This is a genomic window from Neptuniibacter pectenicola, assembly GCF_001597735.1.
Classification (GTDB): domain Bacteria; phylum Pseudomonadota; class Gammaproteobacteria; order Pseudomonadales; family Balneatricaceae; genus Neptuniibacter; species Neptuniibacter pectenicola.
In genome coordinates this window covers 1-110,578 of the sequence record NZ_LUTS01000008.1, presented here as the reverse complement: position 1 = coordinate 110,578, position 110,578 = coordinate 1, and the positions used below count along the sequence as shown (strand labels likewise).

General features: G+C 45.8%; 140 protein-coding genes and 3 tRNA genes (1 of these 143 cut by a window edge). 46 read left to right on the top strand and 97 right to left on the bottom strand.

What is annotated here, in order from left to right:
- A protein-coding gene (gap, locus tag A3773_RS11835; protein WP_067986256.1) for a type I glyceraldehyde-3-phosphate dehydrogenase crosses the window boundary here: on the top strand, positions 1-547 show its 3' portion. 467 nt of this gene lie to the left of the window's left edge; the window shows 547 of its 1,014 coding nt (coding positions 468-1,014); its start codon lies off the left edge, out of view; the stop codon is at positions 545-547.
- A 60-nt stretch (positions 548-607) separates the two neighbouring features.
- Here gap and A3773_RS11830 read toward each other — a convergent pair whose 3' ends face one another.
- The 42 genes from A3773_RS11830 to A3773_RS11640 all read right to left on the bottom strand — a co-directional run bounded on the left by A3773_RS11830 (position 608) and on the right by A3773_RS11640 (position 27,230).
- Positions 608-1,093, bottom strand: a complete 486-nt coding sequence (locus A3773_RS11830; protein WP_156473517.1) for a hypothetical protein — start codon at positions 1,091-1,093, stop codon at positions 608-610.
- 222 nt (positions 1,094-1,315) lie between these two features.
- Positions 1,316-1,894 (bottom strand): ATPase, encoded by a 579-nt coding sequence (locus tag A3773_RS11825; RefSeq protein WP_231902201.1) that lies wholly within the window; start codon positions 1,892-1,894, stop codon positions 1,316-1,318.
- A gap of 176 nt (positions 1,895-2,070) precedes the next feature.
- Positions 2,071-2,307, bottom strand: a complete 237-nt coding sequence (locus A3773_RS17970; RefSeq protein ID WP_197462774.1) for a TA system antitoxin ParD family protein — start codon at positions 2,305-2,307, stop codon at positions 2,071-2,073.
- Positions 2,308-2,560: 253 nt separating this feature from the next.
- Positions 2,561-2,647: transfer RNA gene (locus A3773_RS11815), tRNA-Leu, on the bottom strand.
- 222 nt (positions 2,648-2,869) lie between these two features.
- Positions 2,870-3,736, bottom strand: a complete 867-nt coding sequence (locus A3773_RS11810) for a hypothetical protein (protein ID WP_156473516.1) — start codon at positions 3,734-3,736, stop codon at positions 2,870-2,872.
- A gap of 103 nt (positions 3,737-3,839) precedes the next feature.
- Entirely contained in the window at positions 3,840-5,936 is a 2,097-nt protein-coding gene (locus A3773_RS11805) for a hypothetical protein (protein ID WP_067986242.1), read from the bottom strand.
- 18 nt (positions 5,937-5,954) lie between these two features.
- Positions 5,955-6,521 (bottom strand): LamG-like jellyroll fold domain-containing protein, encoded by a 567-nt coding sequence (locus tag A3773_RS11800; RefSeq protein WP_197462773.1) that lies wholly within the window; start codon positions 6,519-6,521, stop codon positions 5,955-5,957.
- Between the two features lie 113 nt (positions 6,522-6,634).
- Positions 6,635-7,231 carry a hypothetical protein gene (locus A3773_RS11795; RefSeq protein ID WP_067986239.1) on the bottom strand — a complete coding sequence of 199 codons (597 nt, stop codon included), beginning with the start codon at positions 7,229-7,231 and terminating at the stop codon, positions 6,635-6,637.
- On the bottom strand, positions 7,228-7,833 hold the full coding sequence (locus A3773_RS11790) for a hypothetical protein (RefSeq protein WP_067986238.1): 606 nt from the start codon (positions 7,831-7,833) through the stop codon (positions 7,228-7,230). Before A3773_RS11790 ends, A3773_RS11795 begins: the two co-directional genes overlap by 4 nt.
- Before the next feature lie 3 nt (positions 7,834-7,836).
- Complete coding sequence (locus A3773_RS11785) at positions 7,837-9,492, bottom strand: hypothetical protein (protein ID WP_067986236.1); 1,656 nt, start codon at positions 9,490-9,492, stop codon at positions 7,837-7,839.
- Positions 9,493-9,501: 9 nt separating this feature from the next.
- A complete protein-coding gene (locus tag A3773_RS11780) occupies positions 9,502-9,684 on the bottom strand; it encodes a hypothetical protein (protein ID WP_067986235.1) in 183 nt (60 codons plus the stop codon).
- A 47-nt stretch (positions 9,685-9,731) separates the two neighbouring features.
- Complete coding sequence (locus A3773_RS11775; RefSeq protein ID WP_067986233.1) at positions 9,732-10,109, bottom strand: hypothetical protein; 378 nt, start codon at positions 10,107-10,109, stop codon at positions 9,732-9,734.
- Between the two features lie 174 nt (positions 10,110-10,283).
- The gene (locus tag A3773_RS11770) at positions 10,284-10,712 is read right to left on the bottom strand and encodes a hypothetical protein (RefSeq protein ID WP_067986231.1); all 429 of its coding nucleotides are present in this window, start codon (positions 10,710-10,712) and stop codon (positions 10,284-10,286) included.
- A gap of 14 nt (positions 10,713-10,726) precedes the next feature.
- On the bottom strand, positions 10,727-11,071 hold the full coding sequence (gene gp17, locus A3773_RS11765; RefSeq protein ID WP_067986230.1) for a tail completion protein gp17: 345 nt from the start codon (positions 11,069-11,071) through the stop codon (positions 10,727-10,729).
- On the bottom strand, positions 11,068-11,544 hold the full coding sequence (locus tag A3773_RS11760) for an HK97-gp10 family putative phage morphogenesis protein (RefSeq protein ID WP_067986228.1): 477 nt from the start codon (positions 11,542-11,544) through the stop codon (positions 11,068-11,070). Before A3773_RS11760 ends, gp17 begins: the two co-directional genes overlap by 4 nt.
- Entirely contained in the window at positions 11,541-11,885 is a 345-nt protein-coding gene (locus A3773_RS11755) for a hypothetical protein (protein WP_067986226.1), read from the bottom strand. The genes A3773_RS11760 and A3773_RS11755 overlap by 4 nt, the downstream gene beginning before the upstream one ends.
- Positions 11,886-11,888: 3 nt before the next feature.
- A complete protein-coding gene (locus A3773_RS11750; RefSeq protein ID WP_067986225.1) occupies positions 11,889-12,206 on the bottom strand; it encodes a phage head closure protein in 318 nt (105 codons plus the stop codon).
- A 2-nt stretch (positions 12,207-12,208) separates the two neighbouring features.
- Entirely contained in the window at positions 12,209-12,775 is a 567-nt protein-coding gene (locus A3773_RS11745; RefSeq protein ID WP_067986224.1) for a head-tail connector protein, read from the bottom strand.
- Positions 12,776-12,841: 66 nt separating this feature from the next.
- A complete protein-coding gene (locus A3773_RS11740) occupies positions 12,842-14,047 on the bottom strand; it encodes a phage major capsid protein (protein WP_082800616.1) in 1,206 nt (401 codons plus the stop codon).
- Between the two features lie 15 nt (positions 14,048-14,062).
- The gene (locus A3773_RS11735) at positions 14,063-14,674 is read right to left on the bottom strand and encodes an HK97 family phage prohead protease (protein ID WP_067986221.1); all 612 of its coding nucleotides are present in this window, start codon (positions 14,672-14,674) and stop codon (positions 14,063-14,065) included.
- Positions 14,667-15,881, bottom strand: a complete 1,215-nt coding sequence (locus A3773_RS11730; RefSeq protein ID WP_067986219.1) for a phage portal protein — start codon at positions 15,879-15,881, stop codon at positions 14,667-14,669. Before A3773_RS11730 ends, A3773_RS11735 begins: the two co-directional genes overlap by 8 nt.
- A complete protein-coding gene (locus A3773_RS18365; RefSeq protein WP_231902200.1) occupies positions 15,881-16,039 on the bottom strand; it encodes a hypothetical protein in 159 nt (52 codons plus the stop codon). Before A3773_RS18365 ends, A3773_RS11730 begins: the two co-directional genes overlap by 1 nt.
- Positions 16,040-17,764 (bottom strand): terminase large subunit, encoded by a 1,725-nt coding sequence (locus tag A3773_RS11725; RefSeq protein WP_067986217.1) that lies wholly within the window; start codon positions 17,762-17,764, stop codon positions 16,040-16,042.
- Positions 17,765-17,768: 4 nt separating this feature from the next.
- Positions 17,769-18,236 (bottom strand): phage terminase small subunit P27 family, encoded by a 468-nt coding sequence (locus A3773_RS11720; protein ID WP_067986215.1) that lies wholly within the window; start codon positions 18,234-18,236, stop codon positions 17,769-17,771.
- The gene (locus tag A3773_RS11715; protein ID WP_067986214.1) at positions 18,226-18,969 is read right to left on the bottom strand and encodes a terminase large subunit domain-containing protein; all 744 of its coding nucleotides are present in this window, start codon (positions 18,967-18,969) and stop codon (positions 18,226-18,228) included. The genes A3773_RS11720 and A3773_RS11715 overlap by 11 nt, the downstream gene beginning before the upstream one ends.
- A gap of 64 nt (positions 18,970-19,033) precedes the next feature.
- Positions 19,034-19,399: an HNH endonuclease gene (locus A3773_RS19150; protein ID WP_075109550.1), complete on the bottom strand. Its 366-nt coding sequence runs from the start codon at positions 19,397-19,399 to the stop codon at positions 19,034-19,036.
- Positions 19,380-19,595 (bottom strand): Rz1-like lysis system protein LysC, encoded by a 216-nt coding sequence (lysC, locus tag A3773_RS19425; RefSeq protein WP_438942552.1) that lies wholly within the window; start codon positions 19,593-19,595, stop codon positions 19,380-19,382. The genes A3773_RS19150 and lysC overlap by 20 nt, the downstream gene beginning before the upstream one ends.
- The gene (locus tag A3773_RS11710) at positions 19,549-19,872 is read right to left on the bottom strand and encodes a hypothetical protein (protein WP_067986213.1); all 324 of its coding nucleotides are present in this window, start codon (positions 19,870-19,872) and stop codon (positions 19,549-19,551) included. The genes lysC and A3773_RS11710 overlap by 47 nt, the downstream gene beginning before the upstream one ends.
- Positions 19,873-20,089: 217 nt before the next feature.
- Positions 20,090-20,539, bottom strand: a complete 450-nt coding sequence (locus tag A3773_RS11700) for a lysozyme (RefSeq protein ID WP_067986209.1) — start codon at positions 20,537-20,539, stop codon at positions 20,090-20,092.
- Positions 20,540-20,741: 202 nt separating this feature from the next.
- Positions 20,742-20,990, bottom strand: coding sequence for a hypothetical protein (locus tag A3773_RS11695; protein WP_067986207.1), 249 nt, complete (start codon positions 20,988-20,990; stop codon positions 20,742-20,744).
- Positions 20,987-21,160, bottom strand: a complete 174-nt coding sequence (locus tag A3773_RS17840) for a hypothetical protein (RefSeq protein ID WP_156473515.1) — start codon at positions 21,158-21,160, stop codon at positions 20,987-20,989. Before A3773_RS17840 ends, A3773_RS11695 begins: the two co-directional genes overlap by 4 nt.
- A 226-nt stretch (positions 21,161-21,386) precedes the next feature.
- On the bottom strand, positions 21,387-21,857 hold the full coding sequence (locus A3773_RS11690) for a hypothetical protein (RefSeq protein ID WP_067986205.1): 471 nt from the start codon (positions 21,855-21,857) through the stop codon (positions 21,387-21,389).
- A gap of 2 nt (positions 21,858-21,859) precedes the next feature.
- The gene (locus A3773_RS11685; RefSeq protein ID WP_156473514.1) at positions 21,860-22,174 is read right to left on the bottom strand and encodes a hypothetical protein; all 315 of its coding nucleotides are present in this window, start codon (positions 22,172-22,174) and stop codon (positions 21,860-21,862) included.
- Positions 22,167-22,622 (bottom strand): hypothetical protein, encoded by a 456-nt coding sequence (locus A3773_RS11680; RefSeq protein WP_156473513.1) that lies wholly within the window; start codon positions 22,620-22,622, stop codon positions 22,167-22,169. Before A3773_RS11680 ends, A3773_RS11685 begins: the two co-directional genes overlap by 8 nt.
- 99 nt (positions 22,623-22,721) lie before the next feature.
- Complete coding sequence (locus tag A3773_RS11675; protein WP_067986201.1) at positions 22,722-23,198, bottom strand: ASCH domain-containing protein; 477 nt, start codon at positions 23,196-23,198, stop codon at positions 22,722-22,724.
- Positions 23,195-24,142, bottom strand: coding sequence for a phosphoadenosine phosphosulfate reductase domain-containing protein (locus A3773_RS11670; RefSeq protein ID WP_067986200.1), 948 nt, complete (start codon positions 24,140-24,142; stop codon positions 23,195-23,197). The genes A3773_RS11675 and A3773_RS11670 overlap by 4 nt, the downstream gene beginning before the upstream one ends.
- Before the next feature lie 15 nt (positions 24,143-24,157).
- Positions 24,158-24,712 (bottom strand): single-stranded DNA-binding protein, encoded by a 555-nt coding sequence (gene ssb, locus A3773_RS11665; RefSeq protein WP_067986199.1) that lies wholly within the window; start codon positions 24,710-24,712, stop codon positions 24,158-24,160.
- Positions 24,712-24,921: a hypothetical protein gene (locus tag A3773_RS11660; RefSeq protein ID WP_067986198.1), complete on the bottom strand. Its 210-nt coding sequence runs from the start codon at positions 24,919-24,921 to the stop codon at positions 24,712-24,714. The genes ssb and A3773_RS11660 overlap by 1 nt, the downstream gene beginning before the upstream one ends.
- The gene (locus A3773_RS11655) at positions 24,921-25,259 is read right to left on the bottom strand and encodes a hypothetical protein (protein ID WP_067986197.1); all 339 of its coding nucleotides are present in this window, start codon (positions 25,257-25,259) and stop codon (positions 24,921-24,923) included. Before A3773_RS11655 ends, A3773_RS11660 begins: the two co-directional genes overlap by 1 nt.
- 11 nt (positions 25,260-25,270) lie before the next feature.
- Positions 25,271-26,215, bottom strand: coding sequence for a DnaT-like ssDNA-binding domain-containing protein (locus A3773_RS11650; protein WP_067986196.1), 945 nt, complete (start codon positions 26,213-26,215; stop codon positions 25,271-25,273).
- Positions 26,216-26,404: 189 nt separating this feature from the next.
- A complete protein-coding gene (locus A3773_RS11645; protein ID WP_067986195.1) occupies positions 26,405-26,746 on the bottom strand; it encodes a hypothetical protein in 342 nt (113 codons plus the stop codon).
- Between the two features lie 220 nt (positions 26,747-26,966).
- Positions 26,967-27,230, bottom strand: a complete 264-nt coding sequence (locus tag A3773_RS11640; RefSeq protein WP_067986193.1) for a YdaS family helix-turn-helix protein — start codon at positions 27,228-27,230, stop codon at positions 26,967-26,969.
- 111 nt (positions 27,231-27,341) lie between these two features.
- On the opposite strand from A3773_RS11640, the gene A3773_RS11635 reads away from it, so the two are divergent.
- Positions 27,342-27,827 carry a helix-turn-helix domain-containing protein gene (locus A3773_RS11635; protein ID WP_067986191.1) on the top strand — a complete coding sequence of 162 codons (486 nt, stop codon included), beginning with the start codon at positions 27,342-27,344 and terminating at the stop codon, positions 27,825-27,827.
- On the opposite strand, the gene A3773_RS11630 is transcribed toward A3773_RS11635, so the two are convergent.
- A complete protein-coding gene (locus A3773_RS11630; protein ID WP_067986190.1) occupies positions 27,814-27,996 on the bottom strand; it encodes a hypothetical protein in 183 nt (60 codons plus the stop codon). The two genes, A3773_RS11635 and A3773_RS11630, sit on opposite strands and share 14 nt — an antisense overlap.
- Before the next feature lie 179 nt (positions 27,997-28,175).
- On the opposite strand from A3773_RS11630, the gene A3773_RS11625 reads away from it, so the two are divergent.
- Positions 28,176-28,739 carry a hypothetical protein gene (locus A3773_RS11625; protein WP_067986188.1) on the top strand — a complete coding sequence of 188 codons (564 nt, stop codon included), beginning with the start codon at positions 28,176-28,178 and terminating at the stop codon, positions 28,737-28,739.
- Between the two features lie 6 nt (positions 28,740-28,745).
- Here A3773_RS11625 and A3773_RS11620 read toward each other — a convergent pair whose 3' ends face one another.
- Positions 28,746-29,036: a hypothetical protein gene (locus A3773_RS11620; protein ID WP_067986187.1), complete on the bottom strand. Its 291-nt coding sequence runs from the start codon at positions 29,034-29,036 to the stop codon at positions 28,746-28,748.
- A gap of 139 nt (positions 29,037-29,175) precedes the next feature.
- Here A3773_RS11620 and A3773_RS11615 point away from each other — a divergent pair, with 139 nt between their 5' ends.
- From A3773_RS11615 to A3773_RS11535, 20 genes are all read left to right on the top strand, one after another.
- Positions 29,176-29,571 (top strand): helix-turn-helix domain-containing protein, encoded by a 396-nt coding sequence (locus A3773_RS11615; RefSeq protein WP_067986185.1) that lies wholly within the window; start codon positions 29,176-29,178, stop codon positions 29,569-29,571.
- A complete protein-coding gene (locus A3773_RS11610) occupies positions 29,561-29,845 on the top strand; it encodes a hypothetical protein (protein ID WP_067986183.1) in 285 nt (94 codons plus the stop codon). Before A3773_RS11615 ends, A3773_RS11610 begins: the two co-directional genes overlap by 11 nt.
- On the top strand, positions 29,830-29,985 hold the full coding sequence (locus A3773_RS17835; protein WP_156473511.1) for a hypothetical protein: 156 nt from the start codon (positions 29,830-29,832) through the stop codon (positions 29,983-29,985). Before A3773_RS11610 ends, A3773_RS17835 begins: the two co-directional genes overlap by 16 nt.
- Positions 29,986-29,996: 11 nt before the next feature.
- Complete coding sequence (locus A3773_RS11605) at positions 29,997-30,215, top strand: hypothetical protein (RefSeq protein WP_067986181.1); 219 nt, start codon at positions 29,997-29,999, stop codon at positions 30,213-30,215.
- A gap of 10 nt (positions 30,216-30,225) precedes the next feature.
- On the top strand, positions 30,226-30,768 hold the full coding sequence (locus A3773_RS18360; protein ID WP_231902199.1) for a hypothetical protein: 543 nt from the start codon (positions 30,226-30,228) through the stop codon (positions 30,766-30,768).
- Entirely contained in the window at positions 30,761-31,300 is a 540-nt protein-coding gene (locus tag A3773_RS11595; RefSeq protein ID WP_067986179.1) for a hypothetical protein, read from the top strand. The genes A3773_RS18360 and A3773_RS11595 overlap by 8 nt, the downstream gene beginning before the upstream one ends.
- A complete protein-coding gene (locus A3773_RS17830; protein WP_156473510.1) occupies positions 31,297-31,455 on the top strand; it encodes a hypothetical protein in 159 nt (52 codons plus the stop codon). The genes A3773_RS11595 and A3773_RS17830 overlap by 4 nt, the downstream gene beginning before the upstream one ends.
- Positions 31,456-31,704: 249 nt before the next feature.
- Positions 31,705-32,583: a DNA cytosine methyltransferase gene (locus A3773_RS11585; RefSeq protein ID WP_067986176.1), complete on the top strand. Its 879-nt coding sequence runs from the start codon at positions 31,705-31,707 to the stop codon at positions 32,581-32,583.
- Positions 32,584-32,664: 81 nt separating this feature from the next.
- Positions 32,665-32,895 (top strand): hypothetical protein, encoded by a 231-nt coding sequence (locus tag A3773_RS11580; protein ID WP_067986175.1) that lies wholly within the window; start codon positions 32,665-32,667, stop codon positions 32,893-32,895.
- 301 nt (positions 32,896-33,196) lie between these two features.
- Entirely contained in the window at positions 33,197-33,322 is a 126-nt protein-coding gene (locus A3773_RS18575) for a hypothetical protein (RefSeq protein ID WP_269454500.1), read from the top strand.
- Between the two features lie 53 nt (positions 33,323-33,375).
- Complete coding sequence (locus tag A3773_RS11570) at positions 33,376-33,558, top strand: hypothetical protein (RefSeq protein WP_067986172.1); 183 nt, start codon at positions 33,376-33,378, stop codon at positions 33,556-33,558.
- A gap of 337 nt (positions 33,559-33,895) precedes the next feature.
- Positions 33,896-34,279, top strand: a complete 384-nt coding sequence (locus A3773_RS11565) for a nucleoside triphosphate pyrophosphohydrolase family protein (protein ID WP_067986166.1) — start codon at positions 33,896-33,898, stop codon at positions 34,277-34,279.
- A 77-nt stretch (positions 34,280-34,356) separates the two neighbouring features.
- Entirely contained in the window at positions 34,357-34,542 is a 186-nt protein-coding gene (locus tag A3773_RS11560; protein ID WP_067986164.1) for a DUF7167 family protein, read from the top strand.
- Positions 34,543-34,620: 78 nt separating this feature from the next.
- Positions 34,621-34,785, top strand: coding sequence for a hypothetical protein (locus tag A3773_RS17825; protein WP_156473509.1), 165 nt, complete (start codon positions 34,621-34,623; stop codon positions 34,783-34,785).
- Between the two features lie 95 nt (positions 34,786-34,880).
- A complete protein-coding gene (locus tag A3773_RS11555) occupies positions 34,881-35,114 on the top strand; it encodes a DUF4224 domain-containing protein (protein WP_067986163.1) in 234 nt (77 codons plus the stop codon).
- A 1-nt stretch (position 35,115) separates the two neighbouring features.
- Positions 35,116-36,114 carry a phage integrase central domain-containing protein gene (locus A3773_RS11550; RefSeq protein WP_067986160.1) on the top strand — a complete coding sequence of 333 codons (999 nt, stop codon included), beginning with the start codon at positions 35,116-35,118 and terminating at the stop codon, positions 36,112-36,114.
- A gap of 67 nt (positions 36,115-36,181) precedes the next feature.
- Complete coding sequence (locus tag A3773_RS17820) at positions 36,182-36,334, top strand: hypothetical protein (protein ID WP_156473508.1); 153 nt, start codon at positions 36,182-36,184, stop codon at positions 36,332-36,334.
- Between the two features lie 100 nt (positions 36,335-36,434).
- Positions 36,435-36,794, top strand: a complete 360-nt coding sequence (locus tag A3773_RS11545; protein WP_067986158.1) for a hypothetical protein — start codon at positions 36,435-36,437, stop codon at positions 36,792-36,794.
- Between the two features lie 78 nt (positions 36,795-36,872).
- Positions 36,873-37,112 carry a hypothetical protein gene (locus tag A3773_RS11540; RefSeq protein ID WP_067986157.1) on the top strand — a complete coding sequence of 80 codons (240 nt, stop codon included), beginning with the start codon at positions 36,873-36,875 and terminating at the stop codon, positions 37,110-37,112.
- Positions 37,113-37,199: 87 nt separating this feature from the next.
- Positions 37,200-37,538: a hypothetical protein gene (locus tag A3773_RS11535; RefSeq protein ID WP_067986156.1), complete on the top strand. Its 339-nt coding sequence runs from the start codon at positions 37,200-37,202 to the stop codon at positions 37,536-37,538.
- A 167-nt stretch (positions 37,539-37,705) separates the two neighbouring features.
- Here the strand turns inward: A3773_RS11535 and A3773_RS11530 are convergent.
- The 5 genes from A3773_RS11530 to A3773_RS11510 form a co-directional block, all read right to left on the bottom strand.
- Positions 37,706-37,779, bottom strand: a tRNA-Cys gene (locus A3773_RS11530).
- A gap of 21 nt (positions 37,780-37,800) precedes the next feature.
- Positions 37,801-37,875, bottom strand: a tRNA-Gly gene (locus A3773_RS11525).
- Positions 37,876-37,965: 90 nt separating this feature from the next.
- Complete coding sequence (gene pgsA / locus A3773_RS11520) at positions 37,966-38,514, bottom strand: CDP-diacylglycerol--glycerol-3-phosphate 3-phosphatidyltransferase (protein ID WP_067986154.1); 549 nt, start codon at positions 38,512-38,514, stop codon at positions 37,966-37,968.
- 6 nt (positions 38,515-38,520) lie between these two features.
- The gene (gene uvrC, locus A3773_RS11515) at positions 38,521-40,362 is read right to left on the bottom strand and encodes an excinuclease ABC subunit UvrC (RefSeq protein ID WP_231902198.1); all 1,842 of its coding nucleotides are present in this window, start codon (positions 40,360-40,362) and stop codon (positions 38,521-38,523) included.
- Between the two features lie 2 nt (positions 40,363-40,364).
- The gene (locus tag A3773_RS11510; RefSeq protein ID WP_067986153.1) at positions 40,365-40,670 is read right to left on the bottom strand and encodes an excinuclease ABC subunit C; all 306 of its coding nucleotides are present in this window, start codon (positions 40,668-40,670) and stop codon (positions 40,365-40,367) included.
- Between the two features lie 77 nt (positions 40,671-40,747).
- On the opposite strand from A3773_RS11510, the gene A3773_RS11505 reads away from it, so the two are divergent.
- Complete coding sequence (locus tag A3773_RS11505; protein WP_067986152.1) at positions 40,748-41,551, top strand: DUF1853 family protein; 804 nt, start codon at positions 40,748-40,750, stop codon at positions 41,549-41,551.
- Positions 41,552-41,637: 86 nt separating this feature from the next.
- On the opposite strand, the gene A3773_RS18570 is transcribed toward A3773_RS11505, so the two are convergent.
- Together A3773_RS18570 and A3773_RS11500 are read right to left on the bottom strand one after the other, a co-directional pair.
- Entirely contained in the window at positions 41,638-41,769 is a 132-nt protein-coding gene (locus A3773_RS18570; protein ID WP_269454499.1) for a hypothetical protein, read from the bottom strand.
- Positions 41,770-41,888: 119 nt separating this feature from the next.
- Complete coding sequence (locus tag A3773_RS11500; protein WP_067986151.1) at positions 41,889-42,758, bottom strand: NAD(P)-dependent oxidoreductase; 870 nt, start codon at positions 42,756-42,758, stop codon at positions 41,889-41,891.
- Between the two features lie 195 nt (positions 42,759-42,953).
- Here A3773_RS11500 and A3773_RS11495 point away from each other — a divergent pair, with 195 nt between their 5' ends.
- The gene (locus A3773_RS11495; protein ID WP_067986150.1) at positions 42,954-43,475 is read left to right on the top strand and encodes a TlpA disulfide reductase family protein; all 522 of its coding nucleotides are present in this window, start codon (positions 42,954-42,956) and stop codon (positions 43,473-43,475) included.
- Positions 43,476-43,545: 70 nt separating this feature from the next.
- Here A3773_RS11495 and A3773_RS11490 read toward each other — a convergent pair whose 3' ends face one another.
- From A3773_RS11490 to A3773_RS11475, 4 genes are all read right to left on the bottom strand, one after another.
- Positions 43,546-44,724 (bottom strand): pyridoxal-phosphate-dependent aminotransferase family protein, encoded by a 1,179-nt coding sequence (locus tag A3773_RS11490; RefSeq protein WP_067986148.1) that lies wholly within the window; start codon positions 44,722-44,724, stop codon positions 43,546-43,548.
- A gap of 57 nt (positions 44,725-44,781) precedes the next feature.
- Positions 44,782-45,534: a 5'-methylthioadenosine/S-adenosylhomocysteine nucleosidase gene (mtnN, locus tag A3773_RS11485; protein WP_067986146.1), complete on the bottom strand. Its 753-nt coding sequence runs from the start codon at positions 45,532-45,534 to the stop codon at positions 44,782-44,784.
- A 104-nt stretch (positions 45,535-45,638) separates the two neighbouring features.
- Positions 45,639-46,655 carry a thioredoxin family protein gene (locus tag A3773_RS11480; RefSeq protein ID WP_067986144.1) on the bottom strand — a complete coding sequence of 339 codons (1,017 nt, stop codon included), beginning with the start codon at positions 46,653-46,655 and terminating at the stop codon, positions 45,639-45,641.
- Positions 46,656-46,672: 17 nt separating this feature from the next.
- Positions 46,673-47,443, bottom strand: a complete 771-nt coding sequence (locus A3773_RS11475) for a pseudouridine synthase (protein WP_067986142.1) — start codon at positions 47,441-47,443, stop codon at positions 46,673-46,675.
- A 130-nt stretch (positions 47,444-47,573) separates the two neighbouring features.
- On the opposite strand from A3773_RS11475, the gene A3773_RS11470 reads away from it, so the two are divergent.
- The 6 genes from A3773_RS11470 to A3773_RS11445 all read left to right on the top strand — a co-directional run bounded on the left by A3773_RS11470 (position 47,574) and on the right by A3773_RS11445 (position 50,507).
- Positions 47,574-48,254 (top strand): Bax inhibitor-1/YccA family protein, encoded by a 681-nt coding sequence (locus tag A3773_RS11470; RefSeq protein WP_067986140.1) that lies wholly within the window; start codon positions 47,574-47,576, stop codon positions 48,252-48,254.
- Between the two features lie 110 nt (positions 48,255-48,364).
- Positions 48,365-48,757, top strand: a complete 393-nt coding sequence (gene tusD / locus A3773_RS11465) for a sulfurtransferase complex subunit TusD (protein WP_067986137.1) — start codon at positions 48,365-48,367, stop codon at positions 48,755-48,757.
- 3 nt (positions 48,758-48,760) lie between these two features.
- A complete protein-coding gene (tusC, locus tag A3773_RS11460; RefSeq protein WP_067986135.1) occupies positions 48,761-49,126 on the top strand; it encodes a sulfurtransferase complex subunit TusC in 366 nt (121 codons plus the stop codon).
- Positions 49,127-49,128: 2 nt separating this feature from the next.
- Positions 49,129-49,425: a sulfurtransferase complex subunit TusB gene (gene tusB, locus A3773_RS11455; protein WP_067986133.1), complete on the top strand. Its 297-nt coding sequence runs from the start codon at positions 49,129-49,131 to the stop codon at positions 49,423-49,425.
- 3 nt (positions 49,426-49,428) lie between these two features.
- Positions 49,429-49,740: a TusE/DsrC/DsvC family sulfur relay protein gene (locus tag A3773_RS11450; protein WP_067986131.1), complete on the top strand. Its 312-nt coding sequence runs from the start codon at positions 49,429-49,431 to the stop codon at positions 49,738-49,740.
- 203 nt (positions 49,741-49,943) lie between these two features.
- The gene (locus A3773_RS11445) at positions 49,944-50,507 is read left to right on the top strand and encodes a chemotaxis protein CheW (protein WP_082800613.1); all 564 of its coding nucleotides are present in this window, start codon (positions 49,944-49,946) and stop codon (positions 50,505-50,507) included.
- 53 nt (positions 50,508-50,560) lie between these two features.
- On the opposite strand, the gene A3773_RS11440 is transcribed toward A3773_RS11445, so the two are convergent.
- The 16 genes from A3773_RS11440 to A3773_RS11365 form a co-directional block, all read right to left on the bottom strand.
- Positions 50,561-50,968 (bottom strand): secondary thiamine-phosphate synthase enzyme YjbQ, encoded by a 408-nt coding sequence (locus tag A3773_RS11440; protein ID WP_067986129.1) that lies wholly within the window; start codon positions 50,966-50,968, stop codon positions 50,561-50,563.
- 88 nt (positions 50,969-51,056) lie between these two features.
- Entirely contained in the window at positions 51,057-52,157 is a 1,101-nt protein-coding gene (locus tag A3773_RS11435) for a malate dehydrogenase (protein WP_067986127.1), read from the bottom strand.
- A gap of 152 nt (positions 52,158-52,309) precedes the next feature.
- On the bottom strand, positions 52,310-53,209 hold the full coding sequence (locus A3773_RS11430; RefSeq protein WP_067986125.1) for a radical SAM protein: 900 nt from the start codon (positions 53,207-53,209) through the stop codon (positions 52,310-52,312).
- 1 nt (position 53,210) lies between these two features.
- The gene (locus A3773_RS11425; protein ID WP_067986124.1) at positions 53,211-53,990 is read right to left on the bottom strand and encodes a TatD family hydrolase; all 780 of its coding nucleotides are present in this window, start codon (positions 53,988-53,990) and stop codon (positions 53,211-53,213) included.
- Between the two features lie 12 nt (positions 53,991-54,002).
- The gene (locus A3773_RS11420; protein ID WP_067986121.1) at positions 54,003-54,353 is read right to left on the bottom strand and encodes a PilZ domain-containing protein; all 351 of its coding nucleotides are present in this window, start codon (positions 54,351-54,353) and stop codon (positions 54,003-54,005) included.
- A 15-nt stretch (positions 54,354-54,368) separates the two neighbouring features.
- Positions 54,369-55,364 (bottom strand): DNA polymerase III subunit delta', encoded by a 996-nt coding sequence (locus tag A3773_RS11415; RefSeq protein WP_067986119.1) that lies wholly within the window; start codon positions 55,362-55,364, stop codon positions 54,369-54,371.
- Between the two features lie 4 nt (positions 55,365-55,368).
- Complete coding sequence (gene tmk, locus A3773_RS11410; protein WP_067986118.1) at positions 55,369-56,004, bottom strand: dTMP kinase; 636 nt, start codon at positions 56,002-56,004, stop codon at positions 55,369-55,371.
- Positions 56,005-56,021: 17 nt separating this feature from the next.
- Positions 56,022-57,047 (bottom strand): endolytic transglycosylase MltG, encoded by a 1,026-nt coding sequence (gene mltG / locus A3773_RS11405; protein ID WP_067986116.1) that lies wholly within the window; start codon positions 57,045-57,047, stop codon positions 56,022-56,024.
- A 35-nt stretch (positions 57,048-57,082) separates the two neighbouring features.
- The gene (gene pabC / locus A3773_RS11400) at positions 57,083-57,907 is read right to left on the bottom strand and encodes an aminodeoxychorismate lyase (RefSeq protein ID WP_067986114.1); all 825 of its coding nucleotides are present in this window, start codon (positions 57,905-57,907) and stop codon (positions 57,083-57,085) included.
- Between the two features lie 18 nt (positions 57,908-57,925).
- Positions 57,926-59,164 (bottom strand): beta-ketoacyl-ACP synthase II, encoded by a 1,239-nt coding sequence (gene fabF / locus A3773_RS11395; protein ID WP_067986113.1) that lies wholly within the window; start codon positions 59,162-59,164, stop codon positions 57,926-57,928.
- 112 nt (positions 59,165-59,276) lie between these two features.
- Complete coding sequence (gene acpP, locus A3773_RS11390) at positions 59,277-59,510, bottom strand: acyl carrier protein (protein ID WP_067864849.1); 234 nt, start codon at positions 59,508-59,510, stop codon at positions 59,277-59,279.
- 182 nt (positions 59,511-59,692) lie between these two features.
- Complete coding sequence (gene fabG, locus A3773_RS11385; protein WP_067986111.1) at positions 59,693-60,436, bottom strand: 3-oxoacyl-ACP reductase FabG; 744 nt, start codon at positions 60,434-60,436, stop codon at positions 59,693-59,695.
- A gap of 24 nt (positions 60,437-60,460) precedes the next feature.
- Entirely contained in the window at positions 60,461-61,393 is a 933-nt protein-coding gene (fabD, locus tag A3773_RS11380; RefSeq protein WP_067986109.1) for an ACP S-malonyltransferase, read from the bottom strand.
- Positions 61,394-61,511: 118 nt separating this feature from the next.
- Positions 61,512-62,528 (bottom strand): phosphate acyltransferase PlsX, encoded by a 1,017-nt coding sequence (plsX, locus tag A3773_RS11375; protein ID WP_075109549.1) that lies wholly within the window; start codon positions 62,526-62,528, stop codon positions 61,512-61,514.
- Between the two features lie 2 nt (positions 62,529-62,530).
- The gene (gene rpmF, locus A3773_RS11370) at positions 62,531-62,710 is read right to left on the bottom strand and encodes a 50S ribosomal protein L32 (protein WP_067986107.1); all 180 of its coding nucleotides are present in this window, start codon (positions 62,708-62,710) and stop codon (positions 62,531-62,533) included.
- Between the two features lie 23 nt (positions 62,711-62,733).
- Complete coding sequence (locus A3773_RS11365) at positions 62,734-63,252, bottom strand: YceD family protein (RefSeq protein ID WP_067986106.1); 519 nt, start codon at positions 63,250-63,252, stop codon at positions 62,734-62,736.
- Between the two features lie 111 nt (positions 63,253-63,363).
- Here A3773_RS11365 and A3773_RS11360 point away from each other — a divergent pair, with 111 nt between their 5' ends.
- Positions 63,364-63,942, top strand: coding sequence for a Maf family protein (locus tag A3773_RS11360; protein WP_067986104.1), 579 nt, complete (start codon positions 63,364-63,366; stop codon positions 63,940-63,942).
- A 73-nt stretch (positions 63,943-64,015) separates the two neighbouring features.
- On the opposite strand, the gene sppA is transcribed toward A3773_RS11360, so the two are convergent.
- Together sppA and A3773_RS11350 are read right to left on the bottom strand one after the other, a co-directional pair.
- Positions 64,016-65,077: a signal peptide peptidase SppA gene (sppA, locus tag A3773_RS11355; protein WP_067986102.1), complete on the bottom strand. Its 1,062-nt coding sequence runs from the start codon at positions 65,075-65,077 to the stop codon at positions 64,016-64,018.
- Positions 65,078-65,090: 13 nt separating this feature from the next.
- Positions 65,091-65,750: an HAD-IA family hydrolase gene (locus A3773_RS11350; protein ID WP_067986100.1), complete on the bottom strand. Its 660-nt coding sequence runs from the start codon at positions 65,748-65,750 to the stop codon at positions 65,091-65,093.
- A 163-nt stretch (positions 65,751-65,913) separates the two neighbouring features.
- On the opposite strand from A3773_RS11350, the gene A3773_RS11345 reads away from it, so the two are divergent.
- Positions 65,914-66,345: an RrF2 family transcriptional regulator gene (locus A3773_RS11345; RefSeq protein WP_067986098.1), complete on the top strand. Its 432-nt coding sequence runs from the start codon at positions 65,914-65,916 to the stop codon at positions 66,343-66,345.
- Positions 66,346-66,454: 109 nt separating this feature from the next.
- On the opposite strand, the gene rraA is transcribed toward A3773_RS11345, so the two are convergent.
- Entirely contained in the window at positions 66,455-66,946 is a 492-nt protein-coding gene (gene rraA, locus A3773_RS11340; protein ID WP_067986096.1) for a ribonuclease E activity regulator RraA, read from the bottom strand.
- 131 nt (positions 66,947-67,077) lie between these two features.
- Between rraA and A3773_RS11335 the strand changes: the two genes are divergently transcribed.
- Positions 67,078-67,683, top strand: coding sequence for an SPOR domain-containing protein (locus tag A3773_RS11335; RefSeq protein WP_082800612.1), 606 nt, complete (start codon positions 67,078-67,080; stop codon positions 67,681-67,683).
- Between the two features lie 75 nt (positions 67,684-67,758).
- Here A3773_RS11335 and ydiJ read toward each other — a convergent pair whose 3' ends face one another.
- Complete coding sequence (gene ydiJ / locus A3773_RS11330) at positions 67,759-70,830, bottom strand: D-2-hydroxyglutarate dehydrogenase YdiJ (protein WP_067986092.1); 3,072 nt, start codon at positions 70,828-70,830, stop codon at positions 67,759-67,761.
- A gap of 150 nt (positions 70,831-70,980) precedes the next feature.
- On the opposite strand from ydiJ, the gene A3773_RS11325 reads away from it, so the two are divergent.
- Positions 70,981-71,922 carry a LysR family transcriptional regulator gene (locus tag A3773_RS11325; protein ID WP_067986090.1) on the top strand — a complete coding sequence of 314 codons (942 nt, stop codon included), beginning with the start codon at positions 70,981-70,983 and terminating at the stop codon, positions 71,920-71,922.
- A 10-nt stretch (positions 71,923-71,932) separates the two neighbouring features.
- Here A3773_RS11325 and A3773_RS11320 read toward each other — a convergent pair whose 3' ends face one another.
- A complete protein-coding gene (locus A3773_RS11320; RefSeq protein WP_067986088.1) occupies positions 71,933-72,787 on the bottom strand; it encodes a PA4780 family RIO1-like protein kinase in 855 nt (284 codons plus the stop codon).
- 171 nt (positions 72,788-72,958) lie between these two features.
- On the opposite strand from A3773_RS11320, the gene A3773_RS11315 reads away from it, so the two are divergent.
- From A3773_RS11315 to rrtA, 4 genes are all read left to right on the top strand, one after another.
- The gene (locus tag A3773_RS11315; protein WP_067986086.1) at positions 72,959-73,690 is read left to right on the top strand and encodes a helix-turn-helix domain-containing protein; all 732 of its coding nucleotides are present in this window, start codon (positions 72,959-72,961) and stop codon (positions 73,688-73,690) included.
- 186 nt (positions 73,691-73,876) lie between these two features.
- Positions 73,877-75,829, top strand: a complete 1,953-nt coding sequence (locus tag A3773_RS11310; RefSeq protein ID WP_067986084.1) for a putative bifunctional diguanylate cyclase/phosphodiesterase — start codon at positions 73,877-73,879, stop codon at positions 75,827-75,829.
- A gap of 128 nt (positions 75,830-75,957) precedes the next feature.
- Entirely contained in the window at positions 75,958-78,165 is a 2,208-nt protein-coding gene (locus A3773_RS11305) for a VIT and vWA domain-containing protein (protein ID WP_067986082.1), read from the top strand.
- A gap of 18 nt (positions 78,166-78,183) precedes the next feature.
- A complete protein-coding gene (rrtA, locus tag A3773_RS11300) occupies positions 78,184-78,807 on the top strand; it encodes a rhombosortase (protein WP_197462771.1) in 624 nt (207 codons plus the stop codon).
- A 127-nt stretch (positions 78,808-78,934) separates the two neighbouring features.
- Here the strand turns inward: rrtA and ppsA are convergent, their stop codons facing one another.
- Complete coding sequence (gene ppsA / locus A3773_RS11295; RefSeq protein ID WP_067986079.1) at positions 78,935-81,307, bottom strand: phosphoenolpyruvate synthase; 2,373 nt, start codon at positions 81,305-81,307, stop codon at positions 78,935-78,937.
- Positions 81,308-81,644: 337 nt separating this feature from the next.
- On the opposite strand from ppsA, the gene ppsR reads away from it, so the two are divergent.
- The gene (gene ppsR / locus A3773_RS11290; protein WP_231902196.1) at positions 81,645-82,481 is read left to right on the top strand and encodes a posphoenolpyruvate synthetase regulatory kinase/phosphorylase PpsR; all 837 of its coding nucleotides are present in this window, start codon (positions 81,645-81,647) and stop codon (positions 82,479-82,481) included.
- A gap of 2 nt (positions 82,482-82,483) precedes the next feature.
- Here the strand turns inward: ppsR and A3773_RS11285 are convergent, their stop codons facing one another.
- The 9 genes from A3773_RS11285 to A3773_RS11245 all read right to left on the bottom strand — a co-directional run bounded on the left by A3773_RS11285 (position 82,484) and on the right by A3773_RS11245 (position 90,861).
- Positions 82,484-83,833 (bottom strand): tetratricopeptide repeat protein, encoded by a 1,350-nt coding sequence (locus A3773_RS11285; RefSeq protein ID WP_067986077.1) that lies wholly within the window; start codon positions 83,831-83,833, stop codon positions 82,484-82,486.
- Positions 83,834-83,932: 99 nt separating this feature from the next.
- Positions 83,933-85,369 carry a rhomboid family intramembrane serine protease gene (locus A3773_RS11280; protein ID WP_067986075.1) on the bottom strand — a complete coding sequence of 479 codons (1,437 nt, stop codon included), beginning with the start codon at positions 85,367-85,369 and terminating at the stop codon, positions 83,933-83,935.
- Positions 85,370-85,652: 283 nt separating this feature from the next.
- Entirely contained in the window at positions 85,653-86,066 is a 414-nt protein-coding gene (locus tag A3773_RS11275; protein ID WP_067986073.1) for a hypothetical protein, read from the bottom strand.
- Between the two features lie 158 nt (positions 86,067-86,224).
- Positions 86,225-86,566 carry a MaoP family protein gene (locus A3773_RS11270; protein ID WP_075109555.1) on the bottom strand — a complete coding sequence of 114 codons (342 nt, stop codon included), beginning with the start codon at positions 86,564-86,566 and terminating at the stop codon, positions 86,225-86,227.
- A gap of 196 nt (positions 86,567-86,762) precedes the next feature.
- Positions 86,763-86,981: a TIGR02450 family Trp-rich protein gene (locus A3773_RS11265; protein ID WP_067986069.1), complete on the bottom strand. Its 219-nt coding sequence runs from the start codon at positions 86,979-86,981 to the stop codon at positions 86,763-86,765.
- A 76-nt stretch (positions 86,982-87,057) separates the two neighbouring features.
- Entirely contained in the window at positions 87,058-88,497 is a 1,440-nt protein-coding gene (locus tag A3773_RS11260; protein ID WP_082800611.1) for a cryptochrome/photolyase family protein, read from the bottom strand.
- A gap of 57 nt (positions 88,498-88,554) precedes the next feature.
- Positions 88,555-89,520 carry a YbgA family protein gene (locus A3773_RS11255; RefSeq protein WP_067986065.1) on the bottom strand — a complete coding sequence of 322 codons (966 nt, stop codon included), beginning with the start codon at positions 89,518-89,520 and terminating at the stop codon, positions 88,555-88,557.
- 46 nt (positions 89,521-89,566) lie between these two features.
- Positions 89,567-90,253, bottom strand: coding sequence for a ChrR family anti-sigma-E factor (locus A3773_RS11250; protein WP_067986063.1), 687 nt, complete (start codon positions 90,251-90,253; stop codon positions 89,567-89,569).
- Complete coding sequence (locus A3773_RS11245; RefSeq protein WP_067986061.1) at positions 90,250-90,861, bottom strand: sigma-70 family RNA polymerase sigma factor; 612 nt, start codon at positions 90,859-90,861, stop codon at positions 90,250-90,252. Before A3773_RS11245 ends, A3773_RS11250 begins: the two co-directional genes overlap by 4 nt.
- A 135-nt stretch (positions 90,862-90,996) precedes the next feature.
- Between A3773_RS11245 and A3773_RS11240 the strand changes: the two genes are divergently transcribed.
- Genes A3773_RS11240 through A3773_RS11230 form a run of 3 tightly spaced genes read left to right on the top strand, consistent with a single transcriptional unit; the run spans position 90,997 to position 94,415 of the window.
- Positions 90,997-92,370: an NAD(P)/FAD-dependent oxidoreductase gene (locus A3773_RS11240; RefSeq protein WP_067986059.1), complete on the top strand. Its 1,374-nt coding sequence runs from the start codon at positions 90,997-90,999 to the stop codon at positions 92,368-92,370.
- Positions 92,363-93,169, top strand: a complete 807-nt coding sequence (locus tag A3773_RS11235) for a DUF1365 domain-containing protein (RefSeq protein WP_067986057.1) — start codon at positions 92,363-92,365, stop codon at positions 93,167-93,169. Before A3773_RS11240 ends, A3773_RS11235 begins: the two co-directional genes overlap by 8 nt.
- Positions 93,156-94,415, top strand: a complete 1,260-nt coding sequence (locus tag A3773_RS11230; RefSeq protein WP_067986056.1) for an SAM-dependent methyltransferase — start codon at positions 93,156-93,158, stop codon at positions 94,413-94,415. The genes A3773_RS11235 and A3773_RS11230 overlap by 14 nt, the downstream gene beginning before the upstream one ends.
- A gap of 215 nt (positions 94,416-94,630) precedes the next feature.
- On the opposite strand, the gene A3773_RS11225 is transcribed toward A3773_RS11230, so the two are convergent.
- Entirely contained in the window at positions 94,631-95,548 is a 918-nt protein-coding gene (locus tag A3773_RS11225; protein WP_067986054.1) for a permease, read from the bottom strand.
- Positions 95,549-95,656: 108 nt separating this feature from the next.
- On the opposite strand from A3773_RS11225, the gene A3773_RS11220 reads away from it, so the two are divergent.
- Positions 95,657-95,983 (top strand): ArsR/SmtB family transcription factor, encoded by a 327-nt coding sequence (locus A3773_RS11220; protein WP_067986052.1) that lies wholly within the window; start codon positions 95,657-95,659, stop codon positions 95,981-95,983.
- 84 nt (positions 95,984-96,067) lie between these two features.
- On the opposite strand, the gene A3773_RS11215 is transcribed toward A3773_RS11220, so the two are convergent.
- On the bottom strand, positions 96,068-96,979 hold the full coding sequence (locus A3773_RS11215; protein ID WP_067986050.1) for a sensor domain-containing diguanylate cyclase: 912 nt from the start codon (positions 96,977-96,979) through the stop codon (positions 96,068-96,070).
- A gap of 369 nt (positions 96,980-97,348) precedes the next feature.
- Here A3773_RS11215 and A3773_RS11210 point away from each other — a divergent pair, with 369 nt between their 5' ends.
- Positions 97,349-98,314 (top strand): transposase, encoded by a 966-nt coding sequence (locus A3773_RS11210; RefSeq protein ID WP_067986048.1) that lies wholly within the window; start codon positions 97,349-97,351, stop codon positions 98,312-98,314.
- 328 nt (positions 98,315-98,642) lie between these two features.
- Here the strand turns inward: A3773_RS11210 and A3773_RS11205 are convergent, their stop codons facing one another.
- Genes A3773_RS11205 through A3773_RS11190 form a run of 4 tightly spaced genes read right to left on the bottom strand, consistent with a single transcriptional unit; the run spans position 98,643 to position 105,443 of the window.
- Positions 98,643-99,650 (bottom strand): zinc-binding dehydrogenase, encoded by a 1,008-nt coding sequence (locus A3773_RS11205; protein WP_067986046.1) that lies wholly within the window; start codon positions 99,648-99,650, stop codon positions 98,643-98,645.
- A gap of 37 nt (positions 99,651-99,687) precedes the next feature.
- Positions 99,688-101,091 carry a TolC family protein gene (locus A3773_RS11200; RefSeq protein WP_067986044.1) on the bottom strand — a complete coding sequence of 468 codons (1,404 nt, stop codon included), beginning with the start codon at positions 101,089-101,091 and terminating at the stop codon, positions 99,688-99,690.
- Positions 101,084-104,248: an efflux RND transporter permease subunit gene (locus A3773_RS11195; RefSeq protein ID WP_067986042.1), complete on the bottom strand. Its 3,165-nt coding sequence runs from the start codon at positions 104,246-104,248 to the stop codon at positions 101,084-101,086. Before A3773_RS11195 ends, A3773_RS11200 begins: the two co-directional genes overlap by 8 nt.
- A gap of 13 nt (positions 104,249-104,261) precedes the next feature.
- Positions 104,262-105,443, bottom strand: coding sequence for an efflux RND transporter periplasmic adaptor subunit (locus A3773_RS11190; RefSeq protein WP_067986040.1), 1,182 nt, complete (start codon positions 105,441-105,443; stop codon positions 104,262-104,264).
- Between the two features lie 122 nt (positions 105,444-105,565).
- Here A3773_RS11190 and A3773_RS11185 point away from each other — a divergent pair, with 122 nt between their 5' ends.
- The gene (locus A3773_RS11185) at positions 105,566-106,507 is read left to right on the top strand and encodes a LysR family transcriptional regulator (RefSeq protein ID WP_067986038.1); all 942 of its coding nucleotides are present in this window, start codon (positions 105,566-105,568) and stop codon (positions 106,505-106,507) included.
- Between the two features lie 130 nt (positions 106,508-106,637).
- On the opposite strand, the gene A3773_RS11180 is transcribed toward A3773_RS11185, so the two are convergent.
- The 5 genes from A3773_RS11180 to A3773_RS18355 all read right to left on the bottom strand — a co-directional run bounded on the left by A3773_RS11180 (position 106,638) and on the right by A3773_RS18355 (position 110,343).
- The gene (locus tag A3773_RS11180) at positions 106,638-107,651 is read right to left on the bottom strand and encodes a methyltransferase (RefSeq protein WP_067986036.1); all 1,014 of its coding nucleotides are present in this window, start codon (positions 107,649-107,651) and stop codon (positions 106,638-106,640) included.
- Between the two features lie 354 nt (positions 107,652-108,005).
- The gene (locus A3773_RS11175; protein WP_067986035.1) at positions 108,006-108,437 is read right to left on the bottom strand and encodes an acetyltransferase; all 432 of its coding nucleotides are present in this window, start codon (positions 108,435-108,437) and stop codon (positions 108,006-108,008) included.
- An 84-nt stretch (positions 108,438-108,521) separates the two neighbouring features.
- Positions 108,522-108,923, bottom strand: coding sequence for a GFA family protein (locus A3773_RS11170; RefSeq protein WP_067986033.1), 402 nt, complete (start codon positions 108,921-108,923; stop codon positions 108,522-108,524).
- 94 nt (positions 108,924-109,017) lie between these two features.
- A complete protein-coding gene (bla, locus tag A3773_RS11165) occupies positions 109,018-109,893 on the bottom strand; it encodes a class A beta-lactamase (RefSeq protein WP_067986381.1) in 876 nt (291 codons plus the stop codon).
- Positions 109,894-110,007: 114 nt separating this feature from the next.
- Positions 110,008-110,343 (bottom strand): glyoxalase superfamily protein, encoded by a 336-nt coding sequence (locus A3773_RS18355; RefSeq protein WP_269454501.1) that lies wholly within the window; start codon positions 110,341-110,343, stop codon positions 110,008-110,010.
- Positions 110,344-110,578: the final 235 nt, after the last annotated feature.

Below are 110,578 nucleotides of genomic sequence, written 5' to 3'. Positions count from 1 at the left end.
TAACTGCCTTGCCCCGATGGCTCAAGTGCTTAATAACACGCTGGGTATTGAATCCGGGTTTATGACCACAATTCACGCCTATACCAATGACCAGCACTTAACGGATGCTTTTAGTGGCGACCTGTACCGCGCACGAGCCGCCGCAACATCAATGATTCCCACCAAAACAGGTGCAGCAAATGCCGTGGGACTGGTATTACCCGAGCTCGAAGGAAAGCTTGCAGGCATGGCTGTACGCGTACCAACAGCCAATGTCTCCTTAGTTGACCTAACGTTTATTCCGGGTAGAACAACCAGTGTGGATGAGATCAACAGCATCATGTATAACGCTTCAGTCAGCTCCCACATAGGCGTACTCACTTATAACGATAAGCCTCTCGTCTCTGTTGATTTTAATCACCAACCGGCATCCTGCATATTTGATGCAACCCAAACGCTGAGTGCTAATGGCCAAGCAAAGGTGTTTGCTTGGTACGACAATGAGTGGGGGTTTTCAAACAGAATGCTGGATACAGCAAAATACATGGCCTCAATCGCCCGTAAATAAAAGCTAGCTGAAAACCACTGAGGCTACCGCGCGAAAGTGGTCAGCCTCGATAAGGCGGCGCTACTGTGTATGTTTAATATTTGAAAGGTAAAGATCCATGCTGTTGCATCGGGCAGGATTAGCGATAGTCTGCTGCAATCGCTCTTTTATACTGTCCGGGATCTCGTCAATCTCAGTGGCAGAAACCACCTGATACTGCTTTTGAATCAAGTAAGAAGGATTGTACCTAGATACCTGAATATAAGTGATACCTTCAGCATTAACTGAGGCATAGCTGATCTCTGAAAACGGATTATCATCTAGATCGCCGATTATATATCCCGCATCACATTCATGCGTGGGGCGCTTACCTGCAGCAGTCGCTGCCAGAACATCCGAGGGGTCCGCACCCGCCATAATTGACTTAATAGCCTTCTCATCGGCAGACTTAGGACTAGACGCAACAGTGGGGCTGGATAGATCACCTGAATCCAGTGCTTTAAACGCCTGACTGCCAACCACACCCGCAATCAACAGCATTAATATGCCTTTAGATAGATCACCCACACCTCCCTCCATAGAGCGCTAATTGCTCAAAGCTACTGCTGATCTTTAAATCAGTATAGCAGCACAATAATCATTCAGCTTACCGGTCCACAGCAAACATATATAACGCATCCATTATAACGAAATGAATCAGATAGGATTATTGTACCGTGGTACAGCCTCTAAAATACTAAGGCAGTATAAAATATAAGACCTTAGAGCCGCACAGCATGATGCCACCGCTCAGCTGTATAACAAATCTGATGCCCAGACAGGTGATGGCTTCTTATGCTCTGTGATCGTTTGATTTCGGATCGTCGCCACTTGTTCGAAGGGGTTATCGCAACGGGAGTTATCCAGAATTCTCACATGATCACATAGAGGAAGTACGCTTCGGACATTTGCTAACGTTCTAGGAATGCGCGCCTCTACTTTGTCATCAGGTACAAAGTGCCCACCTTCCCCTACTCGCTGGGATATACGGGCTTTATTCAATAAGGGGCTATCAACGCGGATAAATACTAAAACAACCTGATAACCAAACGCTTTGGCCTTAGCCACAAAGTCGATTTTTGAGGGGTGAGAGAAGACGGTTTCAAAGCAAAAATTCGCCCCATCGATCAGCAGTTGCTCACGCATCTGCGTCGCTAGCTGGGCTGCCTCATAGCTATTACCTTCCGGGTCATCAGGGAAGACTTGCTTTGCGAGCAGATCAGCATTAATAAACGACATGCTCAGTGGTTCAAGGTATTTACGGTAGAAAGTACTTATGCCTGCGCCGTTGCCGCCAACAAGCATCCACAGCTGCTTGGGATTACTCACCAATCATGCCCGTGGACGGAATGAATTGACCATTTTCAAACTGACCTACAGCCACTACACCATCTGGAGCAATTTGTTCTAACATTCCTGGGTATTGGGCTGAAGCCTGATACCTTAATGCGCTGGAAGTTATATCATCCTGAAGACAACCAGTGACTCGGTCATTTTCCAAGGCATCAAAGATGCTTATCCGGATCGACAGCTGGACCATTTACCGGCTCGACTTTTACCTGCACCAACCCTGCATAAAGCTGCAGTAAAGTCTCAGGCGTAATCACTTTAGATACGCTGCGGCCAATGTCTGCCCAGTACTCGATCTGCTCAGCAGTCGAACGATGGAGATGCTTGCCTGATAGCTTGGCTTGCTCTACTAGACTGGCGTCTAAACGCAGTGGGGAATGTGCCTTTGCCATATGATGCTCTCTATCGTTTTATTGACTTCTTATCAACTGTAGCAGATCGCTACAATTAAGCGCTATAACCTTAAAGCGCATCAAATCGAGACGATTGGCCATCGACCGCTAAGGCAGCACTCATGCGACATTCGAGTGGGCGACAAATCACAAGACAGAAAGAATCAGTTAATTCGTTGTACTGCACGTAAAAAAAAGACAACAAAAAACCCCGAAAGCGTTAACTTGCGGGGTTTAAAGTGCACCACAAAAGTGGTGCCCGGGACCGGACTCGAACCGGTACAATCTTACGATCGGGAGATTTTAAGTCTCCTGTGTCTACCAATTTCACCACCCGGGCGAATTTTAATGGAGGCGCGGGTCGGAATCGAACCGGCGTACACGGAGTTGCAGTCAGAGCAAAAACCGTTATGCCTCAATCAGTTGGGGCGTATTATCCGAATATTTCGGGCAATTGCAACCTATTTTTATCAATAAGTTACATATTTTTAAACCCTGTATATTCGGAAACCAAAACCTCTTGTGTTTTTTCAGGAATGTTTTGTTTGATACATATCAAAAACTATCTAGGTTGACCGTTTGTTACAGCTGCGCCGTCGCCGTAGCCGGTGACTTTTCCGTTAGCATCAATGAACGTGGCGACGCCTGTTGTTTGATTCATTAGGGCTTGGCCGCCGTTCGCCTGCGGGAATGATTTTATTGTCTCGCCGTTGCTGTTGCAGAGCGAAAACGAGCTAACCGGCTGGGCGTATGCGGTTGTTACGTTACTATCATAGGGGTTTGTTTCGTATTTTCCCGTTTCAGCGTTATAGCTGAGCTGCATGGGTTTGTCGGATGGCCATGATGTTAAATATGGAACTATTGTGCAGTAGTCCTCTGTTGATGACCCGCACTCACGAGAATGTGCGGTGTAAGAGTTCTCCCACCACCCTGGAGTGGTGTAATAAAACGTATCATCAACACGCCGTGTTAGCGTTGCGTTATTGCTTTCTGCGAATAGTTCGAACGACCCTGTTGGAGTAGACGCTTTGTAAGCGCCGGTAGCGGCGCTATAATAATAATACCCTGCTCTATATTCTGGATCGACTGGAAGACTATTAGGATCATCCCACCCCTCTGGCGCGGTAAACTGGCCGTCAAATCGAACGTCTACAGGATCACCTGTGGCGCAATCTTTAAGACCGGTCAACCCCTTAACTAAGTCGCCAAGTGTTAGGTTGTCAACATTGTAAATCCCGCTACCGTTTGCTGCTGGATCATCTATTGGGTATGGGTCGGTTATTCCAGTGTCGCCTGTTGTATTGCCACCATTAGATGATCCGCTGCCATCGTCGGGCTGCGTTGTGCCGGCGGTTTTGTTGCCGTCTTCATCTTCGCTGGGCGGGTTGCCGGTTGTTGATGACGACGAGCCGTCGGCATTAAAATACACAATGCCACGCCGACCTGGTATTTTGTCTTTTTGTTTGTGGCTTGGAATGTCGCCGCTGCGGCTGCCCTCAATACCAACGATTAATTTATAGTTTTCTTGCGCTCTATTTGCCATCGAACGTTACCTGTAGCAAATCGTTTCGTATTGCGATGTTGTAGGTTTTTGATACTGAAAGCTCTTTTGTGTCACGGCTCTCGTCATCAATTGCGGGAGTGTCAACAATCATCGCGACCGGCGTTTTTAGTCCGAGTGTAAACGTGCCGCCGGGCTTACTTTTCTCTTGGAATATGTAGCCTGCCCAATCAGGATCTTGAGTACCGCCTAACGGGATTGTATGAGGTCCAAGTTTGATTGTGCTCGGGGTGTTTGCAGAGTCCACCAGCGAAGGCCTAGACGGGATAACAATGTCGTCATTTGATGCGCTGCCGATTGATTGGCTTAATGACAGCTCTATCTCGGTAGATGCAAACAGGTCGACAGTGTCAAACGTGTGGGTGATCTCGGTTACTTTACCCTTTGCCGTCACTTTGTCTGCGGTTGTTTTTATGGTGTGGTAGAGCTCAACATCAGGCCATGCGGGGGTTTCAAAATTAACGCGATTGTCTCGGTGGCCCTTGATGATTTTGGTTTTCTCTCGGTTTAACCCGGTTAGCACCATGTTATTAAACGCATTTATATCTGTCGTTTTTTTAATAACGTAGTCGCCGTTGGCGGTTTGTGTCGCGGACGATGGCGGGTTCGCGTGGGCTATGTAGTTCTCCCAATCGGACGCGTCATACTCGTCTGCTGTACCATAGCTAACCTCGCTCGATACCTCGCCGTATTGTGCGATTGATTGCGGCGCTTGTAACGTGCATTCAATCGTCTCTGTGATGTTTTGAGACCAGCGTTTGCTTGCCTTCCAAGCAGCCTTTTGCGCGTATAGATTGGTATTGTCTATTGATGTTTGGTTGTCTCGGTTGTAGTCGTAAACAGGCTCGCCGTTTTGGTCAACAACAGGGTTGCCATTCGCATCTTTTTTCTGTGTTGCAACTACGTCACCGGTGCGAGTAATCGGGCTCCAGTAGTACGAAACGCCGTTTATTGTGTAGCGCCCCGCAGGGTCCAGTCCTTCAAAGTTGTAGTTATCGTATGGCCAGCCTGCCGAATCAATCGCTTGTTTTAAATCGATATTGGACGGAGGCAATCCCCAAATATCGTAATACGCCATCCATAAGCCGCTATCAAAGCTGTAGTTGCGTTCTCGGTGGCGGAGTAGTTGATAGTTGTATGTAAATGTACAGGTGATTTTGTTGGTTACGCGGCCACGGGATAGCACAGTAACAGACGGATTACGCCGGAATATAGATTCATCAGTGAGGATGTAATCAGGTGTTGATTTAGGTTCCCACGCGGTAAGCCGTCCTGTTCCATCTGTTGCGTAGTCCCATGCATACGGGATTGTTTCTAAGCGCTGTTCTAGCTCTGCGTTTAGATCGTCCGCACTGCTAAATACAGCATCTGAGTAATAGCCAACACCGCGCACAAAGCTCTCGGAGAGTGCGTTGTTTTTTTCGGTTCGGCTGTCGGTGCATTGCAGGGTGATCGTCTCGTTGATAATGTCGATTTCTGGCACATCAACAACGCCAGTGTAGATAATTTTGGATCGATTAACGGCCGACGCGGTAATGATAACGGATTTGCCGTGATACTGATTTATGTTTTGAACGCCCATCGGCGGGATTAACATTATTGTTGCCAGGGTAGAATCACCCTCTCGGCGTGTAATTGTCACGTCACCGGTTAACATATCATCAACAGTGTTACCGCCAACTGATACTGTTAAATCAAACCCATCCCAGCCCAACAGCGCGCCATCGGGCTGTTTAAACTGATAATCATCAGCTGCACGTCTTACGCGTTGCGCCAGCCTAGCAATAATACCAGTGGCGGTAGCGGATACGGATTGATCTACGGCTAAAAGTTTACCTGCAGCCGTTTGATGTAGCTCAACCGTTTGGTTTAGTGTTATCAGTGTGCCGCCAGTAGGCACACCCACCACCTGAGACAGAACAATAATCTCGCCACCAGCAGGCAGGCTTTGAACGCGTTGATTGAGCGTTAACAATACGCCGGAGCCTGTTATGTGCAGTGGGTCAGCTGGAATGCCTGTACCGTTTAGCTGCGAGCTATTAACGGGAGTTGAGTTTATTGAAAGCATTTATGCACCCAGCGTTAGCTAAATTGTAAAATTACCCGTACGGATTGGCCCGTCATGCTTAAACGTGATTCCGTCAGCATAGGCACCTGCAACATTAGATGTTGTATAGTTCCAGCCGCCGATAAAAAGATCACCCGCTCCCTGAAATATATCAGGCTCAGGGAATGTGCCAACGGCCACGCCGTCAACGTAAACAGTAACGTCATCACCGTCGCTATTTATAGATAAGTGATGAAAGTTTGTTGTATCAGCTGTAGGCGCATAGGCCTGATAAAAAGCAGTAGTATTATTTTTGCCTGCGAATGCAATATTTACAGATGACCCGCTAGACAAAAGACCAAAATACCATGCATCGTTTAAATTGCCCGCCAACCCCTTTGAGAACAAAAAAAAATGCTTATTTGTGTACCGCAACCGAATAAATGCTTCCATCCCCCAACCTGTCGTTTTTAGACGTAGATTCGGATTATCCGCAACGCGCAGCCTATTCCCGCCGCTTAGCGCACCAAAATCTAGAAAATAATCACCTATAGGTGCGGGCGATGTATCCAATATACCTACAGAACCATCCTCAATAATTGTCATATTATTGCCAGACGCATCTGTTATTGTTAGTCCGTCACTGTAATCTAGCAACAGTGATACACTGGGCGATTCTTCATTATTCCCCGCCGCGGCTCTCAACATTGGCCCTAGCATTACGCAATACTCCCTACATACGCGCCAAAGAGATCTGAGCCTACTTTCCAGAACGTGATTGCATCAACAGCGGTTAATGTTGGAGCAGATCCTCCCACCCACGTCATTGCTGGCCATGTTGCAGTGTATGTATCACCTGCTGATAAATGCAGCGTTAACGATTCACCGGCATTGATCGCGATGGTGAATGTTGTGTTTGCTGTCATTGTGTAGGTTTGTATCCCACCGTCGGCGCGATCAATAGCGCTACTCGCTGTTGCCACGGTCTCTTTGTAGCGTTTTATCTCTGTCCCATCGAGCTGATCAAAGCTGTTTTTGGTGGCGCGACACTCTATAAAATCACCAGACACCCAGCCTTGGGCGGTTGTGCCCTCTTGGGCGCGCTCGATTGTCAGGGTTTCGCTGGATATCGCTGTAACTTTAATAATTTCGGTTTTAGTTGGTGCGCTTAGCGAGTCAGTGATTGTTAGCTCAATGTACTCACCTGCTGCAAGTGACGGCAGGCCGGTTGCAGAATCTACGTCTAGCGTTAAATCACTATCTAGCACGGTTGTTGTATCTATCGTGCTGCTATAATTGTTTACATGGATTCTCATTGAGCGGTCTCCAGCACATTGTTAAAACTGAGCGCTATGTCGTTTGCGTTGCTAATGTCCTCAACCGTATTTGTCACACGAACATGAATTTCTTTAGCATTCGCAACACCAGAAAGAACTGTTGTTCCCAGCGATAAACCAGCGCCAGCGGTTGCAGTATCAAGATCGAGCGCGGTGGCAGCTAGTTTTACCTCGGTTGTTTCGTGGGTGCTGGATACGCACGTCCAGATAATTGTGCCGTCGGTAACGCTTGAGCCTATCGATGTTGGCCACGTTGGTTCTGTAGCGTCTGACGTGCCTGCGGTTGTCACTTGGTATCGACGACCATTCCCGACCGTCGGTTCTGCGCTATACCCAACAACTTGTGCGGTTGATGCTTCCCATTCGGGCAGATTATCGACAGGTGTGACGACGATATTATCTACGCCCGGGTTTACGTTTGATTGCAGTTGCACGGATGTGCTTGCAGACCCAAAGTAGAGAATAAAGTCCTGCGCTCCGTCTGATAAATCACTGTTATGCGTAATCGTTAGCGTTCCGCCGTATGGCGTTGTTAGCGCTGAATCTTGATAGAGTTTAAATGATAGGTCGTCCAGTGCCATGGTTTACCTCGCAACCGCGCGCGCGGTCTCTTTGGTTGTGTTATCAACGAGTTGTTTAATCTGTTTTAAAAAGTCTGGATCGCCCATCAGTTTGCCTGATAGGGTTTTACCGTCTGCAGATACGTTTAGATCAATACTGCCGATGGTTTCAGGCTGCTCTTGGGCTTTATCAACGAGTCGATCAAGCACTGCTTGCATACCGTCGATGTCGTGGGTTCGCTCACTGCCAAAACTAATGCCGTTTTGACCACGCCCCGCTAATGCATCCACTGTTTTTTGGGTACGTTCTACCCAGTATTGTATATCGTTGGCATCACTGCGGTTGATAGCTGCGTTTAGAGCTCTCGCATTGCTTTTGAAGGTGTCAGAGACAATCAGATTTTTCTTATCGTCTGCTTTTCCGCTGCCAAAAATATCTGCCCAAACGCTACTGTTGCTGTTGCCGAGCGGTGATTTTTTAATCTGTTCGGCTAGGTTTTTGGTTGCTGTAGTGTTGGCGGCGGTAGTGTCTGTGTTTTTATCGGTTACGGTAGTTGATGTTGCTTGCCCTGCCGCATTAACTTTGTCTTGAATGCTTTTGATGCGCGCATCGATCTCTAATGATGGGCGTCCTTTTTTGAGTAGCGCGTCCAGCTCAGCATCTATTTTGTTTGTTTGGAACTCAAACGCATCGGCCATGCCATCAAAAAAGTTTGAGCGTTTAAAGTCCTCGTCCATGAACTCACGCAATGATGCGTATTTGTCATAAACAGCACCAAGCGCGCTAAGTGCTGAGGATGCTAATTTACCAAACAGAATCTGAACGTTTTTAATAACTAGCTGCCAACCATAAAACACATCGGCAACAAATCCGGCAGCGGTTGCGATACCGTTTACAACGCTAGTAGCAACATTCCCCATACCACCAAAATCAATAACTGCCTGACTAATATAATCAGTTAGTAGTTGAAATGCGGGGGACAGCTGCACCGTAATCTGGTTTTTAAAGCCGTCCCAAATACTGCCCAGTTTTATTTTTGAGTCGTTAAACGCCTCTACCATTGCCGCTTGTTGGCTGGTGATCGCAATACCAAGGCTATCGAACTCGGCAGCTGTCGCGTTTAGATCTGACGCCATCGTATTGACAAGTGAAACCCCTTCTGAGTCGAATAGTTTCATTGCCAGCCTGACTTTATCTCCCTGATTTTCAACGCTTTTCATCGCCTCAGCTATAGCGTAAAACTGTTGGTCCGGTGACATTCGCGATAGCGCAACGGCTTCTAGCTTTAACTCTTTTAGCGCGTCTTTAGCCTCTCCCGTGCCATTTGCGGCCTCAGCCACGCGGCGGGTCATGCGCTGCAGTGCCATATCAACAGTATTTATTGATACACCTGTCAACTCTCCCTGATAGCGGATTTTTTGGAGCGCTTCAGTGTCCATGCCAAATTTAGCGGCTGTTTTTGCCAGCCTGTCTATTTCGGCGGCGTGTCCGTTAACAATAGAAACGATGCTCGCGCCTGTTGCGGCCGCAGTCCCGACAAGTGCTGTAGCCGCTACGTTTGCCTGCTTTCTTACATTTCGCGCCCATACAGCAATGTTTTTTTTGGACTTCCCTAGCTCTGACACTAGTTTTGCACTATTCGCTGAGAGCGTTACGACTAGACTAGATATAGACGCCATGATAAATACCTATTCGCTGAGTTGAGCCAGAATCCACGCCTCTTGCTCTTCTGGCGTGCGCTCTTTTTGAGCTTGTTGGTTTATGGCGAGAATTAGACCTTGCCTTTGTTCTTTGTTCTTTATCATGTCGAACGCCATGGCTTCATAGATATCATCCATCGTTGCCTGCTCTAGTAGCTGGCTGCGCAACATGCCCAACCTATCCGCTAACGTTGAGACGTAAATGCGGAAAGGCTGGGTTAGGAGTTTTTTGCTTTTTCCTCAACAATCGCTTCGGTTTCTTCTTCGCTGATTGGGTTTAACCGCATAGATACCTGGAAGATGCGATCCATCGTTTTACAGTTCTTTTTAGCGAGCGTGGCAATGTCGCTCGGTTCAAAAATAGGCTGCTTTGTTTTGGCGTCAACAACAGATAGCGCAACAATTAATGCGCGGGGCTCTAACTTTCCGCCGCTCTGCATATCGGCTAGACGGCGATCGAACTCGTCACGCTCACTGGCGGACCATGTTTTAACGAGCACCTCCGTTCCTTCGCCCCATTCAGGAGTAGGAACCCACTCTTCTACTGAGTCTTTAGCTTTTAAAATTTGGTTACGGGTGAGTGTTTTGCGTGTCATGCCATTTCCCCAGTGGGCATTTAGCCCGTTGAATGCGTGATTTAGCCGCTAAAAAACAACCGCATTTACTGCATCGGCTTACAGTTGTGTTTTTAGTGGGCAGTTTGGTGAATGTGATGTGAGGGCATTGCGCGCAGATATTTAGCCTGCGCGCTGCCTCGGGTTGTGCGGCTATCATGTGGCTGGTGTAAATCCGGTGCCTTTGGTTACTTCGCCGGATACGCGCAAGCCGATATCGCCCTTGTAATCAGAATCCACGCCGCCATCGGTGAATGGAAATGATTTAACCAAGGCGCTAAATTGACGGTAAGTGCCTGTTGGAAGCTCCCAGGTTATTAATCGTGGAGCAGCGTCATCATAGGCATCGGATACCTCGTCTAACCCGGCATCGTCTTCTGCCTGAAATACGCCGAGAGTTACTGTGCCGTAGCGCTTAATGCCTAGCGCGATAACTTCCGCAGAGTCTTTTAGTGTTGTGCGGTCTTTTTCTGCACGTTCACCATCAAGCCCTGAAATGCTGTAGTGGCTATCGATCTCGATATCAACGCCGCCGGTGTCGCGGATGTAAACTTTTGTGCCTTCTGTTGGGATTGGTGTAGACATGGTTGGATCTCCGGTTATAGCCCGCGCACCGAATACTCGAGTGTAAAGCGGAAGGTTTTTGTTTCTGGTTCGTGTAATGTTCTAAGCGCTTGGCGCACAGCAACGAGGTTTGATGCCGCCATGGCGGATTTGATTTGATCGCGTAGGGCTTCTGCCTCTTCGAGGGTTGCGGCCCAGCAATCGATACCGATAATCTCGTTCTTCATCGCCATTTCGCCGTTTAGCGTGTTCATTGGGCGGTCTGAGATATAGCGGACGACAGCGCAGGGGAATGTTTGGCCTTCTGGCAACCAGCCGCGCACGAGCGGATCTACACCCGCGCTATTTAGAGCAGTGTAAACAGTGGTGTCGAGGCTCATTTTTTACCTTTATTGGCCTTTAGAATGGCTTTGTCGATGGCTTTTTTTAGCTCGTTTTTAAAAACAGATAAGACGGTCATATGGTTTTTTGTGAGGGCGGGTGATATAAACGGGTCTGCCGTTTGTTGCCGTTTTTTGCTTGTACCAAATTCCTGTGCAAGCGCTTTCATGAAATATCTCGGTAGGTGTCGCGTGGACCGTTTGCCGTCCGTAACCTCTTGAACACTTTTTTTCACAACACCTGCATGGATATCGACAGCTCTATTACTATATTTTCCTCTATTTGTTTTTATCCCGAGCGATCTTTTTAGATCGCCGGTATCCTCGTGAGCGCCCTCAACAATATCTAAAAGAACAGGCTTCATCGCTTGACGTCCCGCAGACCTTAGTGTTTTAAATCCGGTTTCTGCCTCAAGCGTTAAGAGTTTTTTTTCTAACTCGTCGAGGCCTTCTACATCAATGATTAAGCTCATTCGTTGCCCCAGCTAATAATGGTTTTACCAGGTATGCCTAGTTTGAATTTGTCAGGGAACGCAACGGCGAATTTTCCAAACGAGTCTAAATAAGTAACGCGGTTTAGTACGTGGTTAACGCTAACAATGGAGCTGGTCGGGAAGTCGGTTTCTATCTCGTAGCCGTTGGCCATCTTCTGAAAATCATCAACGCCTAGCTCGATGCTTTTACTATCAGCTAGATCATGCAGAGCGGTTACTAAATCTGGCGGCAGTTCGTTTTGGTAGCGGCTTAATAGCTCTATCAATGTTTTGATTTTATCGAGGTTTTGAACTTCGATTTTCATCGTTAGGCCTGCCATTATTTAACCCCTGTCTTGATACCGTTTACAGATACAGCGCAGCTCTGTATTGCGCTCATCGGGGATGATCGCGGTTATCTGGTAAATGCTATCGCCGTGCTTAATTTGCATCGCTTCAGTAATGCCTGTGCGGTAGCGACAAATCACGGTAACGTCGTTGCTCTGTTCGCTCGCCTCTGGCACCCACTTCTCGCGGCCAGTAATGACCGACACACGAGCATAAATTCCATCCAGCACAACAACGGGCGTATCATCAGGAACGCCTGTGGATGTTTTGCCCGTGTTTTTGGTTTGTATGGTGATGCGGTGTGGGTAGCGCATGGTTAAATCCTAAATACGCGATGCGGGTTTAGCAGTGAATCTACTGAAAAATCGAGGGTTGTTGCACTAGCCGCGATAACGATAGGTTCTCGATTGCGGTAAAAGTGCCCCACCAGTAAACGCATACATTGTTTGATGCTTTCTGGCACCGCTGCCGCATCGGCGTATCCGCACGTAAAATTAACAGTTACCGGTTGCGGGTGGTTGTCCTGCGGTTTTGGCCACGGTTCTAGCGGAATAACTCGACCGACAACGGAGGCGGTGTCGATGTAGTAGCTAGAAGGGGCTAGTGTTTGCAGGTTGCCATCACTATCTATGTATGTGATTGACTCAACCGACAGTAAATTTGGTGTTAATTCAATGTCTCTACAGAATGCGCCAACATACTGTTTTTCTTGCGTTATTAGCGGCCTTCCTGTGTAGCTTTCGCAAAAATTTGTAGCTGCAGCGATGTAGCTTTCGATTAGATCGTCTTCGTCTGTTATATCTGAATCGATCTGACACTGAATGCGCGCTTCTTCTAGCGTGATCGGCTGTTCTGCAGGTGGTGTTACATCAATTATTGGCATAGTGATTACCTAGTAAGCTCAACGAAAAACACCGCCGAAGCGGTGTTTTTGAGTGAAATTACTCGATTACTTGCCGAGCAAGTGTTTAATTGCGGCTGTGTCTTCTAGCACACAGTCGAAACGGTGGAAGGCAAGGAAGCCTGTTTGATCATATTCAGCGTAACGCTCAACAAGACGTTTAAGCACCATGTAATTCACACGGCGGATGATGAAGGCCGACCAGTCACCGAAGAACATGAACTTCTTGCCAACACCGATATCATCAATACCCTGATCAACAACATAGCGGCGATTCAGAATAGTGGAAGGCGCAACCCCGGCAATCTCCGGCAACCAGAGCGGGCGACCATTAAGGTCGGACATGTCTTCCATAATTTGAAGCGTGGCATCGTTGAATGCCAGCGCTGCTTTTGGCGAACCACGGTAAGCAGGATCAACAGAGTGAACCAGCGCGTTGATATCTTCAGTCACTAATTTCAGAGTGGTTTTACCTGTAGCGCCGGCAGTGGTTGAAGCCTCAATGCCTTTAGGTTGCAGAGGCGATCCTGCGCCTGTGCCTTTGATCAACAAGCGTGCTTCGGTGCGTCCAATACGCTGAGCGATACGACGCGCCAGTAGGCTTTGCATATCAATACCAGAATCAAGTAGCAGCTCGTTAGAGATGCGGATGATTTTAGAACTGATTTTTTTAGCGCCGACGTTCTCTGTACCAAACGTTTCGTCTTGCTCGGTTGCCGTCGCATTCTCGCCGAGTAATTCACCCTCGATGGCTGTACCGTCAATGGTTGGCCATTCAATCAACGCACCGGTTGAGGTGTTCATAATCTCAGCAATAGAGGCAATGCCGCCGTAAGCCTTCATTGATTCGTGAACTTTATTCAGCATTTCAGTAGGTACGGTGTAACCACCTTTGCTGTCAGTGTCGCCACCTTGTGCGCGTAGTTCTTTAAGTGCGGCGCGCTGCTCGGCGTTCATTTCTTGCACGCCTTTACGCATAAACATATCGAAAAGGTTTTCTGTGCGTAACTCGCCATCAGTTTCTTCGCCGCGGTCTTCTCGCTCGTCCGTATCTTCTACGAATTTTTGATCGATAGAGCGAAGTTCTTCTTCGCGAGCAATCTGCGAGCGAACGTGGTCATGTTTTGATTTTAGGTCATCCCACTTGGAGCGTTGCTCTTCTGTCCAAGCTTGATCACCGATTGTTTCATGCAGGCTTCGCATCTGGGTTGACACATCAGCCAGAGCGCCCTGTAATTCTTTTAGATCTTTCATGCGCAAATCCTCGTCTTACGCGTTAATAATTTGCAGGAAACGCTCCCGCATCCGACTTTCACTTACTGCTCTTTTCAAAACGTCTTGCCCTTGCTCTCTCTTCCATGCCTCTAGTGACCGAACAGCAGCGCCGGCTTCTGGATAGGCGGGGAAAGTGACGGGCGAAACGTCATACAACCGCGAAAACTTGGTAATCGTGCGAACAATTACCCCGTCTTCATCTTCATCCCATTCTTCACCGCCTCGGGCGACGCTGAATGCAAATGAACTTTGGTCAATATCGTTCCGGCGTAGAGGCTCAATTAATAAGTCTCTAACGGTTTGCGTGTCTGGCGGGGTGATTTCATAGCGCAAGCCTTTTTCATCAACCACCAGCGACAACGTGCCGGATTTTGTGCGACCTAGCACAAAGTTATGATCGTGATTAAATAGCGCTCGAACATCGTCATCGAGGACGGAATCAAACGCACCTGGTGCAATCACCTCTCGGAAGCCGCCGAGGTTTTCGCTACGACTATCAAATACAGATCCATAGCCGATAATTTTTAACGGGGAAGAATCACCCTCGCCATCACCTTCGGCCATGCGTACTTCACAATTGAGTAAGCGGCGCTCTTTGTTATTCATCGTTGGTGTTCTCCTGATTAAGCGCTGATAGCGGTTGAGCGTTGACGCTAATTAACATATCGTCTAGCCCGTCGCGGCTGTTCATGTCTTCAAATGCGCGCACTTCATTGCGATCCATCCAGCCATCGTTAATCGCGTAGTGATAAAACTCGGCGCGCTCTTTTGGTGTGCCTCGCAGCAAGCCTGCGAGATTGAACTTCACGTAATAACCTGCGGCACGCTCAGCTTTTGTGAAGATGCGGCGATTTAATTCCTGCTCCCAGTTAACAATCCACGGCATCATCGAGTGGCGAACAAAGTAGATCGCTTGTTCTGATATGTTGCTGAAGGTCGCTTTTTCTAAATCGTTGATCATGTGGGCGGGTACGTTGAATATGCCTGCAATCTCAGACCGGCTATATTTGCGCGTGTCTAGGAACTGGGCGTCTTCAGGCGGGATCGTCAGCGACTTATAGTCGAGATCCGCCGGCAGCATGAGTGTTTTGTTGTCAGAGTCTTTGAGTGCGCGTTTAGCTTTATTCCAATAATTTTGGAAGCTTTCCCATAAATCCTTATTTGAAACGCCGCCATTTTTTAGCGTTAACACACCCGTTGCACGCCCACCACCAGCAAAGAATTGATTGCCGTAGCGTTGCGCGGCCATTCCGAGCTCCATTGAGTCACGGTTTTGCTGAATAGGGCTACGGCCCTTTTTGCCGTGACTGCCAATTGCACGGATGTGGACCATGTCGTATGGGCTTATTGCTTTTACTTCTCCGGTATCATCATCGGTTACCGCATACACATAGCGGCCATCACGTTTTAGGAGGTCTGTATTCCACGGCTTAGCCATGGTTAGCGCTTCAATCTCGCCTCGCTTTGAACGCTCGATAATTGAATAGCCGTTGCCCCAGCCGAGGATGTGATTCTGTTTGGTTTCGCGCCACTTGTAGGACGTTTGCCAAAAATTTGGGCTGTCGTGCAGCAGGTAGTACGCAGGATGATCTGTTGCAGGCAGTGTTACGCCATTATTCTTTCTCATCACCGCTAGCGGCAACTGCGAAATATTACTCGCGAGCACATAGATACATGAGTAAACAGCGCTCAATTTCATGGCGCGTTCGGGCGATACAGACAGCGAGTTGCCGCCAATATCGTCGCAATCGTCACCTGTAATAGGTGTGGCTGGGTTCTCTAATGAGCGACCCTCAAATAATGTCGCAAACATTAACGGCCCCTCCGTATTGCAGCCAGTGCCGAAAACACCACCAGCATTAAACCTGAAATGATCGCCGTTTCAGCAAGCCCATATTTCAAATACAGCCCGGCCGTTAACGCTGCAAATCCTATCGTTCCGCATGAGTCGATAAAAAGTCGCTGGATCATTTATAAAACCATAATGTCATCATCAGCCATGGCTGATAGAGGATTGAAATCGGTGGATTGGTCGCTCAACATAATCCGGCCAATCGCCATAATGAGCGCCACTGCGCCATCGATTTTGTTGTCGTTGCCTTCTTTAATCGGTCGAACAATGTCGTCATTGCCGGGAACGTTTTTTCCTACGACGTTGGAGATACACCACGTCATTATCGGGTTGCCGTCGTGATGGAATCGGCCAGCGCTGATTGCTGCCTCTAACTCTTTCATCGGGTCCGACATGTTTGTGAAGTTTTGAACGATGGTGACCGGGTTTAAATTCTCATCCGCTAGGTGATGTGACAGGTTTGTCGCGCCGTGCGGGTCAATCGCTGAGCAGATAACAGGTGCGATCTCTTGAGTTGCCAGTGCTTCGGCTAATATCTCTCGGTAGTCGATCTCTGCGCCATCTGTTGGTAATAGGTGGCCCGTTGTTACCCAGTTTTGATAGCGTTTAGATTGGCGTTTGTTGTCTTCATCAAATACGGTATCTTCTGGAACCCAGAAACACGGTGATACGCTGTAATAATGGCGCTTACCGTCAATCATGCGATTGAATACGCGCGGCATACTGTTTAAATCGATCTTGCGGGCTAAATCCATCCCGAGGGTGCACTCTTCGCCTTGGAACTGTTCCAGCGTGAGGGTTTTGTCCTCACATTTGTTCCAGTCTTCCATATTGAAAAATGCGGTTTTGCTCTGCACCCACATGTTTAGATGTTTTGTTTTGAACGTGTTTACATAGCGTGCGTTTTTGATTGCCCGCTGTTGCTGGCTTAGCAGGTAATCCTCAAAGACAGAAACCCCCATGTTCGGGTTTGCTTTTCGTAACGCCTCAACACTGGTCCAGTCGTCACCCTCATCTATTGTGTAGATGATGCCGAACAGTTCATCGTCTGGCGTGGTGCCGTCGAGCATTTCAATCACTCGGCGTCGTTGGTCGTAACACGGCCCCGCTATATTGCTGCCTGCAGTGGTAATTACCCAGATCAAACCCTGCTCTCGGGCACCCATGCCGGTAATCATCGTGTCATACAATGAATCATCAGCGTGCTCGTGATACTCATCTACAACTGAAGCAGATGGTGATGCACCGTCGCCAGGGTCGCCGATGATCGGCTCAAACTTTGAATCATCAGCTGGGCGGTTTAGGTTTTTGGCGTTAATCTCAATGCCGAAATGCTGAGCCAGCGCTGGGGTTCGTAAACACATTTGACGCGCGGGGCGGAAAACTTCCCACGCTTGTTTTTCAGTCGTTGCCCCGGAGTAAACCTCGGCGCCTGATTCACCATCAGCACATAGCATATAAACGCCAAGGGCCGCGGCTGGTGCAGATTTGCCATTTTTACGAGGGACTTCATTGTACGCCTCACGAAATCGCCGCAATGCGTCCTTTTTGCGCTTCCAGCCAAACACAGCAACAAGCGGGAAAAGCTGCCAAGGTTCAAGCGTTAGCTTTAGCCCTTGACGTGCCCACTTCCCTTTTGTGTGCGGCATCTTCTGTATAAATTTGCAAACCCGCTCAGCGGCGTTTTTATCAAATCTATACTTGAAGCTCTTTTTTTTTGATTCCGCCAAATCGTCTAAATGACGCTGACACGCTAAAATTACATATTTACACGCATCTATCCGGCCAGCTACAACGTCCCGCGCATATTTGTTAGCAGCGTTAACATTGGGATAACTAGCCATTTATTTAAAACTCCGAAAACTCATTCCCTCCGCCACCGCTATTAGGGCCCATTAGGCGACCGCGGGCAGCCGGATCTAGCCCGAGCATTGAACCGAACGTGGCTATCTGGCGCAGTGCTTCATTTTTTGCTGTAAGCGCCGGGTTCTTTACCAGCCCTCCCGTTGCGCCTTCAACTGTGATGCCAAGCTCTTTAACTGACTGTTCGGCTAATCGGAATGTTGAATAGGCAGAACAAAACGCTTCAAGGTTGTGAAGATCAGTAACAGCTAAAACGCGCTCTTTGCAAAGATGGGGACAAACCGTGTTCCACATTTGAACGCCAAGCTCATCGAGCCATTCAGGCGCATCAACGTTATTGATTAGGTCAAATTCAACAGCGTCATTGTTGGCGTGCTTACTACCAGATAAAAGCTTCTGCTTATTTGGTTTGGGCTTCCGGCCACGCCCCGGGGCCACTGATTTACCAGCCATCAATATTCTGCATATTTAAATGGCGGGATTTATAGCAGTCCTCGAACGCTCCGCCTTTAAATGCAGCTGCGCGCTGAGAAAAAAGGTATTCCGAATTTACGGAGACACCAAAGTTTGGGTTAGATTTGCGTAGGGCTTCAATACTGGTCCAGTCGTCACCCTCATCTATTGTGTAGATGATGCCGAACAGCTCATCGTCCGGCGTGGTGCCGTCGAGCATGCCTATTACGCGCTGGCGCCCTGCTTGATCAAGATTTCCAGCATTTATATCGAACTGTTTGTAATTTAAATCGGCATGGTTGCATTGCAGATAATTTAATACAGCTGTTGCTAGTTCTGTTAATCCGTTTTTCCTGCCAGCGTCAACACTCCAAATTTTAAATCTAAATGCATTGTCTGATCGGCGTTTCCATCCGAACATAGAAACCAGCTGAAACAACTGCCAAGGTTCAAGCTTTAGCTTTAGCCCTTGACGTGCCCACTTCCCTTTTGTGTGAGGATATTGTTGTATTGAATTGCACGCTTGCTCAGCAGAAAATGAATCAAACCAATAATCAAATTCAGAATCTTCCAGACTATCGATATCTGACAAATAACGCTGGCATGCTAGAACTACATATTTGCACGCGATGATTTGACCAGCCGCGACATCCTTAGCGTACCGATTTGCAATTTCAACATTACAGATAGCCGCCATCGTCGCCTCCGGATTATTTTTTAATTTTGTCCGCATAAAAATTTGAGGTTCCAGGCGGTGTCCAGTTTGAAAAGCTGTAGGGATTTGACCCGCCCCCCCTTTATGAAGATGCTCTGGCTCGCGCCCTCATGCTTTCTTGATGGGTTTTCAAGTCAGAGCAAGGCTTGCATAGCCATTGAAGGTTGCTGAGGCTGTCGTCTCCGCCTTCAGCCCCTGGGACAATGTGATCACATATACTTCCAGCAACCACTAATCCACGTTTAGAACATGATTCACACAAGCCGCAGGCCTTTGTTTTAACTATTTCGCGCTTTTTTCTCCACGCCCTGCCGCCTCTGCCTCGTCCAGCCCGTCCGCGCGCCCAACCCTTTGCTTTGTCTGCGTGCTTTTCGCAGTAACCATGGCGCTCAGTAGTTGTCGCTGAGCACCCTTGTTGCCGGCATGCTTTAGGGGTTCTTGGTGGCATCGCTGGACCATTGCTGAATAGATTCTTTGTCTACATTGCACTGCTTAACTATTGCCTCGCATTCTGCAATGTATCCCCAGTACTGCTGATCTAGTGATGGCGGAGCGATTAACTGTGTGTAGATTGCAGGAACCTGCTCACGAATGTATTCAGTTCGAACTACGGTATTGCCGCACCCACTCAACAGTATCAGCATCAATGTAATCACTAGAGCACCCACTAACTTGCTGTAACTGTTTACGCAACTCATAGTTTTCTCTAATGATTAATTTATGTTTATTGTTTGTCTCTGCTAACAATTCATCGTCAGCGGCGCGCTGGGCTATCTGATTGTTCTCGTATTCAACCATTGATTCTATAGTTGATACATAACCTTCTAGCTGGCTTTTTAGCTTGCCTGCTGTCTGCGCTTGCCAAATAACAACACCGCCCAAGGCGAGCATTATTAGTACGATAGCAATTCGAGCTTTCATTTAAGATTACGCTCTAGTATCTTGATTTCTTTACGTTTGTAATGCCATGTAATCAACAGTGTGGCGATAGCAACGCATGAGCCAACAGCGCCATAGTTCTCATTTAAAAAATTCATCATATCGCCAGCTATCAACCCGCCAGAAAACAAATACGACAGGTACGCAAAAAACTTGGATAATAACGATGTGTTATGTTCCACGGTTAAAATCCTTGGTTTTATTGGATGCCAGACAAACACAGTTCGCGCTCTGCTTCTCTACGTTTAACAAGGCCAGGCAACTTAACACCGCTCGCATATACCCAGCGCGGCAGCTCGTTGCAGGCACCTACTCGATCATCTGAGTTTAATTTGCGCAACAATGTACTGCGCTGGAATGCAGCTGCGCCAACATTGTATGTAAATGATGTATATGCGGCCTGTTCTTCATGTGATAAATCAACAGTTACCGCATTACTAACCGCCAAGCCATGAGATATCACCTCATCAGTTAGCAGTTGTTTACACTCATCAACTGTTGCAGTGTCGCCGATCTCTACTCCGGCTGTGTAGCCAAAACATATAGTTGGGATACCAACAGGGTCCTTGTATGCCTCGGTCCGCAATCCTTCAAACCCAGCAACAGCCGTCAGCGCAATCGCTAACCATGTTTTTTTGTGCTGAATCATTGCAAACCCCGGAAACGACAAAGCCCCGCGAATGCGAGGCTCTTAAATAGACAGCTGTTTAGTTAGCTATCCCAATTTAGTGTTTAGAGTAGTATATATGTGCAGAAAAAACAACACATTGCTGTATAAATTAACAGCATGGTTATTTATCCAGTTTAATAGCACCCATATGCACTACTTTACATGAAAATATTTTAACTTTTTACCAATTTTTAAACGTTTCGCTTCCCGTCTGCATTGCTCCGCTACTAGCGGACTCTCGGCGGCGGTGGTAATACATTGCCCAGGTGATCTCATCCATTAGTTTCATCGCGCGGCGGTTGTATAAATACATCGGATTAGCGCCCTCTTTTGATTCTGGGTCTGCTTTTATATCGCTTAACATAGATTCGAGCTGATCTATTGTTCTTGTGCGATAGAGCTTTAGGCGTAGCGGTTCTCTTTTTGTCATTCGGTGTTACAAGCGGCCTGCTTAATGAATACCGACGCGACAATTAGCGGCCAAAAAATAACGGCAATCACCCGATGGGTTGTGGTTATCGGAGCGCCATTAGGCAGCGTCAGCATGAACACACGACAGCCTAAAAGATGAAGAGCGATGATATAAATATATTCAATCATAGGTTTTATCCTTGGCTTGTTATAACTTGTTTTGACACAACCGAATCACTTGATAACCGGCTCAGATCAACCCAGTCGCAATGACCAGAACATAAAACCTCTGTCGAGTTATTATCAATGTATCCAACAACTCTAAACATGCCGTCTTTAACATCAATTATTGCGGGGCCATTCATTTTTGGTGTAGTAGCTGTATATCGTCCGTTTGTTATTTTACCCGTCATTATCACGCAACCTCGCTTTCCCATTCATCAACCGCTATTCGCTGCAGTTCCACCAGCTCATTAATGTATTTAGCTGCGGCCTGTAGATTGTCGTGGAAGGCCCGACGCTTCATGCCAATAATCTGTGCAATGCGTTCCTTTGTATGATGGTCTGAGCCCTCCCTTTTCGGATCCGGTCTGTTTCGCAATAAAACATAAGCCACCAGCGCTACGTGATTGCTTTCGCTTTTATTACCTAGCAACTTCATTGCAGCGCAAGCCCATTTTGTGCGCGGGTCGTCGGGCTCTTTAAACATCATGCTCAGCTGATAAATCATAGATCCATTGCTATTGCAGCCACCACCGCCCATGCTCTCAGCATATTGGCCCAGCCCACGCCAGCCAGCATCACTATTAAACCGCTTAACAATTTCGACAGAGATATAACGATCGACAACATTAATAACAGCAGGGTTAATTCTCTCGTTACTCATAATCAATCCATCCGGTACGTTCCGCCGTTGCGTTTTGACATAGGCTCTCTATCTCTATCGCAACTGCATTTACTCAGCTGTTCACGTAACAGCGCGTTTCTAATCCGTAAATCCCGTATAGCGTCTTTCATTGCTGGGATCAGCGTGTCAGCATCAAGTGGCAACCCTGTATCAGCATCAACAACACCTGAGCCCGAACACACATCACACGGCATTTCATAAAACATTGGCTTTATCTTGCCTGCACCTTTGCATGACTTGCATGGAGCAAGCTCTGGCAGGTCTAGCGTTAATGGTGGCCCGCTAGACTTAGCCAAGGCGCATCGCTCTCGATTTCTCGCCGTACAGCGCTAACACACCCGCATCGCGTTTATCTTCGTTGCTTTTGCCATCCCAGCCCGTTAACCGGTTAAAGAACTCAGCGTCTTTCTTTGCTTTCTTTAGCTGGCCCTGAAGCGGCTTAACCAGCACGTAATCAGCGCCGGCCCCTTCCAGGTATTCCTTTAATAATCGACCTATCGCTTTCACCATCCCTACTTTTTGGCTAATACTTCTCATTACCGCCTGATTCGAGCCCTTGCGATGATAGACAACCCGGTCGTGCTCAACATCTTCGAGAACAAACACCGCTTGGTGCTTGTGCTCATCAATAAACTTAATCAGTTCAAAAAACGACAACCCATCCAGCGTTAACAGAGAGCCATCAACAGCAACAGCAACGCCGCTTTTAACCAGGTCTGGATCAATCCCTATTCTCATAGTCATAGCCCGAACATGCTCCGCACAAAGTTCTCTAACACATGATGGCGCTCTATATAAACGCCAGCCCACAACCCAATAACGCCTATCACCCAGTAGCGCATATCACACCTCGAATCGAACGATGGTCACAATCTCACGGTCGGATATAAACTTGCCGTAACAGCTTTGCAGCTCTTCACGTAGGGCGTTTAAACTGTTGTATCCGTCATCTAGCGCGTCCTGAAGGGTTAAGCGACTAAACCGCAGCTTTCTAATCTCAGTAATTACCGGGCAATATTCGCTATTTGCTTTGCCTACCGTGAAATCAACACCACCAAGCACGTAGTTTTTATCACCCAGACGAATAGTTGTGCGTTTACCTTTTGCGATCAGCGCATAATTGGATGGCGTAAAGTCGATTTTAGCCCTAGGCGATGCCGTTTCATTCAATGCGTTATCAACGGCGCTGGTGGTTGCTCGTGTCATTGTTCGGTCCTCTGTTTTTGTTTTAGTTGCATCTTTCATCGGTAGACCGCGCGCACACATCAACTTTTCTGGCATATCAAACGGGCAATTGCAGTCGGGGTATGTGCAAATCATTCGCATAACCCATATGCAGATGAGCAGGATTTATAATCAGCTGTCGATGCAATTAAATCTAATTGACGTCCTCCGCGGACTGTCATTGCCCATTCAGCAGCCATCCCAATACCATGCGTTGTATGACTTATAGCGTCATCCTTACTTACTCCCGGGTAATCAACAGCACACTTGAACGTTGCAGACCCTCTTTTACTTGCTGCCGCAACCAAAGCTTCCCATTTAGCAATTCTTTTAATTTCTTCAGGAAACCGTGTAACAATCTGTCTTAACTCATCTTTCCTGACGTTAATGCAGGGCATGCAACCAACACGAGACATCCCTTGCTTATACAATGGGTTGGGCTTGATGCCGTGCCTATCATGGAACGCAAAAACTTCATCCGCTGACCAATCAAGAATTGGGCGGTAATTTATCACCCCATTGTCTGCCTCATCTTCAACAGGAAGATTGGCGCGGCTCAACGATTCGTCAGCTCTGACACCCTGCCAGCTGTAGATATCTTGGGTATCCATCTCAGCCAAAAGAGGCTCAAAAATTTGTTGCTGGATCGGAAAGACCTTCAGTTCAGTTGTACAAAAACGAACTTTTGATGACGGGAAACGCCCCTTCCAAAGACAGAGATCTAAGAACGGATTTCCCGTTGGCTTAAGAACAGAAAGCGCAGCCTGAATAATTTCGTCATCAACACCATCTTTCACCCACTTGGTTTTAACAACTTCGCGTTTGTGCTCAATCTGTTTTGAGAAGTCTGGAACAATACGCTCTATTTCTACGCAGGTAGCTTCCTCAAGGTAATCAAGATAATCATATGTTGCTTGGTGCTCGTTCCCTGTATCAGCGAAAACAGCACGAACATTTTCAGTTTCACGCTCAAGCGCCAGCAACAGGGTGGCTGTTGAATCCTTGCCGCCAGATACGCTGACGATATTGTGTGTTTTCATGCGGCCATCCTTTTTTTAAAACGGAATATCATCATCAAAGTCATCAAACCCCGCAGGCGGATTAGGTGCCGCTTGCGGCGCTTGCTGCTGTGCAGGCGCGGCATATGGCGAGGGTTTAGTTCCGTTTGCATTCTGCCGAGTTCGCGGTGGTGGTTGCTGGCCGCTATCTTGCTTCGGTCGAGACTGTTGTGGGGCCTGAGCTTCAGGATATTGGTAACCACCAGCATCACCACCACGGCTATCTAGCAGCTGCATTTCGCTGGCGACGATCTCAGTCGTGTAACGATCAGCGCCGCTTTGGTCCTGCCACTTCCGAGTACGCAAAGCGCCTTCTACATAAACTTTGCTACCCTTGCGCATGTATTCGCCTGCAATTTCAGCTAAGCGGTTAAAAAACACAACACGGTGCCACTCTGTACGCTCTTGCTTCTGCCCCGACTCTTTATCTTTCCAAGATTCAGACGTTGCAATCGTTATATTCGTTACAGCATTACCATTAGGCATGTAGCGAAGATCTGGATCACCGCCCAGGTTACCGATCAAAATTACTTTATTAACGCCTCTAGCCATCACCCAAGCTCCCGGTCAATTACGTCACGCCCAGTAATACCCATTTCTTGGGCACATTCAGAAATAATCTTTCTAGCCTTGCTCGCATGGCCGATCAAAAAATAAGCGTTTGCTCTAGCTATCGCGTCACGCATCTCTGATATGCTCCGCTGTTGGCTGCTGATAGTTTTTGCAGCCGTTGCTAATTCAGAATCCTTGATCGTACTCATTACGCTGCTCTCCAACTGCGCATTAGCGTTTGCAGTGAGGTTTCGCCCTGCATAGACTCATGCGCCCATGTTGTATGATCAGTTTTATTTTTTTTGGTTGATCGCAGGTGAATTGCTGCAATTGCTGTTTCTGCTGGGCAGTTATGCTCAACCATGTATCTAGCGCGCAGCACCGAATCATCCGCAGTAGTAAACTTTTTGGCGATAGCGTGATCGGCGAGAAGGTCACTCTTGGGTGTTGATCTCAAGTACTCAGCAATCGCATTAAGTCGATCTATGTATTTTTTTGTGCGGGCCTTAGACATTCCGCCGTTGTTGTTACCCGTTACTTTTGACATAAACAAACACCTCACCAACTTGTATCAGCTACGTTCATCACCCCAGCAGTAACCGAGGCGCGCTTATCTTGTTTTGTGGGAGCGGGGCTTGATGAAGCCTTCTCAATCAACTTCCGCTTAACCTGACTACAAAGCTTATGCTCCCAGCTACCTTGATTCTCTTCGGTGCCTTTGCCCTCCCAGTAGCTACGAAACTCGCCCAAGATCTGCTCTTGTTCATCACTAGAAAACAAATCGAATCGAATACCCTGCACCTTGCAGCGCTCAAAAAAGCTCCCACTGGGCTCCCACTCAAAGTGCATCGGAAAAGCGTTTCGGGTAGACAAGGCTGAGGCTGGTTTTAAATCAAGCGCAAAAAGCGATGATTCTGGCGCGGTTGGCGCAGGTTCCCCCTCCTCTCTGTAGTACTCTTTTTTATTCTCTGTAAACATCTGGTCATTTTGACTAGATCTGAACTGGTCATTTTGACTAGATCTGAACTGGTCATTTTGACTAGATGGGTTGTTCGTTTTGACTACTTCCATCTGGTCATTTTGACCATATGCGCAATCACTGGCCTCAAGGCTAACATCCTCTTCCATCTGGTCATTTTGACTAGATGCGCGATTGCTAGGCTTTAAAGACAGCGCATCAACAGCGGAATAGATCACCGTGTAATACTTTTTCTGATCAAAGCTGTTGCCGCCAAAATGACGCGCCAACCGCTCAACGCGAATAAGGCCTGATTTCTTTAGGCTGGCAACGGCTCGCCTTAGCGTGCTTTCAGACCAAAACGAAAACTCAGCAAGCCACTGCTTATCCGTTCTATACATCCACTTATGGCCGTCATACTCATTAACTGACTGGCCAATCCAAAAATGAATCTGCTGAAGCACCAGCGCTTCATTTAAACCGATAGCCCGAGCGAGGGACGGCAGGACAACAAGAGGAGGCTCCGCTATTAGCAAATTCGACATAACACCCCTCCTCTTTTATTGATGATTAAATTCATAGTTATAAACCGTGACCTGTCACAGATAGGCAGCATTGTTTCCGGCCTGTCACGCAACACCGTATTTAAATTAAAAGAATACGATTTACGTTATGGACTCCTTACGGGAGTCAGTCGGCTTTACTGTGTGCTCAGACTGTATAAATAAGCGCTATCAGCTGCGCCAGCCAACCTTTAGCGGTAATGCATAGTTGGTTATTACTTCCCCTAACAAGGGAGAGGCAACGCCACCAGCACGATTAAGCCGAACAGAAAGGCCCGCCAGCATTACTTGATCACCAACAGCGTCAACCGCGACCGGTGACCCTATCGTTCGATCGTTATAAGCTGTTGCCGCCTCACCGGCAGACAGCGCGTCAGAGGTAGTGACTTTCACCTCTGTGTTAACAGTCATCCCCGGCACAAACGCCGAATCTGCTGCAAAGGTAGGCATCGAAAAAAACAAGCCAATAGCAGCTGCAATTATCGATGCTGAGATAAAGCGTTTTTTCCGCATTTATCAAACTCCTTTAGGTTGATTGAATAAAAGCAAATGCTTTCACCAACAAAGCCCCAGCTAAGGGGCTACATGCAGACGGACTTGTCACTACTCGCTTTTTTAACCACTTTCACTAAAAGCACTTAAAAAAGGACCGACGTATCGGCCAAGAGCGAAGGCAGGAGCCTCCTTTCGCTGAGGGTGTCCGTTCGGGCAATACCAAATAGAGAGCACACTGCTAAACTTCATGTGGTACAGGATAAAGATCGGGCCGCAATAGAGAGGCAGGCACGCCGCCATTAACCGCTAACGAAACAAAGCCAGCCCATTTAGCTGCGCACTGTTTCTCTCTATGAATCCAGTTAAATACATGCTGCTGCTTTATCTTTTTGTGCGGTGGTAGCGCGTTGGCACTGTGAGCGAGTGCAGTCACTTTTTCAGCAAGCGCTTCTTGTCCACCAGCTAAATCGACTGCCTTTTTAAGGGCTTCAATCTTGTTCATTCAAATAACCACTTTAAGTTTTTACTGATAATAAAACTTAAAGTTGTTTTATTCAAGGAATATTACTTAATGTTTTTTGTTTGTAAAACCTAATGTTGTGATAATAGAGCTATGCTAAAGACACGATTCAAAAAAGCCCGTGAACACGCCGGGTACACGCAAGAGACCGCTGCTCAAGCAGCAGGGGTTTCGCAGACCGCTATTTTTAAAATAGAAAAAGGCGAAACCCTGCGCCCGCGTAAGATAAACATCTACGCAAACCTGTTCGGCTGCTCGCCAGAATGGCTAATGTACGGAACAAACACGCCTGAATGGATAGAATCGCCACACCTGATTAGCGAAAGCGCACCGGCATACATAACAAGGAAACAGTTATCACTCGATGATAAGAAACTGTTGTATTGCGCGATCATTGCCGCAAAAGAAACACTCGAAAACGGCAAAGCAATATCTGGGGATAATTATGGGTTCAAAGAATTAGCAACTACCACCGTGCTGAAGTTTGACGAATATATTGAGAAAGGACTGTCTGCAAACGAATTAATTGCAGAGCTTAATGATTCGATAGATGATGTTGACAGCGCTATGAGCGTATAAAGCGCCGTTTATAGCGATCCGCCTTCATAGCCCACTTAGCCAGCGCAACATGGCGTTTGGCGGAATCTGGTATAGATAGCGCGTCAAAATACGCACTCATTAATCGCTCAGCAATATCCGTTTTAGCGCTCGACACATCTAATGCAACAACCTTTCCCGATGCTCTCATTCTTAGTCCCTGTCTGTACTGTATATATAAACAGTATATTTAAAACCATCGTCACTCGTCTAGTGCGATTAAAACAAACTAAGAAAATAGTTTAAAACTAGAAACAATAACAGAGCCTTAATTTAGCTAGACACATCAAACAAAATAACCATAGGATTCAAACAAACAAGGAGCACGTCATGAGATCAGTAATACTAACAACCGCCCTACTACTGGCCACACACGCCCATGCTGATAAATGGGACCTCATGGTGTGCGACGCATTCACAGACCCTGCAGAAAAGCAGCAATGCGCATCTAAAGCTAAAGCAAAAATACACAAAGAGAGGATGCAGGCGCAGCTATTAAAAGAGTCTGAGGAACGATTAGCAGCAGAAGAAAGCCGAGCCAGCAAAGACAGCACCAAACAGGGCGCCAATAAAATAATATACAGCGAGAAATGCCAAAGTGATTTTGATTGTTGGGCCAGCTCAATGCCAGGTATTAATCGCGCATCATGGACGTGCGATAAACTGATCGAGGACAGCGCAAAATATCAAGCAAAGTGGTTAGACGGGAGTCATTACCCAAAAGCCTACAACCCTAAAGCGCTGGGCAAAAACTATCATGGCCTTGTTATTGGTTATGGTGGTAGCGATGTTTTATATCAAAACGGGTTTGGTGCATGGCGTCGAATGAACTACATCTGCTGGTTCGACACCATACAAAACAAACCGATCGATCTATACATCATAGAAAGATGATTAAAATTACCTAGACCACTTCATATCACTAACGCGCCCGTCGATTATATTAACCGTCCAGTAATAGCCATCAATAAAGTACTGGCGCGTCTCTACCCTCGCCCACGCCTTACAATAACTCCCACGGGTTTTAACGCATACGTTCTGATAATTAGTAGCAGGCGCAGCCCCTAAATGAATATTAACCTTAGCGACAGGGTCGCCCTTACTGATCTGCGTACCGTCCTCCGCATACAAAAACGTAGCACTAGCCGACGCACTCAATAACACACAAACAAGCCCAGCAACAATCCTCATAAACAACTCCTGTAATAAATAATCCAACGATCTAAATATTATATCCCTCCATTATTTTTAATAAAACAACTTTTTGTTGTTGACGTTTACCACTTTAAGTAATAACCTAAAAACAACTTAAAGATGTGAGGCAACAGAAATGGCCACTACATTAAACAACATCACAGCATCAACAATCAGTGCAAACCTGTTTAGCGCAAACCTCCTTGGCCTAACGCCTCGACAAACTGAGGCATCAACATGGGCGGCAGAAGGTAAAACAGACGACGAGATCGGCGCAATCATGAGCTGCACAGGCCGAACAGCTAAAAAGCACGTACTTGATGCAATGAAAAGCACAAACACACATACCCGCGCACAGCTTGTCGCAAAGCTCTTTATGGCCCGCGTATTTAGTGCCGCTGTAAACCTATCACTAATCATCTGTCTGTCCAGCGGGTTAGTTGCCGGCACCACAGACAACGCAATGAGAACCCGCACACGCACAACCACCAGCGTGCGCACAGTTAGAACAGGACGCGAATATGCTGCATAACACAACATACACGCTGCGCCAGCTAGGCGAAGACATACAGATCAATATTGCGTACCAGCACCTAGAAAGCGCAGACATCAACGGCAGCGAGTACATCCAAGTGATAGCAACCTCGCCGCTTGTTAATTTCTCGCCAGAGGTCATGGAAGAGATCGAGCTCCAATGCTGGACCGACATCATGGCCAAAAAAACAAACGAGCTACTCGCAGAAGCCGCGAAAGGCTCACCCCTAACAAACCCAGATCAGGAGATCACACAATGCAGGACGCACTAATCCTATCAGGGTTTTTATTTGCACTTTTATTGCTGTTTTTTAGCGGTTGGGCAATCTGCACCCTCGCTGTAGCGGCAAAAGCGATCATTAAAAAGCAGGACGTAGCCAAGGCTATAGGTCCGTGGCTAGAGGAGCTATAAGGAGTGAGGCAGTGAGTAAATACATAACAGTTGAGGTCGAGGTCGATCTTTCTGACTACATGGACGAGATGTGTGAAGCGCTATCAGAAGAGGCGCACGATGAAGGGAAGCTTGTAAGCGTAGAAGATCTTTATAGAGAGTTTAACTTGTTCGGCAAACAGGCTCTTCTAAATATGGTTGAAGACCTTCTGTATCAATCAAGCGGCGTTCGAGTAACCCTTTCTGACTAAAGGTGACGTTATGGATAACTGGACAGCTGGGCCCGCACCGGAAGAGACAGCGGTGTTAGCAAATATGGACCCTAATACTGAGTATACCGCTAGCGATCTAGCTAGGCTTATCGGTACTACGCATCAAAAGATCAGCTCAACACTTAGATCAATACGAAGGTCTGAGCTTATCAGCACATACAGAAAGCCTGGCATTAACTGTCTTTTATATAAAACAAATCAGCTGGTCATAGACCTTGGTGGGGTTGAAATGAATCCGAGCGAAACAAAGCAAGAGCGCACTAAACGCCAAGCCCGCGAACGAAAGCGCCAAGAGCGCGCACGTAAAAAAGCGCATCTTCAGGCAGTAGGCGCACAAGATTTAAAGTTTACGGCTTACCGGTCCACCAGCGAAGCGCTAGAAAAGCTGGTGGCGTTTAACGAATGCGAAGAGTGGCAAGAGGTAACAACCCTCCTCATTCATAATGCGGCGGATCTTATAGAGCGCGACCCGTCACAACTAGAAGAATTATTAAGCGTGAAGCGTCACGCGCAGGGAATAAATAATGACTAAACAAAACACACACCATCTATCACATGACGAGCTAACCGAGCACGCTCGCCAGTTAGAGCACGAAAACCAAAAGCTTCGCCGCGCTGCCGACATGCTAACGGAAATATCCAAACTGGTTAGAAACGCTGGTGGTAGCACAACACTAGAGGCCGTGGCAAAACTTCGAGGCCGCGCACTTATGCAGCAGGCTTACTCATTCCTGGCATTAAACGCGCTAGAGCTTGATGCCGGAGAATGGGAGGCAGGCAAAAAGATTCGCCACCTACGAGAGCAAATACAGCTAGCCATAAAGCATCTTTTAAAAGCAGACACGAACGGTGCTGAATTAGATGAATTTATAGTGCTTGTTAGTGATAAAGACGGGCTTAAACACACAAAGCTGCACTACTTGTTCAGCGAAGCATTAGCCGACTATATGGTGCATCGCTCATCCGGCGAGACCTTGGTAGCTAAAATACAAAACAGCCACCAGCCACTCCAAAAAATCCGCTACAAAGGCGTTGACCTAGTGGTTTCAGGGGGTGATCAATGAATCGCTACACATTCCGCATCTACAGCAACAGAAAGCTAAAAGGCACGATAGACCTAATAACGGATGCAAACAAGCAAGGGGCGGCACAGGCAGCACAACGCCACGCGCTAACACTCTATCCTTTAGCAACAGTTCAGAGCGTTAAGGCCGCGTAGCAAGTCTTTATCAGGAGGCAATGATGGGCGCAACGATTTATCACCCGAAAGGCAGCATGTGCATTAAATGCAAGCATCAGCTAGACAGAAAATGCAGCAAGTTAGAATTTAGCGAAATGAAGACAATAAAACAGTATTCACATGCAGATGATCCAACAGTATTTAAAGTTGTTATTTGTGCTAGATACGATGCGGGCACATCCGCATAACCCAGCGTAGGCTGCGATTTGCACGAACTTGGGGAAAAGAATGATCACAGTAAATAGTTATTTCTGCGGAGCCGGTTTAATGGATGTCGGCTTATTGAATGCAGGGATTGAAATCAACCAGTCGTTTGAGCTGGATAAAGATGCCTGCAATACCTATCGGTTTAACCTGGGCGATCATATTAAGCAGGTTGATATTTCCGAGCAGCTGGTAATGGAACAAGACTCATGTGATGGAATGGTTTTTACCTACCCGTGCACGAAGTATTCAACCATCGCAGACATTCACAAAACCAGGACCGGCGATGAATTGTTTTTACATGCTCTTCGTCATTTAGCAATCGCCCGACCTGAATTCTATGTCGTTGAAAACGTGCCAGGCATGAGGGCGTTTCCAATCGTTATGGAGGCAATGACTAAAATGCCTGATTACTACGTGCAGGTATTCTGCCCGATTCAATCTGAGCAATGGTTACCACAACGCAGAAACAGACTGATCATTGTAGGCACCCGTCGTCAGTTCAGCATCAGAGCGCCAGAGAATACCAAGCCTTTGAAGCTGACAGATATTATTGAAGCTGATCCAAAGGTTACTTTGCCAAAAGCAATCAAGGCCAGAATGAACGGTGAGTACAGAGACCTGCCTATTATTTCTGATCCTGGCAACGGTGATATTTCTCCTACCTGCGTAGCTCACTATGCAAAGGACAAAAGCACCAGACTGGTGAAAGACAAACGCTTTCCCTTGGGAGTTCGCCCCTACTCTGTCAGAGAGTATGCCCGGCTTCAGGGATTACCGGATTCTTTCCAGTTTCCGGTCTCTGACACGTCAGCCTATCGACAGATCGGGAACGGTGTTTCTGTTCCGGTCGGTGAATGGGTCGGTAGAGAAATGAAACGATACATGGCGCAGGTGGCCTAACCCCACGGCTTAGCCGATGGAGTGCAACGACAGTCGAGCCTAAAGCCGATTGTTATACGGCTACTAACTACGGAGAGATATATGTATTTAACGGTGCAAGAGATTATTGATTTAGCTGAATTTTCAGGCCTGAAAGTTATTAGCGAGCTTAATGATGAAGAGCTAGAGACCGAGATAACTATAGGTGCTGACTGTAATGGTATTGAGATAGCAGACGATGAGGGGGTAATTGAAAAGTACAGAGCGGTAGCTAGATGTGATGGTTGTGATTATGACGAGCTTCAACCACTTGGAAAGCCTCTATACGTATAACCCCGTAAACACGCGGGAACGAAACAAGCGAAGCGGCGTGCAGTGAATCGCCGTGATTTACATTGTTATGAGGTGATTTATGGACTTACTGGCGTGGACTATTGTGGTGATTTTTTATTTGACTTGCGTGATGCCGTTAATAGGTGACGCGATGGTTGGACACATGACAACTTACGTGGAAGCAGTGAAGATTGGAATAATGATGCATATCGCATTGATTGGGTTTGCATCTGTACTGTTTAGCGTAGTTTGGGCGTGGTTGCGACTAACCAAATAACCCCAAGCTAACTGGGCTGCGATAGTGGACATGTTGAATGATGAGTTCGATTTTTGGTTCCAAATTGACGGTGTCCACATTCAGAACAAAAAGCAGAAGGTTAACAAGTATGCCGCCTACTCTGTTGAGCTTGGGCAGGTAGCGCCATAACCTTTAAATTTGCGGTTGAGAGCCGCAGGCGAACAATCCGACAAGGAGCCAGTATGAACACGAAAGAAATTGTAAGAGAGAATGGAAAGATTAAGGCCAAGTTAACAAAGGATGATTACGACACGCAATTACTGACTATGCGTAACGGTTTTCAGTGGACGGGACAGCCTATGACGCCAGAGCTGGCAAAGCTGACAATTGAGGTTTTGCAGCAATATTTGGACGAAGGTTTATAACCCGCAGGACAGCGGTGAGGAATGAAGCGCAGCGTAATGACGATCCGCTGCTACTGGTTGTTGGGCGACAGGAGTTAGAAATGAAGTGCGATAGCTGCAAGAAAGGTTTTAACGGGATGAATGGAATGGGATACCAACCCTGTAGTTGTCCACCGCCAACAACTGAAAACATCCCATCTGAGCCGCAAAATCCATTTGCTATAGACATTATAAGAGGTATAGCGATAGCAGTTTTTTTATTGACGCTAGCAATTATTTATTGCAGCGCCTAACCCGGTTTTTAACGGGTGCCGAAGGCATCCTCTTTTAAATATTTATTATTCGTCGGAGGTGATGAATGGGACACTTTAACAAGCTAACGCCAGCCGAAGCAGAGCGCCTCAGCATACTCGCAGAAGAGTGCGCCGAAGTAATACAAGTGATTGGAAAAATTCAGCGTCACGGGTTTGATAGTTGCCACCCTAACGGTGGTCCCAACAATAGATCGCTGCTTGAAAAAGAGTTGGGTGATGTTTCAGCAGCCAAGTACTTAATGCTAGAAAGCGGTGACGTTGATGATGATGCTATTGGTCAGGGATTTACTGACAAGATATTTAGCATTCCTCGGTATCTGCACCATAACAAGCACTTATTCCCAGACTATAGGCAGACAGATAATCAAGATCGTGAGCGCTGCTGCGGCGATTGCGACATGCCAATCACTGAATGTGACTGCAACTGACGAATAACCCAGCGATAAAACGCGCGAGAGCAGCGAGCAGTCGGATTGATTGCACTGTTATATTTACGGAGGGCGCTATGCCACAAATTAAAGTAAGTTTAAATATCGGTTTAGTTAATGCGACTCAGGAAGACATCATCGACATTGATGAGACTGAATGGAGTGAGTGCGAAACAGATGAACAGCGAGAAGATTTAATCAGCGACTACTGGCGGGACTGGTCAAACAATCATATTGACGGTAGTGCAGAGTTGGTTGAGTGAATATAACCCAGCGGTAATTTGGACGAGTGAAACGAGGCTCGAATTTAATGCATTGTTATGGCGCGGAGGTGAATGGAAATGCAGACATTGACAAAAATAGGCATTAACGAAGACGGCGAATTGTATATGGTTTTTGACAACAGCAATTTTGTCAGCACTACGATCAGCGAAGGCGACACAAGCGATGATGTCATGTCCGCGCTTGAGGATATAGCCGCCCAAGTTCAGAACGTAGACGACTAGCGCCATAACAAGCAGTTCAACGTCTGCGAGGTTACGAGCTGTACCGATGAACGTAGTGTTATACAAAACGACTAAACAAAATATGGTGTTTCGATATGAGCATTGAATTTTTAACAGATAAGCAGCTGGAAGACCTGACAGGCTATAGCCAGCCTGCTAAGCAGCGGCAGGTGCTCGATAAGCACGGCATATTTTACATAGTCAGACCTACCGATGGACGACTGCGGGTTACACCTCATCACATATACAACCCGTACCACCAGCAGGTTGATCAATCAAAACACAGTACAGCGCCGGATTTCAGGGCGCTCAGCATGGTAAGTAATTAACATGGGTCGCAGAAGAAAAGCCGGATCGGAATGGATGCCTCCGCGTGTATATCAGGGCAAATCAGCGTATGAGTTCAGGACTAAAACAGGCCAGTGCATAAAACTATGCCCAATCGGAGCAACCCGCAAACGCGTCTGGGATCGCTATACAGAAGAGCAGCGCAATCTTGAAATGCGTGACGGATCAATGGAACACCTCGTTACAGAGTTCCTATCCTCCCCCGCTTTCTTCGACCTCGCCCCGCGAACACAAAAAGACTACACCCGCAATGCAAACGTCATAATGCCGGTGTTCGGTAAAATGTCAGCAGAAGCTATACGGCCCGCCATGATACAGCAATACATGGATATACGAGGCACAAAAAGCAAGGTCCAAGCAAACCGCGAACATAGCTTTATGAGTAAAGTCTTCAGCTGGGCCTACGCACGCGGCAAAATCACAGTAAACCCCTGCAAAGGCGTTCCAAAATTCACAGAAAAAAGCCGCGATAGATACATTACAGATCAAGAATACACCGCAGTACTACAACAAGCACCGCCGCTTCTGTACGCAGCAATGGAAATAAGCTATTGCTGTGCAGCACGTCAAGGCGATGTATTAGCGCTAACTCCAGCGCAGCTGCTAAACGAAGGCATACTAATAAAGCAAGGAAAAACAGGCAAAGTTCAAATAAAAGCTTGGACTCCACGCCTCCGCTCAGCCATCGAAATAGCAAGAAGACAAAGCGCAATACACAGCATTAACTGGGTACTAGCAGACGCAAAAGCACAAAAAATATCAGGCAACCGCCTACGGCACTGGTACGCCGCCGCAAAAGAAAAAGCAGTAAAAGCAAACCCAGAACTAAGCTTCGACTTCACATTTCACGATATAAAAGCAAAATCAATATCTGACATTGACGGCAACCCTTACGATAAGCAACAAATCTCAGGCCACAAAACAACCGCCCAGGTCCAGGTGTACGATAGGAAAATACCTATCGTAAAAACACATGACTAACATGAGCCTAATACATATATCTTTCGCTAAGCAAGCCAGTATTTAACGCCTTATTATTTGGATAGCTATGAAAACTGAACAAGAAGAATTTAATTTGCTTGCCGACAAGAAGGCAAGACTTGTGCTTAATCGGGCCAGATCAGTGAAGCTTCGGAAACGTGGCGAGATGATTTGGTGGAGTGATTACTTTAATGGATGGCTATGGCTGCCAGACAAATAACCCAAAGATAACCCGCAGGACAGCGGTGAGGAATGAAGCGCAGCGTAATGACGACCCGCTGCTACTGATTGTTATAACGGGATTTTAAGAGGTTTTGAAAATGGCCGAGTATTGGCGAGATTTAAATTTAGGCGAGGAGATAAAAGTTGGCGACCGCTGCTTTGGCGCTGATGAAACGTGGTTCACGATTCAGGATTTGAACCTAGAGTACCAGCGCCACGTGACAGAGTATTCCCGACCGATACAGCGTAAGGCTGACTGTGTGCCGCCAGCAGAGAATGGCAAAAACCGCTACGGGGTTGATGTGAGCTATTTCAGGAATGCGATAAACAGAGAGCTGAATCGCGGCCTGATAGATTACCGGCCTGATGAACTGGCTAGAGTACTGGCGCGACTATCTGTGACCGCTGATAGCTCAGTGATATTTGAGGGCGAGTTTCAAGCGCGGAAAGAGTTATAACCCAACGGCTTAGCCGATGGAGTGCAACGACAGTCGAGCCTATAGCCGATTGTTATGTGTTCTTAACTTGGAGAGATTATGGGCTGCTCAAGATGTCAGCGTGACGTATACATTCCCTGCAAAGATCAAAGTAATTGTGAAGAGCTAGAAGACGTTCAAAAGCAATGCGATCACGACTGGGAGTTTTTTGAAAATGAAGGGTATAAGCAATGCACATACCCTGAGTGCCAAAAAGAACAAGAAATGACTGATGATGATTACGAATCTATTGAGTTAACAGTTCAGCAGTTATCAGAATATGAACAAAGATACACATAACCTGGCAAGCAGAGGATTTTTAAGAGCGAAAGCGAGTAAAAATTCCTGCTGGCTTGGGTTGTTATAAACACATTGAGGATACGAAACATGAGATTAAAGGTCACTATTGCAACAACAGATCCATTCGAGAACTGGGGTAAACAGATGGCTTTTTCTGTCTCCGATCTAGAAAGAATGGCGAGCACTGCCGAGGGTGTACCCGTAACAGTAGATTTTAACCGCGATAGAGTAATAGGCAGAGTTTTCAGCGCTGAAGTTTCCGAAGGGAAATTGGTTGCAGAGGTCGAAATAAAAGAAAAGCCATTCGGCGACGAACCATCTTTTGTTGTGCCTGCCACGGTATATAGCCATGAAGAACGCGAGCATAAAAAATTGACTGAGTGTGCTATCACGCTGAAACCAGTGCAGAAGCTACCGTGTTTATAACAGGTAGTTCAACGTCTGCGAGGTTACGAGCTGTACCGATGAACGTAGTGTTATTTATGTATCAAACAATACACATGCCACAAGCAAAACTAAGCACTGTATATTCGGTATTTTATTCGGAAGTATTCGGATATAAAAAAAGCACTTAGATAAGTGCTTGATTTTAATGGAGGCGCGGGTCGGAATCGAACCGGCGTACACGGAGTTGCAGTCCGCTGCATGACCACTCTGCCACCGCGCCTCTAAAACCTGATCTAGCATTTGGAGCGGGAAACGAGGTTCGAACTCGCGACCCCAACCTTGGCAAGGTTGTGCTCTACCACTGAGCTATTCCCGCTCTGCTGTAACAAGTGGTGCGTATTATAGAGTTCCTCTATTATAAGTCAACACTGTTACGAGAAAAAAATTCTGCTTAATTATTAACCACTTACATCTCTTCAGATAATGCAGGCCAAGCTGCCCTAAGGTACTGATACATAGACCATAAAGTTAAAATCGCCGCAATGTATAATGCGGCAATCCCAGCCCAAGATACCATTGTGTAAGGCTCAGTAACGATCATCAGCATTATCGCTAGCATTTGCAAGGCTGTTTTGACCTTACCAATGTAGGAAACAGCAACATTTGAGCGTTTACCCACCTCCGCCATCCACTCGCGTAAAGCTGATATAACGATCTCTCGGCCAATAATAATAACGGCGGGGATGGTAATCCACCAATTCGCATAGCCTTCTACTAACAAGGCGAGCGATATGGCGACCATTAATTTATCCGCTACCGGATCTAAGAATGCGCCAAAGGGCGAGGTTTGGTCTAGCTTTCGGGCTAAATAGCCATCGAGCCAGTCCGTAAAGCCTGCCACGGCGAAAACACACCCCGTTGCCATCGGTGCCCATTCATACGGTAAATAATAAACGAGCACAAATACAGGGATCAGTAGAATGCGTAAGCTTGTCAGTATATTAGGTATTTTCATCAATTCTTATACATCAGGATGAAGTGCCGAGTAAATCTCTTCGGCTATGGTCTGGCTTATGGTAGAGACTTTTGCAATTTCTTCAATACTCGCACGCTCAACTTCTTGTATTCCACCGAAATGACGTAGTATTTCACGCCGTCTTTTGGGGCCAACCCCTGGAATATCTTCTAAAACTGATTTTTTGCGCGCTTTGCCTCGTCTTGCCCGATGACCTGTAATGGCAAAACGGTGAGCCTCATCTCTAATATGTTGCATTAAATGCAAAGCGGCGGAATCACTTTCCAGCACGGTTTCTTCGCCGGTCTCACCGGAGATAAGCACTTCAAAGCCGGCTTTACGTGTAGGGCCTTTGGCGATACCGATCACCAGTACTTCGTTAATCGATAGTTCGTCTAGCACTTCCATCGCTTGTGTCACCTGCCCTTTACCGCCATCAATTATCAGTAGGTCCGGCAGCTTGCCCTCACCTTTTTTCAATCGAGTGTAACGTCTAAGCAAGGCTTGATGCATAGCGGCGTAGTCATCACCCGGGGTAATACCCTCGATATTAAAATGACGATAATCACTTTTTAACGGCCCGTTACGATCAAATACGACACAGGAGGCGACTGTCGCCTCCCCTGAGCTATGGCTTATATCAAAGCACTCTAACCGCTGAGGAACCTCTTCAAGCCCTAATAGCTCTTGCAGCTCTAAATAGCGGTTGTAGATATTCTTTTTATTTGCCAAAAAGCTATTCAGCTGCTGCTCTGCATTGGTGTAAGCCAGTTTCTGCCATCCTGCCCGCTCACCCCTTACCGTATGCGCAAGGACAACCTTTTTATCCCTTGCCGAGGCCAACGCTTCTTCGATACAGGTTTTATCGGTGAGTTCATGGGAGGTTATGACATAAGCAGGAATGTCACGTACGCCCATCAGGTACCATTGGGCAATAAATGCAGAGAGTACTTCTGATTCATTCTCCTCAACTGCAACCTTAGGGTGATAGGCTTTGCTGCCAATAATACGCCCCCCTCGAACAAACAGCATATGAACACAGACACCGCCGGGCTTGATTGCACATGCGATAACGTCAGCATCACCCTGTTTGCCTGATACATACTGCTGCTCTTGAACCTTCTGCAAACTAATCAGCTGATCGCGATAGATAGCGGCTTGTTCAAAATCTAAATCATGTGATGACGCCTCCATTCGGCTGGCCACCTCATCCATAACGGCACTATTTTTACCTTCTAAAAACATGGCAGCATGGCGAATATCTTCTTGGTACGCCGCTTCAGAAATCGCCTCAACACAGGGGGCTGTGCAGCGTTTTATCTGGTATTGAAGACAGGGGCGTGAACGGTTTTTAAAGAAACTCTCTTCACATTGCCGTATTTTAAAGATTTTTTGCAGTAGATTTAAACTATCCCTAACCGCCCCGCCACTAGGAAATGGGCCAAAGTAGCGCCCGCTTTTGCGCTTGGCGCCACGACTGAATTGCACCGCGGGATAGGCCTGCTTATCCGATATAAAAATATAGGGGTAGGACTTATCATCCCTTAATAGAATATTGTACGGAGGCCTGTACTGCTTAATAAGGTTTTGCTCTAGCAGTAAGGCTTCAGTTTCGCTGTTTGTCACCGTCACGCGCACATCGGCGATCTTTGACACTAAGGCCGCGGTTTTAATGCTTAAACCGGTGCTCCGAAAATAACTACTGACACGGTTCTTTAAATTTTTGGCTTTACCGATATAAAGCAACTGATCCGCCTGATCATACATCTGGTAAACACCTGGACGGGTTGTAAGCTGCTTAAGAAAGCCTTTAGCGTCAAAGTCTTCTATTATATTGTCTGACTGCACGTTTAATTATCCGCAATCGCCTCAAGTTTACGGGTATCCATGTATTCGTGGGTGGCGATACGATGGATCTCTTCAAGCGATTTAAGTGTTTCCTCTGTGATACCCGCGCCTCGCGATAGCGAAACTTCAAGGTACACGCCAATTTCTGCGTAATAACAAAGCTGAGCATCAGTGCTACGCGCACGGCGTAGTTTCATAAGTGAAATTTGAGCACCATTAACTATGATATTGTTAATATCAGAATCAGACAGCATAACCTCTCGATTCTGTTCATTTAACGGTTTTTGGTTGCGTTTTGTGCGGCTCATTATTTCTCTCTTAATCAAAATTCGGTGTAAGGCATACTTTAAGCGATTCAGCCCCTTTGTGTAACTAGATAATTAATATGATAGATGACCTTCTATGGATACTTAAAACCCCTTCTCTTGTCGGGGTAGATAACGATAAAGTAATCTCCGGTGTGGATTGGCTTAACGCCGCAGAACGGATCTCTTCGGTGGAACCCGTCATAGGGAATCCAACCTCTACTCGCCTAGGTCTTTATTATGAGAACCTAGTAAGTTCACTTATTAATAAACAAATTCAACCGATTGAATTAAAAAGAAATATACAGGTAATTGAAAACCTTATAACCATCGGTGAATATGATTTTTTAGGCCGTGTAGACGCGTATGATTTTCACTTAGAGTGCGCGATAAAATTCTATTTATGTGTAGGTGATGGCGGTCAACTTTCTGATTTTATCGGCCCAAATAAACGGGATCGTTTAGCGATAAAATACCAGCGCATGCGTGACCATCAATTACAATTATCAGAGACCTCAGCGGGACAAGCAACCTGCAAGGCGATCAATATACACCCTACTAAAAAAATTATGCTACTACAGGGTTATCTGTTTTATCACCTAGATCAAGCGGCCAGTACATTACAATTAGCCGCCGAGATTAACCCGCTTCATCAAAAGGGGTGGTGGATTAGACAGAACGAATATCGAAAGCTAAGCGATCAGTTTAGCTATGCTGTTTTGCAGAAACCCTATTGGCTCTCCCCTCGTCCAGAAAAGCTAGCAACCTACCATGAATTTATAAAGGGCATCTGTCATTACGATAGACCTCAGCTTATTTGTCGGTTTGATAAAATAACGGGAAACGAGGTAGATCGGGGCTTTATTGTACCGAACCTGTGGTGATTCATGATGATAGAGGAGACTTACAGGGAGGGGTTGGATAGATCAGGCAGGTTAAGCGGCTTAACCTGCCTGATAAAAATTAGAGCTTATTCTTCTGCAGCTGCAGCGTCTTTAGCAATAACTTTTTTAAGGGTTGCAATGCCAACCACAGTTCCAATAATCATTGCTGCAACAATCACTAGGCTTGGTGCAACAGAGATAAAGCTATACTTATCCATAGAACGGTCCTTGCTATACTTTTTAGTAATAATATTTTGTATCGGGCTTATTATATCGTTTCAAATGACGATGTCTATCCGCACATAGCCCACAAAAACCCTTTATAAATAAGGGTTATTTAGTCTTCTGTTTCTAACCGTTTTAGCAGGCTAGAGGTATCTAGGCGCCCGCCCCCCATGGCCTGCACATCCGCATAGAACTGATCAACCAGCGAAGTTACAGGTAAACGCGCACCATTCTTTCGCGCTTCATCGAGCACGATTTTAAAATCTTTTCTCATCCAATCAACCGCAAAACCAAATTCGAACTCATTGTTGATCATCGTTTGATGGCGGTTGGCCATCTGCCAAGAACCTGCGGCGCCGTGCTGAATAACATCAAACACCTGTTCAGCATCTAGCCCTGAGCATTTAGCAAAATGGACCGCTTCTGACAGCGCTTGCACGAGCCCACCGATACAGATCTGATTAACCATTTTAGCCAACTGCCCCGCCCCCACGTCACCGAGTAAGCGGATCGATTTAGCATAAGCTTCAATAACGGGTGCTGCATGGGTAAATGACGCCTCATCCCCACCCACCATTACACTTAGGACACCATTTTCGGCTCCCGCTTGACCACCTGATACAGGTGCATCTAGAAAGCCAACGTTTTGCGCCGAGGCAATGGCATTGATCTCTCGGGCGACATCCGCTGAAGCTGTTGTGTGATCAACAAGCACGGAACCCGCCGCAATCCCTTTAAGCACGCCCGATTCACCGCACACCACCTCACGCAGATCATCATCATTGCCAACACATACGAACACAATATCCGCTTCGGCTGCCGCTGCTGCCGGTGTCTCCGCATAGGTTCCTTTATACTCTTCAGCCCAACGCGCCGCCTTCGACTGGGTACGGTTATATACGTTAACCTGATGCCCTGCTTTCGCTAAATGCCCTGCCATAGGGTAGCCCATAACGCCTAAACCGATGAATGCTACGTTCATAATGATCCTATTCTCTACTGGTTAACATAATGCGGCAGTGTTTAATAAAACAACGAAACCCCTTTCTCCACCGTCTAAACAATATGTGTCTTTATTATCTATCAGAGTATAAAGAATGAAACGATAAACGCTATAGGGTGAGACAGTTGCCACTAATTTGTTATTATTCATACTCTATTTACATTGAGTAATCATATGAAACGCTTCATCTCTGCGGGCTACAGATCGCTTTTAGTTTTAATGTTAAGCCTAACGCCAGCGGCTTATGCCGATACGTCGTCAACATCAGAGCTTTACCGCTTAGAGCTACAAAACACAGATAATGAAGCGGTGGACCTTTCTGCTTACAAGGGAAAGATTCTACTGCTTAACTTTTGGGCTACCTGGTGCCCACCCTGCGTCAAAGAGATGCCGTCGATGCAGAGGCTTAGAAACCACTTTTCCGAGCAGCCATTTGAAATCATTGCGATCAACATAGGTGAAAGCTCAACCGCCGTGTCGAGTTTTTTGCTTGAGTTAGATACTGAACTCACCTTTCCTATCTTATTGGATGAAGAGGGTAAGTCTTATCAGGTGTTTGGCATAATAGGCCTACCTATGACCCTGCTCTTAGACAAACAAGGGGAGTTATTATCGAGGACCTTGGGAGGTAAGGATTGGGATAGCGCAGCCTCCATCCAGCTTGTGCAAGCGGCACTCAACGCCGAGAACGACTGAATAATAGATGGGTACTATAAAAAAACCGGCCTTAGTATGAGGCCGGTTTTTTAATGTCGTGATCAACGCTTTATTCAGAAAATACAGCCGCGGCAGCCTGCGCAGCCACACCTGTATTGATCGGTGCGTTCATGCCCGCTAAGGTATTTTCTAACGCATCTAAACACAACATAACATTACGCTGTGTCGCTGCAGAGCCCATTAAACCTATACGCCAAACCTTACCGGCTAATGCACCTAAGCCTGCACCGATTTCAAGGTTATAGTTTTTCAACAGCGCTGCACGAACAGCGGCATCATCAACCCCTTCAGGAATATAGACTGAGTTTAGCTGAGGTAGACGGTCCGCCTCATCAACAAGAAAACCAATGCCCATCGTCTCTAAGCCCGCACGTAGTGCTAAATGGTGTTTTTGGTGACGTGCCCACGCATTTTCTAGACCTTCCTCTTCCAGCATAACTAACGATTCATGCAGAGCATAGAGTGAGTTAACCGGTGCCGTATGATGATACGCACGCTTACCGCCGCCACCCCAGTACCCCATGACAAGGTTGGTATCTAAAAACCAGCTTGGAACAGGCGTTTTACGGTTTTTAACCACGTCGACCGCTTTGTCACTAAAGCTAACAGGCGAGATACCCGGTGGGCATGATAGACATTTTTGGGTGCCAGAATAGATAGCATCGATCCCCCAGCCATCCACATCAAGCTCAACGCCACCTAACGAGGTTACGGCATCAACAATCGATAATGCATTATTATCCTGTGCGATTTCACACAGCGCTTTTGCATCAGAGCGTACGCCTGTCGATGTTTCAGCGTGAACAAAAGCTAAGGCTTTAATGTTGTCATGGGCAGCAAACGCGGCTTTAACTTTTTCAACACTAATCGCCGTGCCCCACTCGTCTTCAACGAGGATGCATTCACCACCAAAACGAACGACGTTTTCTTTCATGCGTCCACCAAACACGCCGTTTTGGCAAACGATAACTTTATCACCCGGTTCGATCAGGTTTACAAAACAGGCTTCCATACCCGCTGAACCAGGGGCAGAAATGGGCATGGTTAACTCATTATCAGTTTTGAAAAATGTTTTAAGCATCGCCTTCACTTCATCCATCATTCGAATGAATTCAGGATCAAGGTGGCCAATAGTTGGACGCGCCATAGCGGCAAGCACACGAGGACTAACATCTGAAGGGCCAGGACCCATCAGTGTACGTACAGGAGGATGGAAAGAAGTTGTCATTTTAGAGCCTTATTTAACGCTTGCTAAAGCTAGTAAATTATTAAGGCTCTATTTGTATCAGTTGACGGCTAACTCATCAATCATTGCGATGATCATTTCTGCAGAATGTTTCGCTGCCGTTGTTAAAAACTGCTCGAAGGAGATTCCTGACTCTTTGCCTGCGATATCAGACAGTGCGCGAATAACGATAAACGGCGTTGCAAACTGGTAGCAAGCTTGAGCAATCGCTGCCGCTTCCATTTCAACCGCTTTCATGGTCGGAAAAAGAGCGCGCTTGCGTTCAACGCGTGCTGAGTCGTTCATAAATTGATCACCTGTAGCAATTAACCCACGCACAGTATTGATCCCACCCATACGGGATATACAACGCTCCGCCACAGCGGCTAAGGTTTCATCAGGTAAGAACGAAGCGGGCTGCTGAGGTACTTGGCCATAAACATAACCAAACACCGTTAAGTCAACATCATGGTGACGGACTTCTGAGGAGATAACGATATCCCCTACATTCAGCGTAGGATCAAAGCCACCGGCAGACCCTGTATTAATAACGCAATCAGGCTTAAACATTTGCAACAAGATGGTTGTACCAATCGCAGCATTCACTTTACCAATGCCTGATTTTAATAGCACAATATCTTTGCCGTGCAGTTTACCTGTATATATGTGAAAACCGGCAACGGTATGATCTTCTCTGTTTTCCAGAGAGGCCTTAAGCAGTTTTACTTCTTCATCCATTGCACCAATGATACCGATGCGTACGTTACCGCTTTTCTGCTTAAGCAGATCAGCCATAGTTTGATCTGTGCTCATTTGAGACTGTTACCGTCGTTTCGTTTTATTTTATATAAGTATGTTAATAATCCGTGGCGGATTAGAGCATAGCTGTACACAAAAAAATAGCTTTGAAGCCTTTGTTATTCAGTGATTACGACCTTTTTCTCTGTCTTGCGTAAATTATCTGCCCGTTCATTGATATAGCGCTGAAATTCGGGCTCTCGTTGATATATTTTCTGATCGACATATTCCAATGCCGCCTGAAAATGAAACGCTTGAACATAGCTATCTATTCTAAAGCGTTCCTGCTTTCTCTCGTCCAGTAAAACGAGGCTAGGAAAGTAGGTTAAACTAAGATGATCGGCCCACTGTTTAGCCGTCATTGGTTGCTGATTAGCAAGGTAAGAGCGCGGAGTTTGATCGGAGACATCAACACGCAAGGCGGTATAGTTTGCGAGCAGCTGGTCCGTATCTTTACGTGAAATCACCGCTTTATGTAATTGCTCGCAATCTGCGCACGCGGGGTACTCAAAAAGTACAGCCAACGGCTTACTACTTTTAAGTTGCGATATCTCATTTAATAGTGAGAAACGGTGCGATGGGTAGAGCGCCGCGTTAGCCTCGCTACGTACAACCTTTTGCGCTAAATACTGCCCCTCTGAACCGCTCATGACATAATCGATAACTTTAGCCAGCATCTCTTTACTGCGGTAGCCATCAATTCTTAAACTAGGTTCAGGTTTATCGGTGTAGAAAAACAGTGTTGGGGTAAATTGCACCTTCCATTTTACCGCTAATGCTTTTTCGGTTAGCACCTCACCATTAGGCAGCGTTATTTCGCGGTCACCCCATAGGTTAAGTGCAATAACATCGAAATTCGCTTGAATAAACGGGCCTAATTGAGGATCAAGAAAACTTTGCTGAACAATGTTGTAGCAGTATGGGCAACCCGCCTGATGAAAATAGATCAGTAGATTTTTCCCTGCCTCATCCGCTTCCTGCAGATCATCGGCAATATCTAAAAAGCTATCTTTAAACCAATAAGGTTCCTCAATCACGCTACCTGAGTAGTTAATGATTTGGGTGCCCGGTTCCGCGGCATAAGCCGAAACCGCCCCTAACATGAGCAGAGTGATGAGTACTAACCCTTTATACATGTGCCACCTTCCCGCATTCAATCGAACGCGTTTATCGTTAAGTGTGTGTTGTCTGATGGATATAAACCAGCCCATCCAAACTGCGTAAATAGCTGATCCGTATAGAGATCAACAGGCGCGGTAATCTCCATGACTTGATGAATTATCGGGTGTTCAAACTTAATAGTAGACGCCATTAGCATTAATCGCTGCAGATCAAAATTCTCGCGGAACGATTTGTTATGCTTATTATCCCCATGGTTTGTATCACCAATGATGGGGTGGAATATATGTTTCATGTGACGACGAATCTGGTGCTTACGGCCAGTTTTGGGTTTGACTTCAACCAGCGAGTAACGGGATTTTTCATAGCGACCAACGGGAATATCTAACTCCACGGTGCCTAAACGGCGATAGTCTGAAACGGCCTCCTGGGGCTCTTTATCCTTATTGGCGTGTTTATCTGCAATTTTATCGAGCTCCTCTTTCAGCGCGTAATCAATCACATCTCCATCGGGGGTATAGCCGCGCACCATACAAAGGTAGGTTTTTTCAACCTTGCGCTCAGCAAAGAGCGCATTCATTTTTTGTGCGATCTCTTTATTTTTGCCGAACAAAATCACACCCGATGTGGGGCGATCTAATCGATGAATGGTATAAGGGCTGCCACCATTAAAGTAAACCTTAAGCATTGAGGCCAGATTTGGCGTGCCCCGCGGCGCAATCCAACTAGGATGAACCAACAAGCCTGACGGCTTATTTAAGGCGATAATGTCATCATCTTCGAAGAGTATATTTAAGTCACACATCTATTTTTTCATCTATTTGGAGGACGGCTGATTCTACTTGAGCGTAAAACTATGTAAAGAGAGCTTGAAAAACCGAGTAAAAGGCTTATATATAGTGGTATATTAAACAAAGAATTTCTTCGAGGGTAACATGCGTAACGTAAACACTTATGATGTTCGGTCTGAACAGTCAGTTTTACAAACGAACAAAGTGATTCGAAATACCTATATGCTGCTGGCAATGACCATGGTAGTGAGTGCAATCACCGCCGGCATCTCCATGCTTCTGCAAATACCTATGATTGTATATTTTGGCAGCTTTATACTGAGCTTTGTTATGTTATTCATTTTGAATAAGAAGCAAAACAGCGCCGCAGCCCTTCCGCTTGTCTTCCTCTTCACAGGCATGATGGGTTTTGGTTTAGGTCCAGTGATTAATAACTACCTAGCGATGGCCAATGGTGGCCAGGTTGTCATGACCGCGTTAGGTATGACAGGGTTAACCTTTTTTGGGTTATCCGCTTACGTACTGACCAGCAAAAAAGACTTCAGCTTTATGGGCGGCTTCCTTGCCGCAGGCATGATGGTTGCGATTATTACGATGGTTGCGCTGTTTGTATTGCCGCTTTTCGGCGTGCAATTAGGCGCATTGCATTTGGCCTTCTCTGCCCTTGTCGTATTGTTAATGTGTGGCTTTATCCTTTACGACACAAGCAACATCGTAAATGGTACATACACAAACTACATTATGGCTACCGTTAGCTTGTACCTAAACATCTACAACTTATTCATTCACTTGCTTAGCCTTGTGGGTTTTCTTAGCGATGATTAATTAGCATTACTTATATAAAAAAAGCCCTGCTTTCTTTAAGATAGCGGGGCTTTTTATTAGAGGGCTGCTAAAAAATAGCACCTAACTTAGACCTTAAGCCTGCAGATATTATGAAATTCTCATTAGTTATCCATGCATCGCCATTTAGTGCGCAAACCTCATCAACCGCATACCGCTATGCAAAATGCTTATTAGATGAGGGCCACCAGATCTTCCGTATATTTTATTATGGCGATGGTGTATTGGTCGCTAATCAACAGATCACGCCACCACAAGATGAAAGTAATCTTTTAACCGCATGGCAGGCCTTAGCCGAGGAGCACGCTTTGGATCTGGTCGTTTGCATAGCAGCAGCAGTTAAACGCGGCATACTGGATGAAAACGAAGCGAAGCGCTATGAAAAGCCAAATGCCAACCTAGCGTCAGGGTTTGAGCTTTCAGGGCTCGGGCAGTTAGCGGAAGCGATTGCCGTTTCCGATCGTGTCGTTACCTTTGGGAGTTAGTGGATGAGCGCTAAAAAAAGTATCTTAATCATTAACCAGTCAGCGCCCTATGGATCAAGTAATGGGAGGGAGTCTCTAGACCTTGCCCTCACCTGCTCCATCTTTGAGATGCCAGTATCACTTCTGTTTGTCGGGGATGGTTTATATCAGCTGATCAATAACCAATCACCTGAACAGCTTCAGATGAAAAAGCATGAAGCGATGCTAAGCGCGTTACCTATGTATGATATTGATCAAATCTATGTGACCGCTGAAGACTTAAGTGAGAATGATTTAACGGAAAACGATTTGGCAATGCCTGTGACCCTGATCCAGCGTGACGTTATTGCATCACTTATCCAACAAAACGATTCAGTACTGACCTTTTAATTATGACTTTACATGTAATTAACAAAACGCCGAGCAACCTCCCCCTATATCATAGAATGTTGAACGGCCTATCCGCAGGTGACGGCATACTTCTAATTGAGGATGCCGTTTATGCTGGACTGTCAGCTCATCAGGCTTTGTTTGAGGGGCTTCCTATAGATATCAAGCTAGGGGCACTCGAAGCGGACATTCAAGCCCGAGGGTTAACACACAGGCTCTCACCTACCTTTACCTTAGTGAACGATAAGGCGTTTGTGCAGCTAAGTTGCGAACACGACAAAGTGGTTAGTTGGTATTGAGTTATGACAATAGCATTTGATGAAGAAGGTTTTTTACGCGACCTTAGCGCGTGGTCAACTGAGTTAGCGGTAGAGATCGCGGCGGCAGAAGGTATCACCTTGACCGAGGCCCACTTAGAAATAATCACCGTAGTGCGTGACTTTTATCACCAGTATCAACTGTCCCCAGCGATGCGTCCTTTAGTCAAGGCGGTTACATTGGCGCTAGGTAACGATAAAGGCAAGAGCATATACTTAATGAAGCTTTTCCCGGGTAGCCCGGCAAAATTGATTGCGAAGATCGGCGGCCTTCCAAAACCTGATAACTGTCTTTAAGCAATAAAACGAATAAAGCCGCCTGTTTTTACCTATCAGCTATTTCCTCTCTCCCTTGGCTAGTCTATGCTTTAACAAAGTATATTTCTAAGCTTTTCAATAGTATCCAAGCTATGGGATACTCGAATAAAAATATAGGCGCTTTTTAAAAGTGATTTTTTAAAATGCTCTTTTCTGTAGTAAATTTGGATGGGTAGAACACCATGGGTTTAGAATCAGCAGCTGAACACCTTCGGAGCTTACAAACAGACCAAGCTTTTCAGCAACAAGAGTCAAGCGAGAGCAGACGCAGCAACCAAGAAGAAGTGGTCTACCATCAGTGGGCGATGTTCAAGGTCGATAATGAGCTATATGGTGTTGATGTTGTTCAGGTTAAAGAAGTTTTACGCTACAGCGAAATAACCCACGTTCCAGGTTCAGACCATTATATTCTGGGTATTATCAACCTTCGCGGTAATGTAGTAACGGTTATTGATACACGACAAATGTTTGGCCTTACGCCCCATACGCCTGACGACGACACCCGTATCATCGTAGTTGAATATAACGAGCAGGAAGTTGTCGGCTTAGTTGTAGACAGCGCGAATGAAGTGATTAACCTGCCGCAAAAAGATATAGACCGTGCGCCAAATGCGACGGGGGATGAAACCACTAAGCGGTTTGTAATGGGTGTATGTTACTACAACAATATTTTGATTATCTTGCTGGATCTTTTAAAGATGCTGCAAAGTATTACACCGCTCGATGCCAATGAAGACCCGTCCTAATTAGACGGTCTCTACACACTGTTTAAGGGCTGCTATTGCAGCCTTTATTATTTTTACGCCCCAATATGAACAGCGATCTGTCGTTGGCTGCCTAAATGCCTGTGCTCCCAACAATACACCCCCTGCCAAGTGCCTAAGCACAAACGCCCTTTTTTAATCGGTATAGAAAGCGTACTCGCGGTTAATGCCGCTTTGATGTGAGCGGGCATGTCATCTGCCCCTTCAAAAACATGGGTATACAACGCATCCCCCTCAGGTACGAGCCGATTAAGCCAACGTTCGAGGTCGTCTTGGGCACTGGGGTCAGCATTTTCCTGAATGACTAAGCTCGCACTGGTGTGCTGAATCAGTAAATTGCAGATCCCGTCGGTCATATGCGAGCGATTAACTAGCGCGCTTAACGCTGATGTGAACTCATATAAACCTTGATGACGGGTGGCAACAGTAAGAATCTCAACCATAAAAAAATACCCCTATATAAAGGGGTATTTTAGCAAAGAATACTGACGGCAAAATAAGTAATTAACTAGCCATCAGATTGGGTGCTCATCACATTACACGGTTAGTGGTCATGAACTTAGTATCAGCGTCAGGCCCCGTATTATCAGCATACAGCGTAATGCCTGAACGCAAACAGATCGATAAGTTCTGATGGGACTCTTCTGTTTCTTTAGGTAGAAGATGTTCAACGATCTCTTTCTCATCAAGCAACTCTTGCTCAGTCGCTGTCAGACGTTGGCGACTAAAGTCTCCTACTTCAATATCATGCACAATCTGGTAGCGTCCGTAGTTACAACGCACAGGGAATGAGTAGAAGATCCCTTTTGTTATTCCGTAACTACCATCACTTAAAATACCCATACTGATGATCTCACCCGGATCCGTACCTAAGACCCAGTCGCGCATCTGATCGACAATAGCCTGTGCGGCAGACGCGGCACTGGAAAGGCCACGTGCTTCGATGATCTCTCCACCACGCTGCTGAACTTTAGGAATAAACTCATCTCTGTACCATGCCGTATCGATTTGAGACATCGCTGGGCGGCCTAAGATTGTTGCCTGGTGCAGATCTGGGTATTGCGTAGGTGAATGGTTACCCCAGATCATGATGCCGCCGATATCACGCGTGGTCGCGCCACAATGGTTAGCGAGAATACCTTTAGCGCGGTTATGGTCCAAACGGGTTAAGCAGGTAAACTGAGACGGGCTAAGGTTTGGTGCATTACGGCTCGCAATCAAAGCATTTGTATTAGCGGGGTTGCCAGTGATTAGCACTTTGACATCACGGTTAGCAAAATCGTTTAGCGCCTTACCCTGACGGGCAAAAATTGCCGCATTTTCTTCTAATAGGTCACGTCGCTCCATACCTGGACCACGAGGTTTTGCGCCAACTAAAAGCGCGTAATGGGCACCTCTAAAACCGGCTTCAACGCTATCATGCAGTGTAATGGTGTGCAGCAATGGGTACGCGCAATCCATCAACTCCATAGCAACACCGCGTAATGAATCCATGGCGTGAGGCAGTTCAATTAATTGAAGGATAACGGGCTGATCTTTTCCCATCATCTCACCCGCGGCAATTTTAAATAACAAACTATAACTAATTGCACCAGCGGCACCGGTAACTGCTATACGAACGGGACGTCTCATACCTTATAACCTCGTAGAATATGCTTACAACAAACCATTACAATTAATACCAAAGTATAACCATTTAGCGCAGAAAAGTAATTAATTCGCTTATGCAATGGAGAATTTATCATTAATACTAGCGTGAAAAGTACGAAGCTAACAGCCGCTATTTATAAACCACGAGAGGATTCAGAACGAAGGTAAATACGCTGATCCTGAGAAAGCGCTCTTTTAATCATCGACAATAAGGCATCTTTATCACGGTTGAGCACGCCTTTTAAAACCAGGTAGTTTGAAGCATGGTCGCTTCTGAAGATGGTTTTTTCTAATGTTAAATGCGCGATAAAGAGCTCCATCTCTTGTATAAGCTGACGCTGGGAAGCCATGACAAAGTCATCACCAAAGGCTGAAATAAATGAGGCCTCCGCTTGATGGAAGAAAAGCACTAAGGTCGCTAAGTAGTCTGGCTGAGTTTCATTAACCAGTGTGGCTGAATCAAGCGCATGTTGTTCGCTGTAATTGACGCCCCCCATGCCATTAATAATCATCACCGATGATTTTAGGCCCGCTGCACTGACCTTATGCAGTGCATCAACCGTTGTCTGGAAGGTTTCGCCTTTATCTATTTTGGTCAGAATCTGATCATTACCGCTTTCAGCACCGACATACAATAGAACCAGTCCCAAACGTCTAAGCTCAGCGAGTTCCTCAACGGTTTTATTTTTCAAGTTTCGAGGTAAACAATAGGACGAGACACGACTAACTGACGGTAAGTACTGTTTAATCGCTAATAAGATACTCTTTAAGCGATCAAAGGAGAGTGCCATAGCATCACCATCCGCCAGAAAAACGCGTCTTACGCTGGTCAGTGACAGAGCCCAGCGCTGAAGGTCTTCAACAATATCGGCCTGTGCTTTTGGCTTAAACTTTTTCTGTGGTTGAGTGTACATTTCACAAAATGTACACCGGTTCCAACTACACCCATTGGTGACCTGTAAAATAAGCGAATTCGCCTCGCTGGGAGGGCGAAACACAGGCTCAATGTAATTAATGGGTGGGTAGAGATGCATATTATGGCGCGGCTTTGTTAAATAAAGTGTAAAAGTTTTCGCTGGTGGCTTCGGCTACCGCTTCTACGCTTATGCCTTTTAAATCGGCCACACATTGGGCTACTTCAACCACATATTTAGGTTCATTTTTCTTACCGCGGTGTGGAACCGGCGCCAAGTAAGGCGAATCGGTTTCGATCAGGATACGGTCCAGAGGCACTGCTTTAACGACTTCACGTAAATCCGCCGCATTTTTAAACGTAATAATACCGGAAAAAGAGATCATGTAATTTAAATCAAGGGAGGCTTTCGCCATCGCTAAACTCTCAGTAAAGCAATGCATAACCCCTGCCGACGCTAGATTACCATGGGCCTTAATCAGCGACAGTGTATCCTGCTGAGCTTCGCGGGTATGGATAATCGTTGGAAGCCCTAACTGCCCGGCTGCAACAAGGTGGTTTTTAAAGCTTTCCTGCTGCTGATCTTGGGTATCTGTTTGATAAAAATAGTCTAGCCCCGTTTCACCTATCGCGATAATTTTTTCACGTTCAGCGCGCTCAACTAGATCGTTAATGCTGACCTGCTCTTCAGCGGCGCTTAACGGGTGAACACCAACCGATGCGTACACCTGTTCATAGGCTTCAATAAGGGCGTACATCTCATCAAAGTGAACGAGGTCGATAGACACGCAAAGCATCTTTTTAACCTTGCGTTCATCGGCAGCGTTCAGCATTAAAGAGAAATCATTATGGTACGGGGACAGGTCAAGCCTGTCCAAGTGGCAGTGCGAATCTATAAACATAGGAAGGGTAACTTAAAGTGCGTTAGTCTTACGCTCAGAACTTAACGAGCCCGCTAAATAGTTTTCGATTTTGTTAATCAATGTGGAATCGTCTGTCGAGAGTTGAATACCGATTCCCGGCGTACGACCACCTTGAGCGCCTTTAGGTGTAACCCACACAACTTTACCCGTCACCGGTATTTTATCTCCCTCCTCCATGAGCTCAAGTAGCATGAAAACTTCTTCACCTAAATGATAGGAGCGTAGGGTCGGTATAAAAAGACCGCCGTTGACGATGTACGGTAAATAAGCCTTATACAGCTCTTCTTTGGTTTTTATCGTTAACGATAAAATACCATGGCTTAAACGTGGTACAGCTACCATACAGTTCTCTCCTCCTTAATTAAGCAGTGCAGCCCACTCCAGTAGGATGCATTCGAGCAATAATTGTTTATTAGGGTTTTGCCTTAACAATATAGCTTTGCGCTCTTCATGAACTTTATCTGCTAACTTGAAGATTCTAACGGGGTTAGTTTTTTTAGCAACAGCATTGATCATATTACGCGCATCATCCTGTCGAATAAACTCGCTTGATTCGCATAGAGCGCCACGGGCCGCATCAATGAGCAAGCTATAAAACCAGCTCAGAATCAGTTCAATGTTCAATTTGCTCCATGCTTGTGCAACCTCAAGCGCTGTACGTCGCTGCTTAAGTATATCGGCCAAGCCTCTTACAAGCTGCGCACGCTGCTCATTCAGGCCGTTGTTGATATAAGCAAGGGCCTCCATGGGCGCACCTAAGTTGATATGAAGTATGTTTTTAGCACGCTCCTCGTCTAACTCCGCTGCATTCATAAGCCAGCTAACCGCTTCCGCTTCCGCTGGGGGGTGACACTCTACATGCTGACACCGACTCTTAATGGTAGGAAGTAGCTGCCCCATCTTGGAGGTGATCAGCAGAATGAGTGTATCGCCCCCAGGCTCTTCAAGCATTTTCAATAACGCATTGGCAGACGCTATGTTCATAGAGTCTGCGGGGTTAAGTACAACAACACGGTAGCCGCCCTGCTGTGCCGTACTATAGATGAATTCATTTAAAGCACGTACTTGATCAACTTTGAGTTGCTTCCCTTGCTCTTCGGGCTCGAGCAAATACAGGTCAGGATGACTACCCGCCATGTTAAGCTCACAAGGCTTACAATGACCACAGGCTCTGTTACCTTCTGGCTGCTGACACAGCAAGTAATGGGCAAAGGATTGAGCAAAGTCGGCTTTACCTATACCCGGCATACCGTGGAGCAAAAGCGCATGCGGTAATCGATTAGCTTGGTGTAACTGTGTCAGGTGCTGAAAACGGTCATTAAACCAAGGGTGAGCGGTTACAAGTTCGGACATAGCGCTAATTACCTAAATACTGACTGACAGCAGACGCGATCTGCTGTTGAACATCAGGCAATGCAACCGATGCATCGATGATAGCAAAACGTTCAGGTTCGTTAGCCGCACGCTGCAAATAGGCTTGGCGCACCTTACAAAAGAAGTCGACTTTCTCTTGTTCAAAACGGTCAGGGGTACTGCGGGCTGACGCACGCATTAACCCCACTTCAACATCAAGATCTAACAGCAAGGTTAAGTCGGGATGAAGGCCATGCTGAACTAAGGTTTCTAGCAAACGGATATGCTCCTCATCAACGCCGCGACCGCCACCTTGATAAGCAAATGTTGCATCGGTAAAACGATCACTAATAACCCACGCCCCACGCGCTAACGCTGGACGAATCACGTTCTCAATATGCTGAGCCCTTGCAGCAAACATCAATAAAAGCTCAGTGTCTTGGCTAACGCGCTCCTCACGTGGACTCAATAGTAGCTCGCGCAGCTCTTCAGCAAGTGGCGTGCCGCCCGGCTCGCGGGTTAATACAATATCAATTCCCCGTGCGTGTAAAAGATGACAAAGGAAATCAATATTCGTGGATTTACCCACCCCTTCGGTACCTTCAACCGTGATAAAGCGGCCTCGCTGAACTGTAGTCATATATTCCTGTTTACTATTTACGGTGATGATCGATAGTCTTTGCGGCGTGATAATTGATACTTCCTTACCGCATTATTATGTTCTTTAAGTGATGAAGAAAAGTAATGGGTTCCATCCCCTTTTGCAACGAAATAGAGCGCTTTCCCCTTTTTAGGGTTGAGTGCAGCGGTGATCGCATCAGGACCAACCATTGCAATAGGTGTTGGCGGTAATCCTGAAATGGTATAGGTGTTATAAGGTGTTGGCTTACGTAAATCTGAACGACGTATATTACCTTTGTAATTATCCCCCATACCATAAATAACCGTCGGGTCTGTTTGCAAACGCATACCGATGTTTAAACGACGCACAAACACTCCGGCGATAATAGGTCGCTCTTCTGCCCGCGCGGTCTCTTTCTCAACAATAGACGCCATTATTAGAGCATCGTAGGCTGACGTGTACGGAAGTTTCTTATCTCTCGCCTGCCATGCTGGCTCCAACGTTTCGATCAGCATTTTGTGGGAGCGTTTAAGCAGTGCTAGTGCTGAACTGTTTTTTTCAAAGCTATAGGTTTCAGCAAGAAACAACCCTTCAAGGTGAGTGTACTCAGTTTCTAGCTGCTCAAGTAACTGTTTTGGCGATAACCCTTTAATATCATTCTTCAGGTATTGATTAGACTCAAGCGCAGCAAGTAACTGCTTGTAGTTACTCCCTTCCACAATGGTAAAGTTGTAATTGATAGAACGACCTGAGGTGATTTTTTTCAAAAGAGTGACGGGCGTCATATCCGGTGTTAAACCATACTCGCCTGCTTTTATCTTCCTGCCCAGCCCCGTTTGACGGGCATAGAACTTAAGATAATAGATGTTTATATTTTCACTTTTGGTTTTAAGTTTATCGACTAACCCATTGAATGATAATCCTTTATCAACAACGATGCTGCTATTTTCAGCAAAGTTTAATGGCGTTGCTATGTAGGTTTTAAAGTCGTTGTATAGCCAATACGCAGCCGCCGTAGCCATCAGTACAATCAAAGCAATAACACAAAATATCTTTTTCAACGACTTAATTTCCTAAGCTAACGAATACAGTGGAATCATTCACAATCAATCTCTCGTTGGAGAATGGATTGCAGCAGGCGTGTAATTGGGCCCACATCATAATGTTTATTATCTAAGGTAACGATTGGCCACAGGCCTATCAGGCTATTACACATAAAGAGATCATTCGCCTGCATCAACACGGATGGTAAAAAACGCCCTTCAACAACGGAGATGCTTTCACGCTTTAATAAGCCAATAAGATGATCACGCATCACCCCTTTAACCCCGCAACGGTCAATGAGTGGTGTTTGTACTTCCCCTTTTTCTGGATCATACCAAAACAGGTTACTCATTGTACCTTCAACCACAAAACCTTCCGCATCTAGCATAACGCCCTCAGAGATATTCGGGTCTTGCCATTCTGCACGGGCCATGACTTGGTCGAGCCGATTAAGGTGTTTTAATTGCGCCAATGCCGGGTTAAGCGGTAAACGGTAATCACAAACTCGAGCAACAACCCCCTTTTCCATCTTCTCGGTATTAAGTGCCCGTTCTGCCACGGTGATAATACGTGTTGCTGAAACCGTCTGTGGTGGCGCATAGCCGCGAAGACCTTCCCCCCTTGTTACGATCACCTTAACGGTCTGATCGCCGCAGAGCGGCAGTTGAGCGAGGTCTGATTCAACCTGAGAGGCAACCTGATCAGGAAATCCTAAACGTGCCAAACCATAAGCAAGACGACTAAGGTGCTGAGGTAAACGTTGAGGGTGGCCACCGATAACCGCAATGGTTTCAAAGACACCGTCGCCATAGCCAAGCCCCCTATCCGCAATGTTTATTTGATCGGTAGCGGTACCATTAACCCAAGTCGCCTGCATAAATCTGCCTAATACAATTTATATTTTTTTAAAAAGAAGTGAGGCGTTTGTACCACCAAAACCAAATGAATTCGACAAAGCTGAATCAATAACACAGGTTTGAGGGGTGTGGGGCACATAATTAAGATCACAGCCATCAGAGGGCGTTTCTAAATTAATGGTTGGAGGTGCGACTTGATGTTTCAGCGCTTTAACGCAGAAAATCGCTTCAACGGCGCCCGCAGCCCCGAGCAGGTGCCCTATCATCGACTTTGTTGAACTCATGCGTACTGCATCAGCCGCGTGCCCTAAAACCTGCTTAACCGCGTTAGACTCGGCGATATCCCCTGCTTGAGTTGAGGTGCCATGCGCATTAATATAGTGAACCTTGTCGGATGCCAGTTTCGCATCCGCAATGGCATTGCTCATCGCCAACGCCGCCCCTTCACCTGAAGCCGGCGGTGAGGTCATGTGGTAGGCATCATCACTCATACCAAAGCCTGCCAGTTCGCAATAGATCTCAGCGCCTCGCGCTTTAGCATGGCTATACTCTTCAAGCACAAGAATACCGGCCCCATCACCCAACACAAAGCCATCCCGGTCTTTATCCCAAGGACGGCTAGCGGCTTCGGGTGCATCATTGCGAGTGGAGAGCGCTCGTGCGGCAGAGAAGCCCGCAATACCTAAAGGCGTCGTCGCCATCTCTGCGCCCCCAGCTAACATAACATCCGCATCACCGTATTGAATCATGCGCATAGCTTGACCAATATTATGGGTGCCGGTTGTGCAGGCGGTGGTGATTGCAATATTCGGCCCTTTGAACCCATATTTAATGGCCAAATTACCTGCAATCATGTTGATGATACTACCGGGAACAAAAAAAGGAGAAACACGTCGAGGGCCCGACTGTTCTAATATATCAACATTCTTTTCAATCATTGGCAAACCACCAATGCCTGAACCAATGGCGCAACCAATGCGTGTCGCGTTCTGCTCAGTCACCTCGATACCTGCGTCATTCACCGCTTGTATCGCCGCCGCCATGCCATACTGGATAAATAGATCCATCTTGCGAGCATCTTTTGGATTTAGGTAGTCTGCGACATCGAAGTTTTTAACAGAGGACGCAAAACGCGTTGCGTAAGGGGTGGCATCGAAGTGCGTTATAGGTGCAGCACCACTTTTGCCCAATAACAGTTGAGACCAAGTTTCAGTGACGGTGTTGCCTATTGGCGTCAGCATCCCTATACCAGTAACAACTACACGTCTACGTGTCATTAAATATCTCCATACGCTAAATACAGATGTACAACATCAAATCTACAGACAAAAGAAAAGCCGCGCTATCTACTAAGATAGGCGGCTTGCCATAGATTCTTGCTGTATACGATTACTGGTGTGCGTTGATGTAATCGATAGCTAGCTGAACTGTAGTGATCTTCTCAGCTTCTTCGTCTGGAATCTCTGTTTCAAATTCTTCTTCTAGAGCCATTACTAGCTCTACAGTGTCTAGGGAGTCAGCGCCTAGATCTTCAACAAAAGAAGCTTCTTGAGTAACTTCTTCTTCTTTAACACCCAACTGCTCTGCGATGATCTTTTTTACGCGCTCTTCAATGCTGCTCATATCTCTTCCTATCTTCTTATTAACACCACACACCTGGTTTGGTATGCGGAAAGAAATTTTATTAAAAGCACTTTAGCTAAACAAGTTAATTCAAACTAAACTCAGCTAAAATGATAAATATTCTCTACCTGACGGCACATTATCAACATTTCGAGGAAAAAAACAATTCCCCTAGGCCTCTTTTAGCCCATATACATGCCACCATTGACCTGAATCGATTCTCCCGTCACGTATCCACCGCTCTCGCTGGCTAAAAAACCAACAACAGCTGCAATTTCTTCTGGTCGACCAAGACGGTTCAGTGGGATCTGTGCTTTAAGCGCTTCTTTATGCTCATCGGCCAGTCCACTCGTCATATCGGTATCGATAAAACCCGGTGCAACACAGTTAACGGTAATGTTGCGTGAACCCACTTCACGAGCCAAAGCACGGGTAAAGCCTTCCATGCCGGATTTAGCTGCTGCATAGTTAGCCTGACCAGCATTGCCCATTGAGGCAACCACCGAGCTAACGCTAATGATACGTCCCCAGCGCGCTTTGGTCATGCCTCTTAGGCAACCTTTAACCAAACGAAAAACAGAGTTTAGATTGGTATTCAAAACAGAATCCCATTCGTCATCTTTCATTCGCATTAAAATATTATCACGGGTAATACCTGCATTATTTACAAGTATTTCGATCGTACCGTAGTCCGCTTGAACGGTTTTAAGTACAGCCGTAACGGAATCGCTATCCGCCACATCTAAAACAAGGCCCGCGCCTTTGATATTAGACTCAGAAAGATAAGCGCTGATAGCTGTAGCGCCATTTTCACTGGTTGCTGTACCAATAACCACCGCGCCTTGCTTACCCAGCTCTAACGCGATTGCTTTACCGATACCCCGTGTTGCGCCGCTTACTAGCGCTACCTTACCTTCAATACTCATTCTTATTATTCCTTGCTCGTCCGATTAGGCATTAAGCGCTTTTTCAAGGCCCGCTGCATCATTAATCGCCGCTACGATCAGAGGTCTGTGAATTTTTTTATTTAAGCCCGATAATACTTTACCTGGCCCACATTCTAATGCGTTTTCAATACCTTGTGCGACCATATTTTGAACACTTTTTGTCCAAAGCACAGGACTGTATAGTTGAGTTAGAAGATTGTTTTTCAACTCATCAACCGATGCAGGTGCTTGTGCTGTTGTGTTTTGTACCACTTGAATATCAGGCATCCGAACATCAATATTTGATAGCTCCAGCGCCATTTTTTCAGCAGCGGGACGCATCAAGTCACAATGCGAAGGCACACTTACAGGTAAAGGTATCGCTCTTTTAGCACCTGCAGCTTTGCAGTTTTCAATAGCGCGTGCAACTGCTTCTTTATGGCCTGCAATTACAACTTGCCCTGGGCAGTTGTAATTAACCGGCGAAACAACGTCACCTTGCTCTGCGTCTATACACGCCTGCGCTATCGCTGCGTCATCAAGACCTAGAATAGCTGCCATAGCGCCAGCACCCGCTGGCACCGCGGTTTGCATAAACTCACCACGCAATTTCACCAGTTTAACACCATCCGCAAAACTGATAGCACCACCGCACACAAGAGCCGTATATTCACCTAAACTATGACCGGCTAAAACGGAAGGCATCTCGCCACCCTGTTCTTGCCAAAGACGCCATAAAGCAACACCCGCCGTTAACAATGCGGGCTGAGTTTTATCAGTTCGATCAAGCTCTTCTGATGGACCGCTTTGAACAAGCGCCCATAGGTCATAACCAAGAACAGCAGACGCTTCGGCAAAAGTGTCAGTGATCACAGGGTGAGATTCTGCTAATTCAGCGAGCATCCCCTGCTGTTGGGAGCCTTGTCCCGGAAAAACGAAAGCAAGTTTTTGCGACATGATTTCCTCAAATCGTCAATCTAATTTAGTAACACGCCTGCAGATTGATGTAATAGCACAGGCTAATGTCGGCGTAGTTTACAACATTACAAAGTAATTAAAACCGCTAGCGGATGAATCAGGCGAGCTTATGCTCTATTTCATCGCATATCTTACTGGGGAGGTTTTGCTCTACTTCGGCTACAGCCTGATCAAGTGCATAACCAAAGCACTGTTCATTGGCTGCGCCATGACTTTTTATCACAATCCCTTGAAGCCCTAACAAACTCGCACCATTACGACGCGAAGGGTCAAGCTGTTGCTTGATCTCACTTAAAATAGGGCTGGCCAGTAGTGCAAGCACTCGACGATATAGACCTTTTTTAAAGCTGGACTGAAACTTATGACTAATTAGTCGCGCTAAGCCTTCACTGCTTTTTAGCGCAATATTACCGACAAAGCCATCACAAACAACCACATCCGCTTTACCTTTATAAAGGTCATCCCCTTCAATATAGCCGATATAATTAAGCCCGCCCTTCTCTTCAATAAGACGAGAGGCCAACTTAACTTGCTCATTACCCTTAACTTCTTCCTCACCGATATTCAGCAAACCAACACGCGGCTCTGCAATGCCATCGACAGCCTGAACCATCACAGATCCCATAATGGCAAACTGTAGAAGGTGTTCTGCGCTGCAATCAACATTCGCGCCGAGATCTAGCATATGACAATGCCCGTCAGTTGTTGGAACGGTCGAGGTAATCGCCGGTCGATCAACATTAGGAAGTGTGCGTAAAATATAACGCCCCAACACCATTAAAGCCCCTGTATTGCCCGCACTTACGCACGCCTGAGCTTGCTTATCAGCAACCAATTGGAGGGATTTAAACATTGAGGACTCTTGACCATTACGAATCGTGAGTGAGGGTTTCGCGCACATTGAGATAGTCTCAGCGGCATGAACAACATCAAGACGACAAGCGACTTCAGAGCTTAACTGGGTCAATAAGGGGGTAATAGCTTCTTGATGGCCAACAAGTTTGACCGAAAGATGCGGGTAACGTTTTAGTGCGTCGATTGTAGCGGGGATCGTAATGCGGGGACCGAAGTCCCCGCCCATCACATCAACTGCAATGGTGTAGTAGGCTGACAATATTACTCGTCATCCTGCTTAATTACTTGTTTGCCACGGTAGAAACCGTCAGCAGATACATGGTGACGAAGGTGCGTTTCACCTGTAGTTGCTTCTACAGATAGAGTCGGGTTACCTAGCGCATCGTGTGAACGACGCATATCGCGACGGGAACGAGACTTCTTACTTTTCTGAACTGCCATGACTAAATAGCTCCTGGTTCTTTCTATTTGTTATTGGCTTTTAATTGCGCCAACACACTAAATGGATTCGGTTTATCGTTAGTTTCTGTCACTGCCCCGGCATCGCCGTATGAAGTTTTGATAGAACAATCATCATGATAAGCATCATGAGGAAGGCTCAAAATCAACTCTTCTTCAACCACAGAAAGCAACTCAATCTCTTCATCCCCTATAATTAAGGGATCATAAACGCGAGGAAGCTGTTTTGCAGCATCCTCACTGACCGCAAGGGCAAGATTAAAATCAACCTCTACGGCAACCTCTACTGGATCTAAGCAACGTTGACACGTCATGAAAACATGACCTTCAGCATTGCCAGTAATGGTACGAATACGCTGTTCATCGACAGCAAACTGGAGATCGACTTTAATAGAGCCATCAGTACCAATCAATGATTGGCAAAGAATAGGCATCCTATTTAAATCGGCTACACCCGTTATTCGCACTTCCCGCTCAGCAAGTTTTCGCGGATCTACTTTGTTAGGTAATGGACCGTTTGACATAAGCGCGCAATTCTAGGGCTCGAAAACCCATCTGTCAAAGACTTTGGGGTTTAATTATGTAATAAAACCGCTAATATTCGAGCCTTCATACATTAACGGTTAAAAAAAGACATGAGAAACCTGATTTTAGCATCTAGCTCACCGTTTCGTCGTCAAATTTTAGATAAACTTCAACTTGAGTATTCATGCCTCTCGCCTGATATTGATGAATCACCCAACGGGAATGAGACGCCGGTGCAATTGGTGACTAGACTTGCCGTCGCCAAAGCTGAAAAGATTGCCGAAACCGAGTCCGATAGTTTAATTATCGGTTCAGACCAAGTCGCGGTTTTAGGTGATGAGATCTTAGGCAAACCCCACACCCACGAAAACGCAGTTAAACAGTTACAGAGATTATCTGGCCACCGCGTCACGTTTTTAACAGGGCTCGCCCTCATCAACTCAAAAAGCGGCAATATTCAACGCGAAGCCGTGCCGTTTGATGTTGTGTTCCGAACCTTGACGGATGAGATGATTGAAAATTATCTGCGCGCTGAAGAGCCTTATAACTGTGCAGGCAGCTTTAAATCAGAAGCGCTTGGAATTGTACTGTTTGACAAACTAGAGGGCGACGACCCTAACACACTGATAGGCCTCCCCCTTATCCGTCTTGTACGCATGCTGGAAAACGAAGGGGTTAATGTACTTTAAAGCCCCGTTTAAGCTGAGTTATAACAAAATGGAGGGCTTAGCCCTCCATTTAAACCGGTAGAAGATATCGCCGTTAACGCAGTTGCACGCCCTGACTTAACCCTAACTGGGTGCTGATCGCCTTAGTAAAACTAACGCCCAACTCATCCACGATCTGCTTCCATGGCTGCTGTTTAGGTGTGTAATCAACTAATTTATCAACTTTGACAACCTCTCGCGCCACATAACTGGTACTCCCTAGGCCATCAATAAGCCCCAGTTCTACTGCTTGCTCCCCTGTCCAGACTAACCCGCTAAACAAACGAGGATCATCTTTCAGACGATCACCGCGCCCCTGTTTAACTTGATCGATAAACTGTTTATGGGTTGTGTTAAGCACACTCTGCCAAAACACTTTCTCATCCTCATTACTCGGTGAGTAAGGGTCTAAGAATGCCTTATGTTCACCCGCAGTATAAAGACGTCGTTCAACCCCAACTTTATCCATCAGGTCGACAAAGCCAAAGCCACCCGCCACAACACCAATAGAACCAACTAAGCTCGCTTTATCTGCATAGATTTTATCTGACGCAGCCGCTATATAGTAAGCGCCTGACGCACCGATATCGGCAATAACGGAATAGAGAGGCTTCTCTGGATGAAGCGCCCTAAGTCGCTTGATCTCATCATAGATATACCCTGCCTGAACTGGGCTACCACCAGGGCTATTAATGCGTAGAATAACCGCTTTAGCATTTTCCTCTTCAAACGCCTCCCTAAGCGACCAAATAATCGAATCGGCGCTGGCATCATCATCGGCACTGATTGGGCCTTTTACTTCGATGACTGCCGTATGCGCATCAAGCCCAGTATCTTTCTCCAAATCACTATTAATGAGCAAAATGCCCATCAAGGCAAAGAGGTATCCAAAGGTCAGCAGCTTAAAAAAGATTCCCCAGCGCCGCGCACGACGCTGCTCAACGAACATGCCATTAAGCAGCTTTTCAATCAGTTTCCACTCTTTTTTGCTTGAAGCATCTTGCTTCGCATGTTCAACCGCTTGACCTAACGCACTATCCGCTTTTATATCGCTAGCGGATTGTTTAACACCCTCAGGCGTTTCACCTGGTGTTTCATTTGATGGATTATCAGACACACATCACTCCTGTTTAGGCAAACACGCCTTTACTATCTAACCACTGCTCCAGCTCGGGAAAGTTATCAACTTCCAATACTGGATTAAAACCTTTTAAGCGATCAATATGATGCGCGCCATAACTTACAGCAATCACATCCATACCCGCTCGCCTACCCATATCGAGATCGTACTCAGTGTCCCCTATCATTAAAGCTTCACTGGCTGGTACGCCCGTTTCAGCCAAGATCTCTTCCAGCATGAGAGGGTTAGGCTTAGAGACCGTTTCATCAGCACAACGGGACGACTCAAAAAGCCAAGCCAGACCAGTTTGAACAAAAGCCCGATCCAGACCACGACGACTTTTACCTGTAGCAACAGCCATGCGCATACCTTTAGCATGCATACTTTCTAGTGTTTTTTGTACGCCCGGAAATAACGGCGTAGGTGTCTCATTCACGCCTAAAAAGTGATGACCATACTGGGTACGCATCTGATCAATACCCGCATCATCGACAGCAGGGATCAGAAGCCTAATCGCTTCAGGTAGGCCAAGACCAATAATATTCATTACGGCACTACTGGCAGGAACGGAGAAGCCACAATCGTCGGCTGCCGCCTGCATACTAGAAATAATGCGCGCCGTTGAATCGATAACCGTACCATCCCAATCAAAAATCAATAACTTATACACGAAACTCCCTTGAGCACTCTTAGTTAGTACGAATACATCTATATATAGGACTGAGCGGAAACTTCAAGCAAACGAAGCAAACTTATTAATTCTTGACCTATATCTTGCTTTTTTTCACTGTCGTAACGTATATTTCAGGAACTTCTCCCAAAAAAAGTTCAGCATGCAATTAAGTCGATTCACCGATTATACTCTTCGTGTACTTTTCTATGCTGCGATTCATGATGACCGCTTAGTCACATTAGCAGAGATAGCAACCTACTATGACATCTCCATTGAGCACCTTAGAAAAGTGGTCCACGCCTTAGCAAAATCAGGTTACCTCGCCACCTTTCGAGGCAAAAATGGCGGCATCAAATTAGCCCAACCTTCAGCACAGATAAATTTGGCAGATATTGTTAATCAATCAGAAGGCGAGCAACCCTTAATTAATTGCGCCCAACAACGGTGCTGCTTAACCAATCAGTGCTCCCTGCAAGACGTATTAGTTGAAGCCCAACAAGCCTTTATCCACGTATTAGAGAAATATACGCTTGAGGACCTACTGATTAACCCCAAAATGCGCACAGTACTGATCAGCCGAAGTGTTACCTAAGAGGGGCCTCGCTCAAACGCCCCTCCTTCTCACCACCACGACTTATCGCTATCCCGTTAACAACAAAAAAGCCCGAAAACGGGCTTTTTAAATAGGGATAGCGACTGAACTAATCTTCAGCGACCTCTAGTTTAGACGGTGAGACCAGTACGCCATTATTATCCGCGTAAACGTACTCACCCGGGCGGAACGTAACCCCACCAAAAGTGAGATCAACGTTAAGCTCACCTAATCCTTTTTTATCGGTTTTCATGGGGTGGGCACCTAACGCCTGTACACCAATATTCAGGTCACCAATCGCATTCACGTCACGGATGCAACCATAGATAATAATCCCTTCCCAGCCATTTACCGTCGCTTTCTCTGCCAGCATATCGCCCAGCATGGCTTTACGCATAGAGCCGCCACCGTCAACAACCAACACCTTACCTTGACCAGGAAGTGCAACTTGCTCACGAACTAATGAGTTATCTTCAAACGCCTTCAAGGTAACAATCTCGCCACCAAAGCGCTCTTTTCCACCAAAGTTGCCAAACATTGGCTCTACAACCTGCACAAGGTCTGGGAATTGATCACATAGTTCGGGTAAAAGATCTTCCACTGTTAACTCCTTAATTGGGATTTATGGCACACGTTGGGTGCTGTATACCGTAAAATAAAAAATGTATATTCGCCGATTCATTGTGCAAATGCACTACAACTTAGGCAGGAATTTAGGAAACATTAGTCCACATGTGCACTAAAAGAACACCCTTACTCCCCGTTATCACCCTTACAATGGCTAGCAGTATTATCATAACGGGCTGCGCGCAGAAAACACCGTCAGCATGCACTAACCCTTACGATCAATGCACCCCCACACCCCCTCGAACGCCCACAAAGGCCACTCTACAAGGGGCTCACTCGCCCGAACATTCCATCACCACCCAAAGCAGAAGCGCGATAGCGCGCATACATCACAACACAGCGAACCGCTCAACCTCAGTACCGGCGAGCAAGCCATCTAAGGTTGTAATAATAGAAACACTCAGAAAACCATACCCACATACACGACCACAAGGCTCACCTGAGCGCGAAAAAGGCTCACTCCCCTCACCGCCCTTTTACACTTTACAGCTGGGCGCCTATCAAAAAAGCAGCAACCTTCATCGGCTAATCAATAGCCTTGATGATAAAGCCGATCTATTTACTTATTCGATAAAAACCAACCTACAGGGGATCGCTTATGGTCAATTTAAGACAATAGATGAGGCCAAAGCGCAGCAGGCCTGGCTCACCAAGCATGGGATCGATGACTTTTTAATACGCAAGCTTCCTGCAAACGCAAAAGCGTTATAGGGCTGACTGAACAGCCACCCGAGAACCAAAAACGCAGCCGAATGGCTGCGTTTATGAGGTAGCGATGCTGCTGCATCAATGATGGGTATGTAGTTGCGCCAGCAGCATTTGAATAGGATGGGGAATAACCTGCTCATCAATGCGCTTAACCTGACTGCGGCAGGAATACCCCGTTGCAACCAGTTTATTTTTATTCTCCGGCGCATTCACCACATCAGCCCAACTTAACTGATAGATCGCTCTGGATGTATCGGCATTTTGGGTTTCATGCCCATAGGTCCCCGACATGCCGCAACAGCCGACCGCTTGAATACTTAGCTTTTGCCCCATCGCCTCATAAATCTCCTGCCAGAGGCGAATTGATGGCGCCACCGAGGTTTTTTCGGTGCAATGCGCGAGCAATTTAAACTCGGCACTAGGCAGATGCGGCGAGTTGTACGTTTTAAGACGATCGGTATGTGTTACTAACCACTCCTGAATCAGCTGCACATTAGGTAGCTCTTTTTCAGGTATGACATAACCGTACTCTTGGCGGTAAGTTAAGGTCATGGAAGGGTCAACGCCGATGAGCGGTACGCCTGTTTCGTCTAAGGCTTTAAGCATAGCACCGTTAGATTCAGCCGCCTTCTCAAACGCCTTCATAAAGCCATGCACATGCAGTGGCTTACCGTTGGGTTTAAAGGGCGCCATCAACACATAAAAACCTAGGCCCGTTAAAAGATCAATCAGATCTAAGACAAGCTGAGATTCAAAATAACTGGTGAACGCATCCTGTACGATAATAACCGCATTATCACGCTCCTCAATACTTAAGCCTTTTATCAGCTCTGGCGTTGCAAACTGAACACCACGGGCTTTCATGCCAGAGATTAAGCTATTGGTACAGATCGCTGGGCTATCAACCATGCCGACATGTTTACGAAAAACCGCTTTAAGTGCCCGGTTTTTCATCGCCCAGTTGTAAGGCGCTGGAAACTTAGCCAGCCATGGAATCATGTACTCTAAGCTACCCACCATATAGTCCTTAGCTGGACGTAAGTAACGCCCGTAGTACACCTCTAAAAAACGCGCTCTAAAATCGGGAACATTAACCTTAATGGGGCACTGACCAACGCAAGATTTACACGCTAAACAAGCCATCATTGACTCATGCACCTCATGGGAAAAGTCGTACTCTTCGCCTTTTTGCTTAGATAAGGTGTTTTTTATCCGACTCGGTAGCGAGGTAAAAAATGAACGGGCTTTAACCTTAGCTGATTCCGTCTGTAGGTTAGTGCCTGTTTTCTCGATTAAGCGAAGCCATTCACGAATGAGCGATGAACGACCTTTAGGCGAATTAATACGCTGCCGAGTCCCTTTCCATGAGGGGCACATCGCATCATTCGGATCGTAGTTAAAACAAGCCCCATTGCCGTTACAGAACATCGCTGAATCATACTCTTCCCGCACAGCAGCGCTGATCTGACGATCAAACTGACCACGGGTTGGCACTTGATCAATTTTAAGCAGTTCAGCCCCCCCAATTGCAGGGGTCGCAATCTTACCCGGGTTCATTTGGTTTCGCGGATCAAACGCGGCTTTAATCTTTTGAAGTTCGGGGTATAGCTCACCAAAAAATTCAGGCGAGTATTCAGACCGAACCCCTTTGCCGTGTTCCCCCCAGAGCAGCCCTTTATATTTAACGGTAAGCGCCACCACTTGGTCGGTAACCTCACGAATTAACGATTCCTGATGCTCATCTTTCATATCGATTGCGGGGCGCACATGAAGCACACCAGCATCAACATGACCAAACATGCCGTATGCCAGCTCCCTATCATCTAGCACCTTGCGGAACTCCATAATAAAGTCAGCAAGGTTTTCTGGTGGAACCGCGGTATCTTCAACAAAAGGGATCGGGCGTTCCTGACCTTTGGCGTTGCCTAACAAGCCAACCGATTTTTTACGCATGGCCCAGACTTTGTTAATTTCGGTCGCACCATAGACAACCGAGAAACCAAAGCTCTTACCCGTTTCACCTTCAACCGTCTTTAAATGGGCTTCTAACTTTGCAACATCGGCTTTTAATGCGGCCTCATCATCCGATGTGTATTCAACGAGGTTGATCCCTTTAATGTCAGGCTCACCCGCTTCTGTTGGAAAATAAGCACTGACTGTGTCCCAAATGATATCGCCCATTGCTAAATTAAGTACTTTAGAATCAATGGTTTCTATTGATGTTGGGTTAAACTTCATTAAGTCTGTCGCATCACGTAATGAGGTTTCAAAGCTATCGTATTTGATATTAACCAGCGCGGCATATTTAGGGATAGGTAACACATTCAGTTTGGCTTCAACAATAAACGCGAGGGAGCCTTCACCACCACACAAAACAGAATTTAGATTAAATAAGCCCTGCTCATCGCGGATATGGGCAAGGTCATAACCGGTTAAACAGCGATTAAGTTTGGGAAACTTCGCATCGATCAGGTCTTTCTTTTCGGTAAAAATAGCATCAACTTGACGATGCACCTCGCCGACTTTGTCATCACGCTTTTTGATCTCAGCCAGTTCGTCGTCTGTAATAGGTCCCGAAGACCACACCTCTCCACCGAGAAACACCGAGTTAAGTTCAAGCACATGGTCACGGGTCTTGCCGTACATAACAGAGCCTTGACCACTGGCATCGGTATTAATCATGCCGCCAATGGTTGCACGGTTACTGGTGGATAGCTCCGGCGCAAAAAACAAACCATAAGGTTTTAGCGCGCGATTCAGTTGGTCTTTTACGACACCGCCCTGAACGCGTACCCAGCGCTCCTCTGCATTGATCTCGAGTACCTGATTCATATGCTTGGAAACATCAACGATCAAACCGTCGGTCAATGATTGTCCGTTTGTCCCCGTACCACCGCCGCGAGCACTTAATTTCACCTCGGCAAACCGCGTCTCATCCGCCAACTTAGCAATAAGTACCAAATCCTCTGTAGATCGAGGATATAACACGCCTTGCGGCAGCATTTGATAGATGCTGTTGTCCGTTGATAACACAATACGGTTCGCGTAATCGGGGTTTAGGTCACCGGAAAAACCGTTTTGTTTAAGTGCGTCAATATAATCAAGATACAGGGCGTCAGTGGTTTCGACTTGCGAAAGACGAGGGATCATCTTTTAGGACCTCTATAGACAACCGCAGCGCTGATCTGCTCAAAAATCAGGCTTATATCGCGGTTGTTGCTCAAATTTGTGATATTGGGTGCTATGATGCAGAATTGTTATTTATCAATCAAACGATAAAATTCTATTAATTAATTGGTTATGTCGAATAATATATCTATACGCCACCTACGTGCTTTCACTGAAATTGCCAAAAGTGGCAGTTTTACACGGGCTGCCGAAAACCTGCACCTGACTCAATCAACACTGACCGCCACCATAAAACAGCTCGAAGAGCAGGTGGAGTTGAAGCTGTTTGACCGCACAACACGCCGCGTTATGCTAACCGGCGAAGGGGAAAACTTCTTCCCAGTGGCAGAAAAGCTAATCTCCGATTTTGATACCGCGTTTAATGACTTAAAAGCGACCACCTCGCAACAAAAAGGCAAGATCGGCATTGCGGCATCGCCCTCAATGATTGGCAGAATGCTGCCTGAGATTATCAAATCCTACCATCAAGCCTATGCCAATATAGGACTTTACCTGCGCGATGATAATGCGAGTGGCATCGAACAACGGGTATTAGAAAATGATGTGGATTTTGGCTTAGGTGGTAATCATTCGAACCAACCGGAATTAAACTACCAACCGGTGTTAATGGATCAGTACGGTATTGTCCTCCCCTCAGACCACCCTCTAAGCCAAGCGGTGCAATTGAAGTGGGCGCACGTGAGTTCACTACCAAGAATCCATTTAACCGAGGACACCGGCACCCGTTCGCAGTTATATAAATTAGAAAGGGAAAACAATCTGGGATTAAATACCCAAAGCCCATTGATTGAGGTCTCAACCCCAGCAGGGCTGGCAGATATGGTAAAAGCGGGTCTAGGTGTTTCTATACTTCCGGCACTGGCGGCCAGTACGAGCGCCTTTTCAACGCTAACATTTATGCCTTTGCACTCACCTGAGCTACAACGAAAAATCTACATAATTACACGTAAAGGTCGCGCGCTAAGTCCTGCCGCAGAAACAATGATGATTATGCTACAGGACTATTTTAAAACGACTCAGCTACCCCATCATGTAACTAAAGCCCCCTCTTAACCAACGTTAATTAAGGCTCTTCAGAATCACTTATACGCGCGAGGCGCTCTTGCTCTTCGGCAAATGCTTCTTTGATCTCAAGCAGAACCGAATCAACATCGGCAGCTTCGCCACTCTCTTCAAATAACCCCGTCAATTCAGTATCGGGGGTTAGATCGCCCTCTTCATACAGCGCCCAGATCTCTTTTGCATACTGCGTATCTAATAGTTCAGGTGCATACTGTCCATAATAGCTTCGCATATTATTAACATCGCGCTCGAGCATCCATTGGGCGTGATTATTGGCTGCCGCATCAACCGCCTGAGGAAGGTCGATAATAACGGGGCCATAGGCATCAACTAGCACATTAAATTCAGAGAGGTCGCCGTGGACTAAACCGGCACACAGCATTCTCACGATATCGCGAATAACAACGGCGTGGTCGGCTAGCGCCTGCTCGGCACTCATCGCCACATCATTAAGACGCGGTGCGACTTCACCATTATCGTCCGTAACTAACTCCATTAGCAGAACACCATCGAAACAGCCATAAGGCTCAGGAACCCTGACCCCTGCCGCTGCTAAACGGTACAGCGCATCAACTTCGGCGTTATGCCAAAGTGTTTCTTGCTGGTCTCGACCAAACTTAGAGCCTTTCTCCATCGCGCGCGCACGACGGCTATTACGTACCTTGCGGCCTTCTTGGTACTGTACTGCTTGTTTAAAGCTACGTTTACTCGCTTCTTTATAAACTTTGGCACAACGGATCTCTGATCCACAACGTACCACGTACACTACCGCCTCTTTTCCACTCATTAACTGCCTGAGAACTTCATCGACTAGACCGTCATCAACAAGTGGTTGTATTCTTTTAGGGATTTTCATGGTGCCCTTATACATGGATTAGAGTACATATGAAACTATATGAAATGAAAAGAAGCAATTTTATCCGCTGATCTTTTTGTATAACCGTCATTCGCTAAACGATTACTGACGGGCAATCACTGTTTCGGATAAGATAACCAATTGATTCCCTATCTCTTTTAAGGCTTATTTATGGCACAGGCAGGCCCCTTGATCGATACGCTGAAGCGCGAGCTGAAAGCACACGGAAAAACCTATGTAGATGTGGCTACCGTCTTAGAACTGAGTGAAGCCTCCGTCAAACGGCTCTTTGCTGATAAAAACTTCACCCTGCAACGCTTAGAACTGATTTGTGACATGCTTAATATCGAGCTCTCTGAATTAGTACAACGGATGAGTAAAGAGCAACATCAGTTAATCCAGTTAACACGGGAGCAGGAAAAGGAAATCGCTAACGATTTAACCCTGCTGTTAATCACTGTAAGCGTTATAAGCGGGATGTCTTATGAGGATATTATCTACAGCTACGATATTCCTGAGGCCGTTTGTTTTCAAAAACTGGCACAGCTAGATCGATTAAAAATTATAGATTTACTGCCTAACAATCGGGTCAAACTACTGGTAGCCCCGAACTTTCATTGGCTCCCTAACGGCCCAATACAGCAGTTTTTTCAAGAGAAGGTAGAGCAGGACTTTTTCAGTTCACGTTTCGACAAAGCCAACGAAAAACTCATCGTCACTAATGCGATCCTTACTGACAGTTCGAATGCTCGCTTACAAAAGAAGATGGAACGTTTAGCCGCTGAATTTAATGAACTGATGCAGGAAGATCACGCCGCCCCAAGCCAACAAAAAAATGGCACAACCATGGTATTAGCCATCCGCCAGTGGCAATACTCTTTATTCAAAAAGATGAGCAAGTAAGCCGTCCCATAGGGATAAGAAGCAGCAAACACCAACACTGTTCAACCAAACGCTACTGGCGGGCAAACGAATCTAGGAATACACTTACAACACACATTCAGTACAAGTTAACGTGGCTTAGAATACGTTCTAATCGTTTTTTTATATTGATATAAAGAATGTTTTTTATGTAAATGGAGTTTTATATTGCATTCTCGTAACAATGAAGTTGAACTCAATGATCGCTTAGAGCTCCTCTATAGAAACTCATACGCTAGCTTTTTAATCATGCTGGCTGCAGCGTCTGGCGTCATCTTTTGGTTTGACTCTGGAGATCACCCCTATGCAAAGTTCACGTGGTGGAGCGCAGTATTAGTCGTGATGCTGTGGCGTTTATTTCAAAGCTACAAATGGAGTATAAAAGCCAAAAAAGGAGAGCTTGGAACCGCCTGTGACCTCACTCGATTCCGCATAGGCGCATTATCAACGGCTTCACTCTGGGCATTTTATTGTATCTATTTTTATTCTGGCTCAGATATTTATGAACTCTGTATATCTATGGTCATTGTCGCAACCTTAGCGGGAGGCGCGTCCACAGTTTTGTCCGGTGATCGATTTATTTCACTCCTATACCCTCAAATTTTACTCATCCCTTATTCAATACTCTTAACCCTATCGGGGAAGCCCGAGCTCCAAATGCTGGGGGTTTTAGGCTTACTGTTTTCATGCATTATATTTTTCAGTGCACTAAAAGCGGCTCAGTTCACGTTAGACTCCATCAGGCTTAGGTATCAACACACTCAGCTGCTCAATAATATGAAGAATGAAGTTGAATCACGAACCGAAAGAATTATAGAACTAAGCCAGCTAGACTCACTCACTAAGCTATTAAACCGCCCTGCTTTTATCGAAGAAGCAAACCAACAAATTAAGCACACACCCAACAGCCACTTATGTGTGTTTTTTATAGACCTTGATAGTTTCAAACCCGTCAATGACAATTTTGGGCACCATGTCGGTGATAGTCTCCTTAAACAGCTAGCCTCTCGATTAAAAGAAAATTTTAACGACAATGCATTAATTTGTCGCTGGGGTGGTGATGAATTCATCATTATGACAGAAACAACCCATCGAAAAGATGTGGATTCTATCGCTAAAGAAATTAACATTGTAATGGAATCCCCTTTTATTTTTGATGGATATAAAATTGATATGAATGCCTCCATTGGTATTTCAATTTATCCGACCCATAGTCAAACTTTAGATGAATTAATCTCTTTTGCTGACGTATCCATGTATGAAAACAAACATACACAAAAAGCGGATTATGTACTCTTTAGCAAAGACCTAGCGGAAAAAGTACAACGTGACTTTTCACTCTCTTCAGCGATCAGAAAAGCAGTTTCCAAAAAACAGCTAAAACTGGTTTATCAACCGATCATCGACACTAAAAATGGCGAATGTCACGCCGTAGAAGCCTTACTGCGGTGGGAACATAACGGCAAAGCGGTTCCCCCGGACGTTTTTATTCCCTTAGCAGAGAAAAATGGCGCGATACGAGAGATTGGCTACTGGGTGCTTGAAAACGCAATACAGCAGCAACACTCAATGATGCAAAACGGCTTAAACATTAAAATCTGCATCAACGTCTCTATTGTTCAATTTGAAGACCCTGGGTTTGTAAACAGCGTTAAAGCGTTGATAGATCAGTACAAAGTTGATGCTAGCCTATTCCATATTGAAATTACGGAATCTGTTTTCTCTAGCGATAAGCCTAAGCTTTTACAGGCAATCAAACAGTTACAAACCTTAGGCTTATTTATCTCCATCGATGACTTTGGAACCGGCTATTCATCCTTATCCGTCATTCAAGATTTAGGCGTAAACATCGTTAAGGTTGACCGCTCTTTTGTTAATCGATTGGATTCCAATGGCGCCGCCATCGTTAAAGCCGTCATGTTGATGGCCAATGAACTTAACTATAAGGTTGTAGCTGAAGGTGTAGAAACCCCAGAGCAAGAAGCTAAGCTCAAAGCATTAGGTGTCCACTATTTACAGGGCTACTTGTTTAGCAAACCCCAAACCTACACTCACCTTATAAAACAATTTGGTCCCTCCTTTCAGTCTATTAGCAATAACACCTTAACCTCCGCCCTGTAGTACCTTTTACGCAGTGGGTATTAAAATATAATACGTCAAGTTCAATATCACGTAACTTTCCACAAACAAGTATTGTTTAAGTATGAGTTACACCATCCTTGCCTTCATTCACTCATGAGGGCAAAACAATGACTAACTTAACAACCACACACAAAACAACACGTTTAGTCGCGCTAGGACTCAGTGCTGCGCTACTCTACTCTCCCGTTACCGAAGCGGCGGGGCTACTAAAACCAAACAATGCCAGTTACGCTGACCTACAGATCAAAACCCATCATGTTAATGTTGTTATTGAAGACATGTATGCCACCACTACGATTGAGCAGACCTTCCATAACCCAAACCCTAATGACCTTGAAGCGATCTACTCCTTTCCTGTACCAGAAAAGGCAGCGGTAGGTGAGTTCAGTTATTGGATCGATGGAAAACCGGTCACCGGTGAAGTGGTAGAGAAACAACAGGCACGACAAATTTATGAGCAAGAAAAGCAGCAAGGCCATGCGACGGCCATTGTAGAAAAAGACAAATACAAAACCTTTGATATCTCTGTTTTTCCGGTTAAAGCCAACCAAGATGTCAAAATAAAACTGGTATACCTACAAAACACCCAAACAGATACCGGCATAGGTCGTTATGTTTATCCGCTTGAAGATGGCGGTGTGGATGCTGAAAAGCAAAGTTTTTGGAGCCGCAATGAAAGCGTCGAAGAGGCCTTTAGTTTTAATGTAAAACTACGTACCAGCTATCCCGTTGATGGATTACGTATGCCCCAGCATCCACATGCGAACCTTCAACAGCTCAATACCCATGAGTGGCAAGCAACACTGATTAATCAAATCACCGCCCAACAACCCAATAGGGATGACCGCACACTGCCATCAAACACCGCAACGCTCACCACAGACGCGCCCACTGATCTAAAGGCGGCAGGCGAATATGATGCTGAAAGCCCCAATCAATCGACAACCGTTACGCGTTTAGATAAAGACATTCTCCTTTACTGGAGGCAAGCACAAGGCCTACCGGCCAGTGTAGATATGGTGAGCTATAAAGAAGCGAACAGCAGCAAAGGCACCTTTAAACTAACCCTGACGCCAGGGAATGATCTGCCCCTTATCACGCAAGGCCGAGACTGGGTGTTTGTCTTAGATATATCGGGGTCCATGCAGGGTAAATTTTCAACCTTAACCGAAGGTGTTCGCCAAGGGCTTGGGCAACTAAACCCACAAGATCGCTTTAAAATCGTATTGTTTAATAACCAAGCGCAAAACTTCACTCAAGGCTACCAGCCAGCGGATCAACACACGATTAGTCGCGTTATGGCTCAACTCGATAGCGTACAACCGGGGAATGGAACCAACCTATACGCGGGACTAGCACAGGGCATTAATCAGTTAGAGGCCGACCGCAGCACCGCAATCATCCTCGTCACCGATGGCGTTGCTAATGTGGGCGAGACGGAGAAATCTAAATTTTTGCACCTACTCGAAAAGAGAGATGCCCGCTTGTTTACTTTTATTATGGGCAACAGCGCCAATCGCCCACTGCTAGAAGAGATGACCCGCGTATCGAATGGTTTTGCCATGTCGATCTCTAACGCAGATGACATTATGGGGCAGTTGATGCTGGCCAAAGGAAAAATGACCCACTCCGCGATGCGCAATATCAACCTAAAAATATCCGGTATTCGTGGCAAAGAGATCGTGAAACCACGCCTAGCCAATACACTCTATCATGGACAACAACTCACAGTGTTTGGTCATTACTACCAACCCGGTGAAGCAGAGATCACATTAACCGCAACCATTGATGGTAAAGAGAAACGCTATAACACAAAGATTATGCTCCCTGAGCACGCGACAGCGCACCCCGAACTTGAACGTTTATGGGCCTATGCTGCGATTGAGGAGCTTCAAGCTGAGATCGATTACCTAGGTGCTGATAAGGACGCTGAACAAGCAATTACGGACACGGCGATTGAATACGGTTTAGTGACGGATTACACCTCAATGATCGTGGTACGAGATGAGGTCTTCAACGCACTCAATATAACGCGTAGCAACCAACAGCGCGTTGAAAAAGAGCAGAAGGCCAGAGCCGCTCGTTTGCAGCAACCAGTTACCGCTCAACAGCACCGTGTTGATCAACAGACACCGATGTTTGTCGATAGATCAGCCACCCAGCCAAACCAAAGCCAACCCCGTGCAGCGGTATCACCCAGCCGTAGCGGCTCTGGCGGCGGTGCTATATCACCTTGGTTAGTGCTATTTATTGCAGCGTCCATTGCGCTTATCCAGCTTCGCCGACTTAACGGCTCGACCACTAAAAAAGCCTAACCCTTGAGTATGACAATCATGAATACGTTATCCACTCAAACGCCCCCCTTTAGGGGGGGGCATGTAGGAAAAGCCGCTAAAACCTTTCCTTACCTATCACTTCTCACCAGTTTCACCATGCTACTTTTCGGACTTTTACCCAATAATGAACAACAACTAGCGGCACTTAGCTTTAACTACAGCGCGATTGTGGATCAACATGAGTATTGGCGACTGATTAGTGGCCATCTGATCCATAGCTCATGGGATCACCTGTTTTGGGATTTAATAACATTTACCGCTGCAGCCAGTTATTTAGAGCGACAGAGCCGTAATTTATGGGTATGCGCAACGGTTGTCAGCACCCTCATCCTAGACCTGTACCTACTCTCTCCTTTAGCAAACATTGAGTATTACGCGGGAATTTCGGGGGTACTTTATACGCTCATCACGTTGGCGGGGTTATTTTGGTACAGCAAAGAGAAAAGCCTATTGGGGCTACTCCCCCTTAGTACTATTGCCATTAAAACCTTATTTGAACTCACCGCACAGGATGCAGTCTTTGTTACAGACGGCTGGCATCTCTATGCCCCTGCGCACCTTATCGGTGCCAGTATAGGCATCACTTTATGGCTACTTTGTCGCCGCTACCGCTTGATGTAATACAGTATAAAATAAGGTGCAGATAGCAACGCCGGTTGGGAGGGTTATTTAATCAGGGGGAGGCGTGTTATCCACCTCCTCTCCTGATCGGTTTAAGCTTACATTTGGGCCGTCGCCCTAAAATGGCCTAATCTGTCTGCTTGTCATTATTGGCTAAAAAGAACCACGTATCCAGCACCGAGTCTGGGTTCAAAGAGATAGTATCAATCCCCTGTTCCATCAACCACCGTGCAAGATCAGGATGGTCTGACGGCCCTTGACCACAAATACCGATGTATTTACCTTGTTTTTTACACGCAGTGATTGCCATTGATAGCAGTTTTTTAACCGCTGCATCGCGCTCATCAAAGAGATGGGCAATAACACCAGAATCACGATCAAGGCCTAAGGTTAATTGAGTCAGATCGTTAGAGCCGATTGAAAATCCATCAAAATACGCTAAAAACTCATCCGCCAGTAGCGCATTTGAGGGAATCTCACACATCATGATGACGCGTAAACCATTATGTCCCCGCTTTAGACCATTCGCCGCCAGCAGATCAACCACTTGTTTAGCTTCACCCGGTGTACGTACAAACGGGATCATCACTTCCACATTCGTTAATTGCATCTCATCGCGAACACGCTTGAGTGCACGACACTCCAACTCAAAGCAATCACGGAAGGATTCAGAAATATAGCGCGTCGCACCACGGAACCCTAACATTGGATTTTCTTCATTGGGCTCATACATATCGCCACCGATAAGGTGTCCATATTCGTTGGACTTAAAGTCCGACATACGAACAATGACCTTCTTCGGATAAAACGCTGCCGCCAATGTTGAAATACCTTCGACCAAACGATCAACATAAAAGTCGACAGGACTGCTATAGCCTGAAATGCGCCGCTTAATAGTTTGCTGTAACGAGGGCGTCTGTTGGTCAAAGTTGAGCAATGCTTTAGGGTGAATGCCGATCATACGGTTGATGATAAACTCAAGCCTCGCAAGGCCTACACCCGCATTAGGCAACGCTTGAAAATCAAACGCGCGATCTGGGTTCCCCACATTCATCATGATCTGGAAAGGTAGCTCAGGCATCGACTCTACACTGTTAGATTGATGCTCATAATCTAACTTCCCTTCATAAACCCGGCCCGTATCGCCCTCCGCACAGGAGGCTGTCACTAGTTGGCCGTTCACAAACTGTTCGGTTGCATCACCACACCCTACAATCGCTGGTATACCTAACTCACGGGCAATAATCGCCGCATGACAGGTGCGTCCACCACGGTTGGTAATGATAGCGGCAGCCCGTTTCATCACAGGCTCCCAATCGGGATCCGTCATGTCGGTCACCAACACCTCACCCGGTTGCACCTTATCCATCTCGCTCAAGTCATATACGATACGCACGTTACCTGAACCGATACGATGACCGATAGAGCGGCCTTCAACCAACACACGGCTCGTTTCTTTTAGCAGATAGCGTTCAATCACCGCTTGGTTACTACGGCTTTTAACTGTTTCAGGACGAGCCTGAACAACAAAAAGCTCACCGGTGTCACCATCTTTGGCCCATTCAATATCCATTGGCCGGCCGTAATGAGACTCTATTTCGACCGCGATCTTCGCGAGCGCTTCAACATCCCCATCATTAATTGAAAAAGCGCCCCGCTCTTCAGGACTAACTTGGACAGTACTCACGGGACTTTCAGCCCCTGGCTCGGCGTACACCATTTTGATGGCTTTTGAGCCAATGGTGCGCCGAATAATCGCAGGCGCGCCCATTTTTAGTGTCGGTTTGTAAACATAAAATTCGTCAGGATTTACCGCCCCTTGAACAACCGTTTCACCTAAACCATAAGCGGAGGTAATAAAGACAACATGATTAAAACCAGACTCAGTATCTAAGGTAAACATCACCCCAGAGGCACCGGTTTCACTTCTAACCATGCGTTGAATACCCGCCGACAACGCCACTTCACTGTGTTCAAAACCGTGATGAACGCGATAAGAGATAGCCCGGTCGTTATACAGCGATGCAAACACCTCTTTAATCGACCGTTTAATATCAGTGAGGCCACGTACATTCAGAAAAGTTTCTTGCTGGCCTGCAAATGAGGCGTCTGGTAGGTCTTCTGCTGTTGCCGATGAACGTACAGCAACGGCAATATCCTCACCATTGGACATCTCTGCCCATGCGGCTTCGATTGCGCTATTAAGCTGCGGTTGAAACTCAGCGTTCATGATTAAATCACGAATGGCTTTACCGGCATCTTTCAGATTTTGAATATTGTTCGTGTCCAGCTGATCAAGTTTGTCCTTAATCTGGTCTTCAAGACCCCCGTGGGTCAGAAACTCTTTATAAGCAAGGGCTGTGGTTGCAAAACCGTTTGGCACTTTTACATGTGCGCCTGAAAGTTCTTGCAACATTTCACCTAGAGAAGCGTTTTTACCACCCACTTTCTCTATATCGTCCATACCTACCTGATCAAGGCGCAGTACATAGTTCTGCAACGGTCTATCTCCTACTCGGCTGTCGTAACGGTTGTTCAAAAGTTAGTCATGCGGATAAATCAGCATTAATACGACTGATGTTCCTGCTTATTATTGTGTAGTAACACTCTTAATCGAGCGATGATATGGCTTTGATCTTACTTGAGTGAAAGCAAAAAATCCTTACCTAGCCTAGGGAAAATGATCAAAAACAAGTGAAAGGCGTCATGTCTTTGTGGATTTTTATACTTATAGCTACATTTCGTAGGGTTATCAGGTGAATTTAAGCCTGTCCGCGCTCATCTACTTTAACCAATCTGTTATAGTGCTCCCTCTATTTACCTGCTGTATGTATAAAATGACTATGAAACAACCTGCGAAACGAACTGCTTTTTTTATCTCTGATGGCACAGGTATCACGTCTGAAGCCTTAGGGCACAGCCTACTTGCTCAATTTGACAGCATAGAGTTTGAACAGATTACACTCCCTTACATAGACACCCCCGACAAAGCTAAGGAAGCGGTGTCTAGAATTAATAATGCAGCCATTCAGGATGGCACACGACCCCTTATCTTTGACACGGTGGTTAATGAAGATATTCGTTCGATTATCGCTGAATCGAGCGCGTTCAAAATTGATGTGTTTTCTAGTTTTTTAAAACCACTAGAAAGCGAACTAGGTGCACGTTCAAACTACTCGGTTGGTAAATCCCACGGCATTGTTGAACAAACGCGTTACAAAGATAGAATTGATTCGGTCAACTTTGCGATCGACAATGATGACGGCGCGAGAACCCGACAGTATGCTAACGCCGACATCATTCTTGTTGGTGTGTCCCGATGCGGAAAAACACCCACCTGTCTTTACATGGCGATGCAGTTTGGCATCAAAGCAGCCAACTATCCGCTTACTGAAGAAGACTTAGAATTCAGCAAGTTACCTGATGTTCTTGAAGTGCATAAACATAAGTTATATGGCTTAACAATTGACTCATTTCAGTTAGCCGCCATACGCCATGAACGTCGAGCTAATAGCCGATATGCCTCACTGGACCAGTGTGATTTTGAAGTGCGCGAAGTGGAAAAGCTTTTTAAAAAGCTTAATATTCCCGCCATCAACACAACTAATTTCTCCATAGAAGAGATATCTACACGCATTATGGCGCAAGCAGGACTTAACCGCAGAATGAATTAACCTCAAGTGGAATGATGGGCTAATTGGCGCATCATTCGACGCAGTTTCTCCGCCTGCTCCCGCTTGTTGGGAAGATCGTCAAGCGCCTTAGCCATCAACTCATACGCGGGTATAAGCGCTTTATACTGGGGATCATCGCGGTGTAAACCGTTTAACAACTTAACAACCAATACCGACTTGCCTGCCTCAAAACATGCTTGAGCGATTCGATAGCGCACATCGGGTGAAGTTGGCTGGTAGTGCTTATCCAGTAATAAAAGGCGCTGATAGGCAGTGGATGCTTGATTCTCGCGCCCTTGTCGGCCTAAAAGATCTAAATAGGTTGGCCAAAACGCATCAATCTCATCCAGCTTATTAAGCCCGTAAAGAAAATCAAAAAAACGGCTGTGGAGTTCATAGCTTGTAGGAAATGCTTGCAGCCCTTGCTTAAACGTTACACAGGCCCCGTCAAACTGTCCCTCTTTTGTAAGTACATCAATATTCGCTAGCATTCTATTTTGGCTAGAGCGCCCAGCTGAGTGCTCCGAAGACTCCAACCGGCTAGTAAACCCCAATATTTTCTGTTTTTGGAAGATGAGATAGCCCATTAAATGGAAGATCACTATCAGGTAATAGTAAGAGACGATACTTTGCAGAATCGCCGAGAAGAAATAGACCTGTTCTTCTAATATCTGATGCAGCGTACCTACCGAAGCAATCATAATGGCAATAAACAACAGCAACAGGAGATAAGCTCCACCTAGTGTAAAAACTAAACGCCCTATCTCAATAGGATTAATCGCAGGGCCTATCTGCTCGAAACGGGCATAGTTAATAAAAACCGCGGGTAAACACACCATCCAAAAAATAGAGAACAGTACCGACGCCAGCCCACCAAACAGGCGCTCTACCCCTACAATCATCAAACTAATACCGATCAGTATAAAAATAATATGCAGGATTATTTTAAAGCCACCGGAAAACGCTTCATTCATATCCGGTGCGGTTACCCCACCGTCAGTTGTCCGCTGTAGGCAGAGGAAGCTGTATTTCGTTGTGATCGCGGTCACTATCAGTGAGAGACAGAAGCCGGTTATCCCACCGATGAATGCGCCCATAGAGGCCAGAAGAGAGGCGATAAAAATAAGCATCATCGTTTGCTTATTCATCGGGTAATGGAAAGCACGATCCAGGCGTCGCCAGAACGGCGCAATATCCGTAGCACCTAAACTATCAACCGCACCTGCGCACACAAAGCAATGGGGCTCTGGATGTTCAGGGTCATCATCAACACAGTGGTCACATTGGTTTATCTGGCACGATTCACAATGATAAGTTGACGCGGTTAACGGGTGGTATTTACAGTACGCCATCCTCTAATTAACTCCTACGGCCGGGTATATAGATCAACATGTGCGCGCCACCTTTGCGCGTTTAGCGTTATGCATGTATGAACACAACCCGTTCTTTATTTAATATCTACGACAGCGTTCATAGATCTCTACGGCCGCTTTCTCATACTTTATTTGTTTAGCTTCATGCTCTCGTTCACCAAAACTCACTGAGAGCTTTCTGGCAAAATGACTTAACGTCTCATTCTTTATGCCCTGAGAATACAGCGAGATGAAAATATGCTCTGCTGTTGCCAAGCTAGGTAACGCTGATAAACGCCAGCCCAACTGAAGTATTTCATTATTATCCATCTGCTCATTAAGGCGATCATTTGCCAACCAAAGTGCTTCGACCTGTGCTAACTGATGCAGGGGTAACTTTTCCATTTTAAGCAGATCAATCAATGCTGCATCCCGCATCGGGTCACCCCGCTCATTTAACAGGTTGTACTTAACCCGTAATAGCTCGAAGTCATTACCGTAGGTGTTAATGAAGTCATCTAAGGTATTAAGCGCCGTATCAAAGGAGAAACGGCCTAAGGCTTTATACACTTTATCTAGATCACGTTGCCTTGGGGATTCCACCTCATCTTCAGCCAAATACTCCTCATCCAGCATTTTCGGATCCACCAGCAAAGCGGTCAGGATTAAGATAGCGCCGCTGACAAAGCCGCCAGTATGCGCCATGAACGCAACATTAGAATCCATTTGAGTGAAGTAGTTATACAACTCATTTGCGATATAGAGTGGCAGAACAAGCAATGCCGGTGCGCGAATGAAGCCCACAAACACAAAAAACCAATAGAAGAACTCGATTTTTCTAAAACGAAACACCCCTAAATACATGGCCATGACACCAGAAATAGCACCCGACGCACCAATGAGCGCATTTGGGCTGTATGGGTTCACCATGACGAACAGTACGCCCCCAGCAATACCTGACACTAAATAGAAAAGCAGAAATCGTAAGTGCCCAATGGCCGCTTCAACAGCAAAGCCAAAAATGATGAGAAAGAACATATTTCCAAATAGATGCATGGCGCTCCCATGCAGGAACTGGTAACTCACCAGCTCAGTCACACCAAGATCTTTCGGCTTTAAGCCGAAGCCATACAGTGCCGTTGATTCAAACGCTTGGTGTATCTGCTTACGGTCCTGCCAATAGTCCCCTTTTTTCGGCTCCTGAAACGTCACCCAATGGGCGTTTAGGTAGTCTAAAAAGCGGAAATCACTGAGCATATAAAAACTTAGTTGTTGATGTTGCCCTTGGTTATAAAGTAATTGGTAATCCACGATTACCTTTTCGGGAACATCACTGCTTTCGAGGTAGTTGAGATAGACGGGCCATTCTGTTTCAAAGTATTCCAGTGTTTCATAACGGTTTAATGCATCAGAAAGCGTGCGCTCATCTCCTTTTTGATAAACAAAGAAAATAATGACATTGGCTAGCACCAAAATAAAAAGCATGATTGGAGGGTGTTTCCAATCAAATCGTTTTTCCGTTGGTATGATTACCATAGCGCGTCAGATCCATCCTCTGGCCTAAGAGTGCAGCCTACCCTATTAACTCAATCAGTCATGACAAAAGACTAGCACGGTTAAAGGCGACTGCCTTAGCTTTGAGTAAAAATTAATCTAAAACAGCAATTTAAGCTATCCCAAAGTAGCCGTTTATTCATACGATAGTGTATGAACGGTTATTGAGTCCGTAGCCAATAGGAAGGAAACTGGTAGGGGTTTAGCTCCCCCCGTAGACAACAGCGAAGTGGTGTCATAAATAGGCTTGATAATCAGCGATTGATTATGGGCGCACGACCGTTAATAGGTCCGCCTTATGAAAATGCACCTCGTTACCACCAATAATGGCACTTCCGTGTATCTCTTGAGCATCAAAGTTGATCAATAAGGTGACATAATCACCATAGCCCTGTTCAAACCATGAGGCAAAATAGCGATTATTATCAACCAGCATCGCTTGATACGGAAAAGGCCCCCACCACCGCTCCGGCTTTGACCCCGTCAGATAGCGGTAGCTGACACCCTCTACAGCAAATTTCACATGATATGAGCGGCCACTGGTATACATATAACGGATTTCCGTGCCATCAAGTGCACGGGTTGTTTCCGGTTCACTCGCCTGCGCAGAACCCGCACAGGCGATGAAGAAACAATAAAGTGAGAAATAGAGTGTCGAGGCGTTCGATAACATTTTCATATATTTCTCACGTTAGTTTAAATAATTAGGCCGTTAATAAGACGCCTTGATCTAATAATGCCATACCCCGTATTCATCACTACATTAGCATAAGCACTCGGACTATGGGTTTAGTATGCCCATGATAAGTAATAAAACCGGCTCAAAAGGCAACAAGATTAATCGTCGTCATCACCAGACGTGTCATCATCTGTTACATCCGAAATGCTCGCCAAGGTGTAACAATTAATTTTACGGTTTACTTTGTCCTGATAGCGCTTCCATGTCCGTTCGTGGAGGGACTCGGCATCTTTATTACCATTACAAAATTCCATAAACGCTTGCTCCTGCTCACAAGCAGGTTCCCTCGCCCCAGAAGCCAACTCAATATAAGCATGACCATACATCTCTATCAGTTGTGCTTGTTCGCGGGTGAATTCACCACTGCGAGCAAAGCCATAAGGAAAGTTTTTAGGATCTCTAAAGCGTTTATCCGACTTGAATGCGTCATTAAGTTGCATCCACATGCCCCCCAAATCTGTATAGGTAATATCGCGAATCATTGAAGATCGAATGATTTATTTTTAAGAGAGATAGGGGCGCTAACAAACCGACTAACAACCGCTTATCACACACAACCACCGATCAGTTTTTTGCGATAATAATCCTAAAAGATGACGAAGAGAAGTCTCTGTATAAACATAAATAGATGTGTTGTTATCTCCAGCCTTGCAACCAACATTCATCGTTTTTTAGCACATTAAAATCCATGGTAAAGCGCTGCTGATTAATCACGGCTTCAAGCACACACTCCACAACATGAACATTCTCTTCATCGCGGATAAGTTCAGTGATGATAAAATGTTTCTTCTTCTCAATCGGCTCCACCGCCGTCCACTTAGAAAGCAGTAGTTTATTCGGGTTAAACGGGTTCATGGTGTAAACCTCTCTGGCAGAAAACGCAGTCTAATAACAAGGTGTAACGCTATAGATATCCGTGTGGTTATTGCCGTTATTGGTACTCATCGATACTACGTCTACGCTCAAGCGTATAATCAATCACGGGCTGAGGGCGAGACAAAACAGGTGCGGTAGGCTCACCGAGCAGATCAGTTGATAACGACTCAGCATGGGGTGACAGCCAACGCTCGATATAACGCTTTTTAGGATCGAAACGATCTCTCTGACGGGTAGGATTAAATATTCTAAAATAAGGCGCAGCATCCGCACCGACAGAGGCACTCCACTGCCAACCGCCTAAGTTGGATGCAAAGTCGCCATCAATTAAATGCTGCATAAAAAAGCGCGCCCCTAAACGCCAATCTTGACGCAAGAGTTTTGTCAGAAAAGACGCAACAACCATTCTGACACGGTTATGCATCCAGCCGGTTTCTAACAACTGCTTCATCCCCGCATCGACAATATCAAACCCCGTTTCACCTCGACACCAGGCCTCAAATTTAGCCTTGTCATACTGCCAGCTGATTTTAGCTTCAATCTCCGGTTTAAATGGCTGAAAACGACTCATTTCAGGGAACAGGCCTAAAAGGTGACGGTAGAACTCTCGCCAGATCAGTTCAGTAACCCACTGGCTATAAAACCATTCGGGGTCATCAGAGTACGCCTGTACGGCTGCAATACATTGTCGTGTTGTCAGTACCCCTACGGTTAGATAAGGCGATAACGAAGATGTGCCTGGCTGTGAGGGAATGTCTCGCAGCTGAGAGTAATCCGGAAAGTGCTCACCGACAAACCGCTGTAGCTGCTCATGGGCATTATCCGCTCCCGCCGGCCAGAGTGCTGGATTCCAATCAGCCCCTAGGCATAAGCTATAACCAATATCGGTAGGGATAATATCGCTTTCCACATCGCCGCAAGGGTTAGACATAAGCGGCTGTGGTGCAGGTAATGGCCCCTGTTCACTCTGCGTAAATCGCTGGCGCCATGCTTTGCTAAACGGCGTAAACACCTTATAAGGCAAGCCCTGTTGATTAAGAACAGAGCCTATAGGTAATACTACGTCTGATTCGAACCGGTGACAGTCCATGCCCTGCGCCAAAAACAACTGCTGAACAGCAGCATCTCGCGTTTGCTCATATTCAGGCACTTCATTATTAAAATAAAGCTCACTCACCTTATACCCGTTCGCTAACGTCAGTAGCTGTTGAGGTAAGGTTTCATTGTTAGCGGTATGGATGATTTTTAAAGGGATGTTTAAGCCCGCCAACGCCGCCTTTAAGGCATTAACATTAGCAAGCCAGAACTGAACCCGACTTTTTGACTCATCTTGTAATACCCATTGCTCCGGCGTGATAGCCACGACGGCTACAACACCACTGCCTGCGGCGTTGGAGGTTGCCATTTGGGCCGCCCGTTCGCAAGCGGAATACAGCGCTTGATTGTCACGGATTCTAAGATCATTTCTAAACCAAACAAGTTTTGTATTTATCACAGACCTGTTGCTCTCACAGTATGTTTTAGTCGGCTTTATTCAGTCGGGCTAAGAAGATTAAATATAATTTCTTAATCCAAGCTCGTGGGGATAAGGATCCAAGTAAGCCTGCGATTTAATGTAATCAGAGCCGTGCCGCTTGAGGTAATGTTTAAGCAGGGATAAAGGCACCACCAGATGCACTTTATTGGTACGGTACTGTTCAATGGCATCCAAAAGGTCTTGCTTCGTTTCTGAATCAATCTCTTTTTTGAGATAGCCCATAATATGCATCAGCACATTAGTATGGCTTTTACGGTCGGCCTTTTTACTTAGGAAGGTCATCAAATCGAGGATATATTTTTGCAATACATCGGTCAGGGGTTGCTTAGAGGCAGCGTCCGCCAAGTATTTACCTAGCTGCTTATATCCTTCATAGCTATGCGCCATCAATTGATATTTATGACGGCTATGGAACTGAATGACTTTATGCAACGTAGGCTCACTCATCACCTCCTGCTGCCAGTTGTAATAAACAAACACACGGGTGATAAAGTTCTCGCGCAGCACGGCATCATTTAAGCGGCCATCTTCCTCCACCGGTAAGGCAGGGTTATTCTTCATAATTCTTGCTGCATACACACCGCTGCCAGCGACATTTGGCATACCATTTTCGTGGTACACCTTGACTCTCTCCATACCGCAGCTAGGGGATCCTTGCATCAGTATATAACCACACAAGTCCTGCTCTGCTTGGCTCACTTGATCGGCATAATCAGCCAGTCTGTCGGTTACATCGAGGGAGGGATCTTTTACCCCAACAACACGGGGAGCCTCAGCGCTTCCCACTAAACGAATAGGCTCACGAGGCGTGGTTAATCCAATAGCAACTTCAGGACAAAAGGGTTTTAAATCAAAGCATTCGCTTAAAACATTCAAGCAATACTTTGAGCGTTTATGGCCGCCATCATAGCGGACTTTATGGCCTAACAAGCACGCACTTACACCGACAGGAATTGATAGTTTAACATCACAATTTTCCATTTGTATCGCCCTATAAATAATCTAATAACTGAACATAAAAAGGCTGCTAAAACCCAGTCATTGGCTGAACAATCTTACCTAGCAATGTGCTGAATTTAAGCGGCGCATCGGTTGCAATCAAACAGATACAATCTACATCACTGTCCACCAGCGGTTGATGTTCGACTTCGTTATCTAAGTCCGCTATATCGCCAACCGTAAAGCGCCCTATTTCATCCGAGAAAGAGCCCTGCAGTATTAAGGTTAGTTCATTACCGTCATGGCTGTGAGGTAACATCGCTTTACCTGGGGCAATACGGAGCAACCTAGACACGCCTCCACGCTCACTTTTACAGGGCAGGTCATGAAAATAAACACCAGGGACGATACGTTTCCATTCAACATTGTCCAATGAACCGCCTATGTAGTCTCCCAATGCATGTGGGATACCTTTGTCGTACGTATGCGTACGGGACTCAGTCTCATTTGGATGGGTGCAATCCAGTAACTCAGCCCCTAAGTCAGGTTCCTCATCAATACAGTCCAGCAATGTTTGTAAAGCATCTTCACTCACATCTGCCGGCGACAAGCTCTCTAATAAAATCCCCCCCATCGCTTCAGAATGGGCCAGACGCTCACGACATGTTGGGCACATAGAGATATGGCACGCGGTCACTAAAGCCATCGCTTGTGACATTGCGCCCGCGGCATAGCTAACAAGTGTCGCTTCATCAAGGTGATGTTTAATATTCATACCCCCTCCCTCCACATCCATTTTAGCTTTTCTGATGCCAACCTAATTCTAGATTTGACGCTCCCCAAAGGAATCCCTAACCGGCTTGATATATCGGAGTGGGACCGCCCCTCAAAAAATGACATATATATAACCTGAGCTTGGTTTTCGGGTAATGTATTGATCGCTTGGTTCATACGTTCAGCGATAATGCGTTGTTCGCACGGGTCATGTTGATCATCTGGTTCCTCTTCCCACTGCTCTAAATCACATTCGGGATATTTTTGTTTACGCATCAGGTCGATACTTTTATTTCTAGCTAAGGTAAATATCCACGTACTGGCCGCTGCTTTTTGACTATTATAAAGATGCGCTTTGCGCCAAACAGTGAGCATGGTTTCCTGCATCAGTTCTTCGGCAACGCTTTCAACTAGCCCAAGCCGTATCAGGTAGGCTTTAACACGCGGCGCAAAGTGTCTAAACAGACGAACATACACTGCTTTATCTTTGTGCTCGGTTAAGCGGGTAAGCAGTGCGCTCCAATCGGGATCGGCGCTAGTTTTGTGATCCGTCACCGTTGGCATAGCTACAACATTTTCCACATCTTCACCTGGTGGTTTATTTTCCATACTATCCCTTACGATGCCTTACAGATATTGGATCACTATTAACGATATAACTAAAAAAAAGATAAACATTAAATGATCTTTTTTGCCCATGCTTGCGTAATAACTAACAAATGCTTACTTAATATGGATCATAAAATGAATATTGCCTCTATTCGTCGCAAAAAAATCGCCGTGGTTGGTTCAGGTATATCCGGCCTAAGTTGTGCGTGGCTTCTGAATAAGGCGCACGATGTCACGCTATATGAAAAAGACGACAGGCTTGGAGGTCACTCCAATACAGTCACCTGTGACGTCCAAGGTGTCAGTGTCGATGTAGATACCGGTTTTATTGTGTTTAACCCCACCAACTACCCTAACCTAGTTAAGCTCTTTTCAACATTGAACATCAATACCTGTGAAACCGACATGTCATTTGCCGTGTCCATCAACGAAGGACAACTTGAATATTCAGGTACCGGGTTGTCTGGCCTACTGGCGCAAAAAAGTAATCTACTAAAACCCAGCTTTTGGAACATGGTGCGAGAGGTTCTCAGGTTTTATAACGACGCTAGCATGCTGATGAACCAAACCGATATTAATCAGATTACATTAGGCGAGCTTTTGCAGCAGCAAGGTTACAGTAAAGGCTTCATCTATAACCACCTTCTTCCGATGGGAGCTGCGATTTGGTCGACACCCGTTGATAAGATGCTGGACTACCCTGCCAGTAGCTTTCTACGATTCTGCCAAAACCATGGACTCGCTCAACTTAAGGATCGCCCTCAATGGCGTACCGTGGTGGGCGGCAGCAAGCAGTATGTAGATAAAATAGCCCACGTTTTAGAGGGCAAAATCCGCTTAAATAGCCGTATACACAAGGTTATTCGTCATGAAGATCATGTCATTATTGAAGACCTTCACGGCAACAGAGACTATTACGATGATATTGTGCTCGCTTGTCACTCCGATCAAGCCATCGCGTTATTAGACTCACCGACAGACGACGAACAGCGGTTATTAAAACACTTTCCCTATCAACGAAATAAAGCCTACTTGCATACTGACGCATCACTCATGCCTAAACGTCCTGCGGTTTGGTCCAGCTGGAACTACATGTCTGCCGGTCAACGGGACCAATCCCAAGAAGTATCTGTAACCTATTGGATGAACCAGTTGCAACCACTGAACACAGATGTCCCCCTGTTTCTTTCACTCAACCCGCTAAAAGAACCTAAAGACGGCAGCATCATTCGCAGTTTCTTTTACGATCATCCAGAATTTGGTCGAGAAGCGTTCAATACGCAAAAAGCGTTATGGCAGCTTCAAGGTCAACATCGTACATGGTTCTGCGGCGCTTATTTTGGCTACGGTTTCCATGAAGATGGATTACAGTCCGGGCTTGCGGTTGCTGAACAGCTGGGGGGGATTCCTCGACCCTGGACGCTCAGTGATAAGAACAGCCGCATTTTTGTCACTGAGCAACGTCAGATAAAAGCCCCCATCATTACGCAGGTTAAAGCCCATGGTTAATCTACGCTCTTGCCTTTATCAAGGGGTTGTTATGCACCATCGTTTTCGGCCCGTTAAAAACCGTTTTATCTATCGGGTTTTCTCCCTATGCGTCGACCTTGATGAACTGCCCCTATTAAATAAGCTGAAATGGCTATCGATTAATGGATTTAACCTTTTCTCCTTTAATGAAAAAGACCACGGTAGCGGACGAGGCTCCTTAGCCGACGACATCAGACAATGCCTGACCGACAAAGGGTATGCGCGCGCAACTCACCGGATACAGCTGCTCTGTTACCCCCGCATACTCGGCTACACCTTCAATCCACTTAGTGTGTATTTTTGCTATAACGAACGTGATGAACTCGACGTGATTCTCTATGAAGTCACCAATACATTCGGCTCAAGACATACCTATCTCTTTGAAGCCCACAGCCAAGACAAGCAAATACGCCACGCATGCACTAAAGCAATGTACGTAAGCCCTTTTATGCCGATGGATACCACCTATGCTTTTCGTATCCATCCGCCAGCGGAACGTATCGCCGTTTGTATTCGCCAAACCGAACAGGTTGAACAGAAAAAGCACCCGATCCTCCATGCAACATTCACGGGAACTCAACATCCCTTAACGGATCACTCCTTACTTAACGTCTTTATTCGCTACCCCTTAATGACCCTAAAAGTGATCGTGGGCATCCATTGGGAAGCACTTAAGCTGTGGCGAAAAAAGCTGAAACTACAGCCTAGGGACACACACAAAAACCATAGTATTAGCTGGCAAGATAAAAACGGAGTAACCCATTATGAAAGCTTATGAGCAACCATCAACACAGCTTAAGGCCTCCCCATTTGAGCCAACGTGGTTAGAAAAAAAGTTACTTAATACCTTTGAGAAAAAACTCAATGCCCAGTGCGGCACACTCAACCTTAAATTACCCAGCGGCTACTGTTGCCTGTTCGGCAGTAACAAGCCCGAAGCTGATATTAAATTAAACAACCTCCGCCCTCTTTTACGCTTATTCTTCGGTGGAATTAACGGCTGGTCTGAAAGTTATCTTGCAGGTGAGTGGGACAGCTCAAACCTAACAGCGCTCGTAAAATGGGCGCTGGCCTACGAAGATGCACTCACGGATCTTTCTAAAGCCCGTATTGTGATCAGCACATTACATAATATCTACCACTGGACACGTGATAACACCCCCGCAGGCAGCAGGAAAAACATCTCCGCCCATTACGACTTAGGCAATGATTTTTATAAACATTGGCTCGATAAGTCCATGACCTACTCCTCAGCCTTATACAGCCAACCGGATGAGTCCCTGTACACGGCACAACGGGGGAAAAACGCTCGGATCATTGAGCTATTAAAAGCAAAACCGGGTGAACATGTAGTAGAAATAGGCTGCGGCTGGGGAGGCTTTGCAGCCCAAGCAAGCCAAGAACATGACCTGCGAATACACGGCATAACCCTATCAAAAGAACAGCTTAACTGGGCTCAACAACGGATTAAAAACGATGGCTTAAGCGATAAGGTCCACCTCAGCTTAACCGACTACCGTGACCTACATACTCAATATGATGCGGTTGTCTCTATTGAGATGTTTGAAGCGGTGGGTGAAGCCCACTGGGATACCTATTTCCACACCCTTAAACGCGTGCTCAAGCCAGGCGGTCATGCGGTATTGCAAGTCATTACGATTGAAGATGAGCGTTTTCATCATTACCGTAAGCAAGCGGATTTTATACAACGTTATATCTTTCCCGGTGGTATGTTACCCAGCATATCGGTCTTTAAGGAAAAGCTAAACGAGCACGGTTTTACGCTTAAAGAGCATCAGTTATTTGGTAAAGATTACGCTCGCACTTTACGAGAATGGTGCAATCGTTTTGAACAATCATGGGGGAACATAAAGCAACAAGGATTTGACGAAAACTTCTATCGCTTATGGCGTTACTACATGGCGTATTGTGAAGGCGGCTTTGAGCAGGGTTCTATTGATGTTGGTCTGTATCTATTAGCCCACACCGATCAAGATTCCGGTAGCGATAGAGTATCTACCTAATGACGATCCGGTTAGTTATGATCGGCGGTTTGAGATTATGTAGTCGTCTTGTGAGCGATTCTAATCCTTGCCAAAGGTTAGCTAGCCCATCCATTTCCACCCCCATGATTTACCATACCCCCCCTGAAAGGCGTTGATACTCGCCTTTCAGACCCCTTACTTAATTCATCACAACCATTCGTCATGATCATTCATAACACAACGCGTACGATCTATTAAAACAGGAACGTGTAGAGGTAACCTGCACTCATGGCCATTGAAAGGATCACCACTAAAAAAGCAACAATCATAGGATTTTTGAATATTGACTTAAGTAAAATAACTTCCGTTAAACTAGCCCCGGCACTGCCAATAATTAATGCCATAACCGCGCCAAACCCCATCCCTTTTTCCGCCAGCGCCGCACTCAATGGAATAACCGCCTCTGCTCGAATATAGAGAGGAATACCAATTATGGCGGCGATAGGAATGGCAAACGGATTATCATCTTTTGCAAATTTAACCACCAACTCGGTAGGCATAAAGCCGTAAATTAATGAGCCAATCACGATCCCCCCAAGCAAATAAGGGAGCACTGTTTTGAAATCAGCAAACGTTGTGTTCCAAATGCGTTTCCATTTACTAATCGGTATAGACGGTCCTCCACAACCTGATCCACAGGAGGAAGGTTGAGGCGCTATATAAGCTTCTGCTTTTACATATTTCTCAAAACCTAATTTTTCCAATGTATAACCCGCTATTACGGATACTCCCATTGCAATAACAAAATAGAACAGGGCTACCTGCCAACCAAACAACACTGTAAATAACCCGATAATAATAGGGTTTAATAGCGGACTCGCAAACAGGAACACCATCATCGTACCGAACCCAGCCTTCGCCCTTAACAACCCTTTTAAGAAAGGAATTGTGGAGCAAGAACAAAACGGGGTTATTGCCCCCAAAAATCCAGCTATCAGATAGCCCTTTCCTTTTTTACTACTTAAGATGTTTTCTATTTTCGATGGCGGTATATACTCCTGCAGCACTCCAACGATGTAGCTAATAAAAAGAAATAAAAGTGTCAATTCCACCGCTAAAAAAGCGAACATACTTAACGCTTCTTCCAACATACTCATATTAATAGTAAACATACTTCCCTCAAAAATCACATTTCTAGAATTATCGAAATATATAAACAAGCACTATCTCTGTCATTATATTTCCAGTAATATCGAAATAAGAGAGAGGAAGGAAGTATTGTGAACGTTGAAATTATTGCTAAAGCACTAAAAGAGCTGGGCCACCCTACTCGATTACGCATCTATAAAAGTGTCGTCAGAGCAGGTTTTCAAGGCATCGCTGTCGGGGCTATACAAGAGAAGCTGCAGGTACCAAACTCAACACTCTCTCACCATATCTCTAGTTTAGTTTCAGCTGGTCTAATCTCACAACGTAGGGAAAGCCGCACGCTATACTGCACAGCAGAATATGACAAACTACAGCAAGTGATTAGCTTTCTTCAGGATGAATGCTGTGCCGATGAAGCGATCAATGCTATACCTGAGACAACAAGTAAAAGTAAGTGATAAGGTAATAGCTAGGTTGCTACGATTAGGGTAACTTGAGGCAGTGGCCCTATGGTTTATGCGCTCACTGGTTAGTATCAGTACTTAAGATTCAACTCTATTTCGCCCCCTATCTTTCGCTTTATAGAGCATAAGGTCTGCTTTATTAATTAGCGCACCTTCGCCCGTTCCCGTATTAGGGATCATCTCCGCTAGACCGACACTAGCCGTTAGGTATTTATCAATGGGTGAATCACTATTACCTATATGTAAGGCAAGTATCTGCTTCAATAATTTATTTGAAAGCTGCTTAGCCTGCGCTAATGAGGTATCCCCCCATACTAGTGCAAACTCTTCCCCACCATAGCGTGCACAAATATCACCAGGACGACTCGCAAACTCTTTAAGTAGAGTACCAATACGAACCAAACAGTCATCACCGGATTGATGTCCATAAATATCATTAAGTAGCTTAAAATGATCTAGATCCACTATTGCCAAGCTTATTGGCTTTTGTAATCGGGCACATCGCCGCCACTCATTATGAAGAAACTCATCAAACGCTCGACGGTTAGGAATATCCGTTAGTCCATCAAGTCTAGCGAGGTTTCTCACCTCCTCTTCTGCTAACTTTCGTTCAGTAATATTTTGGTGAGAAATAACAAAGTAAGCCTTACTTTTTAACTCTAAGGTAGTCACTCGCATCATAAACCAACGCTTTTCATCAGGGCTATGACAGGGGTACTCAAAGTAAAATTCTGATTCTTCTTTATTAATAACCTTTAAGATTCCATTTTTTGCTTGCTTCCCAAAGCCATCCCCCATTGCCGCCGCTTTATTGCATTCATCAATATAATTGATACCTTGCCAATGATCGCCAACCGAGCAGGCATTATCTTTCCCAAAAACAGCCCAACTCTTGTTTGCATATTGAATGGTTCCCATATTATCAATAACAACAATATGGTCAGTGATTGAATCCAAAATCAGCCTTAAGGCTTCATAGGAATTTTCCATATAGTGATGCACCCACCTACTACTAAAATACGCATAACCCGCTCTAACAAGTAAGAGCAAGTTAGGTTCTATTATTGTTTAACATTTATAATAGACCTTTATTCATGCTCTAGTACTTATTATGTATAAAAAGGAGTGCCTAGAGACTGGCGTAACGGCTTTTCCGTGAGAACATAAAATAACTTTCTACACAAGGACAGGCACTAACCTCCCTCTCGAATAGGGACAGGCACCGTTATACCTGCTTTATCGTCCCTCAAACAGGGACAGGCACGCTTACACCTTATGCGCCGCAAGATCACATTGACAACTGATAGCTCTAATCCTAAGATCAAAAACAGTAGATAACATCGATAAAAGGATTTAACGATGACTCGCCCACGGAACGAACTCGTGTCTGTCCAAGACACACCTTACTACCATGTTGTATCACGCTGCGTTCGGCGCTCCTACCTATGCGGTATCGATCATATATCAGGCAAAAATTACGAACACCGCCGCCAGTGGATCGAAGATCGCATACGAATATTATCCTCTCTCTTTGCCATTGATGTATGCGCATATGCGGTAATGTCGAACCACCATCACTTGGTCGTTAAAATCTGCCCTAGCCAAGCTGTAGAGTGGTCTGATAGAGAGGTTGCGTCACGTTGGACCAGCTTATTCAAGGGCCCCCTACTTATCCAGCACTGGTTATCTGGGAAGGCACTCAATAAGCTTCAGGTAGAAACCGTTAATAATATGATAGAGGTTTACCGCAAACGTTTAAGCAGCCTTAGCTGGTTTATGAAGTGTTTAAATGAGCCAATCGCTCGGCAGGCTAACCAAGAAGATGGATGTACAGGGCATTTCTGGGAGTCTCGGTTTAAATCTCAAGCACTGTTAACTGAGGAAGCACTCCTATCTTGCATGGCTTATGTCGATCTAAATCCTATACGAGCAGGCATAGCAGACACACCCGAGGACTCAGCACATACAAGTATCAAGGAACGAATTAAACCTCGCTTCAACCGAGAAAAGGCCATCAAATCACAGCACACGCAATCAGCCCTTAAACGCTTTGACCACCCAATTAAACCCCTTGCTATTTTTGAGGGGAATTTAAGGAACGAAACGCCATTAGGATTACCCTTCAGCGCCGAAGATTACCTCCAATTAATAGATTCCACCGGTCGAATTATAAGAAATGACAAAACCGGCGCAATTGACTCACATATCCCCTCCATATTTAAACGATTAAATATAGATTCGGCTAGCTGGCTTAATCACGCCACAAGATTTGAATTAATTTATCCTAAAAAATTCACAAAAAAACGACAGCTTAACGCAGCCTAAGTTGCATCATTCCCGTTCCCTATGATCAGTGATAAAGCTGAGGCATTGCGCTGCCCTGAAAACAGCCCTCTACCCTGCATGACGGGTTTACATGCCCTACCCAGTAACAATACATAATTAAGATGATTAAATCAGATAGGTAACACCGTTTAGTAACTATTAATCAGTGCCTGTCCCTGTAAAAGAGGGAAATCATTAATTAATCAGTGCCTGTCCTTATTAAGGCATTAAGGCACTTATTAAGGCAAGGAATCTAAGTCAAGACAAGAGCGACAGCATAAGCGCCTGTCCCTGTTAAAGAGGGAAAATGGATGGGTTAACTAAGCGGTTAGCTAGGTGACACAGTGACGACTTGTTTGCCGAAGATACAGCCCTTAAGCTGCTGTTTTAACGCTTGAGTGATGGCGACTTCATCAAAGACAATTGGAATAATATCCGGCGATTTGATACTGCCCTCGTTCACGCTGTTCATTAATAAGTCCCCCATAAAACTCATTTTTTGTTGCGCGCACAAGCTCTGGGTGAGCCAGGCCCCGCTAAGGGACACAATACTGATGACCGGTGCTTTATAAAACAGTAATGAGGAGGGTACTGTCGGTAAACCATTGAGGCAGGCGATTCTACCGCAAAAACGTAATAGCTCGATATTGCGAATAGTATTCCCACCGCCCAGCGTATCAACAACCGCGTCAAATTGGCTATGACCTAATGCCAATTTAAACTTCTTCAGTAAATTTTTATCGTGATAATCGAAGCACTCATCCGCACCGATCTTTTTTAAATAGGCATGATTATTTTTAGCCGCTGTCGCAAACACTTTAGCGCCCCGCTGTTTCGCAAATTGAATTGCAAATTGACCAACAGCGCCACCTCCCGCGTCAACCAGTAAGTTTTCGCCCTCTTTTATTTGCAGTTTATCTAATGCAAAAATAGCCGCCATGCCCGCGCAAGGTAACGCCGCAGCAATTTCAGGGGCAAGGCCTTCAGGGAGTTTAGAAACGGAGAAATTAGGCACCGCAACATACTGTGCTAGCATCCCTTGGTGCTTAATATTGGCATGCCACATCACTTGATCACCAATACAAGGGATCACGCCGGCCGGTGCGTCAACCACCGTACCAACAGCATCTAATCCTAATATATGCGGGTATTGCCAATCAGGAAATCCATATTTTGCTAATTTCGCATCAATAGGATTAAGGCCAACATACTCAACACGAATCAGCAGCTCACTTTCGTTACGCTGAGGTGTCGCCACCTCTTGCTTCAGCAAAGAAAAATCTTCTGCCGCTTCAGCGAGCGTAATTGCTTGCATCGTCTTGGTTATGTTGACCATTATATCTACCCTATTTGATCGCTTAATGTAACGTTATTTATTGCACTAACGTCCGGCTCCAACCACCACTAAACGCTTTGTAAGTAGAGATTTTTGCCAACATAAAAGCAACTTTCGCATCAACTGATGCTTGCTTCGCGACTAATGCATCTTGACGAGCGGATAAGAGATCTAAATAAGGCATTTGGCCTTCTTCATACATCGCTTTAGCTTGTAAGTGCGCAGCCTCGGCATGCAGCAGTCTTTGATTTGCAAATTCATGCAAGTTTTTTGACTGTTTCATATTGACCAGTGCAGTTTGCGACTCGGCAATAACGCTAATTATAGTATTTTCATAATCTAAAAATGCGGCTTGGGTCAATGAACTTTGCGCTTTAGCCTGTGCTTTTAGCGCAGGCCAGCTCAAAATGGACCAGTTCAACTGTGGGGTTAACGACCACCCATCATCATTTTTAGATAAGTTGTTACCTATTGGGTTAATTAACCCAACAAAGCCCGAGATCGAAATATCTGGATACAGCGCCGCGTCGGCTGCATCAGCAAGGGCACTTTGCTGAAGTAGCTTATAGCGAGCAATACTAATTTCGGGACGTAAGCTGACCGCCTTTTCTGGCTGATTTAATGTAACCGGCTGAATTAAATTGTTATTTAACAGATCGGTTTCAAAGCTTAACTGAACTTGGCTCGGTGTCTGTCCTAGCAATACGGCTAAGGTTGCTTGGTTCCGATACAGTGCCGTTTCAATCTGAGGCAGCAATGTTTTTTGCTGATTCAACTGAGCATAGGTTCTGTTGATATCGAGTTTAGAGGCAAACCCTTCATCAACTCGTGCCTGTAGTACCGAAATACTTTCGGTTAACGCCGCAATTTGTTGATTTACAATTTGCAGTTTTAACTGATTCCCTTGCCATTCAAAGAAGCTACGGGTCACCCCGCTCACCACTTCGGCAGCTAATTGAGTCTTTTGCTCTTGCGCTTGGAAGCTATTCGCTTCCGCGGCTTTTATGAGTGCAGCAATGCGACCAAATAGGTCGAACTGCCAGCTAAAGTTTGCGCCCGCATTGGCACTCGCATCAATACTGTTCGCCGCCGATTCACGGCTACTTTCAACCTGCAAACCGCCTTGCGGTAAGTGTTGAGCTTCTTCATAACCAAGCTGCTGCATCGCCGCTTGTAAGCGCTGCTGAGCGGCTTGTAAATTACGATTAGACTCTAACCCTTGTTTGACTAAGGCGTCTAATTGTGGACTTTGATAACTCTGCCACCATTGGTTACTGGCGCCACTTTCATTGAGCTCGTCCGCATAATTCTGGCCCGCAAAAAAAGCGGATTGCGCTAAACTTTTTTCGGCCAAATGGGGGCCGCTTGCGCAGCCCGCCAATGTCAACGCAAGCGTTAATGCTGAAAGCTTAGCGGATGATCTTACGTTCAGCTTAAACATGCGTATCTTCCTTCTTGTCACTTAGTTCAGCCGCTGACTTTCTAGCAACTAAGGCATAAAAAACAGGCGTAAATAACAAGCCGAAGAGCGTCACACCGATCATACCGGAGAATACAGCCACACCCATTGCCTGACGCATCTCAGACCCTGCCCCAGAGGCAAGTACCAGAGGAATAACACCGGCAGTAAAGGCGATAGAGGTCATCAAGATAGGACGTAAACGCATACGGCCAGCATGAACTATCGCTTCTAACCGCGTTAACCCAGTCTCTTGCTCCTCTTTGGCAAACTCAACCATCAATATGGCGTTCTTACAGGCCAAGGCCACGAGTACAATGAGGGCAATTTGCGTGAAGATATTGTTATCTCCACCAATCAACCAGACACCAAACAAGGCAGAGAAGATTGTCATCGGTACAATCAATATAATAGCTAACGGTAAGCGTAAGCTTTCATATTGAGCAGCCAACACCATAAACACAAGCAGCACGACTAATGGGAAGATATAGACCATTGTGTTACCCGCAAGGATCTGCTGATAGGTCACTTCTGTCCATTCATAGACGATACCGTCAGGTAGGTTTTCTACCAGTACCTCTTCAATTGCTTGCTGCGCTTGGTCGGAACTGAACCCCATGGCTGGGCTACCGTTAAGTTCAGCACTCGGGTAACCGTTATAATGCATTACACGGTCTGGACCGGTCGTTGGTGTCGCGCTAAGTACTGCACCTAAAGGCACCATAGCACCTTGGCTGTTACGCACTTTCAAATTCAAGATCTGCTTAGCATCAACCCTAAAGTCACCATCAGCCTGAGCATTCACTTGGTATGTACGACCAAACATATTGAAATCGTTTACGTACAAAGACCCAAGGTATATTTGCAATGCATCAAAGACTTGATCGAGTGCAATACCTTGTAGCATGGCTTGCTCACGGTCTATATCTATATCCATTTGTGGTACTTGGATACGGAAGCTCGAATACAAGCCCATTAACTCAGGACGCTTCCTCGCTTCATTAATCACCGTTTGCAGCGAATTAAATAAACTCTCAAAACCTTGGTTTGAGCGATCTTCAATTTGCAGTTTAAAACCACCGGTTGTCCCTAGACCAAGAATAGGTGGTGGCGGGAAAACAGCCACAAAGGCTTCATCAATAGCAGAAAAACGTTTATTCAACTCCCCGGCTATAGCCGCAGCCGATAAACCTGGTCCTTGACGCTCAGAAAAGTCTTTAAGTGGAGTAAATACAACCGCACTATTTGGACTATTGGTAAAACCATTGACCGACAAACCTGGGAAGGCAACAATATTCGCAACCCCTGGCACCTCTTGGGCAATAGCCGACATCTCTTTAACAACCGCTTCGGTTCTGTCTAAGCTTGAGGCATCAGGCAACTGGGCAATCGATACCAAATACTGCTTATCCTGTGCTGGAATAAAGCCACCGGGTACCGTGTTAAATAGACCAACAGTCGAGCCTAGTAAAGCCAGATAAATAATACCGACAATTACGCTAAAACGAATCAGCTTTTTTATCGACGTCTGGTAAGCCAATGAGCCTTTTTCGAACAGCTTGTTAAATGGGCGGAAGATAAATCGTCCAAAAATAGCGTTTAGGATTCGCGTTAAAAGATCCGGTTTTGCATTATGAGGTTTTAATAATAACGCCGATAATGCGGGTGATAATGTTAGCGAGTTAAACGCAGAAATAACGGTCGAAATTGTAATGGTTAAGGCAAACTGTTTATAGAACTGCCCTGTTAGGCCGGTAATAAACGCAGTCGGGATAAATACCGCCAGCAATACAAGTGCAATCGCAATAATAGGTCCAGTCACTTCGCTCATAGCGACGCGAGACGCTTCAACAGGCGATAACCCTTTCTCTATATTACGCTCAACGTTCTCCACCACAACGATGGCATCATCCACCACAATGCCGATGGCCAATACAAGACCAAAGAGAGATAAGGTATTGATACTCACGCCCAACCACTGCATTACCGCAAAGGTACCAATGAGTGAAACGGGAACCGCGATTAATGGAATAATCGATGCGCGCCATGTTTGCAAAAACACGATAACCACGATAACCACGAGGGCAATCGCTTCTAATAAGGTTTTAATAACCGCTTCAATAGACCCACGTACGAAGACTGTTGGGTCGTATACAATGTCGTAATCCACACCGGCAGGAAAATCTTCCGCTAGTGTTTTCATTGTAGAGCGAACTTCGTCCGACAGCTCAATAGCATTAGAACCTGGACGTTGGAATATCGGCATAGCAACCGCAGGCTGGCCATTTAATAATGAACGCAGCGCGTAGGTATCTTGACCGACTTCGACGCGCGCAATGTCGCCTAGTCGAGTAATCGCTCCGCCTTCATCAACTTTAATGATGACATCTTCAAACTCTTCAACACTGGTTAACCGCCCTTTCACATTCAGTAACACTTGAAACTGAGCCGAATTAGGCGATGGCTGGGCACCTAAAGAACCTGCCGCAACCTGCTGGTTTTGCTCACGTAATGAGTTAACCACATCCGTTGCCGTCAACTGACGTGAAGCCAAGGCATCTGGGTTTAACCAAACACGCATGGAATATTTACCACCACCGAATACACGAACTTCACCTACACCACCAATACGCGCAATTTGATCTTTTACGTATAGGTCTGCGTAGTTCGATAAATAATCGGTCTCTCTAATTTTTTCCTTAGAATATAGATGTACAACCATGGTTAAGTTAGGGGATGCTTTTTTAGCAACAACACCTAAACGCTGAACCTCTTGTGGTAACCGAGGTAACGCGCTGTTTACACGGTTTTGCACACGTACTTGGGCACGGTCTAAATCAGTTCCCAAAGCAAAGGTAACTGTCAGTGTCATCCGGCCATCGCTGGTCGCTTGTGAAAACATATACAACATGCTTTCAACACCGTTAATTTCCTGCTCAAGGGGAGTAGCAACCGTTTCCGCAATAACTTTAGGGTTCGCACCTGGGTAGTTAGCTGTTACAACAACCGTTGGCGGAACAACCTCAGGGTATTCACTGATCGGTAATTGAAACAGTGATATAGCACCACCGATTAAAATAACCAGTGATAAGACGGCAGCAAAGATCGGCCGTTTTATAAAAAAGTGTGAAAAGTTCATGAGCCGCTTCTTATTACTTAGCAGTTAATAAAGTTTGGTTTAATGGTGCACCTAACGTAAACCCAATCGCATCGGCATTTAGCTGCGTTGTACGTGGCTCAATTGGCATACCGGGTCCAACTTTAGCGGGGCCGTTAACGGCGATAATATCGCTTGCTGTTAAACCTTTAGTAATGACACGAAACTCACCATAACGATCGCCAACAGTAATTGGACGGTATTGCAGTGTGTTTTTGTCATCAACAATTAAGACAAAGCGATTTTTCAAATCGGTGCCTATGGCTCTTTCAGGTATCAATACTTGCTGTTGCGCCTCTTGGCTAGCTAAGCGAATACGAGCAAAAGCGCCACTACGCAGCTTGCTATTATCAAGAAACGTAGCACGTACACGTAATGTACCTGTTGATGTATTAATCTGGTTATCGATGAAATCCACATGGCCTTGATGAGCAAACTCATCACTCCCTAGCAGCTGCATCACAACCGGAAGATTATCGCTGGCTTTTGCCTGTTCGAAATGGCTATTCCACGTACGCTCATCAATATCAAAATACGCATACATTTTTTGATCGGATACGATATTGGTTAACGTGCTCTGGTTCGCATTAACCGTATTACCCTTAGTGATCTCAGCGCGAGAGATAACGCCATCAATAGGTGCGGTTATTTTTGTGAACTCTAAATCAAGTTGGGCTGCTTGCAGCTGTGCATTTAACGCTGAAATTTGCGCTTGAGCTTTTTTTGCTGCCGTTGTTCTTGATTCAGCTTCTTCTGACGAGATCGCATCACGTTTACGCAATCGAGCTGCACGCGCGGCTTCACTTTTAGCTTGCTGATATTCAGCCACTGCACTGGCAACTTGAGCTCTTAAACTAGCCACTTGTGCTTCAAATGGGCGAGGATCAAGGCTAAATAATAGATCACCTTGTTTTACCTGCTGGCCTTCAACAAAATCAATTGTATTAACAACACCCGATACACGCGGCTTTAACGCAACCTGCTGCGGTGCTTCTAGGCGCGTCGTATAGGTAAACCAAGACTGGACAGGCTTAGAGACAACTTGAGCCACATCAATCTGTGTTAATGGTCGCTGTGCTTGTGCTGCTTTTGCTTGCTCAGGAGGTTCACTGCAAGCCATAAGTGTGGTTAGTAACACACTTATAATTATAATTTGACTGTGTTTGTTAAATGACATGATTTGTCCCTCTCATTGTAATTGCAATCATCATAAAGGTTATGAATGTGTTAAAATAGAATCAATTCATCATTTAATTAGTGCAGAAATGGCACCAATAGATTATTTTTGGGAGTGATCTTATGGATACGACGAGCCGTTTATTAATGTTTTTAGACGTGGTTGAGCTCGGTAACTTTGCAAAAGTCGCCGATTCGCACCATATCGACCGTTCAGTCATCTCTAAACAGATGAATAAACTCGAAGAAGACCTAGGTGTACGGTTATTAAACCGCTCCACCCGCACCATTTCATTAACCGCTGCCGGCGCTGAGATGGTAAAAAAGGCCACAGAACTGCGTTTTTTACTGAGCGAAACACTACAAATTGCCGAAAACTATCACACCGAACCACGTGGGTTATTAAAAATAACCAGTACCAGCATTATTGGCCGTCGCTATCTACAACCCGTTATTAATGATTTTCAAAAACGCTTCCCCCAAGTCGAAGTAGAATTACGCCTAGAAGATCGCATGGTCGACATCGTCGGTGAAGGATACGACTTAGCCTTTCGCGTAGGCGAACCTAAAGTATCCAACTTAATTTCACGCTCCCTTGCGCGTAACCGCTTATTAATTTTAGCGACGCCTGATTTTTTACAAACCTACGGCGTACCTAATACGATTGAAGAACTCGCCAAACTCCCTGCGGCAAGCTATGCCAGCAACAGCTTGCTTATTGAGGAGATCAACTACATTAATCATCAAGCGCAAGAGGTCTCAGTCCCTATCAATAGTGTTTTTAGGGCAAATGATGGCGATTTAATTATGTTAAAAGTGCTATCAGGAACCGCTTACTTTGTCTCACCCGCCTTTTTAATTGCCGATGAAATTAAAAAAGGTCTATTAACCCCTATTTTAACCCACATTAAACTGCCTGAATTTCGCCACCTTTACGCCATCTACCCCCATCGAGACCTGCCGGTACGCACCCAGTTATTTTTTGATGCCGTACGCGAGTTCATTGGCAAAGATAAACCCATTTGGGAAAACAACATTCCAGGTTTTGATGACATGTACCAATAACGCTTACCTATCCCTAAACCCCGTCCCCACAAACGCTAGCCTGCAAACGACTTATCCATGTTAAGCACAAAACCTACCGCTGCAATTAGGGGTAGGTTTTGTCTATATACAGTTTTAGCGGATGAACCGCTTAGTTAGCGATTTGGATCTCTAACACCGACAACGGCGTGGGTGTTTCAATCACGGACGTTATTTTGAGCCCCGTTTTTTTACAAAGCTTGTCAAATTCAGCCAGATCTCGCTCTTGCCCGCCCCACGTCATAAGAAACGCTTCAATATCTTTTGAGAAATGCGGGACATTCCCCTCAGGTACAATCGCATCGATCACGTAGAGCTTACTCTCAGGCATCATGGCGGCTTTAACGGTTTCCAGTATTTTGCAACAATCCTCATCACTCCAGTCATGTAGGATTCTTTTTAGGAAATAAGCATCTGCGCCGGCCGGGACCTTTTCAAAAAAACTGCCGCCACTTTTATCAAAGCGTAAGTTAAGTGCCGAGTTTTCCTCGATATGCGTGGCCTGTTCAATAATAAGAGGCTGATCAAAAAGCGTCCCATTGAGCTGAGTATGTTGTGCAAGAATCTCCTTCAAGAAGCCACCTTGGCCACCACCCACATCAACCACAGAGTGCAGATGGCCCACAGGGCAGCATTCTGCAATAACCGGATTTTCTAACTCGGCATAGTTATGCATCGCTCGCGCAAACTGATCATTTTCTTCAGTTTCATCATCAAGATGCTCAAACACACCTTTACCAAAAAGATCGGTATAACTATCTTCGCCCGTACGCACACTATGCTCTAAGTGACCGTATGCCTCCCACATGGATTTTGTAACCATGTGTGCCGCATTACGCACAGAGAAGTCGCCTTCAGTGCTAATCGCGTCGGAAAAGGCGGTGGTGGTAAAAACAAACTTATCGGTTTCTTGAAAGATTTCATACGATGCAAGTAGGCGCATCAAACGATAAAGGCGGTCTTCATTGATCGAGAGCTTTTCCGCTACCGTTTTAACATGCACACCCTGCTGATCTACATGGTCGGCAATACCTAATTTGGCTGCCACATGAATAGCCCTAGAGATAACAAATCCCCAGTAAAGCTCATTGATACGCTGAATAGGATTAATTTCTGCTGATGACATAGTCTGCTTTACGCCCAACAGGCGTACTCCGTTGCTTATTATTATTAAGCAAGATCAAAAGCAAACTATGTGCCACAGATATAAAATATTGTTTATAAAGAGTATTTTAAAATAAGCGACGAGCTGACAAACCTATATGCTTCACATTTAGCGACAGTCTGTTTCACTCAGTTTTACACCAAGTGCGTCCTACTCTCCTTTATATACAAAGCGTGCCTGTCCTTGTTTATTTGTCCTTGTTTATTTTGTTTATTATGCAATGGATCAGGTTCTGGCATCTGAATTAGATTCTCTTTAGTGATTGGTTGGTGTTCCCTACAAAAACCTATCGCGTTGTTTGGCCTTGTTTAATGTTTATAGCGCCATATGCAACAGCGGATAAGACTTGCCCTGACCATCAATTGGTGAACGGCCCGTAACAGAAAAACCAATATGCTGGTAAAAACCTAACGCTTGCTCATTCTGTTCATTAACATCAACTTTGCTCGCCCCTTGGGACTTGATCGCATAAGTAGCTAACAGAGTTCCTAAACCTTTGCCACGCGCATCAGGTGAAATGAACAGCATTTCAATGTTTCCACCATGTACACCACAGAACCCCAATATTTCACCCTTACTATTTTTTGCACACCTTAAATCAACGGCGTCAAGATACTGCTCTAAGATCAGTGACTTTAATTCCTGAAGATCTTCTTCCGCCAAAAAATAATGGGTTGCTCTCACCGATCCTTCCCAAATTTTTAGCAGCCTAAGATGATCTGCTTTTTCTACAACTTCAATATTCATCACTAAACCTGATTGAAAATTTAACGTTTGGCTTTCCGATGTGCCGGAACGTAGATGCGTCCACCAACAACATGTGATAGTAGCTCAATCCGGCAGCCCCTCTAACTTTGGTACTTTCCCTAATTCCTCATCCCAAGCTGCTCTGCTGGACAAAAAGATGTGCGCTGTTGGCGCCATAGATATTTCACTGTCCAAACACCCTGCGGGAACGACGAGCAAACCTTCGATCTGAGTATTTGGCAATGCTGAACCGCACAGCTTACAAAAGCTTTTGTTATGACGACTGCCAGGAAGCGTAAAGGACGTCACAGCATCGGCACCCGACCGCCAGACCAATGTTGCTGACTGTGAGAATAGGTTTGCCGCATGAGCCGAACCCGTATCTTTTTGGCAATGCTGACAATGACACAGGTAAAAACTATCGAAATCACCCTTTATCTCAAAACTCACAGTGCCACACAGACAAGAACCCACATAATCAGTCATCAGAATCTCTTCCTTGGTCTTTGAATGAAATATACATAATATTTTGGCTCGGAGCGTCGCGTAGCTGCGTCCGCCAACAGCCACTGGTTATACTTTACCGGCCTGAATCCACCGTCAAAACTATTGCTTCACCAATCTCAGTAATCGCCTTATTCCTCTCTGAGAAAGAAGCTTCTGTTTGCGTAAGATATAGAGCTACAACGATCGGCTGGCGTTCCGGAGGCCAAAATATGGCTGTTATAGATCGCGATCCGAAACCGCCAGCCCCAGTTCGATCTGCAACAATCCAGCCTTCTGGAACAGCAGCCCGAAAAAGTCCATCTGCAACTTGATTTCTCTTCAGCCAGTCATATAGCTGATCTCTGGACTTTCTGGATAACACGTCGCCCAACAGCAAATTCTGGAGATTTTTCACCATTTCATTTGGAGTTGTTGTATCTCTATTATCACCTGGTACCGCCTCATTAAGCTCCGTCTCCCAACGATCAAGACGCGTTACATCATCTCCCAATCCTCTCGCAAACAATGTAACTTTTTCCGGTCCACCCAGAGCTTGCAAAACCAAGTTTGCGGCCGTGTTGTCGCTCATCGTCAGAGCAGCCTCACAAAGATCCGCAAGGCTCATAGCTTGACCACCAGCGTGTTTCTCCGTGATAGGAGAGTAGGTAACGAGATCAGACTCTGAAAAACTCACCCTTCTATCAAGACTCTCCTGCCCCGCATCGACCCGGTGAAGCAGAGCCGCACAAGCAAGCGTTTTAAACGTACTGGACATTGCAAATCGCTGATCAGCTTGATATTCCCATCGCTGACCGGACTCCAAATCATAAGCAGCAAAGCCCACTTGAGCCTCTATCTCTCCAGCGATTCGTTCCACCGTTTGAATCAAAGAACGATGGCCGTCAGCAGATGCGATGAATGCCCAAAAACTAAAAAAAATAGCCATAGGAAACTTTAGTAACGCTGTCATTGGTGAAACTCTCATAAACTTCTCAGCACTTGGTTCGAACTGCATAACGCCGCCAGCATGAACGGCTTTGTAGTGGAAGCGAAGCCGAAAAATGCGTCGCCATACTTGGTCTTATTATGTGGTTGAACTTCCATTGAACAAGATTCTGTTCGAAAACGGGTCTACCACTATGAACACCCTATCTCCCCAAGGAGCATTCGTGATTTCTGGCCGACAGTACCTATAACCCTTTGAAGTTATTTCGTGGTGCAAAGCTTCAAGCTGATCTGTATTCACGAACGTTTTAGAGCCAGGAGAACAATCTCCCGAGTGCTCACTGAGATGAAAGGCCAGGTCATCTCTAGAAACCTGCATATAGATAGGGCTGTCCGGCTCAAAGCAGTGCTCCCAATCCAACGACATACTGAGGAACTCCAGATAGAACGCCTTCGCCTTTGCCTCATCGAAAATTCAGATAACAGGGATCGCTTGAAATTGCACCTATACTCTCCTTACACAGAACGCCAAGCTCACCGGCGCATATTGCGGAGAGCGTTTTTGTGTAAAATGGAGCAGCGCGAAATACACAAAAACGAGCGTAGCAATATGTGTCCGCGTGCAGCTTTTTGTGTACGCCCAGCATGGGCATGAACTAATGAGGTGAAAGTCCTCTGTAGGAAGGTCACCATCCATAGCGATTTATATC

Bases quoted from the DNA above. Each gene is read 5' to 3' on its own strand.
- A3773_RS17970 (WP_197462774.1), bottom strand. From the start codon at position 2,307: ATGGCAAAGGCACATTCCCCACTGCGTTTAGACGCCAGTCTAGTAGAG.
- A3773_RS11805 (WP_067986242.1), bottom strand. From the start codon at position 5,936: ATGCTTTCAATAAACTCAACTCCCGTTAATAGCTCGCAGCTAAACGGT.
- A3773_RS11800 (WP_197462773.1), bottom strand. From the start codon at position 6,521: ATGACAATTATTGAGGATGGTTCTGTAGGTATATTGGATACATCGCCC.
- A3773_RS11795 (WP_067986239.1), bottom strand. From the start codon at position 7,231: ATGAGAATCCATGTAAACAATTATAGCAGCACGATAGATACAACAACC.
- A3773_RS11790 (WP_067986238.1), bottom strand. From the start codon at position 7,833: ATGGCACTGGACGACCTATCATTTAAACTCTATCAAGATTCAGCGCTA.
- A3773_RS11785 (WP_067986236.1), bottom strand. From the start codon at position 9,492: ATGGCGTCTATATCTAGTCTAGTCGTAACGCTCTCAGCGAATAGTGCA.
- A3773_RS11780 (WP_067986235.1), bottom strand. From the start codon at position 9,684: ATGTTGCGCAGCCAGCTACTAGAGCAGGCAACGATGGATGATATCTAT.
- A3773_RS11775 (WP_067986233.1), bottom strand. From the start codon at position 10,109: ATGACACGCAAAACACTCACCCGTAACCAAATTTTAAAAGCTAAAGAC.
- A3773_RS11770 (WP_067986231.1), bottom strand. From the start codon at position 10,712: ATGTCTACACCAATCCCAACAGAAGGCACAAAAGTTTACATCCGCGAC.
- gp17 (WP_067986230.1), bottom strand. From the start codon at position 11,071: ATGAGCCTCGACACCACTGTTTACACTGCTCTAAATAGCGCGGGTGTA.
- A3773_RS11760 (WP_067986228.1), bottom strand. From the start codon at position 11,544: ATGAGCTTAATCATTGATGTAGAAGGCCTCGACGAGTTAGAAAAAAAA.
- A3773_RS11755 (WP_067986226.1), bottom strand. From the start codon at position 11,885: ATGGCAGGCCTAACGATGAAAATCGAAGTTCAAAACCTCGATAAAATC.
- A3773_RS11750 (WP_067986225.1), bottom strand. From the start codon at position 12,206: ATGCGCTACCCACACCGCATCACCATACAAACCAAAAACACGGGCAAA.
- A3773_RS11745 (WP_067986224.1), bottom strand. From the start codon at position 12,775: ATGCCAATAATTGATGTAACACCACCTGCAGAACAGCCGATCACGCTA.
- A3773_RS11740 (WP_082800616.1), bottom strand. From the start codon at position 14,047: ATGAAAGATCTAAAAGAATTACAGGGCGCTCTGGCTGATGTGTCAACC.
- A3773_RS11735 (WP_067986221.1), bottom strand. From the start codon at position 14,674: ATGAATAACAAAGAGCGCCGCTTACTCAATTGTGAAGTACGCATGGCC.
- A3773_RS11730 (WP_067986219.1), bottom strand. From the start codon at position 15,881: ATGTTTGCGACATTATTTGAGGGTCGCTCATTAGAGAACCCAGCCACA.
- A3773_RS18365 (WP_231902200.1), bottom strand. From the start codon at position 16,039: ATGATCCAGCGACTTTTTATCGACTCATGCGGAACGATAGGATTTGCA.
- A3773_RS11725 (WP_067986217.1), bottom strand. From the start codon at position 17,764: ATGGCTAGTTATCCCAATGTTAACGCTGCTAACAAATATGCGCGGGAC.
- A3773_RS11720 (WP_067986215.1), bottom strand. From the start codon at position 18,236: ATGGCTGGTAAATCAGTGGCCCCGGGGCGTGGCCGGAAGCCCAAACCA.
- A3773_RS11715 (WP_067986214.1), bottom strand. From the start codon at position 18,969: ATGCGGACAAAATTAAAAAATAATCCGGAGGCGACGATGGCGGCTATC.
- A3773_RS19150 (WP_075109550.1), bottom strand. From the start codon at position 19,399: ATGCCACCAAGAACCCCTAAAGCATGCCGGCAACAAGGGTGCTCAGCG.
- lysC (WP_438942552.1), bottom strand. From the start codon at position 19,595: ATGCTGATACTGTTGAGTGGGTGCGGCAATACCGTAGTTCGAACTGAA.
- A3773_RS11710 (WP_067986213.1), bottom strand. From the start codon at position 19,872: ATGAAAGCTCGAATTGCTATCGTACTAATAATGCTCGCCTTGGGCGGT.
- A3773_RS11700 (WP_067986209.1), bottom strand. From the start codon at position 20,539: ATGATTCAGCACAAAAAAACATGGTTAGCGATTGCGCTGACGGCTGTT.
- A3773_RS11695 (WP_067986207.1), bottom strand. From the start codon at position 20,990: ATGACAAAAAGAGAACCGCTACGCCTAAAGCTCTATCGCACAAGAACA.
- A3773_RS17840 (WP_156473515.1), bottom strand. From the start codon at position 21,160: ATGATTGAATATATTTATATCATCGCTCTTCATCTTTTAGGCTGTCGT.
- A3773_RS11690 (WP_067986205.1), bottom strand. From the start codon at position 21,857: ATGAGTAACGAGAGAATTAACCCTGCTGTTATTAATGTTGTCGATCGT.
- A3773_RS11680 (WP_156473513.1), bottom strand. From the start codon at position 22,622: ATGACTATGAGAATAGGGATTGATCCAGACCTGGTTAAAAGCGGCGTT.
- A3773_RS11675 (WP_067986201.1), bottom strand. From the start codon at position 23,198: ATGATTTGCACATACCCCGACTGCAATTGCCCGTTTGATATGCCAGAA.
- A3773_RS11670 (WP_067986200.1), bottom strand. From the start codon at position 24,142: ATGAAAACACACAATATCGTCAGCGTATCTGGCGGCAAGGATTCAACA.
- ssb (WP_067986199.1), bottom strand. From the start codon at position 24,712: ATGGCTAGAGGCGTTAATAAAGTAATTTTGATCGGTAACCTGGGCGGT.
- A3773_RS11660 (WP_067986198.1), bottom strand. From the start codon at position 24,921: ATGAGTACGATCAAGGATTCTGAATTAGCAACGGCTGCAAAAACTATC.
- A3773_RS11655 (WP_067986197.1), bottom strand. From the start codon at position 25,259: ATGTCAAAAGTAACGGGTAACAACAACGGCGGAATGTCTAAGGCCCGC.
- A3773_RS11650 (WP_067986196.1), bottom strand. From the start codon at position 26,215: ATGTCGAATTTGCTAATAGCGGAGCCTCCTCTTGTTGTCCTGCCGTCC.
- A3773_RS11645 (WP_067986195.1), bottom strand. From the start codon at position 26,746: ATGCGGAAAAAACGCTTTATCTCAGCATCGATAATTGCAGCTGCTATT.
- A3773_RS11640 (WP_067986193.1), bottom strand. From the start codon at position 27,230: ATGAACAAGATTGAAGCCCTTAAAAAGGCAGTCGATTTAGCTGGTGGA.
- A3773_RS11635 (WP_067986191.1), top strand. From the start codon at position 27,342: ATGCTAAAGACACGATTCAAAAAAGCCCGTGAACACGCCGGGTACACG.
- A3773_RS11630 (WP_067986190.1), bottom strand. From the start codon at position 27,996: ATGAGAGCATCGGGAAAGGTTGTTGCATTAGATGTGTCGAGCGCTAAA.
- A3773_RS11625 (WP_067986188.1), top strand. From the start codon at position 28,176: ATGAGATCAGTAATACTAACAACCGCCCTACTACTGGCCACACACGCC.
- A3773_RS11620 (WP_067986187.1), bottom strand. From the start codon at position 29,036: ATGAGGATTGTTGCTGGGCTTGTTTGTGTGTTATTGAGTGCGTCGGCT.
- A3773_RS11615 (WP_067986185.1), top strand. From the start codon at position 29,176: ATGGCCACTACATTAAACAACATCACAGCATCAACAATCAGTGCAAAC.
- A3773_RS11610 (WP_067986183.1), top strand. From the start codon at position 29,561: ATGCTGCATAACACAACATACACGCTGCGCCAGCTAGGCGAAGACATA.
- A3773_RS17835 (WP_156473511.1), top strand. From the start codon at position 29,830: ATGCAGGACGCACTAATCCTATCAGGGTTTTTATTTGCACTTTTATTG.
- A3773_RS18360 (WP_231902199.1), top strand. From the start codon at position 30,226: ATGGATAACTGGACAGCTGGGCCCGCACCGGAAGAGACAGCGGTGTTA.
- A3773_RS11595 (WP_067986179.1), top strand. From the start codon at position 30,761: ATGACTAAACAAAACACACACCATCTATCACATGACGAGCTAACCGAG.
- A3773_RS17830 (WP_156473510.1), top strand. From the start codon at position 31,297: ATGAATCGCTACACATTCCGCATCTACAGCAACAGAAAGCTAAAAGGC.
- A3773_RS11585 (WP_067986176.1), top strand. From the start codon at position 31,705: ATGATCACAGTAAATAGTTATTTCTGCGGAGCCGGTTTAATGGATGTC.
- A3773_RS11580 (WP_067986175.1), top strand. From the start codon at position 32,665: ATGTATTTAACGGTGCAAGAGATTATTGATTTAGCTGAATTTTCAGGC.
- A3773_RS11570 (WP_067986172.1), top strand. From the start codon at position 33,376: ATGAACACGAAAGAAATTGTAAGAGAGAATGGAAAGATTAAGGCCAAG.
- A3773_RS11565 (WP_067986166.1), top strand. From the start codon at position 33,896: ATGGGACACTTTAACAAGCTAACGCCAGCCGAAGCAGAGCGCCTCAGC.
- A3773_RS11560 (WP_067986164.1), top strand. From the start codon at position 34,357: ATGCCACAAATTAAAGTAAGTTTAAATATCGGTTTAGTTAATGCGACT.
- A3773_RS17825 (WP_156473509.1), top strand. From the start codon at position 34,621: ATGCAGACATTGACAAAAATAGGCATTAACGAAGACGGCGAATTGTAT.
- A3773_RS11555 (WP_067986163.1), top strand. From the start codon at position 34,881: ATGAGCATTGAATTTTTAACAGATAAGCAGCTGGAAGACCTGACAGGC.
- A3773_RS11550 (WP_067986160.1), top strand. From the start codon at position 35,116: ATGGGTCGCAGAAGAAAAGCCGGATCGGAATGGATGCCTCCGCGTGTA.
- A3773_RS17820 (WP_156473508.1), top strand. From the start codon at position 36,182: ATGAAAACTGAACAAGAAGAATTTAATTTGCTTGCCGACAAGAAGGCA.
- A3773_RS11545 (WP_067986158.1), top strand. From the start codon at position 36,435: ATGGCCGAGTATTGGCGAGATTTAAATTTAGGCGAGGAGATAAAAGTT.
- A3773_RS11540 (WP_067986157.1), top strand. From the start codon at position 36,873: ATGGGCTGCTCAAGATGTCAGCGTGACGTATACATTCCCTGCAAAGAT.
- A3773_RS11535 (WP_067986156.1), top strand. From the start codon at position 37,200: ATGAGATTAAAGGTCACTATTGCAACAACAGATCCATTCGAGAACTGG.
- pgsA (WP_067986154.1), bottom strand. From the start codon at position 38,514: ATGAAAATACCTAATATACTGACAAGCTTACGCATTCTACTGATCCCT.
- A3773_RS11510 (WP_067986153.1), bottom strand. From the start codon at position 40,670: ATGAGCCGCACAAAACGCAACCAAAAACCGTTAAATGAACAGAATCGA.
- A3773_RS11505 (WP_067986152.1), top strand. From the start codon at position 40,748: ATGATAGATGACCTTCTATGGATACTTAAAACCCCTTCTCTTGTCGGG.
- A3773_RS18570 (WP_269454499.1), bottom strand. From the start codon at position 41,769: ATGGATAAGTATAGCTTTATCTCTGTTGCACCAAGCCTAGTGATTGTT.
- A3773_RS11500 (WP_067986151.1), bottom strand. From the start codon at position 42,758: ATGAACGTAGCATTCATCGGTTTAGGCGTTATGGGCTACCCTATGGCA.
- A3773_RS11495 (WP_067986150.1), top strand. From the start codon at position 42,954: ATGAAACGCTTCATCTCTGCGGGCTACAGATCGCTTTTAGTTTTAATG.
- A3773_RS11490 (WP_067986148.1), bottom strand. From the start codon at position 44,724: ATGACAACTTCTTTCCATCCTCCTGTACGTACACTGATGGGTCCTGGC.
- mtnN (WP_067986146.1), bottom strand. From the start codon at position 45,534: ATGAGCACAGATCAAACTATGGCTGATCTGCTTAAGCAGAAAAGCGGT.
- A3773_RS11480 (WP_067986144.1), bottom strand. From the start codon at position 46,655: ATGTATAAAGGGTTAGTACTCATCACTCTGCTCATGTTAGGGGCGGTT.
- A3773_RS11475 (WP_067986142.1), bottom strand. From the start codon at position 47,443: ATGTGTGACTTAAATATACTCTTCGAAGATGATGACATTATCGCCTTA.
- A3773_RS11470 (WP_067986140.1), top strand. From the start codon at position 47,574: ATGCGTAACGTAAACACTTATGATGTTCGGTCTGAACAGTCAGTTTTA.
- tusD (WP_067986137.1), top strand. From the start codon at position 48,365: ATGAAATTCTCATTAGTTATCCATGCATCGCCATTTAGTGCGCAAACC.
- tusC (WP_067986135.1), top strand. From the start codon at position 48,761: ATGAGCGCTAAAAAAAGTATCTTAATCATTAACCAGTCAGCGCCCTAT.
- tusB (WP_067986133.1), top strand. From the start codon at position 49,129: ATGACTTTACATGTAATTAACAAAACGCCGAGCAACCTCCCCCTATAT.
- A3773_RS11450 (WP_067986131.1), top strand. From the start codon at position 49,429: ATGACAATAGCATTTGATGAAGAAGGTTTTTTACGCGACCTTAGCGCG.
- A3773_RS11445 (WP_082800613.1), top strand. From the start codon at position 49,944: ATGGGTTTAGAATCAGCAGCTGAACACCTTCGGAGCTTACAAACAGAC.
- A3773_RS11440 (WP_067986129.1), bottom strand. From the start codon at position 50,968: ATGGTTGAGATTCTTACTGTTGCCACCCGTCATCAAGGTTTATATGAG.
- A3773_RS11435 (WP_067986127.1), bottom strand. From the start codon at position 52,157: ATGAGACGTCCCGTTCGTATAGCAGTTACCGGTGCCGCTGGTGCAATT.
- A3773_RS11430 (WP_067986125.1), bottom strand. From the start codon at position 53,209: ATGCATCTCTACCCACCCATTAATTACATTGAGCCTGTGTTTCGCCCT.
- A3773_RS11425 (WP_067986124.1), bottom strand. From the start codon at position 53,990: ATGTTTATAGATTCGCACTGCCACTTGGACAGGCTTGACCTGTCCCCG.
- A3773_RS11420 (WP_067986121.1), bottom strand. From the start codon at position 54,353: ATGGTAGCTGTACCACGTTTAAGCCATGGTATTTTATCGTTAACGATA.
- A3773_RS11415 (WP_067986119.1), bottom strand. From the start codon at position 55,364: ATGTCCGAACTTGTAACCGCTCACCCTTGGTTTAATGACCGTTTTCAG.
- tmk (WP_067986118.1), bottom strand. From the start codon at position 56,004: ATGACTACAGTTCAGCGAGGCCGCTTTATCACGGTTGAAGGTACCGAA.
- pabC (WP_067986114.1), bottom strand. From the start codon at position 57,907: ATGCAGGCGACTTGGGTTAATGGTACCGCTACCGATCAAATAAACATT.
- fabF (WP_067986113.1), bottom strand. From the start codon at position 59,164: ATGACACGTAGACGTGTAGTTGTTACTGGTATAGGGATGCTGACGCCA.
- acpP (WP_067864849.1), bottom strand. From the start codon at position 59,510: ATGAGCAGCATTGAAGAGCGCGTAAAAAAGATCATCGCAGAGCAGTTG.
- fabG (WP_067986111.1), bottom strand. From the start codon at position 60,436: ATGAGTATTGAAGGTAAGGTAGCGCTAGTAAGCGGCGCAACACGGGGT.
- fabD (WP_067986109.1), bottom strand. From the start codon at position 61,393: ATGTCGCAAAAACTTGCTTTCGTTTTTCCGGGACAAGGCTCCCAACAG.
- rpmF (WP_067986107.1), bottom strand. From the start codon at position 62,710: ATGGCAGTTCAGAAAAGTAAGAAGTCTCGTTCCCGTCGCGATATGCGT.
- A3773_RS11365 (WP_067986106.1), bottom strand. From the start codon at position 63,252: ATGTCAAACGGTCCATTACCTAACAAAGTAGATCCGCGAAAACTTGCT.
- A3773_RS11360 (WP_067986104.1), top strand. From the start codon at position 63,364: ATGAGAAACCTGATTTTAGCATCTAGCTCACCGTTTCGTCGTCAAATT.
- A3773_RS11345 (WP_067986098.1), top strand. From the start codon at position 65,914: ATGCAATTAAGTCGATTCACCGATTATACTCTTCGTGTACTTTTCTAT.
- A3773_RS11335 (WP_082800612.1), top strand. From the start codon at position 67,078: ATGTGCACTAAAAGAACACCCTTACTCCCCGTTATCACCCTTACAATG.
- ydiJ (WP_067986092.1), bottom strand. From the start codon at position 70,830: ATGATCCCTCGTCTTTCGCAAGTCGAAACCACTGACGCCCTGTATCTT.
- A3773_RS11325 (WP_067986090.1), top strand. From the start codon at position 70,981: ATGTCGAATAATATATCTATACGCCACCTACGTGCTTTCACTGAAATT.
- A3773_RS11320 (WP_067986088.1), bottom strand. From the start codon at position 72,787: ATGAAAATCCCTAAAAGAATACAACCACTTGTTGATGACGGTCTAGTC.
- A3773_RS11315 (WP_067986086.1), top strand. From the start codon at position 72,959: ATGGCACAGGCAGGCCCCTTGATCGATACGCTGAAGCGCGAGCTGAAA.
- A3773_RS11305 (WP_067986082.1), top strand. From the start codon at position 75,958: ATGACTAACTTAACAACCACACACAAAACAACACGTTTAGTCGCGCTA.
- rrtA (WP_197462771.1), top strand. From the start codon at position 78,184: ATGAATACGTTATCCACTCAAACGCCCCCCTTTAGGGGGGGGCATGTA.
- ppsR (WP_231902196.1), top strand. From the start codon at position 81,645: ATGACTATGAAACAACCTGCGAAACGAACTGCTTTTTTTATCTCTGAT.
- A3773_RS11285 (WP_067986077.1), bottom strand. From the start codon at position 83,833: ATGGCGTACTGTAAATACCACCCGTTAACCGCGTCAACTTATCATTGT.
- A3773_RS11280 (WP_067986075.1), bottom strand. From the start codon at position 85,369: ATGGTAATCATACCAACGGAAAAACGATTTGATTGGAAACACCCTCCA.
- A3773_RS11275 (WP_067986073.1), bottom strand. From the start codon at position 86,066: ATGAAAATGTTATCGAACGCCTCGACACTCTATTTCTCACTTTATTGT.
- A3773_RS11270 (WP_075109555.1), bottom strand. From the start codon at position 86,566: ATGCAACTTAATGACGCATTCAAGTCGGATAAACGCTTTAGAGATCCT.
- A3773_RS11265 (WP_067986069.1), bottom strand. From the start codon at position 86,981: ATGAACCCGTTTAACCCGAATAAACTACTGCTTTCTAAGTGGACGGCG.
- A3773_RS11255 (WP_067986065.1), bottom strand. From the start codon at position 89,520: ATGGAAAATTGTGATGTTAAACTATCAATTCCTGTCGGTGTAAGTGCG.
- A3773_RS11250 (WP_067986063.1), bottom strand. From the start codon at position 90,253: ATGAATATTAAACATCACCTTGATGAAGCGACACTTGTTAGCTATGCC.
- A3773_RS11245 (WP_067986061.1), bottom strand. From the start codon at position 90,861: ATGGAAAATAAACCACCAGGTGAAGATGTGGAAAATGTTGTAGCTATG.
- A3773_RS11240 (WP_067986059.1), top strand. From the start codon at position 90,997: ATGAATATTGCCTCTATTCGTCGCAAAAAAATCGCCGTGGTTGGTTCA.
- A3773_RS11235 (WP_067986057.1), top strand. From the start codon at position 92,363: ATGGTTAATCTACGCTCTTGCCTTTATCAAGGGGTTGTTATGCACCAT.
- A3773_RS11230 (WP_067986056.1), top strand. From the start codon at position 93,156: ATGAAAGCTTATGAGCAACCATCAACACAGCTTAAGGCCTCCCCATTT.
- A3773_RS11225 (WP_067986054.1), bottom strand. From the start codon at position 95,548: ATGTTTACTATTAATATGAGTATGTTGGAAGAAGCGTTAAGTATGTTC.
- A3773_RS11215 (WP_067986050.1), bottom strand. From the start codon at position 96,979: ATGGAAAATTCCTATGAAGCCTTAAGGCTGATTTTGGATTCAATCACT.
- A3773_RS11210 (WP_067986048.1), top strand. From the start codon at position 97,349: ATGACTCGCCCACGGAACGAACTCGTGTCTGTCCAAGACACACCTTAC.
- A3773_RS11205 (WP_067986046.1), bottom strand. From the start codon at position 99,650: ATGGTCAACATAACCAAGACGATGCAAGCAATTACGCTCGCTGAAGCG.
- A3773_RS11200 (WP_067986044.1), bottom strand. From the start codon at position 101,091: ATGTTTAAGCTGAACGTAAGATCATCCGCTAAGCTTTCAGCATTAACG.
- A3773_RS11195 (WP_067986042.1), bottom strand. From the start codon at position 104,248: ATGAACTTTTCACACTTTTTTATAAAACGGCCGATCTTTGCTGCCGTC.
- A3773_RS11190 (WP_067986040.1), bottom strand. From the start codon at position 105,443: ATGTCATTTAACAAACACAGTCAAATTATAATTATAAGTGTGTTACTA.
- A3773_RS11185 (WP_067986038.1), top strand. From the start codon at position 105,566: ATGGATACGACGAGCCGTTTATTAATGTTTTTAGACGTGGTTGAGCTC.
- A3773_RS11180 (WP_067986036.1), bottom strand. From the start codon at position 107,651: ATGTCATCAGCAGAAATTAATCCTATTCAGCGTATCAATGAGCTTTAC.
- A3773_RS11175 (WP_067986035.1), bottom strand. From the start codon at position 108,437: ATGAATATTGAAGTTGTAGAAAAAGCAGATCATCTTAGGCTGCTAAAA.
- A3773_RS11170 (WP_067986033.1), bottom strand. From the start codon at position 108,923: ATGACTGATTATGTGGGTTCTTGTCTGTGTGGCACTGTGAGTTTTGAG.
- bla (WP_067986381.1), bottom strand. From the start codon at position 109,893: ATGACAGCGTTACTAAAGTTTCCTATGGCTATTTTTTTTAGTTTTTGG.